Origin of the sequence: Pseudomonas lundensis, from assembly GCF_015377145.2 — a bacterium.
Taxonomy (GTDB): Bacteria; Pseudomonadota; Gammaproteobacteria; order Pseudomonadales; family Pseudomonadaceae; genus Aquipseudomonas; species Aquipseudomonas lundensis.
This window is the reverse complement of sequence record NZ_CP062158.2, coordinates 1,949,505-2,064,847: the sequence shown is the minus strand read 5'-3', so window position 1 is coordinate 2,064,847 and position 115,343 is coordinate 1,949,505. Positions and strand designations below refer to the sequence as shown.

The window sequence follows — 115,343 nt, the reverse complement described above, 5'->3', positions numbered from 1 at the left end:
ATTTTTGCCACCACCGATGCGATCGCCGAGCGTGTGCGCAAGCTGGGTCGCACCACCCTTCGTTCGATCGGCCACATCAAGAAGCTGCAACGCCTGCTCGATAACGACGCCGATTTCGTGACCCCGGAAGACATGCTGGCCGAGTTGCGTGAAGACAATATCCAACTGGCGGCTTACATGCGTGAAACCCACAGCATGTGTTCGGAGCTGGGCGACGTCGCGACGACCAGCCTGCTGGAAAACTGGATCGATGAAGCGGAACGCCGTGTGTGGTTCCTGTTCGAATCGTCGCGTACCAAATAAAACACAACGCCGGTTTGATCCCGATCAAACCGGCGCTGCAGATGAATTATGTTTCACTCAGCCCGCGAACCGCAGCTTGTATAGTGGCCCTTGCTCATTCAATGAACCCTTGCCCGCCTACCCCTGCGGGCTTTTTTTTGCCTTTCAAACGCCCTGCCTGAACACCAGCGCTTTCAATCCGCATTCGGGGTCGGCATCCGGAAATTCGGGCGGGTTGGCCAGTCGCTGATCAAAGCGCAACCCCGGCGCATGCTCGGTCACGCCGCCTATCAAAAAGTCCGACCCCAGCGACGGGTCATTCATGCACGCCAACACTAAACCGTTTTCACTCAACAACTCTGGCAAACGGCGCACCACCCGCTGGTAATCCTTGGTCAGCAGAAAACTGCCTTTCTGGAAGGATGGCGGGTCAATGATGACCAGGTCATAAGGGCCGGTACTTTTGACCTTGCCCCATGACTTGAACAACTCATGCCCCAGAAACGTGACCTTGCTCATGTCGTGGCCATTGAGGCGATGGTTATCTCGGCCCCGGCTCAACGCCGCGCGCGACATGTCGAGGTTGACCACATGCTCGGCTCCGCCCTCGATGGCAGCCACCGAAAACCCGCAGGTGTAGGCAAACAAATTCAGCACCCGCTTGCCTTGGGCGTGGGCTTTGACCCACTCGCGACCGTAACGCATGTCGAGAAACAGGCCATTGTTCTGCTTACGACCCAAATCCACACGGTAGCGCAGCCCACCTTCAGTCAGCGTCCACTCGTCAATGGCTTCGCCCACCAGCCATTCGGTGTCGCTTTGCAGGGTATAGCGATGCTGCAACACGAGGGTGTGCGCCCCGCTGGCTTGCCATACCGGCGTCTGCGCCAGGTTGATCAACAGGGCTTTTAGGGCTTGCAGCGCAGCGGCTTCAGGCTCCTTGAACAGCGAGACCAGTACCACGCCTTGCAGCCAATCCACAGTCAATTGCTCCAGCCCCGGCCAGCAGCGACCTCGCCCGTGAAACAAACGGCGGGTCTCTTCGGGGGGGCTTTGCAGGGCGGTCAACAGATGCGAGTCGAGGATGGAAAACGCTTCAGAGGTCATCGGTGGGGCCGGTTATTTCAAAGGGCGGGCATTTTACACAATTACCTCGGCCTCCACGCCAGCCTCGCACCCTAAGACGGCTCCTTCGGCCTGGGGTCAGAGGTGAGTCTGTGCCCCTTGGTACATCGCCCCGGCCTAACGGATCGCCTTTGTCGCTGCCGAGGCTTAATCAGACGAATTACGTGAAAAAGACGCTGTAACTGCCTGCGACCTCAGGCATTTCTACGGTTATTGATACATACTCAACAAATGTAACTCGATGTGTAATGCATCGCGATGCAGCCAGTCACCTCCCACTTCTTTTCGAGTCAATCTGCGTGAAAAGTCATCTTTCGATTCTTGGCCTGTTTTTAGTCCTCACAGGCGCCGCCGCTCCCTCAATCGCCGCAGCGACTGAAAGCACCTCTGCACCGCGCGACACCTCACAACTGCATATCGCGTCAGGCAGCGCGATGCTGGTTGATCTGCAAACCAACAAAATCATTTACGCCAGCAACCCTGACGTCGTGGTGCCGATCGCCTCGGTGTCCAAATTGATGACCGCCATGGTAGTGCTGGATGCCAAGTTGCCGATGAATGAATACATCGCGGTCAACATCAGCGACACCCCCGAGATGAAAGGCGTATTTTCCCGCGTCAAACTCGGCAGCGAACTGACGCGCCACGACATGATGCTGATTACCCTCATGTCCTCAGAAAACCGCGCCGCGGCCACCCTTGCACACCATTACCCCGGCGGTTACGTGGCGTTTATTGCCGCCATGAATGCCAAAGCCAAAAGCCTGGGCATGATGCACACCCGCTATGTGGAACCGACCGGCTTGTCGATGCATAACGTCTCGACGGCCCGTGACTTGAGCAAGTTGCTGGCAGCCGCCCGTCAATACCCGATGCTGAGCCAATTGAGCACCACCAAAGAAAAAACCGTCGCCTTTCGCAAACCCAACTACACCTTGGGCTTTCGCAACACCGACCATCTGGTCAACAAAGACAAGTGGAATATCAAGATCACCAAGACGGGCTTCACCAATCAGGCGGGGCACTGTCTGGTGCTGGTGACAGAAATGGGCAACCGCCCGGTTTCGCTGGTGATTCTGGATGCATTCGGCAAATACACCCACTTTGCCGATGCCAGCCGGATCCGCAGCTGGATTGAGACCGGCAAAAGTGGCAGCGTGCCGGATGTGGCATTGCGCTATAAAGCCGACAAGAACCTGAAGGCCCGCCCGGCGGCCCAGCCTCACCCCTCAAAGTAATCAGTGTGACCCGGGCCCGGAATGCCGGGCCGGGCTCAACCTCGCTTCAATGTCTGCTTATGGATGTACATCGCACGGTCGGCGTCGAGCAACAGGCTTGCGACCGAGTCATGGTGTTGAGGGTCATATTCAATCTGCCCGACACTGAAACGAATCGCATAACCCCGTGACGCGCTTGCATTGCGCTCATCGAGCAACGCTTGCAAGCGAGCCATGATGGCGGCGATGTACACGCAGTCCGAGCCGGTCAGCAACACGACAAATTCATCCCCGCCCAATCGCCCGATCACATCGCTTTCACGAAACGCGATGCGCAGCACGTCGGCAAAGGCCTTGAGGGCCAGATCACCTTCGGCGTGGCCGTAGGTGTCATTGATCTGCTTGAACTCATTGAGATCGAAAAACAATAACGTCGCCGGCCTGCCCCATTGCCTGCAATACGCCAGGCCATGACGCGCCAAGGCTTCGAAGCCGCGCCGGTTGGAAAGCAGGGTTAGCTCATCCATGGTCGCCAATTGCACAGCCACCAGCTCTTGCTCGGCCATCGCTGCCAAATCCCGCAACAACTCACGCTCATCGTCGCTAAGCACACGGGGCAAAGTATCGATCAGGCACAGCGTGCCCACTTTATCGCCGTTAGCAACTTTGAGCGGACAGCCCGCGTAAAAACGGATGCCCGGATCGCCCAATACCAAGGGATTGTCATAAAAGCGCTCGTCCAGCACGGCGTCGCAGATCATCAAAATCTGGTCGCCCAAAATCGCGTGCCCACAAAAGGACACGTCGCGGGGCGTTTCAATGACATCAAGGCCAGCCGCCGATTTGAACCACTGACGCTCGGTATCCACCAGGCTGACCACGGCAATCGGCACATTGAACACGCGCCGCGCCAGACGGGTCAGGCGGTCAAATCGCTCTTCCGGCTCGGTGTCGAGGACATTCAACCTGTGCAAGGCTTCTAAACGAGCCGCCTCGTCGACAGGTTTGTCTGGAACCCGCATGCGTCACTCCTTTGTGCACGAACAGGTACAAGCGTAGTTCACAGCGTCTTTTAACGAGAGATGGCCGACCAAACGCCGAAGGGAGGGATTAAAGAAAGTGCAGGCACTTGTCTCGGGGAGAGGTCGAAAACAAATGCCTGCGTACTGCTCGTCAATGCCTGGGTTGCTCTTTTTTCGGTTTTTTAATGGTTTCTACGGTGGTTTCCCGAGGTCGACGCCTGGCCTCTTCCAGAGGAATAAAGAGACCGGTTGCGGAGTCGCGAGCACGTTTGTTTTTCATGTCAATCACCTGTGAATGGCGCCGGACACGTGGTGCGCCCGGTCGGCTATCTTCAGGCTAGTCGACGAAAAACCTCTGAAAGCCATCCGGAAACAAGCGCTTGCAGTTCCGTGCCTACCCCCGAATACAAAGAACCCCGCCTGAAAAGACGGGGTTCCGGACACGCCACTGCGGGATCAGTTTTGCAGGGCTGGCTGTTCCCCATTGATCGGGATGCGTTTGGCTTTTGCCTCTTCAGGCACTACCCGTTGCAGATCAATGCTCAGCAAGCCATTGCTCAGGTTTGCACCTTTGATCTCGATGTGGTCATCGAGGCGGAAGGACAGTTTGAACGCCCGTTGTGCAATACCCTGATGCAAAAAGGTCACGCTGTCGTCGGTGCTGGTTTCACGTTTGCTGCCGCTCACGCTCAACACACCTTTCTCCACTTGCAGGTCCAGGTCTTCCTGCTGGAAACCCGCTGCCGCTACGACAATGCGATAGCTGTCTTCACCGCGTTTTTCAACGTTGTAGGGTGGGTAGCCACCGCTGGTGTCATTGCGAAGCGCGGTTTCGAACAAATCACTAAAACGGTCAAAGCCGACAGAATTACGGAACAGTGGCGCCAGAGAAAATGCAGTGCTCATAATTTAGCCTCCTGATTTCAGCGAGATTTTGTCTCCGCGACCCGGTTTCGGCATCGCGTACTCCCTAAATAGGGACCGACCCAATCATTTCAAGAGGTTTTTTTAAAAAAATTTTCAGGCGTTTGAAGCCGCATCCATGGGCGGGTTGTTGACCAGATGACGGACTTTTTCACAATCGGTTTCGCGGCGCATCGCATTGAACAGCACGGTGGCCTCGGGATAATTGCGCGTCAGCATCGCCAGCCACTGCTTCAGACGCCCGGGGGCTGAGCGCGGGGTCAGTTGAGCCTGAGCCTGGGCCCAGAAATCACGAATCATGGGCTGCAGGTCAGCCCAGGTCATTTCGACGACCTCCTCCCCGGCCCGCGCTGCGGCGATCTGCCGGGCTAGGTCTGGCCTGGAAACCAGACCCCGGCCGAGCATGATGTCTTCAGCACCGCTGATTTCGCGGCAACGGCGCCAATCTTCAACGGACCAGATATCCCCATTGGCAAACACCGGCACCTTGACGACCTCTTGCACCTGGGCAATGTATTCCCAATGCGCAGGTGGCTTGTAGCCATCCATTTTGGTCCGGGCATGCACGACGATCTGGCTTGCGCCGCCTTCTGCCAGCGCAATGGCGCATTCGTTAGCGCTGTCAGGGGTATCGAAGCCCAGACGCATCTTGGCCGTGACCGGGATATGAGCCGGTACGGTACGACGCACTTGCAACAGGATCGCATGCAGCAGTTCCGGTTCTTTGAGCAGCACGGCACCGCCACGGGACTTATTAACCGTCTTGGCCGGACAGCCAAAATTCAGATCGATCACTTCAGCGCCCAACTGGCAGGCCAGCGCTGCGTTGTCTGCCAGGCACGCAGGATCGGACCCCAGCAATTGCACACGCAGCGGTACGCCTGCACGGGTCTTCGCGCCGTGCTGAAGCTCAGGGGCAAACTTGTGGAAGTAGGCTTCGGGTAGCAGACGCTCGGTGACCCGAATGAATTCGGTGACACACCAATCAATACCGCCGGTGCGGGTCAGGACATCACGCAGGATGTTGTCGACCAACCCTTCCATCGGCGCCAAGGCAATTTGCATGGGTGACTCTCATAAAAAAACGTGCGGCAGTTTACGCGCTAACGCGGGCAATCGGTATCGCGTTGCACGCCCTATCAGGCTGGCACAACCGCCGGACCATAGCCATCGAGGAATTCGGGCGGCAGGCGTTTGGCTTTGCCGCTGGACAGTTCGATGCACACAAACGTGGTGTTAGCCCGCAGCAACGTCAGCCCGTCGCGCGGCCTGATCAACTGGAAATGACGCGTCATGCGCAAGCGTCTGTCGCAATCGATGATCCACGTCGCCAGTTGCAACTCGTCACCTTCATAGGCGCTGGCCAGGTAATCGATTTCATGCCTGGCCACGGCCATGGCGCGGTCAAGACGACGGTATTCCGTGAGGTCCAGCCCGAGGCGCTGAGAGTGACGCCAGGCGCATCGTTCCAGCCAGACAACATAGGCAGCGTTATTGGCATGGCCAAAACCGTCGATGTCTTCAGCCTGCACCTGCAGATCAATGATGAACGGCGTTGCCAAATCCCAGCTCATGCCCAGCCTCCACGCTTAAATAAAGGGCGCAGTGTAACGCAGCAGGTCTGTTTAAGGTGGGGAGCGGCGCAGGGCCAAACGAGGGTGATGACGAGGATGACAAAAGCTTCAGACAAACAAAAGGGCCATTCAATAATTGAATGACCCTTAAAAATCCCGCAGAGCGGGTAATCGTGGCGTCCCCTAGGGGACTCGAACCCCTGTTACCGCCGTGAAAGGGCGGTGTCCTAGGCCACTAGACGAAGGGGACACAAACCCTTCTAACAGTGATCAGGCATTTGCCTGATCGATTCAACGCCAGTGTGGCCCGACGTTGAACTGTAAATTGGTGGAGCTAAACGGGATCGAACCGTTGACCTCTTGCATGCCATGCAAGCGCTCTCCCAGCTGAGCTATAGCCCCGATTTATCGCCTGGCGGCGGAGCAACACCGAAGTGCTGCTTCTGTAAAACTGGCGTCCCCTAGGGGACTCGAACCCCTGTTACCGCCGTGAAAGGGCGGTGTCCTAGGCCACTAGACGAAGGGGACACAAACCTTCTAACAATGATCAGCGCTGAGAGCTGATCGATTCAATGCCGGTGTGGCCAAGCATTGAACTGTAAATTTGGTGGAGCTAAACGGGATCGAACCGTTGACCTCTTGCATGCCATGCAAGCGCTCTCCCAGCTGAGCTATAGCCCCAAACAGTCAGTGTTGCGTGTTGCTGTGTGGACGGGGCGCATATTAAGACTGGATCGGTAGGCTGTCAAACTTATTTTCAAAGTTTTTTAAAAAAAATGGTCGAGAGAACAACCACTTACCCTTACCACCCCGTAAATACGGGCCCCGCATACAAAACGTGCCGTCGCTGCCAAAGGCCTAAAAGGGCCGCGCAGCGGTCCTGACCCCAGCCTGCGGCAGCGACGGCACCTCAAAACCGATCAACCGATTGCGTTGAACAGCTTTTCCCACTCTTTGTTTTCTTTCTTCGAGACACCGCCCAGCAGCTCCAGCGCCTGACGCAAGCGGAAACGCGTCAGGTCCGGGCCCAGAATCTCCATGGCGTCCAGCACCGACACCGAGCTGGCCTGCCCCGTGATCGACGCAAACATCAGCGGCATCGCATCGCGCAGCTTCAGCTCAAGGGCATCCACCACCGTTTGTATGCAACCGGTGATGGCGTCTTTTTCCCACTGACGCAGGCTTTCGAGCTTCCACAGGATCAGTTGCATCAGTTGACGCACTTGATCGCCGGACAACTTTTTGTGCTCAAACAGCTTGGCATCCAGTTGCAAGCCTCCCGAGAAGAAGAACCCGGCCAGCGGCGCGATCTGACTGAACGTCTCGACCCGCCCTTGTACCAGCGGCGCGATCTTCATCATGTACTCGGGGTTCAGCGCCCATTGCTGGACACGGCTGGCAAATTCATCCAGCGGCAAGTCACGCAACCATTGGCCATTGAGCCAGGAGAGTTTTTCAATATCGAAAATCGGACCGCCCAGCGAGACACGGGACAGGTCAAAGTTGTCGACCATCTCTTGCAGCGAGAACTTCTCGCGCTCGTCAGGCATCGACCAACCCATGCGACCCAAGTAGTTGAGCATCGCTTCGGGCATGAAGCCCATGCGCTCGTAGAACGTGACCGAGGTCGGGTTCTTGCGCTTGGACAGCTTGCTCTTGTCCGGGTTACGCAGCAGTGGCATGTAGCACAACTGCGGTTGTTCCCAGCCAAAGTACTCGTAGAGCAGGATCAGTTTCGGCGCCGACGGCAGCCATTCTTCACCGCGCAATACGTGGGTAATGCCCATCAAATGATCGTCGACCACGTTGGCCAGGAAGTACGTCGGCAGGCCGTCGGTCTTCATCAGCACTTGCATGTCCATGCGGTCCCACGGGATCTCGACGTCGCCGCGCAGCAGGTCTGGCACCACGCACACGCCTTCGGTCGGCACTTTCATGCGGATCACGTGCGGCTCGCCAGCGGCCAGGCGCCGGGCCACTTCTTCCTTGGACAGCAACAGCGCGCGACCGTCGTAGCGCGGGGTCTCGCCCTTGGCCATTTGCTCGGCGCGCATCTGGTCCAGCTCTTCTGCGGTGCAGAAACAAGGGAACGCATGCCCCATGTCGACCAGTTGCTGGGTGTACTGCTTATAAATATCGCTGCGCTCGCTCTGACGATACGGGCCATGCGGGCCGCCAACGTCGGGGCCTTCGCTCCAGGTGATGCCGAGCCAGCGCAGGGCATCGTAAATCTGCTGTTCGGACTCACGGGTCGAACGCAATTGGTCGGTGTCTTCGATCCGCAGGATGAACTCGCCGCCATGCTGCTTGGCGAAGCAGTAGTTGAACAAAGCGATGTAAGCGGTGCCGACGTGGGGGTCGCCGGTAGGCGATGGCGCAATGCGCGTGCGAACGGTGGTCATGGGCGGTCTCGAAGTGGAGATAAAACAAAGGGCCGAATGGTAACAGGCCGACCCCGCTTGGCTCCAGCTCAGGACTGACCGTCGAGACAGATCGCCGCCCCCGTGACTGTAAAAACAGCAATAGCCCGGCTGTATCGACCCTATCGGCGGAAAAAACCCCACGACCGATGTAACCTCACACCCATTGCCCCTGCCCGCCTCCCGCACAAAAACAACCGGAGCCTGCACTTGACATTTAGCCTGCCGAAAATCCCCACTGCGCCCTTCTGCCCGCCTGAAGTCAGCGGCAGCGTAGCGGTGGACCCCCGCGCACCGTTCTGGAAGCGCGCCTTGCGTTTTGCCGGGCCGGGCCTGCTGATCAGTATTGGCTACATGGACCCCGGCAACTGGGCGACCGCCATCGAAGCCGGATCGCGCTACGGCTATAACCTGTTATTCGTCGTGTTGCTGGCCAGCCTCGCAGGCATGGCGGTGCAATGCTTGTGCTCGCGACTCGGCATCGCCACCGGCCGCGATCTGGCGCAACTGTGCCGCCAGCGCTACAGCACGCGCTCAGCCAGGGTGCAGTGGCTGCTGGCCGAAGTCTCGATCATTGCCACCGACCTCGCCGAAGTCCTTGGCTGCGCCCTGGCGTTCCACTTGTTGCTGGGCTGCTCGCTGACCTTCGGCATCGCGCTGACGGCCTTCGACACCCTGCTGATCCTGGCCCTTCAAGGCAAAGGCTTCCGTCGGCTGGAAGCCATCATGCTGGTGCTGGTGATGACGATTGGCGTGTGCTTTTTTGTCGAGCTGGTGCTGATCAAACCCTATTGGCCTGACGTCTTCGACGGATTCAAACCGTCCCTTTCGGCGATCAGCGAAGCGGCGCCGCTGTACCTGGCCATCGGCATCCTCGGCGCCACCGTGATGCCGCACAACCTGTACTTGCACAGCTCCGTGGTGCAAACCCGGCGAGTGGGCAACGACTACGCCAGCAAGCTCGACGCCGTGCGGCTGGCGCGGATCGACACCATCGGCTCGCTGGCGCTGGCGCTGATGGTCAACGGCGCGATCCTGATTCTGGCGGCGGCCGCGTTTCACACAACCGGCCACACCGACGTCGTGCAAATCCAGGACGCCTACCGCCTGCTCGACCCACTGGTGGGCGGCGCGATGGCCAGCGTGCTGTTTGGCGTGGCGCTGCTGGCCTCCGGGCAAAGCTCGACGTTCACCGGCACCATCGCCGGTCAAGTCATCATGGAAGGCTACCTCGACCTGCGCATCCCGTGCTGGCAGCGGCGCCTGATTACCCGCGGGCTAGCCTTGATCCCTGCATTTGCGGGCGTTTGGTTGATGGGCGACAACGCCGTCGGCAAGCTGTTGATCCTCAGTCAGGTGGTGCTCAGCCTGCAATTGCCGTTTGCGCTCTACCCCCTGATCCGCATGACCAGCGACGTCAAACTGATGGGCCCCTTCGTCAACCGCCTGCCGACGCGCTTGCTGGCGTGGTTTCTGTTCGCGGTGATCAGCGGGGCCAATATCTGGTTGATTGCGCAACTCAGCGTGGGTGACTGAGGGCGCGCCCTCACCCGGCCAGCCGCTCATCCAGCCAGCCAGCCACCCGCTCATGAATCCCGGCCACTTCTTCGAGCAAGCCGCTCATGCGCATGAAGTCATGGGTCATCCCCGGTTCTTCCCACCTCACCACCTCATTGCCCGCCTGTTCCAGTTTGGCGGCATAGGCCAGTCCCTCGTCATGCAACGGATCAAACCCGGCCAGGTACACCAGCGCAGGGGCCACGCCGCTGACATCCGGGGCCAGTAACGGTGAAAGACGCCAATCCTGCACATCCGCCGTGGTTCGGGTGTAGTGCCCGTAGAACCAGTCCATGGTGGCGGTTTCGAGCAGATACCCATGGGCGAAACGCTGGTGGGATTCACGTTTGCAACTGCCGTCGGTGACCGGGTACAGCAACACTTGCGCGCGCGGCACGATGGCCACCTCCTGCGGGTCGCGCACCGCCAGAATCGCGAGCACCGTGCTCAATGTGCCGCCCGCACTGTCACCGGCAAACGCCACGCGGGTAGCGTCCAGCCCATGACGGGCGCCCTCGCGCAGCAACCAGTTCACTGCGTCGCAGGCATCTTGCACCGCCGTGGGGAACACCCACTCCGGGGCCAGCCGGTAATCCACGGCCAGCACGGCGAATTGCCCGGCATGGGCCAACCGGCGACACAGCCCGTCGTGGCTGTCCAGACTGCCAATCACATAACCGCCGCCGTGGAAGTAGACCACCACCGGCAGCGGTTGTGGCGTTAGCTGCGGGGCGCGATACAGGCGCGCTGGCAAGCTGAAACCATCCCGGGCCGGGAGGCGCAGGTCGTAACTGTCGACGCCCGGCAACGGCTCGTCCAGCACCCCGGCACTCATTTCAAACTCCAGCCGGGCCTGTGCCGGGCTCAGGTCATGCAGGGCCTGCCTTTTGCCGGTCATGCGGCTGAACTCGGCCAGTTCCAAAAAGGCTTCCAGCTCCGGTACTACTGACATACGCGTGTCCTTGCAAATAGCCTTCGGCACGGGTTGCCGAAGGCGGTGATGGTTAGCGCTGAACCTCAACGCACGTGCATAAGGTGCCGTCACACCCGCTCGGCCTGCCCTGCCAGCAATTGCTCCAGTCGGTTCAGCAATGGCGCCTGACGCAACACCTCGTAATGCCCGCCCTTGAGCACGCTGTGACTGGCGCCCGGTCCCACTTGCGCCCCATGCACGCGGCGCTCGTCGTCGCGCCCGGCCACCCACCAGTGGTGCGCCTGAACCCGGGTTGCAGGCAGCATCGGCTGCTGCAAAGCCAACTGTTTGAGGCGCGCGCCCACGGCAAAGATGTGACTCAGCTCCGCCGACCCGAGCAGCCCGTGCTCGCCCAACCCGGCACGCGGCTCGGCCATGGCGGCGGCAATCACCTGCTCGGCGCTGCGCCCCTGATCCTCCATCAATGCGCACGCGTCGTGCTCGGACAGCCCCAGCACAAAGCGCAAGAAATCCTGCAAGTCTTCACGCCCGTCACTGGCCTCGGCCGTCCCCGCCACGTAGGTGTCCACCAGCCCGGCAAACGCCACCTGCTGACCTTGCGCCTCCAGCGCCTGGGCCACCAGCAAGGTCAACGCCCCGCCCAATGACCAGCCCAGCAGGTGATACGGGCCGTCAGCCTGTTGCTGACGGATACGTCCGGCATACGCCTGCGCCATGCTATGCAACGAGGTGTCTTGCCATTCAGGGTCGAGCAACATGCGGCACTGCACACCATAAACGCTGCGGCGCCCGTCCAATTTACGGGCCAGCGGCTCGTAGTCGAACACCGTGCCGAACCCCGCGTGCAAACAGAACAACGGCGGCACGTCACCGACGCGGCTATTGAGCGCCAGCAGCGGGTCGGGGGCCTGAGCGAGCGCCACAGGTTCAAAGCCGCTGAGCTCGGCAATGCACGGTTTCTGCATCAGGTCGCGCAGCTTGAGGCTGAAACCCAACTGCGGCTGATTACGCACCCGTGAAATCACTTTCAGCACTTGCAGCGAGTCACCGCCCAGCTCAAAGAAATTGTCGTCGATCCCCACCCGCTCCAGCCCCAACACCTCTTGCCAGATTAGCGCCAACGCCTGTTCCAGCTCAGTGCGCGGCGCCCGGTACGTGCCTTGGGCAAGCTGAGGCTCGGGCAGTGCGCGACGGTCCAGTTTGCCGTTGGCGGACAACGGGAAACGCGCCATCGGCACGATGTGGCTCGGCACCATGTAATCCGGCAGGTGCGCCTGCAATTGCTCTTTGAGTGTGCGTTCCAGCAGGGTGCCGGACGCGACCACGTACCCTGCCAACTGCTTGCCGGTCGGCCCTTCGATCACCTTGACCGCCGCATCCTGCACCCCTTCGCACTGACGCAGACGCGCTTCGATTTCCCCCAGTTCAATGCGGAAGCCGCGGATTTTTACCTGTTGGTCCAGGCGCCCCAGGTAGTCGATCAGGCCGCATTCGCGCTGACGAACCCGGTCCCCGGTGCGGTACATGCGACCGCCCTTGGCATCGAACGGGTCCGGCACAAAGCGCTCGGCACTCAACCCCGGTTGCCCGTGATAGCCACGGGCCAGGCATTCCCCGCCCAAGTACAACTCGCCACTCACACCGGCGGGCAACGGGTTCAAGTCCGCGTCCAGCACATACAGACCGCGCCCGGCGACACCCCGACCAATCGGCGCATAGGCCGCTTCACAGCAGTCCGTCACCTCGGCCCGCCACAACAGCGGCGTGACCACGGTTTCGGTCGGCCCGTAGCCGTTGACCAGTCGCTGCGGGCGCAGGGCTCGCTTGACCAGCTCAAAGCTGGCATCCGGCACCGCGTCGCCACCAAAACAATAGGTGTGCACGGGCGGTGGGTTGCCTTGGGCCAGCGCGACTTCTGCCAGCTGTTGCAGGTAAGCGGGCGGGAAGCACGCCACCGTCACGTGTTGTTGGTGCAGCACGTGTAAGGTCTGCTCCGGGGTCCACAGCTGATCGTCGCGGATCACCAGGCTGCCACCGGCCAGCAAGACGCTGAGCCAGCGCTCCTGCGCACCGTCAAACGCGAAGGACATAAAGTGCAGCTCGCGGCTGTCCGGGTTGAGCGCGTACAGGTCGATGATGCCCTGACAGTGCCGCGCAATCGGCTGGCGGGCCACGGCCACGCCTTTGGGCTGGCCGGTCGAACCCGAGGTGTAAATCAGGTACGCCAGATGCCCGCCCAGCGACTCAACCGCCCGTGGCAACGCCACCTGATCGCTCAATTGGTCGAGCAACAGACGCGGGGTGGCGGCATCGAAGGTCACCCGCTGGTCCACATCGCTGTTGCACAGCAACAGGCTGGCCGCTGAATCGGCCAGCATGAAGGTCAGTCGCTCAGCCGGGTAGTCGAGGTCCAGCGGCACATACGCGGCGCCTGCCTTGAGCACGGCCAGGAACGCCACAATCGTTTGTTCCGAACGCGGCAACGCCACCGCCACCCGCGTCTCGGGGCCAATGCCGCGCCCTTGCAAGTGAGCCGCCAGCGCGTCGGCCTGCCGGTCCAGCGCGGCATACGTCAGTTCACGGCCGTCGCAGATCAAGGCCACGGCATCGGGCTGGCGCCGCACTTGCGCCATGAAGCCATGCACCAGGTCCGTCGCAGGGGCCTGCACCTGTGCCTGCTCAATGCGCGCCTGTGGCAAGCCAATGTCGCCAATCCGGCACTGTGCATCCTGCGGTAACTGCGCCAGCAACCCTTCCAACTGGGCGCGAATGGCCTCGACCTGCGGCGCCGTGAAGCGTTCGCGCAAGTACAGGTATTCCACCTCCAGCCCTTGGTCGGTGGCACTGACCATCAAATCCATCGGGAAGTTGGTGACCCCGCCGCTGCCGACTTCGGCAAACCTCAATTCGCCGTCCTGCTCGCCGCGCAGGGCGCGGTCCACTGGGTGGTTTTCAAACACGATGATGCTGTCGAACAGCCCTTGGCCGCCCTGCCCGGCCCAGCGCTGAATATCGGCCAGCGGCGTGTGCTCAACCTCACGGATCGACAGGTTGTAGTCCTGCAACTCGCGCAGCCAGTCGCCCAGCGCCTGTTGCGGATCGAGGGTCTGAATCACCGGCAAGGTGTTGATGAACAGGCCCAGCATGTCCTGCGCGCCTGGCAGTTGGGTCGGGCGCCCTGCCACGGTGGCGCCGAAAGCCACGCTGCGCTGCCCGGTATGACGCTGCAACAGCAGCAGCCAGGCCGCTTGCACCAGCGTGTTCAACGTCACCCGTTGTTGCGTGGCAAACGTGTACAAACGGCGGGTCGCCTCGCTGTCCAGATAGCTGTAAAGCACGCCGTGGCCGCTGCCGCCGGTGTTGGCCGCATTGGCCAGCATCGTCGGCGCTTGCAGCGTCTCCAGGCGTGCGCGCCAGAACCCTTCGGCCAGCGTCACGTCCTGCTGCGCCAGCCAGTGGATGTAATCGGCATAGCGCCCGGTCAGCGCTGGCAAGGTCTGGTGCGCGTACAGGCGCAGCATCTCGCCGAGCAGACGTGACGCGCTCCAGCCGTCCAGCAGCAAGTGATGGTAGGTCCAGATCATCTGGTGCCGGTTATCGCCCAGACGCACCAGGGTGAAACGCATCAAGGGCGGGCAACTGAGGTCGAAGCCACGCGCCTGATCGTCCGCCGCCAAAGCCAACAACGCCGCCTGCGGGTCGGCGTGTTCACGCCAGTCCAGTTCCACAATCGGCACTTGCGCCTGCTGATACACCGCTTGCAGCGGGTTCGCCAGACCGTCGCGCCAGAGGAAGGCCGCACGCAGCACTTCATGGCGCTGCAGCAAGGTGTCCCAGGCGGCGCGGAAACGGTCGACCTGCAACCCTTCAACCGCCACGCTGAGCTGGTTGACGTACAGGTTCAGCTCGGGCGACTCAATGCAGTGGAACAGCATGCCCTGTTGCATCGGCGACAGCGGGTACAGGTCGTCCAGCCCCTCGCGCTCCACCTGCACGGTGGTCGGCACTTGGGCAAAAGGCACGGTGTCGGGAGCGTGCGCGACACGGGGTGCTGCCGCCACGGCCCGTTGTGCCAGCGCACGAATGGTTTGCGCCTCGAACAGTTGTTTCGGGGTGAACGCCAAGCCCAGCGCCCCCGCACGGCTCACGGCCTGCAACGAGATGATCGAATCGCCGCCCAGCTCGAAGAAGTTTTCAGTCACCCCCACGGCTTCCAGCCCCAGCACGTCTTGCCAGACCGCCGCCAGCAGGGCTTCTGCCGGGGTGCCCGGCAAGACCCGTTCCGCCACCTGACGGCTGGCCTCGGGCGCCGGCAGCGCCTGACGGTCCAGTTTGCCGTTGGGGGTCAACGGCAACGCGGCCAGGCACATTAAATGCGCCGGCAGCATGTGCGACGGCAGACGGCTGCGCAGGTGCGCTATCAATGCCTCGCGCAGCGCGCTGTCATCGGCCAGCGGGTCGCGGGGCACGATGTAACCCACCAACTGACGGCTGACCGGACCTTCGCGGTCGACCACAAAGGCTTCGCGCACGCCGTCGTGCTCCAGCAGGCAGGCTTCGATTTCCCCCAGCTCAATGCGGAACCCACGGATTTTCACCTGCTGGTCGATACGGCCCAGGTACTCGACCACCCCGTCCTCGCGCAGCCGCGCCAGATCGCCACTGCGGTACAGGCGCGCGCCTGCCACGAACGGGTCCGGTACAAACCGTTCCGCCGTCAGGTCGGGCCGCTGATGGTAGCCACGCGCAATGCCCTCGCCGCCCATGTACAGCTCGCCCGCCACGCCCACCGGCAAGGGTTGCAACTGACTGTCGAGCACGTAAGCGCTGCGCTGCCCCACCGGACGGCCAATGGGCAAAAACGGCGAGTCAAACTGCGTGCCCGGATACGCGCACCAGATCAACGGTGTGATCACGGTTTCAGTCGGGCCGTAACCGTTGATAATGCGCGGCGGCTGCAACACCCGCTGCACTTCATCGAAGGCATGTTTGGGCATGCCTTCACCGCCCACGGTGTAGGAACGGATCGGTAAGGCACGCCCGGCTTCGCCCAGGTAGTCAGCCATTTGCAGCAAGTAGCTGGGGGTGAAACAGGCAATGGTGATGCCGTGTCGCTCGATCTCTTCGCAGGTGCGTTGCACGCTCCAAAGCTCGTCGTCACGCGGCATCAGCGCCGAGCCGAAGACCAGCGGGGTCAGCCAGCGCTCGTGGGCGCCGTCGAAACTGATGGAGGCAAATTGCAACTCGCGGTCGTGCGGGGTCATGCCGTACAGCGCGCCGATGGACAGGCAATGCATGGCCAGCGGGCCATGGGCGACACTGACGCCTTTCGGACGCCCGGTGGAACCCGAGGTGTAAATCAGGTAAGCGAGGTTCTGCGCGTCGGTCAGGTTGCGCAGGTCGGTGCCCGGCAAATGCGCCACGGCCTCACGGTCCAGTTCCAGCACCGGCACCCCTGCCACCTGTGGCAATGACGGGCGCAGCCACGATTGGGTCAACAGCAGCGCAATGCCGCTGTCCTGCATCAAATACCCCAAACGTTCGGCCGGGTACGCCGGGTCCAGCGGCACGTAAGCGCCCCCGGCCTTGAGGATCGCCAACAGGCCGATAATCATCTGCGGCGAGCGCTCGACGGCCAGCCCCACGCGCACCTCGGGGCCGATACCCAACTCACGCAAGCGATGAGCCAAGCGGTTGGCACGTTGATTGAGGTCGTGATAGCTGAAGGTGGAGTCGGCAAAGATCAGCGCCACCGCCTCGGGGCGAATCGCCGCCTGCGCTTCGATCAACTGATGCACGCATTGCGTGGTCGCTGGCCCCGGTGCCGGGTTCCAGTCATGCAGCAACTGCTGGCGTTCACCTTCGCTCAACCAGGGCAACTCGCCCAGGCGGGCCTGCGGGGCGGCCACCATGGCGTTCAGCAGGCACGCCAAATGCTGGCTCATGCGGGCAATCACCGGGGGCGAGAAGTGGCTGAGCTGGTAACTCCAGGTCAGGCTCAAATGCCCTTCACTCACCGCCGCCAGCGTCAGCGGGTAGTTGGTGCGCTCGTGGTTGTCCGGCAGCGAAAAGCGCAAGCCGTCCGGGGCCCCCTGTTGCAAGGCCTCGGCAATCGGGAAGTTTTCAAACACCAGCAAGCTGTCGAACAGCGGCTCACCCGCCCGCCCGGCCCAGCGCTGCACGTCACTCAACGAGGTGAATTCGTGCTCCCGCAGCTCAAGGTTATGTGCCTGCAAGCGGCCCAGCCACTGCGCCACGCTTTCAGCGGCCTGCGGCTGGCTGATCACCGGCAAGGTATTGATGAACAGCCCGAGCTGATGCTCGGCACCCGGCAAGTCCACCGGGCGCCCCGAGACCGTGGCGCCGAACGCGACCGTTTGCTGGCCGCTGTACCGCTGTAACAGCAGCGCCCACGCGCCTTGAACCAGCGTGTTGAGGGTCATGGCGTGCTGGCGGGCAAATGCGGTAAACGCCGCACTGCTGGCCGCGTCGAAGACCTGACGATGGTCGGCGTATTCATCCGCCTGTGGCGAAGCCGTGTACGCCACGCTCTGGGCCAACAGGGTCGGGTTTTCCAGACCGGCCAGCTGGGTGCGCCAGAACGCCTCATCGGCTGCTGCATCCTGCCTGTGCAGCCAACCGATGTAGTCGGCAAAACGCCCTGAAGGGCTCGCCACAGTGTCCCCGGCATAGCGCTGCAACACTTCGCCCAACAACAGCGCGTTGCTCCAGCCATCCAGCAGCAGGTGATGATGGGTGTAAATCAGTTGCTGACGCTGTTCATCCAGCCGCACCAGCGCCAGACGCAGCAAGGGCGGGTGCGCCGGGTCAAACTGCAACCGCTCGCTGCGCGCCAGCAGTTGCAATTGGCCAGCCTGATCGGCCTGCCCGCGCCAGTCCAGCACGGTCAACGGCAACTCCAGTGTGCGCTGCACCACTTGCACCGGTTGCGCGGCGCCCGGCGGCCAATGGAAGCCGCTGCGCAGAATCGGGTGCGCGTCCAGAGTCGCTTGCCACGCCTGCGCCAGACGCGCCGCGTCCAACCCGGTGGCTTCCACGCTGAGCTGGTTGACATACGCGCCCGCCAGCGGCTCGTACACACTGTGGAACAACAGCCCGCGCTGCATCGGTGACAGCGGATACAGATCCTCGATCTGCCGCGCCGTCACCGGCACGTCATCGAGTTGCGCCTGGGTCAGGTCGGCCAGCGGGAAATCGGCCGGGGTCACACCGCCGTGGCGCGGGTCGATGCAATGCGCCACCACGGCCTGCAGGTTCGATTCGATGGCCGCTGCCAACGCCTGAATATCGGCCTTGTCGAAGCATGCCTGACTGAAGCTGAGGTCCAGTTTCAGCTCCCCGCCAAACACCTGGCCGTCCACCGACAACCAGTTGGCCAAGGGTGAATCCGGGCTTTGCGCTGCGCCGCTGGCCTGACGCGCGGGCACGAACAGGGCGTCGTCGCTGAAGCTCTGGTCGAACTGCCCCAAGTAGTTGAACGTGACCCGCGCGCTCGGCAATGCCGCCAGGCGAGCTTGCACCTCGGCAGGCCCCTGGTAGCGCAGCAGGCCAAACCCCAGCCCTTTGCCGGGAATGTCGCGCAGTTGTTGCTTGATGGCTTTGATCGACGTCGCCAGATCGGTGGCCGGGGTCAACTTGACCGGGAACAGGCTGGTGAACCAGCCCACGGTGCGGGTCAGGTCGATGGCGTCAAACAGGTCTTCACGGCCGTGACCTTCCAGTTGAATCAACGCATGGGCGTCGCCGGTCCAGTCGCACAGGGCGCGCGCCAGCGCAGTGAGCAACAGGTCATTGACCTGGGTGCGGTACGCCGCCGGGGCCTGTTGCAGCAGTTGGCGCGTGCGCTCGCGGTCCAGCCCCAGGCTGACCACCTGACGGTGACGCACGGCCTGGCTGGCGTTCGGGCGAGCGTTGGGCAGCGCAGTGCTGGCGTCTTGCAGGTGCTGTTGCCACCAGTTGCATTCAGCTACCACGGCGTCGCTGTTGGCGTAGGCACCGAGCTGGTTCGCCCAGTCTTGCAAGGCGCTGGTTTTTTCCGGCAACGGCTGGTCGGCATACGCTGCTTGCAAGTCTTCAAGCACAATCCGCCACGACACACCGTCCACCACCAGGTGATGAATCACCAACAGCACGCGTTGCCCGCCATCTGCGTGGTCGATCAACACCGCACGCAACAGCGGACCCTCTTGCAGCGACAGGCTGCGCTGGGCTTCATCGCACAACCCCTGCAATGCCTCATCGCTCTGCACTTGCGCGGTCCACAGCACGTCGGTGGCCGCCGCGCTGTCGAGCGGCACATACCGCGCCGTCCATTGCCCCTCGACCTGACGAAATTGCAGGCGCAGCGCATCGTGGCGGGCCAACACCCGTTGCAGGGCAGTCTGCAACCGCAACAGGTCCAGCGGCTCGCGCACCTCCAGCAACACGGCCTGGTTCCAGTGCTGTGGCTGCACGGTCTGGGTGTCGAAGAACCAACGTTGCACCGGGGTCAGGGCTTGTGTGCCGAGCACCGGCCCTTGGGCGATCTGCGGCACTGCCTGCTGACTGGCCACGGCCGCCAACGCCTGCAAGGTCGGCTGTTGAAACAGGTCGCGCGGCTGTAAACGCAGCCCGGCACGCCGGGCCCGGCTCACGACCTGAATCGAGATGATCGAGTCGCCGCCCAGCTCAAAGAAGTTGTCCTGCCGGCCGACCTGTTCGACCCCCAGCACCTGCTGCCAGATCGCTGCCAGCTGCCGTTCGTGGTCACTGCGTGGCGCTTCAAACACGCGCTGACTGACACTCACCCCAGGCGCAGGCAGCAATTTGCGCTCCAGTTTGCCGTTAGGGCTTAACGGCATCCGCTCAATCACCATCAGGTGCGTCGGCACCATGTAATCGGGCAGGCTCTGCAACAAACGCGCTTTCAAGACGTCGCGCCACGGGCCTTGCGCTTGAACGTCGTGGGCCAATTGCGCGTCGGTCGGCACCAGGTACGCCACCAATTGATTATCCAGCGCCAGCACCACGGCTTCCTGCACCTGCGGGTGTTCGTGCAGGCGCGCTTCGATTTCCCCCAGCTCAATGCGCAGGCCGCGAATTTTCACCTGATGGTCGATGCGGCCGCAGTACTCAATGGCCCCATCGGCGCGATAGCGGGCCAGGTCGCCGGTGCGGTACAAGCGCTCGCCCGTGCCGAACGGATCGACCACAAAGCGCTCGGCCGTCAGCCCCGGACGGGCATGGTAGCCCCGGGCCAGACCGCTGCCAGCCAGGTACAACTCACCGATTGCACCACAGGGTAACGCGTGCAATTCGGGGCTCAGGATATACGTGCGCAGGTTGGCAATCGGGCGACCAATGGGCACGCTGTCGCGGCCTTCTTCGACACAGGTCCAGTGGGTGACGTCGATCGCGGCTTCGGTCGGGCCGTACAGGTTGTACAACGCCGCCTTCGGCAAGCTGCGCAGGGTCTGGCGCTGCAATTCGATCGGCAGCGCTTCACCGCTGCACACAATGCGCCGCAACGAGCTGCACTGGCGGGCCTGATCGACACTGATAAACGCTTGCAGCATCGACGGCACAAAGTGCAGCGTGGTGATCGCCTGCTCCACGATCAACGCCGCCAGCTGTTGCGGGTCGCGGTGGACGCCGGGCGCTGCCACCACCAGCGTGGCGCCGTGCATCAGCGGCCAGAAAAACTCCCACACCGACACGTCGAAGCTGAACGGTGTCTTCTGCAACACCCGGTCGGCCGCGCTCAGGTCGTAGGCCTGTTGCATCCATGCCAGACGGTTATAGAGCGCGCCATGGCTATTGCCCGCGCCTTTGGGGCGCCCGGTGGAGCCGGAGGTGTAAATCACGTACGCAAGGTGCTGGTCACAGGCGAGGTTGGGCAGATTGTCGCTGTCGTACCCGGCCAGCCAGGTGTCGCCCGCTTCCAGGCAGATGACCGGTAACGCGTCAGGCAACGGCAAGTCGGCCTGCACATGGGGCTGGGTCAGCAACAGGCTGATAGCACTGTCTTCAAACAGATAGGCCAGGCGCTCAGCCGGGTATTCCGGGTCCAGCGGCACATAGGCGCCGCCGGCCTTGAGAATCGCCAGCAGCCCGATGACCAGTTCCAGCGAGCGTTCGCAGGCCACCCCGACACGCACTTCAGGCCCCACCCCTGCGTCGCGCAGACGCCGGGCCAAACGGTTGGCGCGCTGATTCAACGCGCGGTAGCTCAGGTGCTCATCAGCAAATATCAGCGCACAGGCATCGGGGGTGGCGGCCGCTTGCGCTTCGATGTGCTCCTGCACGCACGCGGGGCCGGGATAGCGGTGTTCGGTGGCATTGAGTTGATAAAGGGTGGATTCAACCTCGGCCGCCGACAGCATCGGCAATTGGCCAATCGCGCACTCGGGATTGGCCACAATGGCCGCCAGCAGGTTGCGCCAATGGGCCGCCATCTGCTCGATACGCGGTGCGTCAAACAGGTCGGTGGCGTAGGTCAGGCTGGCCATCAGGCGCTCGCCTTCCTCATGGGTGTCCAGTTGCAGATCGAATTGAGTGGTGCGGCCTTGCCACTCCACGCTTTCGACCTGCAACCCGGCCAGCATCCCGCTCAGCGCACCGGGTCGGCTTTGCTGGTGGTTGAACATCACTTGAAACAACGGGCTGTGGCTCAGGCTGCGCTCGCCCTGTAGCGCCTGCACCAGACGCTCGAACGGCACCTCCTGATAGGCCTGTGCATCGAGCGAACGGTCGCGGGTCTGCTCCAGCAAGCGGGCAAAGGGCATGCGCCCGTCCAGTTCGGCGCGCAGCACCTGGGTGTTGACGAAAAAACCGATCAACCCACGGGTCTCGGCGCGCGTGCGATTGGCCACCGGCACGCCGATGCGCAGGTCCGGCTGGCCGCTGTAGCGATGCAGCAACGCCTGAAAGCTGGCCAGCAACAGCATGAAGGGGGTCACGCCCCGCTGACGGGCCAATGCCATGAGGTTTTTGGCCAACAGCGGCTCGAGGGTGAAGTCCAGCCGCGCGCCCTGTTGCGTCGGGTGAGCGGGACGCGGGCGATCAGCGCGCAGCTCCAGCACCGGCTGCTCGTCACCCAATTGCGCGCGCCACCAGTCCAGTTGGCGTTCCAGTTCGCCCGCCTCCATCCAGCGCCGCTGCCACCGCGCGTAGTCGGCGTACTGAATCGGCAAGGGTGGCAGGGTCACGGACTGGCCCTGGGCATGGGCGGCGTACAGCTGCGAAAACTCATCGACCAACACGCCCATCGACCAACCATCGGCCACGATGTGGTGCAGGGTCAGCACCAGTACGTGATCGTCGGTGTCGAGCTGCAACAGGCTGACCCTCAGCAAGGGGCCATGTTGCAGGTCGAACGGCCGGGCGATGTCGTCCTCCAGCAGCGTCAGCGCCTGGTCGAGGCGCTGGTGGTGGGGCAGATCGCGCAAGTCGTGGCGCGCAAGCGTCAGCCAAGGGCCGCTGGCCGCGAGCGGCTGCACCGACGCGGCCACCTTGAAGGTCCGTGACGGGGGTTGGCTGTCGTCGCCAGCGGCCTGCGGGTCTGGCTCGACAAAGACGCTGCGCAAACTGTGATGGCGCTCCAGCAAGGCGTCGAAGCTGCGTTGCAGAGCCTCGATATTCAGCGCGCCGCGCAGGCGCAAGGCCGCCGGAATATGGTAGGCCGCGCTTTGCGGGTCCAGTTGCCACAAAAACCATTGCCGTTGCTGCGCGTACGACAGTTCGCACGGCGCGTCGGCGTTGGCGGTGGGCGGAATAGGCAACTGGCCGAAGCTGACGCCCTGCTCCTGCATTTTTTGCAGGAATTCACGGCGCTGGTGCGGCGCCAGGCTGGCAAAACGGTTGGCAATACGCCACGCGGTAGAATTTTCCATCAGTTGATCTCCATCTCGTCGAGCAGCGACTCAAGTGCGCTCAGACGACCATCGTTATCCGCAGGCGTGTGTGCTTGTGCCACGGCGGCATAGGCTTGCAGGTCGGGCGCTTCGAACAGCGCACGCAGCGCCAGCTCGATGCCCAGCTCCAGCTCGACCCGGGCACTGGCCTGGGCCGCCAGCAATGAGTGCCCGCCCAATTCAAAGAAATTGTCATGTCGACCCACACGCTCCACGTCCAGCACGCTGGCCCAGATCGCCGCAAGCTGCGTTTCCAGCGTCCCGACCGGGGCGCTGTAAGGGCGCTGCCAGCCTTCGGCATCGGCATCCGGCTGCGGCAAGGCCTTGCGGTCCAGCTTGCCGTTGCCGGTCAGGGGCAGCGCATCCAGCAGCCGCCAGTGGCTGGGCACCATGTAGTCCGGCAGGTCGACCTTGAGCGCCGCGCGCAAATGTTCGCGCCAGGCCAGCGGATCGGTCGGGGTATCGATTGCCACCACGTACGCGCACAGTTGTGGACCTTGGGCGCTCGCATGCACCGTCAGCACGGCCTCCGCGACCCCCGGTTGCTGCTTGAGGCAGGCCTCGATTTCCCCCAGCTCGATGCGGAAACCGCGAATCTTCACTTGCTGGTCGATGCGGCCCAGGTAGTCGATGTTGCCGTCTGCCCGCTGACGCGCTAGGTCGCCGCTGCGGTAAAGGCGTTCCCCCGGCGCAAACGGGCTGGGCACAAAGCGTTCGGCGCTGAGCCCGGCGCGGCCGTGATAGCCCCGCGCCAGCCCTTGACCGGCGATGTACAGCTCGCCCGCGCACCCCGGCGCCACGGGCTGCAACTGGCTGTCGAGCAAGTACCAGCTCAAGTCACTGAGCGGGCGGCCAATCGGGCTCTGCACGTTGGCCTGCAGATCGGCCGGGCTGAGCGCGCGAAAGGTCACATGCACCGTGGTCTCGGTGATGCCGTACATATTGACCAGCGTCGTGGCGCGGTCGCCAAAGCGCTCGTACCACGGCCGCAGACTCGCCACCTCCAGCGCTTCGCCGCCGAAGATCACCCAGCGCAATGCCAGCGCTTGCGGGCTTTGGCACGCCACCGGCATCAATTGCCGGAAAGCGGTCGGGGTCTGGTTGAGCACCGTGACGCCTTCATCACACAGCAGTTGATGGAACGCGTGCGGCTCGCGGCTGATGAAATACGGCACGATCACCAGGCGCCCCCCGCTGCACAGGGCGCCAAACAGCTCCCACACCGAGAAGTCGAACGCGTAGGAATGGAACAGCGTCCACACGTCGTGCTGATCGAAACCGAACGACTGTTGCGTGGCACTCAACAAGCGGGTGACGTTGGCATGGCTGAGCAAGGCGCCCTTTGGCCGCCCGGTGGAGCCCGAGGTGTAAATCACATAAGCCAGGTTGTCCGGTCGGGTCAGGTTCGCCAGGTTCTCGGCACTGAACGTGTCCAGCGTCAGGTGCTCCAGGCACAGGGTTTGAACCCCGACGTGGGGCGGCAGACTTTCAAGCAAGTGCTCCTGGGTCAGCAGAAGGCGGATGCCGCTGTCACCGATCATGTAGCTCAAGCGTTCGGCCGGGTAGTGCGGGTCCAGTGGCACATAAGCGCCCCCTGCCTTGAGGATGGCCAGCACGCCCACCACCAGCGGTATTGCACGTTCCGTGGCAATCCCTACCCGCACTTCCGGGCCGACGCCCAGTTCGCGCAGCTTGCGCGCCAGTCGATTGGCGCGTGCATTGAGCTCGCCGTAATCCAGCGATTGCTCGCCACAGCGCACTGCCACCGCCTGCGGCTGCGCCGCGGCCTGTGCTTCAAACAGCTGATGCAAGGCAGGTGCTACGGGCTGAACCTCGACCTGCGGGTTCCACTGCCGGATCAGCGCCTGTTGCTCGGCGGGGGCCATCATCTCAAGCGCCGCAATCCGTTGTTGTGGTTCACGCACCACGGCGCGCAGCAGGTTCAACCAGTGCTGCGCCAGGCGTTCGACGGTGGCGGCGTCGTACACGTCGCTGGCGTAGGTCAGGCTGGCGTGCAAGTGCTCGCCCTGCTCTTCGGTGTCCAGCGCCAGATCGAACTGCGCCGTGTGCTGTTGCCACGCCATGCGCCGGATGACCAGCCCCGGCAGGCTGCGCTCGACGCTCTCGCCGATCGGCCGCTGGTGGTTGAACAGCACTTGGAACAACGGGCTGTGGCTCAGACTGCGCTCAGGTTGCAGCGCTTCCACCAGTTGCTCGAACGGCAATTCTTGATGAGCCTGCGCCCACAACGCGGTGTTCTTGACCTGTTGCAGCAGGCTGGCAAATGTCTGCTGGCCGTCAATCTCGGCGCGCAACACGTGGGTGTTGATGAAGAAACCGATCAGGCCTTCCGTTTCGAGGTGGCTACGCCCGGCACTGGGCACACCGACGTTGATCGCCGACTGACCGCTGTAGCGGTGCAGCACGGTCTGGAAACTGGCCAGCAGCACCATGAACAGGGTCACGTGGTGTTGCTGCGCCAACTGCCGCAAACCGGCCGCCAGTTCGGGCTCGACTACCAGCTCCAGGCGCGCCCCGCGTTCGCTGCGTATCGCCGGGCGAGTCAGTTCGCTGGGCAGTTCAAGCGGCGGATGCTGTTGGCCCAAATGGGCCTTCCAGGCACTCAACTGACGCTCGCCCTCACCGGCCTGCAACCTGTCCCGTTGCCAGACCGCAAAATCGGCGTAACTGACGGCCAGGGCCGGCAGCTCGGGCGCCTGCCCCAGCACATGAGCCTGATACAGGGCGCTGAACTCATCGACCATGATTTGCATCGACCAGCCGTCGGCCGCGATGTGGTGCACCGTCAGCACCAACACGTGCTCATCGGCCCCGACGGTGAGCAGCAATACACGCAGCAGCGGGCCGTGACGCAGGTCGAAGGGTTGACGCATCGCCTCGGCGACCCGTGCTTGAATTTCGGTCTGCGTCGGTGCCACCAGCGTCAGCTCGCGCAGGTCCAACGGCAGGCTGGCGTGCACGACGCCACGCGCCTGTTCGCCGTCCTGAACAAAGGTGGTGCGCAAGGTGGCGTGCCGCGCTTGCAGGTCATTGAAACTGCGCACCAAGGCATCGCGATTGAGCGTGCCCGTGAGCCGCAGCGCAGCCGGGATGGTGTAAGCGGCGCTGTCCGGGTCCAGTTGCCAGAGAATCCACTGCCGTTGCTGTGCGTACGACAGCACCCCCGCCTGCCCTTGCGCCATCGGCTTCAAGGTCGGGGCACTGAGCGTTGGCGGCTGCGCCTGGCAACGGGCGGCAAACTCGCTGAGCACGCTGGTTTCAAACAGGCTGCTGAGGGGCAGTTCAATCATCAACTGCTGACGCACGCGGGACACCACTTGCGCCACCAGCAGCGAATGGCCGCCCAATTCGAAGAAGTTGTCGTCGCGGCTGACGGCATCCAGTTTGAGGACTTCCTGCCAGATCGCCGCAATACGCGACTCAATGCCTGCATGGGGCGCCACCAGCTCGCGCTGCCAGTCGGCCGCTTGCGCCTGCGGCAAGGCCTTGCGGTCCACCTTGCCGTTGGCATTGAGCGGCAAGTGGTCCAGAGGCAGCCATTGCAACGGCACCATGTAGTCGGGCAACTGCGCCTTGAGCGCGGTTTTCAGTTGTTCACGCAGCGTTGACCACTGCGGCGCCGACGGTTGCGCCACGATAAACGCCACCAGCGCCTTGCCGGTCGGGCCGTCCTGCACCACCACGGCCACTTCACGCACATCGTTCACGTCGCGCAAGCGTGATTCAATTTCCCCCAGCTCAATGCGGAACCCGCGCACTTTCACCTGCTGGTCGATCCGGCCCACGTATTCCAGCTGACCGTCAGCGCGGCGGCGCGCCAGATCGCCGGTGCGGTACAAGCGCTCCCCCGCTTGCCGGGCGTAAGGATTGGGCAGGAACACACTGGCGGTGCGCAACGGATCACCAAAATACCCGCGCCCCACGCCGGTGCCGGCCACGTACAGTTCGCCCACCACTCCGGTGGGCACAGGCTGCAAGCCGCCGTCGAGGACGTACAGGCGATTGTTGTCGGTGGCCAGGCCAATCGGCAGGTACGCGCTGTCGGCCGACGCTGCGTCGACCCGGAACAGCGCCACGTCGTCCGAGCACTCTGCCGGGCCGTAGGCATTGACCAGACCGATGTCGGGGTATCGCTGCAACCAGCGCCGCGCCAGTTCGGGCGGCATGGCTTCACCGGTCGGCAGCATCCAGCGCAGGCCAGACAGTTGACCAAGGGGTTCATCCAGCAGGCTCTGGATCAGCGACGGCACGCTCTCTAGCACGCTGATGCCGCGTGCAGCGACGTGGCCCAGCAACGCGGCCGGATCATGGGCGATGGCGCTCGGCACGATGTCCACCTGTGCGCCAAACAACGGCGCCGCGAGGAATTGCCACACTGAAATATCGAAACTCTGGGACGCGGTCTGGGCAATCACCGCGTCACGGCCCAGGTCGAGGTAAGGCCGTTTGCTCAACTGGTTGTTGAGCATCCCGGCCTGCGCGACCATGACCCCTTTTGGCGTCCCGGTGGAGCCCGAGGTGAAGATCACGTAGGCCAAATGGTCAGGTCCGGTGTAGACCCCCGGCCGCGCGCTGGAGAAGTCCTGGGCCTGCACGTCCTCCCACACCACCAGGCGCGGCCGTTGCGCCGGGGCTAATTGCGCCAGCAAGGCACGGGCCTGATCGCCACACGCCGCGCTGGCTACCAGCACGGGCACTTGCCCCAGTTGCAGCAAATCGAGCAAACGCCGGGCGGGCAATTGCGGGTCCAGCGGCAAATAGGCTGCACCGGCCTTGAAGCTGCCGAGCATCATGCCCAACAGCGCCAGGCTGCGCTCGGCCAGCAGCGCCACCGGCTGATCGACCCCCACACCCGCCGCCCTCAAGGCATGGCCGAGGCGGTTGGCGCGGGTTTCCAGCTCGCGGTACGTCCAGCGCTGATCGAGGCATGTCGCCACCACCTGCTCCGGGTGCGCGTCGTGCTGCGCTTCAAACAGGCGCACATAACCGTCGGCCAGCGGGTAGTCGCGGTCGGTGTGATTGCCCGCCTGCAACAGGTGCTCGCGCTCGGCGGCGTCGACCACCGGCAACTCCGCGAACGGCCCGTCTGCATGCTCGCCAATGGCCAGCAGCAGGCGTTTGAAATCGGCCAGCAAACGCTCGGCGGTGGCGTCGTCGAAGAAGCGCGTGTCGTAAGACAAGTGCAGGCCGAGCGCGTCGCCGGGGTACACCACCACCGTCATCGGGTAGTTGGTGTGGGTGCGCGCGCTGTCGGATCGGGCGCTGATGTGCTCGGCCCCCGTGACCACGGCACTTTCCACCGGCGCGTTTTCGTAGACAAACAGGCTGTCGAAAATCGACTGGCCTTTGTCCAGCGCACTGCACGCCTGAATCTTCAACAGCGGCAGGTGCTCGTGCTCACGCAGCGCCAGGTTGTGCTCGAACAAGCGTTGCAGCCACGCCTTGACGCTGACGTCCTGCCCGGCACGCGGCAGTTGCAGGCGCAACGGAATGCTGTTGATGAACAGGCCCACGGTGTCCTGCATCTCGGGGCGATTGACCGGGCGACCGGCGACGGTCACGCCAAACAGCACCTCATCGAGGCCACTGTAGCGCTGCAAGACCAACGCCCAGGCCGCTTGGGTCAGGGTGTTGACGGTGAGCTGGAAACGCTGCGCCAACTCGCGCAAGGCGCGGCCCTGACTGACCTGCAGATCGGCATACACATCGCCGATCACCGAGAAGCCGCCCTGACGCCGCAAGGCGCGGTCAAACGGCAACGGGGTGGGTTGCTCAAAGCCCGCCAGCTCCCGGGTCCAGGCGGCTAGCGCCTCGCGCTCGCCCTGTTCTTGCAGCCACTGGATAAAGTCGCGGTAACGGGCCGCGGGCGGCAGGCTGCGTTGACCGCTGTAAAGGGCGAAGAAATCTTGCAGCAACAGCGAACGGCACCAGGCATCGATCAGGATGTGGTGGTTACTGAGGATGAACCAGTAATGCCCGGCGCTGCGACGAATCAGGCGCAGGCTGAAAGGCGGTGTGTTGAGCAGGTCAAACCCTTCGGCGCGGTCTTGCGCCAGCAACGCTTGCAACGCCGCTTCGTGTTCAGCCTCGGGGCGATCGCTCCAGTCATGCACCTGCACCTTGGGCGCTGCGTCGCGGTGGATGATTTGCAGCATGTTGCCGTCATCGTCGAGGCTGAACGACGCCCGTAATGCATCGTGACGCTGTACCACGGCGTGCCAGGCCGCCGTAAAGCGTGGCAGGTCGATGTCACTGTCGATGATGTAACGGTCTTGCATGAAATAAATGCCCGACCCCGGTTCCAGCAAGGTGTGCACCAGCAACCCCTGCTGCATCGGCGACAGCGGGTAGATGTCTTCAATGGCGCCGGGCGCCACCTTGAGGGTATCCAGTTGCTGCTGGGTAAGGCGCGCCAACGGGAAGTCCGACGGCGTCATGCCGCCGGTTTCGTGGGTCACGCAGTGCTCGATCAACGCCGACAGTTCGCGCTGGTAGTCGTCCATCAAGGCGTGAATGGTTGCCGGTTCGAACATCTCGGTGCTGAAGGTCCATTGCAGGTTCAGCTCGCCGCCATACACCTGCCCTTCGATGCTCAGCCAGTTGGCCAGCGGCGCCTGTTCATCCTGCGCCTGACCGGCGCTTTCGGCCGCCGGGACGAACAGCGCCTGATCGTCGAACTGGCGATCGAACTGGCCCAGGTAGTTGAAGGTGATACGCGGGGTGGCCAGCGCGGCCAGTTGCGCACCCGCCTCGCTGCCGGCCAGATAGCGCAGCAGTCCATAACCGACGCCTTTGTCCGGGACGCTGCGCAATTGTTCCTTGATGGCCTTGATCGACTCGCCCATGCCCACGGCTGGCGTCAGTTGCACCGGGAACAGGCTGGTGAACCAGCCCACGGTGCGCGACAGGTCGAGACCGTCGAACAGCTCTTCGCGACCGTGGCCTTCAAGCTGAATCAGGCTGCTGGTGTGACCGCTCCAGCGGCAGATCACCCGCGCCAGCGCCGTGAGCAACAGGTCATTGACCTGCGTGCGGTAGGTCGCGGGCGCCACTTGCAGCAATTGCCGGGTACGTTCGGCGTCCAGGCTGAACGCGCGTGTTTGCCCGTGACGGTTCTGCAACCCGCCCCCGGCACGGTCGCAAGGCAATTCACTGCTGGCCCCGCTCAGGTGAGCGTGCCAGTACGCCAATTCCGGCAAACGCGCCTGCGCGGCGGCCTGCAAGTGCGCGGTCCAGGCCTGATAGGCACTGGTTTTGGCCTGCGGCGCCTGCGTCGGCTGCGCATAGAACTGTTGCAAGTCCTCCAGCAGCACCCGCCACGACACGCCATCCACGGCCAGATGGTGCACCACCAGCAGCACGCGCTGGCTGTGGTCGGCCATGTCGATCAGCACCGCACGCACCAGCGGCCCTGCTTGCAGATCAAGGCTGCGCTGAGCCAGTTCGCACACGCGGTTGAGTTCATCCTCCGACGCCGCCTGTTGCTGCCACAACACCGGCTCGGCCGACTGTTCGCCATAGGCCTGCTGCCACTGGCCATCGCGCTGTTCAAAACGCAGGCGCAGGGCATCGTGATGGGTCAGCAGTTGCCGCAGCGCCTGCTCCAGCGGCGCGGCCTCGACCGGCTGACGCGGGTGCAACAGCAATGATTGATTCCAGTGATGGCGTGACGGCATCGGCTGTTCGAAGAACCCGTGCTGCACGGGCGCCAAGGCCACCGGGCCGTGGGCAATGCCCTGATCGAGGGCGGTGTGTGTGCTCAGTTCGGCCACCCGCGCCAGACTGCGGATGGTCTGATGCTGGAACAGGTCACGGGGACTGAAGGCGATGCCTGCCTGACGCGCCCGGCTGACCACTTGAATGGAGATGATCGAGTCGCCGCCCAGCGCGAAGAAATTGTCGTCCACGCCGATGTGCGCCACGCCCAGCACCGCCTGCCAGATCTCAGCCAGACGCTGTTCCCGTTCCGTGGCAGGCGCGCTGTAAACCTGCTGCGCTGACGCCGGGTCGGGGCGCGGCAAGGCCTTGCGCTCCAGCTTGCCGTTGGGCGACAGCGGCAGGTGCTCAAGGCTGATCCAGTGGCCAGGCACCATGTACTCCGGCAAGCCGCGCAGCAGGTGGGCCGTCAGCGCAGCCTGCCAGTCGCCAGCGCTGGCCGGGTCTTGCAGGACCACGTAGGCCACCAGTTGCTTGCCGTCGAGCACCAGCACCACGGCTTCACGCACGTCAGCGTGTTCGGCCAGGCGCGCTTCGATTTCCCCCAGTTCAATGCGCAGCCCGCGCAGTTTGACCTGATGGTCGAGACGGCCCAGGTATTCGATCACCCCGTCCACGCGCTGGCGTACCCGGTCGCCGGTGCGGTACAGGCGCTGGCCGTCATGGAACGGGCACGGCACAAAGCGTTCGGCGGTCAGCCCCGGACGTCGATGGTAGTGACGGGCCAGACCGGCGCCTCCCAGATACAGCTCGCCCGCCACACCCACTGCCACCGGCGACAGGTCAGCGTCGAGCACCACGGTGCGCAGGTTGGCAATGGGCAGGCCAATGGGCACGCTGGCTGCGCCTTCATCGACACAGGTCCAGTGCGTGACGTCGATGGCGGCTTCAGTCGGGCCATACAAGTTGTACAGCTCGGCACCCGGCAGCTTGGCAAACACCTGCTGCTGAGCGTCCACCGGCAAGGCTTCACCGCTGCACACAATGCGGCGCAGGCTGGTGCAGTGCTGCACACCGGTTTCGTGGATAAAGGCTTGCAGCATCGACGGCACGAAATGCAGGGTGCTGACCTGATGCTGGCGGATGGTGTCGATCAGGCGCAGCGGCTCGCGGTGTTCACCGGGCTGCGCCACCACCAGCCGTGCCCCGGCGAGCAGTGGCCAGAAAAACTCCCACACTGACACGTCAAAGCTGAACGGGGTTTTTTGCAGCACCGTGTCGTGGGCATCCAGGCCATACGCCTGCTGCATCCAGCACAACCGGTTGACCAGCGCCGCATGGGTGTTGCCCGCGCCTTTCGGGCGGCCGGTCGAACCCGAGGTGTAAATCACATAGGCCAGTTGCTGCGCGTCATGGCTGAGGTTCAGGTTGCTGTCGTCATAGCCATGCAGCGCTTGGGCGGGGTCATCGAGGGCGATGATCCGGATGTCGGCCGCGGGCAGACCGGCCACAAGCGCCTGCTGGGTGAGCAACAGGTCGATGCCGCTGTCCTCGATCATATAGGCCAGCCGCTCTTGCGGGTATTCAGGGTCCAGCGGCACGTAGGCGCCGCCCGCCTTGAGGATGGCCAGCAGGCCGATCACCATCTCCAGCGAACGTTCGAGCGCGATGCCCACCAGCACATCCGGGCCCACGCCCTGTTCGCGCAGGTGCCGTGCCAACTGATTGGCGCGGGCATTGAGCTGCGCATAACTGAGCGCCTGCTCCCCGAACACCAGTGCGCAGGCTTGCGGGGTGCGCGCCACCTGCGCTTGGAGCAAATGATGCACGCTGCGATCGGACGGGTACGCGGCGGCCGTGTGGTTCCATTCGTAAACCTGCGTGTGCAATTCGCTGGCATCGAGCATCGGCAACTCGCCGATCCGGCACTCGGTATTGGCCACCAGCGCCCGCAGCAGGTTGCTCCAGTGGCGCGCCATGCGGGTGATGGTCGCGGCGTCGAACAGATCGTTGGCATAGGTCAGCGCTGCGTTGAGGCGCCCGCCTTTTTCCCAGGTGTCCAGGCTCAGGTCGAACTGAGTGGTGCGCGCTTCCCATTCGATCAGGCCCAGTTCCAGGCCCGAGGCCGTCTTGACCGTTTCAAGGTCCGCCACCTGCGACTGGTGGTTGTACATCACCTGGAACAGCGGGTTATGGCTCAGGTTGCGCTCCAGCTTGAACGCCTCGACCAATTGCTCGAACGGCAGCTCCTGATGGGCCTGGGCGCCGAGGGCGGTTTCCTTGACCGTACGCAGCAAGTCCGCCACCGGGGTCTGGGCAGTCAGTTCGCAGCGCAACACCTGGGTGTTCACGAAAAAGCCGATCAGCCCTTCGACCTCACGCCGGTTGCGGTTGGCGATCGGCACGCCGACACGCACATCGGTCTGGCCGCTGTAGCGGTGCAACAGAATGTTGAACGCCGCCAGCAACAGCATGAACAGCGTGACCGAGTGGCGTTGCGCCAATGTGCGCAACTGCTCCACCAGTGCAGGATCGAGCGCGAATTCATGGCGGGTGCCGCGATAGCTTGGCATCGCCGGGCGCGGGTAATCGGTGGGCAACGCGATGACCGGGTGTTCGTCGCCCAGCCTGTCGCGCCAATACGTCAGCTGCCGCGCCTGCTCGCCAGCCTCCAGCCAGCGGCGCTGCCACAGCGCATAGTCGCGGTATTGAATCGGCAGTTCGGGCAGTTGTGGCGACTGACCGCGCTCAAAGGCGTCATAACCGCGCATGAATTCGTCGATCAGCACATTCATCGACCAGCCGTCAGACACGATGTGGTGCAAGGTCAGCAGCAGGACGTGTTCATCGTCAGCCAGTTTCAGCAACAGGATGCGCAACAGGGGGCCATTGGCCAGATCGAAGGGCAACAGCGACTGGCGCTGCGCTTGGGCAGCCACCGCCTGATCGCGCGCTACGGCAGGCAGCAGGGTGAAATCCATCGACTCGACCGCCAACGGCTGGCTCAAGGCCACTTGCTCGAGGCTGTCATCGGCGTTCTGGCGAAACACCGTGCGCAGGGTTTCGTGGCGCTGCACCACATGGGCGAACGCCTGCTCCAGCGCCGCGACGTTCAACTCACCCTTGAGGCGCACCGCGCCCGGCAAGTTGTACGCGCCGCTGTGCGGGTCCAGTTGCCACAAAAACCACATGCGCCGCTGTGCGTAGGACAGTGCGTGGCGGTCGTCTTGCGCCACCTCTTTCGGAATCGGGAACTGAGAAAAGTCGATCCCTTCCCCGCGCAACCCGTCGAGGAATAACCGGCGTTTTTCCAGCGGCAATTCGATGAACCGGCGGGCAAGTTTGAGGGACTTCTCAGCATTCATCTGGCTTCTTCCGTACGTATTGGCTATCGAGCATTGGCTCGGCTATCCCTACGGAACGGATGAACGCGGCACAAAATTAACCTGCGCCCGCAGGCCGGGGGTCGCAGGTTTCGGGGTGGCCGTACCGGGGTAAATACCGGCGGCACTCACTCGTTATCCAGCATGACTCCCACTGACCGAGGTGCTGTTTATGTCTGTCGCTGCCACGCTGGTGCACACCCTGCGCAAACGCCTGAGCAAACCTGGCGGTTATGAACTGTTCAACATCCACCTCCAGCAGCGCATTGCCCTGAGCCCTTCGCTGATGCGTTTTGTGTTCACCGGCGCAGATGTGGGACTGATGCAAACCCTGGCCCCGGATCAGCGGGTCAAGCTGTTCTTCCCCAGTAACGACGGGACCTTGCCCTGCCTGCCGAAGAGCGGTGACTGGCAGGCAGCGCGGCGCGCCTTGAGCGCTGACAAAATCCCGCCCATGCGCACCTACACCGTTCGCGACCTGCGGCCGGACGCCCACGAGCTGGATATCGACTTCGTCCTGCATGGGGAAACCGGCCCGGCCTCGCGCTGGGCCGTGCACAGCCAGCCGGGCGACCGCCTGCAAATCGTCGCGCCGCAGGCGGCGTATCGAGGCGACCCCGGAGGCTATGAATGGCAGCCGCCCCAAGGGGTGCGGCAGGTGTTGTTGATTGGCGACGAAACCGCGTTACCGGCGCTGGCCGGGATTCTGGAACAACTGGCCGACCACCCCGATGCGCCACGGGTACAAGCCTTTATCGAAGTGCCCGAAGAAGCTGACTGCCTGCCCCTGCTCTGCGGCTTGAATGCCAAGGTCCACTGGTTGCCCCGCGCCAGTCTGGGCAAGCGCCACGGCGAAGGCATGACCCTGGCGGCCCGGGAGCTGGCGAGCTTGCCGCCGGTGAACACGCGCATGGCCAACACTGCGGCCGCTGAAGAGCTGGACCTCAACACCCAGCGCCCCTGGGAGCGCGCCAGCGCCAAACAGGGCGACTTTTATGCCTGGATTGCCGGTGAGTCCGCTGCGGTGATGGCGATTCGACGGTTTTTAATCAACGAACAAGGGCTGGCACGCCAGCAACTGACATTGATGGGTTACTGGAAACTGGGGCGGTCACTGGAATAATGACTCAGCGTGCAGGCGATTGAACCTAATAAAGTTCAATCGCGCACACTTGATTCGCTTCCCCTGTAAGAACATTCCACAAGTACAGGTTATGAGTCATACATCAACATCGGATGTGCGAAATATTTAACCCTGAACAACCACGACCTTATCAGTCGATGCAGGCACAGGGCATTTGCCGAGAGAGGACTGTTTCTTCAATTTTTTATACAGGGATTGCACGCCAGGCAGTTGTAACGCCTCAGGCTTGTAGTCAGGTACATCAGAACGAACTAACACCAGTTCATTACACGGCATAAAAAAAATAATAATGGACTTGTCCGTTACATCATCAACAGGCGCCAGCTTTGCTTCCTTAATTTTGATTGTGTTTCGATAGCGCTCACCCTCCGCCCCCTGATACTCCCGACCCAATTTGTGAAAGCTGTAGGTGGTCTCTGAATTGTAGGGATAACGTGAAAACAGTCGTGCCGGATTGATCACCCCGGCCACGGGCTTTACAGGCCCGCCGGGGCTGGGGGCTGACACCGCGCGTGCCGTGTAGCTGTCGGGCTGTTGGAGCGCGGTCACTCTTGTAAAGTCAGTGTTGTTTCGAGGCGCATCATAATATGTCCATATCGCATAATCGAAGTCACCACCGCCGGTTAAATTAATGCTGTACAGCGGGGCCGAATAACCCACGGGGCGAGGTGTATCTTTGACCCGCAAACTATTTTTTAGCCAAACATCGAACGGATACAAAACAATATCCACTGCCAAATCCACCGGCATCGAGACAATGGCTGCCATCGGGATCAGCCCTAAAGTCAACGACCAGTAAAAGGGCTCCTTGACTACTCTTACATCTTCTTCAATCCCGCTAAACCCCCCGACTCGGTCACTTAAAAACGTCCCACATCCGGACATCAGCGTAATACATGCAACCCACAAAAACCCCTGTAGCTTTTTAGGAAATCTGGTTTTCATTGCAACGCCTCGCTTCTTCTTTTTTGCAAGTTTTTAACTGATGCACCTCAATAAATCTACAAATTAACGACTCGCAAGGGTTATATTTTTGCCCACACTTCTTACTGTCAGCAAAACTGAATTCCCCCTCAGATAAGCCCTACGAAAACGCGCTGTAATAATTCTTTACATCTCAAGGTTCGGGTTTCGGCCTGCTCATCCGTCCTACATGGATAAGCAATCGCTTCTCAATGGCGATTAACACCCGCTCAACCGCGAGTTTGCCGTTACCCATGTCCAAAAAATCCCGTTCCAAGCTCTGGTTTCTGGTTCACAGCTGGCTCACTTTGCCGATCTGGTTCTTCGTGCTGATCGTGTGCGTGACGGGCACCCTGGCCGTGGTGAGCCAGGAAATTGTGTGGCTGGCGACCCCTGAAGCCCGTGCCAGCCAGCCCTCGGACGATGCGCCGCTACTCAGCTATGAACAGGTGCTCACTGCCATTCATCAGGCCGAACCCGCCCTGGCTGTGCAGTCGATCAGCCGCCCCGACGAGGCCCACTTCGCGCTGGTGGCCGATGTGGTGTACCCCGACGGGCGCTCACCATCGCTGTACATCAACCCCTACACCGGCGCCATTCAGGGCGAGAGCCCGAGTTTCAATTTCAAGGCGTTCACCCGCGCCCTGCACGGCTGGTGGCTGGTGCCGTTCACCAATGGTTATAGCTGGGGCTGGTATTTGGTGTCGTTCCTCGGCCTGCCGTTGCTGGGCTCGCTGATTACCGGGCTGGTGGTCTACAAGAAATTCTGGAAAGGCTTTTTCAAACCCAACTTGCGCTTCAAGCACGGCGCGCGAATTTTCTGGGGCGACTTCCATCGCCTGTGCGGGATCTGGTCGATCTGGTTTATCGCGGTGATTTCCATCACCGGCCTGTGGTTCCTGATTCAGGCGTTCATGTTCGATAACCAGATTTCCATTTCAACGGCCGGCAACCCGCCGGTGGTGGCACGTCAGGACGTGCCGATCATGCCCGACGGCAAACCGGCGCCGCAGATCAGTCTGGACAAGGCCGTGTCGATTGCCGCCGAGAAAATCCCCGGCCTTGAAGCCAGCTTCATCAGCCTGCCGAGCAATGCCTACGGCCATATCGAAGTCGGCGGCCCGGGCTGGTACCCGCTGTTGTTTCAGACCGCCGAGATCAACCCGTACAACGGCCTGATTGAAGGCTCGCGCATGATTGCCGACCGCTCCGGCCTGGAGCTGGTCACCGAGTCGATGCGGCCGCTGCACACCGGCGACTTTGGCGGCATTTGGGTCAAGCTGATCTGGTTCTTCTTCGGCCTGATCCTGAGCATGATGGTGCTCAGCGGTTTGCTGATCTGGACCAAGCGCACCGCACTGGCCACCGCCCACGCCCTCAAGCGCAGCAACACGCCTGCGCGCGCGCCTGCCGCTCAGGCCGCCACAACAACCACCGATAACCACACGCAGGTCAACGCATGAGCAAGGCAACCACGGCGCAGCCCGCCTCGCCCTTGAGCCGCTGGTGGCACCAATGGCGCTTTCACCTGAACATTTTGCTGTTGCTGGTGCCGCTGGGGTTCATGCCCAAGTACTTCGCCGATGCGTCGCTGTTTCGCGGCGACAGCGGTCTGGGCGAACGCGACATCGGCACCCTGCAGGTCGGGCCCTGGAGCCTGCAACTGGCCGAGCTGCGCGACGAAGCGCCACGCCCGGACGGGCCTGCGGGCTACATGAAAAACTTTAACGCGGCCTTGTGCGACGCCTGCATCGAACCGGTCAAGGCGGTCTACCTGCGCATCGGCAAACCCCGCAGCCTGCGCACCGCCGGGGTGATTTTCTTCGGCACGCCCTATCGCCTGGGCGCCACCGTTCCCGTGCCGCTGCGCACCCAAGAGAATGCCGAGCTGTGGGTCACCCTCGAAGGCTGGGACGGCTCGGTGCATCAGGCATCCATCCCCCTGAAAACGGCATCACCGGCCACGGTGGCCTGGCTGAAACAACAAGGAGGCAAACCATGAACATGCGACTGTCCAGACTCCCTGCGCGGCGCCTGATGACCGCAGGCTTTGCCGCCTGCATGGTCATGAGCACCCCGGTGTTTGCGCACAACCCGATGTGCGAATGCAAAGAACTCGATGGCGAACAGATCCGCTGCACCGGCGGATTCTCGGACGGCAGTGGCGCGCCGGGCGTCACCCTGGACGTCATCGGTTACGACGAAACCATTCTGGTGCCCGGCAAGTTGGGTCAGGACTCCAGCCTGACGTTCAAAAAACCCGATGGCGAGTTTTACGTGCTGTTTGACGCGGGCCCCGGGCACATCGTTGAAATCGACCAAGCCGACATCGAGGCCCCATGAATACGCACGTGGTACGCCCCGCCGGGGCCGGGCATGAAACCCTGTATGTCCTGCTGTTATGCCTGTTGATCCTGAGCGTTGCCGGTTCGGTGGTGGCGTGGCGCCATGAATCGCTGAGCGAAACCACCGTGGCGGCCCACCAACTGGATGCGCGACGGGACTTGAACGCCGCCGAGCAAGGGATCTACGCCGACCTGCGGGTCACACTCGACGAAATCCAGTTGCTGCGCGAAGACTCGAATGCGCTGGCCGAGCCCTCAGAACTGGCCGCTGAAGGGTTTGCCCCTTTTACGACCGACGCCAGCTCAATCAGCCGCGGCGGCCACGTGTGGCAGTTGCTGGGCGACCAGGCGTACCTGGGCGTGAGCCCCCACCCTGAGGTTGCCGGCTCGTTTTTGTTGCGTATCGGTGCTGAGCCGGATGTCTGGCTTAACCGCCACAGCTCGGTCAGCGTACCCGCCGACGTCAGCGATGCGGCCTTGCGCAGCAACGGCTGGCAGCAAGTGATCGCGCAATTCGATGCCGGGGTGACTCGCCAGCATCGGCACTGAACCCACCGCCTGACCTGAGAGAAGCCTGCTCGCCATGTCCATTTCATCTGTTCTGCGTCGCCGCACCCTGTTGCTGGCCGGGCTGATTGCCTGCTGCCTTGCCCCGCTCGCTTGGGCCGACAGCCCAACAGCGCTGGCCAAACCGTTGCGCATCGGCATCACCTTGCACCCCTATTACAGCTACGTGAGCAACATCGTCGGCGACAAGGCCGAGGTGGTGCCGCTGATTCCCGCCGGTTTTAACCCCCACGCCTACGAACCCCGGGCCGAAGACATCAAACGCATCGGCACGCTGGATGTGATCGTGCTCAACGGCGTGGGCCACGACGACTTCGCTGACCGCATGATCGAAGCCAGCGAAACGCCCGACATCCCGGTGATCGAGGCCAATCAGAACGTGCCGTTGCTGGCCGCCACCGGCAATGCCGCCCGCGGTGCAGGCAAAGTGGTCAACCCTCATACCTTCCTGTCCATCAGCGCCTCGATTGCCCAGGTCAACAACATTGCCCGCGAACTGGGCAAGCTGGACCCGGCCAATGCCAAAACCTACACCGCCAATGCCCGCGCCTATGGCAAACGCCTGCGCCAGATGCGGGCCGATGCGCTGGCCAAATTGACCGAAGCCCCCAATGCCGATCTGCGGGTGGCCACCGTACATGCCGCCTATGACTACCTATTGCGCGAGTTTGGCCTTGAAGTCACGGCCGTCGTCGAACCTGCCCACGGCATCGAGCCCAGCCCGAGCCAGTTGAAAAAGACCATCGACCAATTGCGCGCACTGGACGTAAAGGTGATTTTCTCAGAGATGGACTTCCCCTCCACCTACGTCGACACCATCCAGCGCGAGTCGGGGGTCAAGCTCTATCCGCTGTCGCACATTTCCTATGGCGACTACAGCGCTGACAAATACGAAAAAGAAATGACCGGCAACCTCAACACCGTGGTCAAGGCCATACAGGAGGCCGGAGCATGAGCGCTGCCGAACCGCTGGTCACCCTCGCCACCGGCCCCGGGGTTGAGTTCGATCAGGTCTCGCTGACCCTGGGCCAGACGCCGATTCTCGATCACGTCAGTTTCAACATCCGCCCCGGCAGTGTGCATGCGCTGGTCGGCCCGAACGGCGGTGGTAAAAGCTCGCTGATCAAGACCCTGCTGGGGCAGATGCCGCACCAGGGCCGCCTGTGCCTGAACTGGCCGGGCGCAACCGGTCCGATCGGCTACGTGCCGCAGGCGCTGGAATTCGACCGGGGCCTGCCCATGACGGTGGACGACTTCATGGCCGCCATGTGCCAACGGCGACCGGCCTTTCTGGGCCTGTCGCGCAAGGTAGCGCCCGCCATTGGTGAAGCACTGGAGCGGGTCGGCATGCAGGACAAACGCAAGCGCCGCATGGGCGCATTGTCCGGCGGTGAACGCCAGCGTGTGCTGCTGGCTCAGGGCCTGATCCCGGCCCCGCAGTTGCTGGTACTGGACGAACCCATGTCCGCACTGGACGAAGCTGGCGCCCGTGTGTTTGAACGCTTGCTCAAGGACTGGCGTCAGGCGGGCGTAACCGTGGTGTGGATCGAACACGACCTGGCGGCCGTCAAGCGTTTGGCTGAACGCGTGACGGGGCTCAACCGTCGGGTGCTGTTCGACGGCCCACCCGAACAGGCCTTGAGCCCCGAACGCCTGCTGAACCTGTTTGCGACTCACCCCACCGGCCACGGGAGCACTGATTCATGAGTTACGAAGCCTTTCGGCTGATGGTTCAAGGCTGGGCCTCGGCGGGTTATCTGCCCGGGGTACTGGCCTACGGCTTTGTGGTCAACGCGTTGCTGGCCGGTCTGTTGATCGGCCCGGTCCTTGGCGGCCTGGGAACGCTGGTGGTGGTCAAGCGCTTTGCGTTTTTCTCCGAGGCGGTGGGCCACGCGGCACTGACGGGGGTCGCCATCGGCATTTTGCTCGGCGAACCCTATACCGGGCCCTATGGCAGCCTGTTCGGCTACTGCCTGCTGTTTGGCGTGTCACTCAATTACCTGCGCAATCGCACCGGTCTGGCACCCGACACACTGATTGGCGTTTTCCTCTCGGTGTCACTGGCGTTGGGCGCCAGCCTGCTGCTGATTCTGGCGGGCAAGATCAACGTTCACATTCTCGAAAACGTGCTGTTCGGCTCCGTCCTCACCGTCAACGGCAACGACTTGCTGGTGCTGGCGATTGTCGGTGCGCTGGTGCTCGGGCTAAGCCTGCCACTGTACAACCGCATCATGCTGGCCAGTTTCAATCCGCAACTGGCCGCCGTGCGCGGTGTGGCCGTGAAGTCGCTGGATTACCTGTTCGTGATTCTGGTGACGCTGATCACGGTCGCGGCGGTCAAGGTCATCGGTGCCATTCTGGTAGGCGCCCTGCTGGTGATTCCGGCAGCCGCGGCACGGCTGCTGAGCCAGTCGCTGAAGGGTTTCTTCTGGATCTCGGTAGTGATTGCCACGTTCAGCACGTTGTGCGGGATTCTGTTGCCCATCGTGTTCGACCTGCCCATCCCCTCCGGCGCCGCAATCATTTTGGTGGCCGGTATCGTCTTTGCCCTCGCCGCCATCGCGCGCGGTGTGGTCCCCAGCCTGAAAGGGAATATTGGATAAATGCCTACTCTGCGCACACTCACCCTCGCGCTGGCCCTGACCGGCCTGCTCAGCACCCCGCTCATGGCCGCCGACCCGGCGGCACAACCGGTGCGCATTCTGGCCAGTTTGCCCATCACCTATGGCCTGGGCCAGTTGCTGCTCAAGGACACAGACGTGACCCTGGAGCGCGCAGCGGCCGCCAATTTGCCGGGCAGCCGCCAAAGCGCTTACTTCAGTGGGCGCGGTGCGCCCGCCCTGCACAAACTGGCCGAACACGCCGATGCCGTCATCGGCCTGCGTTCGGTATGGAGCGACGACCCGCTCTACCCCATGGCACGCCGCAGCAACCTGCGCATCGTCGAAATCGACGCCGCACGCCCGGTCGATGGCAGCCTGCCGGGTATCGCCTTGCAACCGGGCGCCCCGCGCGATGGCCTGAACACTCAGCCGTGGCTGGTCAGCAACAACATGGGGCGCATGGCGGACGTTATGGCCGCCGACCTGGTACGCCTGGCCCCCCACGCCAAACCGCAGATCGAAGCCAATCTGGCCGCCCTCAAGCAACGCCTGCTCAAGCTCAGCGCCGACACTGAACAGCAACTGGCCAACGTCGACAACCTGAGCGTGGTGAGTTTGTCCGACCGACTGGATTACCTGATGGCAGGGTTAAACCTGGAACCGGTGACGGTCGACCACCCATCTGACCAGCCCTGGACACCCGAAGCCCTTGAAGCCCTGACCCGCACCCTGAAAGACAACGACGTGGCGCTGGTGTTGGACCATCGTGCCCCCAGCGACGCGTTAACAGCGGCCGTGGCACAAAGCGGCAGCCAACTGCTGGTGGTCAACGCCGACGGTGCAGATCCGGTGGCGGAACTGCAGGCCACGATCGAAGCAATCATCAAGGCACTGAACAAGGCGTAACACGGTATCGGGCGGGAGGTTGGCGCGGCCGTGTTTGCGTCCCCCCCTCGAAGCCGGAGGGCTCCACCCTCCCTGCCACTGGAATGCACCAAACGGTTGCGAAATGTCGCGCAGTTAAATACTGTATGCACATACAGCTAACCAAGGACCGCATCATGGCTAAAAAAGCAGCGAAAGCACCGACGCCTCCAACACCTTACGAATTGTTCGGGCTTCGCATACAAAAAGAAATCAGTTCTCCCAAGGCACAAAAGGCCAAAATGGCGGTCCTTTTGCGTCAGGAAGGCGATAACCCGGAATTCTGGGAGCGCCTGCTGGAAGAAATCTCCGAAAACGACAACGTCACCGTTGCCCATCGCGATGATGGCGGCGTGAACGTTTTCTGGACTGTGCCTGAGGAAGACTGAGTCAATGAGGGTTTGTTTACTGGCATTTGCCAGCCTCTTCACTGCTTTAAGCGTTAACGCGGCTGCGCCGCAAACCTTTAGTGAAGCGAAAAAGGTTGCCTGGAAACTCTACGCACCTCAATCCACCGAGTTTTACTGTGGCTGCAAATACACAGGCAACCGCGTCAATCTCAAGGCCTGTGGCTATGTGCCGCGCAAAAATGCCAACCGCGCAGCACGCATTGAATGGGAACACATCGTGCCAGCCTGGCAGATTGGCCATCAACGCCAGTGCTGGCAAAAAGGAGGACGCAAAAACTGCACCCGCAACGACCCGGTTTACAAAGTGGCCGAGGCCGACCTGCACAACCTGGTGCCGAGCATCGGCGAGGTCAACGGTGACCGCAACAACTTCAGTTTCGGCTGGCTCCCGCAGCAGCCGGGGCAATACGGTTCGTGTTTGACCCAGGTGGACTTCAAAGCAAAGAAGGTCATGCCCCGACCTTCTATCCGGGGGATGATCGCACGCACCTATTTCTACATGAGCAAGCGCTACAATTTGCGCTTGTCCAAACAAGACCGACAGTTATACGAAGCGTGGGATAAAACCTACCCGGTGCAAGCCTGGGAACGCCAGCGTAACCAGACCGTGGCCTGTGTCATGGGCCGGGGTAATGAGTTCGTCGGCCCGGTTAATCTCAAGGCCTGCGGTTAGAGCCACCCGCAAGCCCGTACCCCTTGAGTCTTGCTGCCCTGAGGCTCAAGGGGCTCTTGAAATCACCACCGCTGTAACCCTTCCTGTATGCCCTCGATTCAGAGGCCCTTTTATTGCCGAAGTGCCATTATTGAGCTATTACTCTGCACATGATTAGACAAGCTCGATTCAATAAGAAACAACACGTGGTAGATGAACTGGTTCACCGAATAGAAAGCGGACGTTTAGTCGATGGCTTACCCCTGCCCGAAGAAGACAAGTTGGCACAAGAACTGGGTGTCACCCGCCATACGTTGCGTCAGGCCTTGACTGAACTCGAACGCCGCCGTTATATCGCGACCCGGGCCGGGGGCGGCTCTGTCGTGACCTACGACGGCATCACGCTGGATCAAAACAATGGCTGGACCCAGGCGCTGGCCGATACTGGCGCGCGCATCCACACCGAACTGTTGCGTTTTGAAGCCATTGAGCGGCCCGAGCTGCTTCATCAGTTTGGTGTCAGCCAGTTCATTACCCTGGATCGCCGACGCCGTCGCGCCGATGGCACCGCGGTGTCGCTGGAGCGCTCATTGATGCCGGCCACCAACGGCCTCGAAAGTTTGCCACGGGTGGGGCTGATCGACGATTCACTCACCATCACCCTCGCCGCTTATGGCTTTGTCGGTGAGCGTGGCGATCAATGGATCGGTGCCGAACCGTTGACCGTCGACGACGCGCAACTGCTGGGGCGAACCCCCGGCACGGTATTTCTAAAGGCACTGCGCACCACCTATGACCGACAAGGTCGCTTCATGGAGCAGGTCGAAAGCTGGCTGGATCCGCAGCACTTCCGCATGCACCAGTCATTCGGGACGCCCCTATGACACAACGTGATCGGGCGCTGGGCGCGTTTTACGGACTGGCACTGGGGGATGCGCTGGGCATGCCCACCCAGTCGTTCAGCCGTGACGAAATCGCTGCCCGTTTCGGCCGCATCACCACCCTTGAATCGGCGCCCGCCGATCAGCCCGTAGCCCCGAACATGGCCAAGGGCTCAGTCACCGACGACACCGAGCAAGCCATTCTCGTCGCTCAACTGCTGATCGAAAATCAGGGCTGCATCCCCGCCGCTCTGTTGGCACAGCGGCTGATTGACTGGGAGGCCGGGATGCAGGCCAAGGGCTCACAAGACTTGCTGGGGCCCTCCACCAAACGGGCCATCAGCCTGATTTTGGCGGGCCACAGCCCCGAAGAAGCAGGCCGTTATGGCACCACCAACGGTGCGGCCATGCGCATTACGCCCGTCGGCATCGTCAGCGACATCGCGCACCCCGAATGCTTCATACAGGCGGTCGTCCAGGCGTGTCAGGTGACCCACAACACCAGTTTGGGAATCGCCAGCGCTACCGCCGTCGCGGCCGTGGTGTCCAGCGGGATCAACGGTAAAAAACTCGAACACGCCTTGAATGCCGGCACTGAAATGGCCTACATAGCCGAGCATCACGGCCACTGGGTGGCAGGCGCGCGCATCGGGCCACGCCTGCGTTGGGCACGCGATGCCAGCGCGCATTGCAACAACGATAACGTCGGGGATCTGCTGTACGACGTGATAGGCACCTCAGTCGCCTCTCAAGAATCCGTGGTCGCAGCCTTTGCGCTGGCTCAGCGGGTGGCCAGTGGCCAGATGAACAGCGTTGATGCAGTGTGCGCGGCGGCCAGTATTGGCGGCGACACAGACACCATCGCCGCGGTGCTCGGGGCCATGCTGGGCGCCTGTGAGGGGCTCAACGCCTGGCCCACGGCACTGATTGAGCAGGTGCGGGACGTCAATCACTTGCAACTCGAACCGCTGGTCGAGGCGTTATTGGCCCTGCGCAACGCTTAGCTGCCCCCCTCGCAATGGACTGCACACCGGCTTGCTGCCCGAAGCCGGCGCGACATTTTGCTTAAAAACGCTACATAAGCATCAGGAGCGACACCCATGAGCAACCGCCCCGTCGGCCACAGCGCCGGACAACTGGAAACCCGTGGCATCGAACCCGTCCCGGAAATGGAGTGCAATGGCAATCCGCTGCAACTGTTTTGGGTCTGGTTTGCCGCCAACATCAGCATTTTAGGGTTGCCTTTGGGCGCCACGCTGGTGGCCTTTCACCACTTGGCGATCTGGCAAGTCATTCTCGTCGCGCTGATCGGCGCCGCAGGTTCGTTCGCCGTGGTCGGGGTCATTTCCATTGCGGGGCGACGCGGCCGCGCGCCAAGCCTGACACTCTCCAGAGCCATTTTCGGCGTGCGCGGTAATATCGGGCCGACACTGGTGTCGCTGATTTCGCGGGTCGGCTGGGAAACCGTGAATACCACCACGGCAGCGTTTGTCTTGCTGGCCCTGAGTGCCATCGTGTTTGGCACCCCGACCGACGCTAAAAGCGCCCCGCTCCTGACCCTGCTGTGCATTGCCATTTTTGCCCTGCTCACCTTGTCAGTGTCCGGGCTTGGCCATGCCACGTTACTGGTCATCCAGCGATGGGCCACCTACGTGTTCGGCGCCCTCAACGTACTGGTCGGCGGTTTTCTCTGCGCCATCATCGACTGGCAAGGTGTGTTTGCAGCGCCTTCGGCCCCGATGAGCGCTGTGATTATCGGCATTGGCATCATGGCGGCAGGCACGGGTATCGGCTGGGCGAACGCCGGGGCCGACATGTCGCGCTATCAAAAACGCAGCGTCAGTGGCCCGCAACTGGTGGCATCTGCTGCCTGGGGCGCTGGCATACCGTTGGTGCTGCTGATTACCCTCGGCGGTTTGCTGACCGTGGGCAATCATGAACTGGCTTCGGCCACCGACCCGATTGCCGCCATCCGCAACCTGCTGCCCGCCTGGATGGCCGTGCCCTATTTACTCAGCGCCTTTGGCGGCCTGTTGCTGTCCAATCACCTGTCGGTGTACTCCGCGGGCCTGACCACCTTGACCCTCGGGGTAAGGATCAAGCGCGTCCAGGCGGTGGTCGTGGATATCGTCGCGATTTTTTGTGGCTCGATTTACTTCATGTTGTACGCAGACAGCTTTTATGGCCCGTTCATTACCTTTATCTCCCTGACGGCCATTCCGATTACCGCGTGGGTCGCCATCTTTGTGGTCGACCTGATCCACCGTCATTACTACAGCGCCCAGGACTTGATGGACGTCAGCCCTTCCAGTGCCTATTGGTACACCGGCGGCATCGAATGGCGGGCCTTGAGTGCCTGGGCCGTGGCGCTGATCCTGGGGTTCTGTTTTACCCGGGTGGGCAGCAGCGAGGCCGACTGGTTTGTCGGCCCGCTGGCAGATGCCTGGCTGGGGCATAACGGGATGGGCTGGGTGGTGACCTTCGTGGTGGCAGGCGGCCTGTATGCCCTGCTGGGCGGCGCGCGTGACCGGCGTCTCAGTGGCACGGAGCCTGTCCATGCCTAGGTTGCTGCACACAGGCCAAATCATCATCGACCTGGTGATGGCACTCGATACCCTGCCACCCTCGGGCGGTGATGCGCTGGCCAGCAGCGCCAGCTTCCACGCCGGGGGCGGTTTTAACGTGATGGCCGCCGCCCGGCGTAACGGCCTGCCCGCCCTGTACCTGGGGCGACACGGCCAAGGCCGGTTCGGTGAACTGGCGCGTCAGGCCATGCGCGACGAAGGCATCACCCCGACCCTGCCACCCGATCCGCACACAGACACCGGCCTGTGTGTGGCCCTGACGGAAGCCAGCGCAGAACGCACGTTCATCTCGTACATCGGCGCCGAGGGCGTGCTGAGCACCGATGATCTGCAACAGGTGCAGGTGGCCCATGACGACTACGTGTATGTCAGCGGTTACAGCCTGCTGCAGGCGGGCAAAGCGCAACCCTTGCTGGACTGGCTGCTGGCCTTGCCGGGGGATGTTCACATCAGCCTCGATCCCGGCCCGTTGCTCCACGACATCGCCCCCCGCCTGCTGAACGCTCTGTTGCCACGCCTGAACCTGTGGACCAGCAATCGCCATGAAGCGCAGGCCCTCACAGGTACGTGCACGCTGGAGGATGCCCTGACGGCGCTGGATGCACGCTTGCATCGCACCTGCCTGAACGTGGTACGTGATGGCGCGCGCGGCTGCCGGGTCAGCGATACCCATGGCCACCACCGCATTGCCGGGTTCAAGGTGCACGCGCTGGACAGCAACGGTGCGGGTGATGCTCACACAGGCGTGTTGCTCGCGGCATTGGCCCATGGCGCTACGCCGGTTGAAGCCGCGCGACGGGCCAACGCCGGGGCGGCCATTGCCGTGACCCGGCGGGGCCCCGCCACGGCGCCCCGTGCAGAGGAGATCGATGGGTTCATGGCACAGCAAAACGCCCGGACTTCCGAGGTGTGAACGCAATTTCTGAACATCTTCAGGGTTAATTCCCACAATCAACACGACCAAAGAATGTAAGCAAAAGTGTATAAAACCTTCACAAAAGCTGGAAAATGCCTAAAGGGCTGATTTAACCTTGCCCTTTAACATCCCTCCTGTTGCACCTGTGCGCGGTAATTCTTACGTTTCCCGAGCCATTTGCGTGCTAACAGGGCGGCGTTTTCTCTCGACTTGTGACGATACTCTTGAAACTCATCATTATTGCTGTCTACGTTTTGTCCATCGCATATGTCCACTTGCGGGGCAAGGTTCGGCATAAGCTGAGCCGTCAATTAAGCGACCATTCAACCTTTCTGGCACCGATCAACTGCTTTTTGTACCTGTTCTCCAAAGTCCCCAGCCAGCCTTACTTCAAGCCTGAGGACTTCCCGGAACTGCAACCGCTGCAAGCGCACTGGGAAGAGATCCGCGAAGAAGCCCGCAAGCTGATGCACGCGGGCGAGATCAAGCGCTCAGAGCAACCGAATGACGTGGGTTTCAACTCGTTTTTCAAAACCGGTTGGAAGCGCTTCTACCTCAAATGGTACGGCGACAATCACCCCTCGGCCGTGGAGCTGTGCCCACGCACCATCGAACTCCTCAATGGCATTGGCACGATCAAAGCCGCCATGTTCGCCGAGCTGCCGCCCGGCTCTAAGCTGGTGCGCCACCGCGATCCGTACGCAGGTTCGTTGCGTTACCACTTGGGCCTGGACACGCCGGACGATCCGGGGTGCTACATCAACGTGGACGGTCAGCATTACGCGTGGCGTGACGGTGAAGCCGTGATGTTCGACGAAACCTTCATCCACTATGCCGAAAACAAGACAGACAAAAACCGCATTATTTTGTTCTGCGATGTCGAGCGGCCGATGCAGTACCGCTGGGCGGCGGCGTTCAACCAATGGTTCAGTCGTACCGTGATGGCCTCTGCCAGCTCGCCGAACGACGCCAATGACAAGGTCGGCGGCCTGAACCGTGCGTTCACCAAACTGTACAAAATCCGCCTGCGCGGCAAGGAACTGAAAAAGCGCAACCGCACACGTTACTACCTCGAAAAGTGGGCCATTTTCGGCGGCTTGCTGGCGCTGTTCCTGCTGATCTGATCCGCTGCCCCTTGACCCCGACACCCGCAGTCGCTCACCTGTGTAGCGGCTGCGCGGCGCTTCCCGCCCTCTTGCCCCACGTCTCACGTCTCACGTCTCACGTCATTTCCCGCGCCTTGTGTTAATCAGCCATCATGGCAATGCGCCTTGAGTTGCGAAAGCGCGCCCATATACTGGCTGGCGTGTGCTTGTTGAACCGCCCTGGCAGGCGACTGTGTGACAGGACTCTGGAGGTCTGCACCATGCCCATTCGTCTCAGTTTTATTTGCCATGCCCGTACCGAAGCCCAGCGTCTGGGCCGGTTCCCGCAAGATGAGCCAGCCGAAAGCAAAAGCCTGGAAAAAGCCGGGCAACTGGCCACAGTGCTGAAGAAACCGGTGCGGATTCTCTGCGCCCCTGAGACCCGAACCTTGCAAACCGCCCATGCCTTGGGCAGCGAAATCGAAATCGTGCCCGCGCTGGAAGAATACGATTTTGGTGACTGGAGAGGCCAAAGCCTGTCTGACCTCCAAGAGAGCACCCCGCAGGCCCTGGCGGACTGGCTCAGCAATCCCTATGCCGCGCCCCACCATGGCGAGTCGGTGCAGGACCTGTGCCTGCGGGTGGGCGCCTGGCTCGATGAATTCCGCGAGGAAGGCCATTTTGCCGTGGTCACGCATCCGTTCGTGATCCGCGCCGCCATTTTGCATGCCCTGGCGGCCAGCACCGCTTCGTTCAACCTGATTGACATCGAGCCGTTAGCGGTCGTGGATTTGCGTTTTAACGAACGCTGGCGGCTGCGATTCTGAGCTGAGGCAACTCGAGGCGGGTCCCCGCATCCGGTTTAGCGTTCTTCGAGTACCAACCCGCCCGGCGGCAACGGCAGCGCGGTTTTATAGCGCACTTGCTTAAGGGCGAAACTGGAGCGGATGTTGGCAACGCCGGGGACTTTGGTCAGGAAGTCCATCATGAAGCGCTCCAGCGCCTGAATGCTCGGCACCAGTACGCGAATCAGGTAGTCGGGGTCACCCGCCATCAGGTAGCACTCCATCACCTCGGGCCGGTCCGAGATGGCCGCCTCGAAATGTTGCAGCGCCTCTTCCACCTGCTTTTCCAGGCTCACGTGAATAAACACATTGACGTGCAGGCCGAGCATGTCGGCATCGAGCAAGGTCACTTGCTCGCGAATCAACCCGCGCTCTTCCATCGCTTTGACCCGGTTGAAACACGGGGTGGGCGACAGGTTGACCGAGCGCGCAAGGTCCGCATTGGTGATGCGCGCGTTCTCCTGAAGGCTGTTGAGAATCCCGATATCCGTTCGATCCAGCTTGCGCATGAGACAAAACCACCTGTTTTTTATGTTTATGCAGAATTCTTATCCTTATTCGCCACAAAGCACAACGAACTACAGATAAATATTCTTCACTGTCCGGAATATGATTGTTGTAGGACAAGATCTGCCGGTTGAACTGACATTTCTTGCATGCAGTACCTAGCTCCCGCGCCCTAATAAAACACGACAAGATCGAGCGTAGAGAAAGCCATGAATCAAGACTATGCACCACTGCGCCTGCACGTTCCCGAACCTTCCGGCCGTCCCGGCTGCAAGACCGATTTCAGCTACCTGCGTCTGACCGACGCCGGTTTGGTACGCAAGCCGCCCATTGATGTAGAACCGGCAGACACCGCAGACCTGGCCAAGGGCCTGATCCGTGTACTCGACGATCAGGGCCGGGCCTTGGGGCCGTGGGCCGAAGGCGTCCCGACCGACGTGCTGCGCGCCGGGATGCGCGCCATGCTCAAAACCCGCATCTTTGACACCCGCATGGTGGTTGCCCAACGCCAGAAAAAGATGTCGTTCTACATGCAAAGCCTGGGCGAAGAAGCCATCGGCAGTGCCCAGGCGCTGGCACTGAACCTTGACGACATGTGCTTCCCGACCTATCGCCAGCAAAGCATTCTCATGGCCCGCGACGTACCGCTGGTGGACCTGATCTGCCAGCTGCTGTCCAACGAGCGCGACCCGCTCAAAGGCCGCCAGTTGCCGATCATGTATTCGGTACGCGACTACGGCTTCTTCAGTATTTCCGGCAACCTCGCCACCCAATTCGTCCAGGCCGTGGGCTGGGGCATGGCGTCGGCCATCAAGGGCGATACCAAAATTGCGTCCGCCTGGATCGGTGACGGCGCCACCGCCGAGTCCGACTTCCACACCGCCCTCACCTTCGCTCACGTGTACCGCGCCCCGGTCATCCTCAACGTGGTGAATAACCAGTGGGCCATCTCCACGTTCCAGGCCATTGCCGGGGGCGAATCCACAACATTCGCCGGGCGTGGCGTGGGGTGCGGCATCGCCTCCCTGCGGGTCGACGGCAACGACTTCATCGCCGTTTACGCCGCCTCGGTATGGGCCGCAGAACGTGCGCGCCGCAATCTGGGCCCGACGCTGATCGAATGGGTCACTTATCGCGCCGGCCCGCACTCAACATCTGACGACCCTTCCAAGTACCGTCCTGCAGATGACTGGAGCCACTTCCCGCTGGGTGATCCGATCATTCGCCTCAAACAGCACCTGATTGCCACCGGCAACTGGTCCGAAGACGAACACGCCGCCGTCAGCGCAGAACTCGAAGCCGAAATCATCGGGGCACAAAAGGAAGCCGAACGCTTCGGCACCCTGGCGGGCGGGCAAATGCCGAGCGCCGCAACGATTTTCGAGGACGTCTACAAAGACATGCCCGAGCACTTGCGTCGGCAACGTCAGCAATTGGGGTTATAACCAGATGAACGACAACAATAAAATTCAGATGGAGAACGCCGTGAGCACCAGCACCATGACGATGATCCAGGCCTTGCGCTCGGCCATGGACGTGATGCTTGAGCGCGACGACAACGTGGTGGTATTCGGCCAGGACGTGGGCTACTTTGGCGGCGTGTTCCGCTGCACCGAAGGCTTGCAGGCCAAATACGGCAAGTCGCGGGTGTTTGACGCGCCCATCTCCGAAAGCGGCATCGTGGGCGCCGCGGTCGGCATGGGCGCGTATGGCCTGCGCCCGGTGGCCGAGATTCAGTTTGCCGACTACTTCTACCCCGCCTCCGACCAGATCGTGTCCGAAGCCGCCCGTTTGCGTTACCGCTCAGCCGGGGAATTCATCGCCCCGATGACCCTGCGCATGCCCTGCGGCGGCGGGATTTACGGCGGCCAGACCCACAGCCAGAGCCCCGAAGCGATGTTCACCCAGGTCTGCGGCCTGCGCACCGTGATGCCGTCCAACCCTTACGACGCCAAGGGCTTGCTGATCGCCTCCATCGAAAACGATGACCCGGTGATTTTTCTCGAACCCAAGCGCCTGTACAACGGCCCGTTCGACGGTCACCACGAACGCCCCGTGACCCCGTGGTCCAAACACGCCGCCAGCCTGGTGCCGGACGGCTACTACACCGTACCGTTGGACTGCGCCGCCATCGTGCGCCCCGGCACAGAAGTCACCATCCTGACCTACGGCACCACGGTGTACGTGTCACAAGTGGCGGCCGAAGAAACCGGCATCGACGCTGAAGTCATCGACCTGCGCAGCCTGTGGCCGCTGGATCTGGACGCCATCGTCAACTCCGTGAAAAAGACCCGCCGCTGCGTCGTCGTGCACGAAGCCACCCGCACCTGCGGTTTTGGCGCCGAGCTGATCGCACTGGTTCAAGAGCACTGCTTCCACTACATGGAAGCGCCGATCGAGCGTGTCACGGGCTGGGACACCCCTTACCCGCATGCTCAGGAGTGGGCCTATTTCCCCGGCCCGGCGCGAGTGGGAGCGGCTTTGCAACGGGTTATGGAGGTCTGAATGGGTACGCACGTTATCAAGATGCCGGACATTGGCGAAGGCATTGCGCAAGTGGAACTGGTGGAATGGTTCGTCAAAGTCGGTGACATGGTCAGCGAAGACCAGGTGGTCGCCGATGTGATGACCGACAAGGCCACGGTGGACATTCCTTCGCCAGTGGCGGGCAAGGTGTTGGCTCTGGGCGGCCAGCCTGGTGAAGTGATGGCCGTGGGCAGCGAACTGATTCGCATCGAAGTCGAAGGGGCCGGCAACCTGCGCGAAAGCGCAGCCGCCCCCGCCGAACCTGCTCCAGCTCCTGCTGCGGCGGCGGCGGCGCCAAAAGCGGCACCCCAGGCCCGGGTCGAAGTGGCCGCCGTGACCGCACCGCCCGCCAAACCGGCGGTGGCTCCGGCCCCACGCCCGGCGCCGGTGGCCCGTGAAGCCAATGAGCGCCCGCTGGCCTCGCCGGCCGTGCGTAAACGCGCGTGGGACGCGGGTATAGAGCTGCGCTTTGTGATCGGCACCGGCCCGGCTGGCCGCGTACTGCATGACGACCTCGATGCCTATTTGGCCCAGGACACGCAAACCAGCCCTGCGCCGGTCGGCGGTTACGCCAAACGCAACGACGAACAACAGATTCCGGTGATCGGCCTGCGCCGCAAGATCGCTGAGCGCATGCAAGATGCCAAGCGCCGGGCCGCGCATTTCAGCTATGTCGAAGAAGTCGACGTGACCGCCCTCGAAGAACTGCGCGCCCAGCTCAACCAGAAATGGGGCGACAGCCGCGGCAAGCTGACCCTGCTGCCATTCCTGGTTCGGGCCATGGTTGTGGCGCTGCGTGACTTCCCGCAGATCAACGTGCGCTACGACGATCAGGCACAGGTCATCACCCGTTTTGGCGCCGTGCACGTGGGCGTCGCAGCGCAAAGCGACAACGGCCTGATGGTGCCGGTGGTCAAGCATGCCGAAAGCCTGACGCTGTGGGGCGCGTCCGATGAGATCGCCCGCCTGGCCAATGCCGTGCGCACCGGCAAGGCCGCCCGTGAAGAGTTGTCGGGCTCGACCATTACCCTAACCAGCCTCGGTGCGCTGGGCGGGATCGTCAGCACGCCGGTGGTCAATCTGCCGGAAGTGGCGATCATTGGCGTCAACCGCATCGTCGAGCGCCCGGTGGTGGTCAAAGGCCAGATCGTGGTGCGCAAAATGATGAACCTCTCCAGCTCGTTCGACCACCGGGTGGTGGACGGTATGGACGCGGCACTCTTTATCCAGGCCATGCGTGGCTTGCTCGAACAACCTGCCACCCTGTTTGTGGAGTGAACATGCAGCCAACTCAACACACCACGCTGCTGATTATCGGCGGCGGCCCCGGCGGTTACGTGGCGGCCATCCGCGCTGGCCAGCTGGGCATTCCCACGGTCCTGATCGAAGGCCAGTCGCTGGGCGGAACCTGCCTGAATGTCGGCTGCATTCCGTCCAAAGCCCTGATTCACGTGGCCGAGCAGTTCCACACCACGCAACGCTACAGCGCGGGCGGTTCGCCCTTGGGGATCAAGACCACGGCCCCGACCCTGGACATCGGGCAAAGCGTGAGCTGGAAGAACGGCATCGTCGATCGCCTGACCACGGGCGTCGGCGCGTTGCTGAAAAAGAATGGCGTCAAGGTCATCCATGGCTGGGCGAAGATTCTGGATGGCAAGGCCGTTGAGGTCGACGGCCAGCGCATCGAGTGCGAACACCTGCTGCTGGCCACCGGCTCAGAAACGGTCAATCTGACGATACTGCCACTGGGCGGCGCCATTATTTCGTCCACCGAAGCACTGAACCCCACGCACATTCCCAAACGCCTGACCGTGGTCGGCGCCGGTTACATCGGGCTTGAGCTGGGGATCGCCTACCGCAAGCTGGGCGCGGAAGTCACGGTGGTCGAAGCCCGCGAGCGCATCCTGCCCACCTATGACATGGAGCTGACGCAGCCGGTTGCCGAATCCCTCAAAGCGCTGGGCATCACGCTGTACCTGGAACACAGCGTCGAAGGGTTCCAGGCCAGCACCGGCACCTTGTCGATGCGCAATCGCATGGGGGAAAGCCAGACGCTGGAAACCGATCAGGTGCTGGTGGCGGTCGGCCGTCGCCCGCGCACGCAGGGTTTCAATCTGGAAACCCTCGCCTTGACCATGAATGGCCCGGCGATCCGTGTCGACAACCGCTGCCAGACCAGCATGCGCAACGTCTGGGCGATTGGCGACCTGACCGGCGAGCCGATGCTGGCCCATCGCGCCATGGCGCAGGGAGAAATGGTGGCCGAGATCATTGCTGGCCAACAACGTGAATTCAGCCCGACGGCGATCGCGGCCGTGTGCTTCACCGACCCTGAAATCGTCGTGGTCGGCAAGACCCCGGCCGAGGCTGAGGCCGCAGGGCTGGATTGCCTGAGCGCCAGCTTCCCGTTTGCGGCCAATGGGCGAGCCATGACCCTGGAGTCCAAAAGCGGCTTCGTGCGGGTGGTGGCGCGGCGTGACAATCACCTGATTGTGGGTTGGCAGGCCGTCGGTGCGGGTGTGTCGGAATTGTCCACGGCCTTTGGCCAATCACTGGAAATGGGTGCGTGCCTGGAGGACATTGCCGGCACCATCCACGCCCACCCGACCCTGGGCGAGGCAGTGCAGGAAGCCGCGCTGCGCGCACTGGGGCATGCGCTGCATATGTAACACCGTGCCGTGCACGAGGCGGCGTCCGGCCTGACCGGCGCCGCTTCGTTTTTCGTCAGGAACCTTTGAACAGGCTCCACAAGAACGCCAACAACCCGCCCAGCGTGGCAATCCCCGCTAGCCAGCCGATGGCAGAGAGCCCTTGCCATACGGGCCCCGCCGCAGCGATCTGGGGGCCAAAGGCGATCAACAGCGCACTGATCAACAGCGCCAGCGACAAGCGCGTTGAAGCCAGGCGCAGTGAGCGCTCCAGCTTTTCGATCCCCGGCACGTCGACTTTCAGATCCAGCACGCCGTGCTTGAGGCGATGCACCATCAACCGGGTCAATTTCGGCAAATCTTCCAACACACCGCGCCCCAACTGCAGCCCGTCCATTGCGAGGCGTTGGGCAACCTTCCAGCTCAGCTGCTCGCGGAGCATCTTCTGCACCGCAGGTTGGGCGGTTGCGACCAAATCCAGTTCCGGGTCCAGCCGGGTCAACACGCCATCGGCTGTTATCAGCGCCTTGAACAGCACCAGCAGGTCCGGGGGCAACAGCAAGCGGTATTCACGCATCACCGTCAGAAAATCACGAATCAGCGCACTCATGTTCAACGGCTGGCGGGTGTGCTGTGCCATGTATTGACGCGCCGCACGTTCGATCTGGGTCACGTCCTGCACCCGCTCGCCCTGCCAGTCGATCAAGACCGAGATCAGGGTTTCAGTACTGCCTTCGGTCAACGCACGCATAAATGTCATGACCTCCAGACGCCGCCGCTCATCCAGGCGCCCGACCATGCCGAAGTCGATAAATCCGACGCGGTTTTCACTCATGGCCCGCAGATTGCCGGGGTGCGGGTCGCCATGGAACAGGCCGTCCTCCAGCAACATCTTGATGAAGGCTTTGGCGCCGCGTTGCGCCAACAGGCTTGGGTCCAGGCCTTGGGCAATCAACGCCTCGCGCTCCAACGGCGTGAAGCTGGGGAGAAATTCCTGCACCAGCAGCCGCTGGCTGCTGTAGGCCCAATGAATACGCGGGATCACGATGGCGGGGTCGTGTTCAAAATGCTGCGCCACGCTGTCGCAATGCTGGCCCTCCTGGGTGAAATCCAGCTCTTGCAGCATCGCCCGCGCCAGTTGGCGCACCATCTGGCGGGGCTGATACACCGCCAGCGTCTCGTTTTGCTCAATTAACTGGGCGACGCTTTCCAGCAGTTGCAAGTCCGCCGTCATTTTACCCCTGAGCCCGGGACGCTGAACCTTGACCACCACCTCCTCGCCCGTGTGCAAACGTGCGCGGTACACCTGCGCCATGGAAGCCGCGGCCAGCGGCTGGGTGTCAAACACCGCGAAAACCTCTTCAAGCGGGTAGCCCAGGTCTTCAAGCACCTGCACGTGCAGCGCCTCCCACGGCACGGTCGAGGCCTGACTGTGCAGCGCCTGCAGTTCTTCGACCCAGTGCGGCGGCAGGATGTCGCTGCGGCTGGCCAGAATCTGCCCGCACTTGATAAAGGTCGGGCCCAAGGCTTCTAACGCCATGCGCACCCGCTGCGCGCTGCTGGCTGGCAGAGCCTCACCCGGTTCTGCGCTGACCTGGGCGAGCAAACGCCCCAGCCCCAGGCGCACCACCACGTCCTGCGCGCCAAAACGCACCAGGGTGGCGATGATCTGATGAAGGCGGCGGTGATGTTTGACGGCGGTCCAGGTGGGTTCGAGCATGGGCACGGGTCCTTGTTGCTGGGGGGCTGACAGCCGGGGCGGCTCTATCTCGGACCGTCGGCGGGCCTAAACATTCGACTGATTAAAGCCTGCGACCGGTTCAATGGCACGCTTGCGTACGCAAACGCTGGGCGTGCTGGCCTAACACCAGTAGAATCGCGCTCTTTTTTCCAAGGGCGCTCGCCATGACCTCTCCCAAAACGCCGCTAGAAGCCGAGTCCCAGAACAGCGATCTGGTCTTTGGTCTTGAGGACCGCCCCAAGCCGTGGATCGGCTTTCTGGCGGCCCTGCAACACTTGCTCGCGATCATTGTTCCGATCGTGACCCCCGGCCTGCTGATCTGTCAGGCGTTGGGCGTGTCCAGTCGCGACACCAACCTGATTGTCTCGATGTCGTTGGTGATTTCGGGGATCGCCACATTTGTGCAGTGCAAACGCTTCGGCCCGTTCGGTGCTGGCTTGCTGATTGTGCAAGGGACCAGTTTTAACTTCGTCGGCCCGTTGATCGCGGGCGGCGCGTTGATGGTCAAGCAAGGCACGCCCGTCGAAAGCGTGATGGCGGCGATCTTTGGCGTGGTGATTGCCGGTTCGTTCGTTGAAATGGGCATCTCGCGGGTGCTGCCTTTCGTCAAGCGCATGATTACCCCGCTGGTGACCGGCATCGTGGTGTTAATGATCGGCCTGACGCTGATCAAGGTCGGCCTGATCAGCATGGGCGGCGGCTTCACCGCCATGGGCAATGGCACGTTCGCCAATGGCGAAAACCTGATGCTGTCAGGCGTGGTGCTGGCGATCATCGTGATCCTCAACCGCATCCCGCTGGTGTGGATGCGCAGCTGCGCCATCGTCATCGCACTGGCGGTGGGCTATGCGCTGGCAGGCTATCTGGGGCGTCTGGATTTTACCGGCATGCACCAGGCCGAGCTGTTTCAAGTGCCGGTGCCACTGCACTTTGGCCTTGGGTTCTCGTGGGCACTGTTCATTCCGATGCTGGTGATTTACCTCGTCACTTCGCTGGAAGCGATTGGCGATGTGACGGCCACCAGTAAAGTGTCACGCCAGCCCGTCGAAGGCCCGGTGTGGATGCAACGTATCAAGGGCGGCGTACTGGTCAACGGGGCCAACTCGCTGCTGGCCGGTATTTTCAACACCTTCCCCAGCTCGATCTTTGCCCAGAACAATGGCGTGATTCAGCTGACCGGCATTGCCAGCCGCCACATCGGCGTCTGGATTGCCGCCATGCTGATCCTGCTCGGCCTGTTCCCGAGCGTGGCCGGGGCGATTCAGGCGGTGCCCGAGCCGGTACTGGGCGGTGCAGCCATGGTGATGTTTGGCGCGGTGGCCGCATCGGGCATTAACATTCTGGCCAGCATCACCCTGGACCGTCGTGCGCTGCTGATCATTGCCGTGTCGCTGGCGCTGGGCCTGGGCGTGTCGCAAGTGCCTGAGTTCCTCGCCCACATGCCGGCGGCGTTACGCAACGTATTGGAGTCGGGCGTGGCGACCGGCGGTATCTGTGCGCTGCTGCTGAACTGGTTCTTGCCGGAAGCCGAGCAAAAACCAGGCATTTAAGTTGATAACCGGGCAGGCTCCCCGCTGATCCTGCCCGGTTATGAGACTCACCCCACACGCTGGCGACATGCCACATTCCAGGCTTTTCCTCTTCCGGCGCTTCCAGTACTCTTTTTCCATCCCCCAGCCTGGAACAGGCGTCGATATGAATACCTACGGAAAACGACTGCAGCAGGAACGCATGCGCCTGGGCCTGACGCAACAGCAACTGGCGCAGGCCGGTGGAGTCGGTCGGCACGCGCAAAGCCTGTATGAGCGTGACATCACCCTGCCCCGCGCCAACTACCTGGCGGCCATCACACTGGTCGGAATCGACGTGTTGTTCGTCCTGACCGGCCGCCATACCCCGCACCCGCCTCACCCGCACACCGAAACACCCGGTAATGGCCAGCTCAGCGAGCGCTGAGTGTCAGGCCGCGTGTACCCAGCGTCGATGCAGGCCACGGGCCAGTGCATCCAGCGCAAACCCCAGCACACCGATCAACAGCACCATGGCCATCAGTTCTGAATAGGCCAGCCGGTCGCGGGTGTCGAGAATGAAATAACCCAGCCCCGCACTCACGCCGAGCATTTCGCAAGGCACCAGCACGATCCACAAAATCCCGATGGAAAGCCGGACCCCGGTCAGCACATGCCCCAACACACCGGGCAGGATCACCCGGCGCAAGGTTTCCCAACGGGTAGCACTCAAGCTGCGACTCAGTTGCAGCCAGCGCGGGTCCAGTTGGCGTACCCCCGCAATGGTATTGAGCAAAATCGGCCACACGGCGGCAAAGGTCAGCAAGAAGTAGATGGGCTGATCGCCCACGCCCATCAGCATCACCACCACTGGCATCCAGGACAGCGGCGAGATCATGCGCAGGAATTGAAAGGCGGGTGTGGTGGCGGCCTCCAGATTGCGCGAGCCGCCTATCAGCAGCCCTAATGGCACGCCGATCAATAACGCCATCACCAGGCTGACCACGATGCGCTTTAGGCTCACCCCAACGTTTTCGTACAACTGGGCGCTGCCCAGTAATTCGTACAAGCTGACAAACGTGGCTTGCGGCGAAAAGCGGGCCGCCAGCCCCTGTTCACTGCCCAGCCACTCGACACCCAGCCACCAGGCCAGCAACAGGCTCAACAGCCCTGCGCCACCCAGTAGCCATTGCCGCGCGGAGGAAGGTGCCGGGCCAGTCAAAAGCCAAACTCCTCGGTGCGTTCAAAGCTGTCTGGCAAACCGAATGCCTTGAGCCCGCCCACGGCGGCGATGCTGTTTTTGACGAAGCGGTCATCGACCAGATCGGTCGCCACATGCGCGGGGTCCAGGCCAGCCAAAAACTGATTGTCGCCCTGAATCAGCGTGTGCTTGAGCCGCGTGACCAGCTCTTCGGTATAGCTGGCAAAGGGATAAGGCTGAAAATCAATGCGCTGTTCATCCCAGTCGCCATGCTGAATCGCCCCCGCCGCTTCATAGCGCGCGCGATCGCTGGCGGCAGGCGCCAGGACTTTTTGCAGCACGGCACTGCTGTGCGGCGTGTACCGGTTTTCTCCGTCCTTGGCCAGCAACTGGGCGGCGGCCTGTCGGTTATCGCGGGTCCAGAGCTGTGCCTTGACAATGGCGTTGACCACTTTTTGCGACCATTCAGGCCTGTTGTTCAGGTCATGCTCGTGCATGAATACCACACAGCACGCGTGATTGCGCCACAGGTCGCCGGTGAAACGCTGTACGCGGCCGACGTTCAAGTCTTCGGCCAAGGCATTGAACGGCTCGGCCACGATGTACCCGGCGATGCGCTTGGTCGCCAAAGCGGGCGGCATGTCGGAAGGCGGCATGACCACCAGGTTCACTTCATTGGCGGCCAGCGTGCTGCCTACCGGGCGTGTGACCGGTTGCAAGCCGTTGTCGCGAAACAGCTGTTGCACCACCACGTTGTGGATCGAGTACCAGAACGGAATCGCGATGGATTGCCCGCCCAGTTGCCGGACTTCTTGGATGTCGGGGGCTACGGTCAGCCCGGAGCCGCCCACGTGATTCCAGGCCACGACTTTGGCGGGCACTTTGCTGCCGTAACGCGCCCACACCGTCATCGGCGAGAGCAAGTGAATCACGTTGACCTGCCCGGAGATAAAGGCTTCGATCACCTGCGCCCAGCTGCGCAGCAACACAGGGCGCTCAGCCTTGATGCCCTCGGCCTCGAACAGGCCATTGTTGTGCGCCACCAGCAACGGCGTGGCGTCGGTGATCGGCAGGTAACCGATGCGCACCGGCGCATCCGGCTCGGCCGCCGCACGGGCCTGCAGGCTGCTGAGCATCGGCAAGGCGCCCGCCGCGGTGAGCATGGCGCTGAGTTTTAAAATGTCACGCCGAGTGTGTGTGAAGTCGTCCAGGCACATGTGCTAGCTCCAGCGAGTCGCGTAAAGGTTCAAGGTCAGGGGTGCGGCTCGCCCGCCGAAGGGTTTTGAGAATGTCGATGCGCAAAGCGCCCAGCTCATCGACCCGGTCTTCACGCGGTTGCGCAAGGTCAATGCGCCACTCACCGACGGTCCGCGCCGGGCTGTGGCCCAGTAGCAGAATCCGGTCGCTGAGCAGCAGGGCTTCGTCAATATCGTGGGTAATCAACAGCGCCGCCGTGTTGTGCCGCGCAATCACGCTGAGCAACAACTGCTGCATGTCGGCGCGGGTGACTTCGTCCAGCGCGCCAAACGGTTCGTCGAGTAGCAGCACTTGGGGCTGACGCGCCAGGCAGCGGGCCAGCGCCACCCGCTGGGCCATGCCGCCGGACAACTGCGCCGGGTACTGCCCCCTTGCGTGTTGCAAGCCTACTTCCGTAATGGCCTGATCGACCCGCGCCTTGCGCGCTGCGGCGGCCACTTTGGGCTGGCGGGCGAAATCCAGCCCGAAGGCGACGTTATGTTCAAGGTTCAACCAGGGCAACAGGCTCGGGTCCTGAAACGCCACCGCGACCCGGGGGTGCGGCGCGGTGACCGCTTCGCCCAACAGGCTCACCGTGCCTGAGTGCGGGGTTTGCAACCCTGCCAGCACCCGCAGCAGGCTGGATTTGCCCACCCCGCTTGGGCCCAGCACTGACACGATTTCTCCGGGTGCAAGTTGCAGGTCGAACCCCTCCAGTACCGATTGCCATCCCTGGCCCCGGGCATAGCCCAGGGTGATGTCACGCGCATCCAGCAAGACCGTGCTCATCACGCGCTGACCTTGGCCTGACGCAGCAACTCGGCCCGCAGTTGCACCAGGCTCGGGGTCACGATCGGCACAAAGGCCGACTCGCGCCAGCGTCGGGCGAACGCGCTGCCATGGGCGCACAGGTAGGCTTTGCCGCCGCTGGCTTGCAGTTCGAACTGCACCGCGCTGGCCGTGGCTTCTGCCAAGGCAATGCGGATGTTAAACAGGGCCGCCGGGTTCGTCAGGAACCGACCCTCCAGCAGGCCGGTTTTCAAGGCGTCCACCTGAGCTTCCAGGTGCGTCTTTTGTTCATTCAACAGTTCGAGCAAACCGGAGCGCGGACCTTGCAAGTGCGCTTCGGCCTCCTGCAACGAACGTCGTGCCAGGCCGATCGACAGCCCGCATTGCAGGCCTAAAAACGCCGGGCGCACGGCAGGTAGAAAGACTTTGGCGTTGTCGTGCAACAACCATTCTTGGGCGACCTGCACCGCCTGGAAGTCGAGTGCGGCCGTGTTGCTTGACTGCAACCCCATCAATTCAAGGTCATCGGAACGCTGCAGGCCCGGCAAGCCGTCAGGGATTGCCAGCACAAAAGGCGCGCCGCCCTCTTCACGCTCAATGGCCGCCGCGACCACGAACCCGCTTTTGCGCAAATTAGTGACCCAGTGCAACCGACCGTCCAGCGCCCAGCCATTGGCGTGGGCACGGGCGCGCACTTGCAACGATTCAATCCCGGACAAAAATTTCATGGCGTTGGACAGCCCGGTGGCGCCCGCCAATTGGCCACTCAGCAAGTCAGGCAGCAAGCGTTCGCGCAGCCCGGTGTTGGGACTGTGCAACAGGTATTCGATAAAAGCGCGCTGGCCCCAAAACACAAAAGCCGAAGCCAGGGAATGGCTGGCAACGCTGGCCATTACTTCCAGTGCATCGGCCAGATTGCCGCCGGTGCCCCCCAGCTGTGGGCTGATGCCGACCCGTAGCACATTGGCCGATGCCAGTTGCGACAGGACGTGTTGCGGGTCACTGTGGCCGAGGTCCAGCGCCTCGGCTTCGGCATCCAGCCAATGACTCAGTACAGGGTCTAGCATGTCGATTTCTCCTTTAAATCGGGACCGCCGGATTACTCAGGACGGGTCCAGCTATAGCGCGCCAGTTCAGGGTTCAACGGCGTGCGGGCGAACACGTTAGCAAAATTGCACAAGGTTGCCAGGCTTACGCCCAGAATCACTTCCAGCGCCTGCCCTTCGGTGAAACCGGCGGCCTTGAATTCGCTGTACGTGGCGTCGCTGACGTCCCCGCGCTTGGCAATGACTTCGCGGGTAAACGCGGCCAGCGCTTCGAGGCGCTCTTCAGGCAGCTCAGTTTGCCCGCGCAGGGCGGTGACGACTTCGTCGGGCAGTTTGGCCTTGTTCTGCGCCACAGCGGTATGACCTGCGACACAGAAGTCGCACCCATGGCGCGTTGCTGCGATCAATTGCACCACTTCCCTTTCCGGCAGGGTTAGCTCAGCCTTGCCGTTGATGCCCGAAACCGTGACATAAGTCTCCAGTGCCGCCGGCGCATTGGCTAGAATCCCCAACAGGTTGGGAATGAACCCGGCATTTTTCTGTGCGGTTTCCAGATATGGCTTCGCGGCTTCGGGAGCCGAATCGAGGGTATGAAGCGTGACACGAGACATGAGTGACTCCTGCAAAAGGTGTCGGAACAGTCTGTTGGTTATAAAAATTTGATTCCATATTCTAAAGTAGCGATTACTTGCTTCTGAGTGTTTCCATTAGATGAATTCGTCCAGTCCCCTGATTGATTGGTTATTAGAAAGCCTTGAGCTAGACGCCAGCCTGTTCCATGTCGGGCGCTATTGCGGCGGATGGCACAGCAGCACTCACGGGCTGGCCCGTGCCAGTTTTCACGTCGTGGTACAGGGCCATTGCTGGCTACACGTGGAGGGGCAGGCTCACGGCGTGCAATTGAACGCCGGGGATGCGCTGTTTTTGCTGCAAGACCTGAACTACCGGCTTTCCAGCGCCAATGACGCCGGGCTGGCCGCGCAGTTGCCGCGTCAGGTCATGCAGGCACTCGATCCGCACGCCGACGAGGGCGTCGGATTGGTGTGCGGCTTTTTTCACTTTCAGCCGGGGCTGTCTGACCTGATCCTTGAAGCCCTGCCCGCCTGGTTGATCCTGCGTGCCAACGACCCGTCCTCCAGCGCGGCGCGCACTGTTTTCCAGTTGATTCTGGATGAGTGCGAGCGTGTGCCAGCCCCTTCAGCTGCCTTGCTGGAACGGTTGAGTCATTTGTTATTTTTGTACGTGCTGCGCCAGCAAGTCAGCCACAACCCCGACCTCGGCGGCCTGGTAGCCCTGGCGCGGCAACCGGCATTTTCTACCCTGTTGCAACAATTGATCGAACACCCCGAGCAGCCGTGGACCCTGGAAAACATGGCAGCGTGTACTGGCCTGTCGCGTTCGGCGTTTTTCAAGCGTTTTAGTGAACATGCCGGGCAATCCCCCGGTCATGTCTTACTGGCCTTGCGCATGCGCCACGCCTGCCAGTTGCTACAGACAGACCACACCGTCGAACAAGCCTGCGCAGCGGTGGGCTATCACTCCATTGCTGCGTTTACCCGGGCGTTCACCAAGTCCATCGGTGTGCAACCGGGCGCGTATCGCAAGCAGCATGAACGCCGCTGACCTCCCCCTTCGTTAACAGGAGACACCCGTGACAGAACCCGGCCCTACCCACCAGCAAGCCCTCGACCGTTTTCTTGCCGAACGCCCCGACCTGCGCGAGCAACTTGATCGCCTGAACCCCCTTGAAGCCCGCGCCGTCGGGCAGCCGCCAGAGGTGTATCGTCAGGAGCGACTGAACGAAGCGTTCGAAGCCGAAGCGGAGCGACTGGGCTTGTTCGCGTGGGAATTGACCCTGAAATTGACCAGTGACAGCGAGGCCGCCTTTGAAGCTCAACGGCTGGAAGTACACCGCGAAGTGGCGCAAATGGCAGGCATGGCGTGGGCCGATTATTGTGAGCTGTACGGGATCGTTGCCACTCCGCACTGAGGGCCCTACGCCTGCGGGTACCAGATGCTTGAACAGACTTTTTCCAGCAACGCCTTATTGTGGCTGAACACAATCAACCCCAGATCACGGCGCCGAACCTCGTCAAGCAGCACGTGCCACACCTGCGCCTGAATGTGCGCATCCAGTTGCGCGGTGACTTCATCGGCAATGAGAAAACGCGTGCGCGGGTCCAGCGCCCTGAGCAACGCAATACGCGCCAGTTCGCCACCGGACAATTCGTCAGGACGTCGTTTCAGCCACGCTGGGCTGATCGCCAGCCGGTCCAGCCACGCGGCCGTCGGAGACCAGGCATCGCGCAGGCTATCGCCCGTGCTGCGATAGGGGTTGAACGTCAGCTCCGGGTGTTGGGGCACCAGCTGGATCGGGCAGTAGCCCTGCTTCGCCAGCGGTTTTGCGTCCACGGTGATCCGCCCCGACGTCGCCCCCTGCCATTGCGCCAGCACCCGGCCCAGGGTGGTTTTGCCATAGCCACTGGGGGCCGAAATGCCCTGACGCTCCCCGGCGCTGACGTGAAACGATACCGAGTCCCACAGCCGCTGGCCGTTTTGCTCAATGGTCAGTTGTTGGACTTCAAGCATGGGGCGGGCACTCCGGTTGCGGCACACGCTGGTGAATGAATTGCTGCTCGGGCAACGCCGCCCACAGCGACTGCAACCAGGGGCTGGCGCCGTTATCGCGCAGCGCCTGCGCACTCACGGTTTCGTGCAATTGGCCGTGGTGCAACACCGCGATGGTGTCGGCAAACCGGGCGGCCAGTGCCAGATCATGGGTCACCCATAAAACCCCACGTCCTTGCTGGCAAAGGCGCTTGAAGTGATGCAGCAGTTGGCAGGCGTGTTCGTCATCGAGCCAGGCGGTGATTTCATCAGCAAGCAGGTAGCGGGCGTGGGTCAACGCCGCACCACTGGCCAGCACCCGTTTGGCCATCCCACCGGACAACCTGCGCGGATACGTGTCCACCAGCTCAGGTTGCAGGTTGTACTGCTGTAACTGTCGGGATACGTCATCCAGGCCCAGGGCGACGCCACTCAACCGCGCAGCCCTTTGTAACTGCGGGCCCACTTTAAGCAAGGGATTGAGGGCACTCACCCCTTGCGGGACGTAACACAGGGTTTTGCCCCGCTGATGGATTTTGTCGGTGTCACTCAGGCATTGCCCGTCCAGCCGGATCTCCCCGCGGCAGCGCATGTTGTCAGGCAGCAAACCCAGTGCACTTTGCAGCAACAGGCTTTTGCCTTCACCACTTGAACCCACCAGCGCGACCAGCTCACCGGGGCGCACGTCAAGGGTAATGTTGCTCAGCAACGGCTGCCAGGTGGTGTGGCCCAACCAGCGGTAGTGGGCAATGTCGATGGCCAGGCGGTTGAATGTCAGCATCAGGTGACCCTTATCCATAACTGCTGTAAAGCCCGCGCGAACTGGTCGAACACCAGCACCAGACTCACCAGAATCAAACCGGGGAAAAACGCCAGCCACCACGCGCCACTGCTCAGGTAACGCAGGGCGTCAGCCAGCAATAAACCCAGCGACGGGTCATGGGGCGCCAGCCCGAAACCCAGAAAACTCAGGGCCGCCGAGTGCAGCACCGCATGGGGGAACATCAGCAAGGTGCCGACAATCCATTGCGGCAGCAGTAACGGTAGCAAATGGTGACGCCAGCGATAAAAACTGCTGTTGCCCAACCGGTGCGACAGCATGACGAAATCACTTTCGCGGATTCGCAACAGCTCCCCGCGAAGAATCAAGGCCAGACGCGGCCAATGGGTCAGCGCAACCGCCAGAATCACCCCGTGTTTGCCGCCGCCGAGGGTGAAGCAGATCAACACCAGCAACAACAGATGTGGCAAGGACAACAGGCTGTCGATCAACCCGCGAATCAGAAAATCCAGGGTTTTGTTTACGGCACACAGGCTGGCGGCAAGCATGGCCAACACGCCACTGCTGAAGGCAGCAACGAGGCCAATGTGCAAACTGGTGGTCATGCCCTGAAAGCAGCGCGACCACAGGTCGCGGCCGAGGCTGTCGGTGCCGAACCAAAACTGCGTCGAGGGCGCCTGACGCCGCGCCAGCAAGTCCATGGAGACCTCGACACCCGACACCGAAATACCGTAGGCGACCAGCAGGATCAGCAGTAACAGTGAGGCACTGAGGCGTAACAGGGCGCGCTGAGGATTAAACGTCATGAATGGCGCACCGCCCCGCGGTTGAGGCGCAGTAATAGCGCGTTGGCAATGCTGTTGCCCGTGAACACCAGTACGGCGCAAAACATCACAATGCCCATCAGCAGCGGGATGTCGCCCCGTAAACCTGCGTCGATCGTGGCCTGGCCCAAACCCGGATACGCGAAAACTTTTTCGGCCAGCAAAGATCCACCAATCAATTCGCCCACCGACGCAAATTGCAGGCACACGGCAGGCGTCAGCGCGTGACGCAGTACATGGAACCTGATCAGCGGCCAGCCGTTGTCCCCTTGAGCGCGGGCATAACGAATGAACTCGCTGCCCATGACTTCAGCAACCCGCGAGCGAGTGTGCAATGCAATGTTGCCCACCCCCAATAATCCCAGCGCCAGCATGGGCAAAATCAGGTGATGCAATTTGTCACGCCAGGTCGCGGTCGCAGCGTCGCTGCCGGGCGTCCATGCACAACAAATCGGTGCCCAATTGAGGGTCACGGCAAACAGTGACAGCAGCAACAAACCGATCCAGAACGTGGGCAAAGACGACAGGACGTAAGACAACGTGGACAGCAGCCGATCAGGCCAACGATGTAAATAACGGCCGGCCGTGAGCCCCATTGCCAACCCGACGATTCCTGAGAACAGCCACGCCGAAAACAGCAACGCAAACGAGGTGGCAAAACGCTCGCCAATCACCTGTGAGACCGGTGCGTTGTACAGCATCGAATAGCCGAAATCGCCGTGCAGCATTTGCGTAAACCAATGCCAGAAGCGTTCCCACAACGGCAGGTCTAGCCCCCATCTCGCCGCGATCAAGGGGTATTGTTCGGGCGGCACGTGCAACAAATCGTTACCGATGTAAGCGCGGATCGGGTCGACCGGAGAAAAACTGAGCAATGTGAACGTGCCTGCGGCCGTCACCAGCAGCAAGCCCAGTAAGCGCACCACAAACCACGCGGCCTCACGGATCACTGGCAGGTCCATTTCCAGCCATCAAGGCTATTGAGCAATGACCAGGAGCCGTGAATTTCAGGGGCGCCTTTGCCTAAATCGATGCATTCATCGGCCAGATACGTGTGTTGCACATTAAGCAACCACGCCCAGGCAGCATCCCCTTTGACCCCGACGCCGGTTTTGCCGTCCCACTCCACCTGTTGCCAGAACGGCACCGCCTGCTGCCAGTTGGGCGCATCCAGTGCTTGCTGCAAGTGTTGATCGACCACCGGATTGCGGTAATAGCCGGGGTTGTAGTACTCCACGCCTGCGGCCTTGCTGCTGTAGTGGTGGTAAAGCTCCATCGGGTCGAGGCTGCCCCAGCCAAACAGCGTCGGGTTGGCGTGCATGTTGCGTTCAACGGTTTCCCAACTGCCAGATTGCAAATCCACAGCAATGCCGACGGGCTTGAGCATGGCGCGCACGGCCTGGGCCAGATCACGCCGCGTGGCATCACCGCTGGCATACCAGAGGGTCACTTTGGCTGGCAGACCGTTTTTTTCGCGCACACCCGTGGGGGTTTCGACCCATCCGGCGTCTTCGAGGATCTGCTTGGCTTTCGCGCTGTCGCCATCTTTGAAGGCGGCGTCGGGGTTATTCCACGGCAGGCCTTCAACGCCTGTAAAGGCGGGGATTGCGTGCCCTTCCAGCACCTGATCGGCCAACAATTGACGATTGATCGCGTAGTTGATGGCTTTGCGAATGGCCACGTCGGCAGTCACGTCATTGCCGATCGGGTAGCCCTGCGCGTCTTTTTTGCCAGAAGCCGTGGTTGGCAACACAATGCCGCGGTTCTCGACACTGGGACGAACCCAGAGCTTCATGCCCTGGGCCGGCGTGACCGCCAATGCCGGTGCAATCCGCACAATCCCCAACTGTTTGCTTTGTGCCGCGGCAAAGGCGCTGTCTTCATCCAGAAACACAAACACCAGCCGGGGGAAATCATTCTTGTGCCCGGCGTAATAGGGGTTGGCTTCAACAATCAATTGCTGACCCGGCTGATAGCTGACCAGCCGATAAGGCCCGGCACCAATCGGTTTTTGCGCATAGGTTTTGGCGTCGTACTGGTCAGCGGACACGATGCCCAATGAACCGAGCACATTGACGAAGGTGCTTTGCGCTGCCTTGAGCGCAATCCGCACAGTCAAGGGATCCACCGCTTCAGCCTTCAGAAAATTGCCCATGTCCACTTTGCCGCCGCTGGCCGCTGCATTGTTGTACGTGTAGGCAACGTCTTTGGCCTCAAGCGCCGAGCCATCGGAAAATTTCAGGCCCGGCTTGAGCGTCAGGGTCCAGGTTTTCCCGTCCTCACCCGTTTGATAATCACTGAGCAGAAAGCTGCTCCAGGACAGGTCTTCATTCTGTTTGAGCAAGGGGCTGTGCAGCAGCAAATAACTGCCATGACTCCACCCCAGCATGGGATCAAAACCTTCGGTGGGCTCATCGCCAATGGCCAGCTTCAATGTGCGCGCCTGCGCTGAATAAACTGGCGCAGCCAGTATTCCGAGCAAGGCCACTGTGATCCCTAGTGAGCGCATCCATGCGGGCCTGGACATTCATCCTCCAAAAAGAAATATCAACGTGGCTAACGCGCAACAGTTAAGCAGTGCTGCTTCAAATAGCCAGCCAGGCGGTAGATTGTTTGGGCGCCTCCTAACATCCAGTCACACTTGCGCGTCCCGGCAGAAACTGACCCTGCCCCCTCATTCAGGCGTTGAAAAAACAGCGCACACGGGTGTGTGCTATACCCATGGGTATGCATTTGCAGCGTTCAACGACTTCACTGACAGAGGTTCGCATGTTCAACGTACTCGCCAGTCACTTGAAAGATAAAAACGTCCATTCCATCAACGCCTTGCCCTCGAACAATATCGAACTGTTCGATTGCTACACCGGCATGGTCTTCGGCAAGCTATACCGCAGCTTCCCGCTGCCTGTCAGCATCAGCGCAGAAGACTTTATCGACTACAAAACCTTGCGCGCCGGCACCCGTGAAGCACTTGAAAAAGAAGAAAGCCTTTTCCTCGCCACCATCAAGTGGCTGGCTGACGTCGGTTACATCCACTTCGATGGCATGTCAGGGGTATCGTTTTTTGAGGTGATTTTGACCAACAACGGCTTGCTGATCCTGCGGGCCTTGCCACAAGCGGCCGAAGTAGGGTCTACCCTCGGTGAAAAAATGACCCAGAGCATCAATGAGGAAAACACCGACAGCCTACGCGGACTGGTAACAGAGGCCCTAAGCCTGGGCAGCCGCTTGATCAGCCCCATGATCCGTTCGGGGATTTGAACCACGTGCATTGATCGGCGTGCCATTGCATTAACGCCTGACTCGGTCTTTCCCCAGCATTGATCGGGGAGCGCAATGGCTTGCCTTCATAAACCGAATATTCTGAGTTTTTTAAGGTGGGTGAGAGACGAATAAGCCGAGATCTAGGCTCAATGGCGATGAGATATAAATCAAACAACGTATGCAAGTCTGCTCTGAGCAGCAAACCATTAGACACAACATCCGTGGTCTCCCCCTTATAAGGGTGGATATGGGCGGCTTCCAGAACTTCTATCTGCTGACAGGCTGTAATTACACAGCTATTTCCATAAGCCGCTAACAACTTTTTACGAAAGAGTGACTGCCCACGGCGAGTAACAATACTTGCTACCACCCTCTTGCGAGCATCTTCAATGCCTAAGGGGCTAAAAGCCCTTTCTTGATGAGCATCCTCTTCGGCCTGTTCCAATTCGCCATGAACTGCACTTACCTCAGAGGGAAGACCTATTACATTTAGAAGTCGAGCCTTGATGGCCGAACCTATATTTTTTTGTGGCTTCAGACCTTGAACCCATGAAAGTCCGTGCTCTTGAAAAATCGAAGAAATATTTTGCATTCTTCGTTCGAAGGCGCCTGCATCTCGATCAAAGCGCACCGCTAGCTCGCGATAGACATGCGCTTTAACAATCTTCACATTCGCAGATTGTCCCTCCAGCAGTTTTCGATAAGCCTCAACCGATGCTTTGAGCTCTTCATCGCTCCACCCTCGCTGCATGTCAACTTCCTTAGCTTCAACGCATGACCGTCTAAAGTAGGAGAATTTACCCTGACAGATAAGACTTAGGTGAAGCATGTAAGAAAATTAACCATGATCCATAGCAAAGTAGGTCTGGACTACATCACGCCCTCCACCACCCGCCTCACTTTCAGCAACGCTTCGCGTAACGCAATCATGTCAACTGACCCCAGCGCCAGCCTGATTGCATGCGGAATATGGGCCGTGATCGCAAATGGCTCTGCGGTAGAAACAGAAACATGTTCGCTCATCAACATCATGGCTACCTGGTCGGCACGCACGTCCTCGGACAACGGTAACCAGATAAAGTAAGACGAGGGGTGGCGAAGGTACGGCAACCCTGACAACACTTCGTCAGCCAGATGTTGGCGTGCTTGAGCATCCTCCCTTTTTTGCGACTCCAGCAGACTGACGGTTCCATCATCCAGCCAGGCGGTTGCAATAGCGGTCATTACGCCCGGCACGTTCCAGACCGTCGCCCGGATCGCGCGCTCCAGCGCGCTAATGTGCTGTATCGGAGCGACAACAAACCCCACACGCAGCCCGGTCGCCACGCTTTTGGATAAGCCTGACACGTAGACCGTGCGTTCAGGCGCCAAGCTCACCATCGGCAACGGCGCTTTTTCGATCAAAAACGCGTAGGCCGCATCTTCAATGATGGTCAGGTCGTATTGCCGCGCAATGGATATCAGGTGGGCCCGTTGTTCGGTTCCCATGACCCAGCCCAGTGGATTGTGCAAGGTCGGCATGCAGTAAACAGCACGCACAGGACGGCCGCGGCACAGTCGTTCAAACGCATCCAGATCAGGCCCGTGAGCGGTGACAGGAATGGGCAAAACTTCTAAATGAAGACTTTGAGCCAGCACTTTGAAACCGGAATACGTCAAGGCATCCGCCGCGATGACGTCCCCCGGTTTCAACAGCGCCATCAGCGCTACGGCCAAGCCGTGCTGAGCCCCATTGACCATCAATACCTGCTCGGCCGGTGCGTCGATGCCGCGGGTCGCCAAGTGCCTGGCGACACTTGCCCGTTCATGCAGACGCCCGCCATGGGGCTGATAACGCAGAAGGGTTTGCAGATCTCCGCTGAGCGCCAATTGGCGCAGTGCCTGTCGCAAAAGGTCCGTCTGGCATGGTAATGAGGGGTAATTGAAATTCAAGTCCAGCATCCCCGACTCAAGGGGCGGCTGGTCTATGCCCTGCCCGGGCGGCAAAGCGGTTTCCCTGACGAAAGTCCCGCGCCCGGTCTCTCCGCTGACCAGCCCCATGGCCGCCAGTTCTGCGTACACGCGACTGGCCGTTGCCAAGGCCAGGCCATTGGCAGCCGCCAGTTGACGGTGCGTGGGTAAACGGGTGCCAGGGCCAAGACTGCCAGAACGTATGGCTGCGGCCAGGCGGTCGACCAGGTATTTGTAACGGGAGCGCGTCATTTCACTTTGTATCCATGACAATTTTTTGATTGTTTCGAATCATCAACCCTAGGATGCAACGCACGCAATTGAAACTTCCTGGACGCATCTTCGTCCTGGCGATGCACTCAACCTGTCACTCATCAGCTCAGGATTTCACAGCATGGACAGCACCTGCGGGTCTACCAAACCGAACGATGACCGTATCAAACGCGGATGGATCAATGGATTCATCGGCGTTGTGATCTTTAGTGGCTCATTGCCCGCAACCCGTGTTGCGGTAATGGAGTTTGACCCCGTATTCCTGACGGTTGCCCGCGCAACCCTGGCAGGTCTGTTGGCAGTGTGCGCACTCGTGCTATTCAGAGAGCGGCGCCCTGTAAGAAATCAACTTCTCCCCCTGCTGATAGTCGCTATGGGCGTTGTCGTCGGATTCCCCTTGTTAACGGCATTGGCGCTCCAGCATGTGACCTCGGCACACTCGATTGTCTTCCTCGGCATGCTGCCTTTGGCCACTGCTGTATTCGGGGTCTTGCGCGGCGGAGAAAGGCCCCGACCGGCCTTCTGGCTGTTTTCGGTGCTGGGCTGTTCATTGGTGGTGGTCTACGCAATAGCGCAAGGCCTGAGGGCGTCGCTGCAAGGAGATGCGCTGATGCTGTGTGCTGTGTTGGTGTGCGGCCTGGGTTACGCAGAAGGCGCGAAACTCTCGCGAACCTTGGGGGGGTGGCAAGTCATCTCATGGGCGCTGGTGTTGTCATTACCGCTGATGGCCACGCTCAGTGGTTTCTATGCTCCACCTTCGTTCGCCGGCATCAGCCCGCAGGCATGGTTAAGCCTGGCCTACGTCTCGGTGTTCAGCATGCTGATCGGTTTCGTATTTTGGTACCGCGGGCTTGCTCAGGGAGGCATTGCGGCGGTAGGTCAACTCCAGTTATTGCAACCCTTTTTCGGTTTGGCGCTCGCCGCCTCGTTGCTGCAAGAGACCGTTAGCCCGGGCATGTTTGGGGTAACGGTCGCGGTGATCGCCTGTGTGATCGGGGCAAAACGGTGTGCGAAATAGCGCGCCACTTATCTTGCTGATAGACCGTGCAAGATCAACAGCGTCACTCAATCCGTGACGCTTCCGGTCTTTGCGGCCCCCGCTAAAGCAGGCACCCAGGCGTAACCTTTGAATGCGCGCTTTAGGCCTGGATAGTTTTTTGGAAGAAAGCTGCTCACGAACCATGCAACTTATTCTTACTGCCATTTTTAAATTAACTCCCTATCCCATTGATATCTCCTACAACTCCTGCCCAGAAGTCGGAAGGAAGCCTCCTGCAAAGCCAAGTAACCTTGGCGAACTGTAATTTCTGACAGGTTACAACGCTCAAATCAGCGCGTTATAAATCCCTCACATCGACACCCGTTTATTGCTGCCAAAAAGCGTCCGGCAGTGTGGCGGTGTCGATTCCGCATCCAGGCATGAGGGAGAAAACAACATGATCCGTCAACGTCCGCTCCAACCAGAGCAGCGCAGTCAGGCTTTTCATTCATACGATGAAGAGGCTACGGAGAACGTCAAATTGACCCCAAGGGAAAAGGAAGTTTTACAGTGGAGTTTGCTTGGAAAGTCCTCATGGGACATCGCTCGAATCGTCGGTTGTACAGAGGCCGGTGTGAATTTTCATTTTTACAACCTGAGACGAAAATTCGGTGTGTCGTCACGTCACACTGCCGCCCTCAAAGCGGTGCAACTCGGGCTGATCACGTTTTCTTAAATGCCTCATGGCAATACGGAGCGCGTCAGTGCTGAGCCTCATTGTGGCGGATGATCATCCCGTGGTTGTGCAAGGGGCGATGATGGCGTTATCGGGGCAGTTGGACGCCTCATACAGCATTACTGGCCATGCCTTCGGCACAGACGACCTGATCGAGAAACTTCAACGCTACCCGTGCCAGGTGCTGATTACTGATTATTCGATGCCACGGGGTAGCCAGCCGGACGGTCTGGCACTCATCAGCTACATTCGTCGGCATTTCGAACCGGTAAAAATTATCGTTATGACCATGCTGAACAATCCTGCGGCGTTGAAAGCGTTGTTGGGATTGGGCGTCGTCGGTCTGTTTGACAAACACAATGATTTATCCGAGTTGGTCCATGCCGTACGCGTTGTGAGCAAAGGCAAACGTTACATTAGCCCTACCTTTGTAAAAGCGCTTGATGGGCAGTCTTCTTCCACAAAGCACTTGCCTAATGGCTTGTTAGTGGCTCTCTCGCCCAAAGAAATTGAAGTTGTAAGACTATTCATCTTGGGGCATTCCGGCCGCCAGATTGCTACGCGACTCAGCCGTAGCGAAAAGACCATCAGCCGCCAAAAGCGCATGGCAATGAATAAACTTGGACTCGCGCGTGACAGCGCACTGGTGGAGTGGGCAGCAGGGATGGGGCTCAAATTTTGAAAACCCCAGCAAGCGCTTATTAGTGCGTCGCTGATCGCGGACATCTGCCCTTGCATCCACTTGCCAACCCTTGGTCATACCGCTACTGTCAGGCCCATGGATCACCTACGCATTGCCTTGACTACGACGACCACGACCGCCAAAGGCGGGTCGTGAGAGGTGACGTGAGTCCATAACGCACGAACTTCAAAGGCCCGCCAGTGATGGTAAGGGCCTTTTCTTTTGCCCTTGTGTCTCTGGCCACAACGCAAGGAAAGCACCATGCATGCCCTGTTAATTCTCGATATGCAGGTTGGATTACTGCATGGCCCGGACAAACCACTGGCCAGCGAAGCACTGATTACAACGTTGAACGCGCTCATGAGCAAAGCTCGGATTGCGGGCGCACCTATTTTCCTGGCGCGCCACATTGGTCCACCTGGTTCACCGATCGAACCTGCAAGCCCGCTGACGCAACTGGTGCCGGAGTTGGTGTTAAAGGGTGAGGAAGTCATCTTCGAGAAAACACGCCCTGACGCCTTTACCAAAACAGAGCTGGCTGATCAGCTACAGGCGTTTGGCGTTGAAGGCGTGGTCATCACGGGTATGAAAACCCAATATTGCGTTGACAGCACCTGCCGTGCTGCAAGAGACCTTGGATTCGACGCCGTGTTGATAGCCGATGGTCATACATGCAGTGACACGCCCACCCTTAAAGCAGAGCAGATTATCGCCCATCACAATGCGACCCTTGCGGGGCCATTCTGCCGTGTCGTAACCGCTCAGGAATGGGTGTTCTAACACCTGTAGACAGATCGGCCCTGAATAGGGCTGATCTGGGGACTTGTGACGCACCCGGTTCATACCCATTTTCGTTACACACTAAACGTTAAACGGGCCTTCACCTCCACGTCCTTCAGACCGCTACTTTTTACCCGCTTCCCACTTAACTGCTACGGTCTGCCCACACGCCCCCACCTGCGGCACCAGGTGAATATCAGCACGCCGGTTGGCTATTCGACCCGGCTCACTATCGTTACCGGCGATGGGTCGGCTGGCCGCGAGTCCTTGAACAGCAATGCAATTGTCGGCAATACCTTTCATACGCTGCATCCAGTCACGCACGGCTGAGGCTTGAGCGTGAGACCAGCGCAGAGTGCGTTCAGCATCGCCGGATGCATAGGTGGGCAAAGCCTATGGCTCTGAAACTATGACCAGAAGACAAATCACTGTTCAAGCACGTATTGCCTGCCTTTGTAAGGTGTGCCTTATGGAAAATATTTGTGTGAGAGTAATTTTCCAGACATGAAAAAGCCCAACTCGCGAAAGTTGGGCTAAGTCATTGAATAATATGGTCGGGACGGAGTGATTCGAACACTCGACCCCTAGCACCCCATTCAAGCTTGTATCTCTACAGGCCTCTAAATTCAGGGCTTCGCGCTTGGCGCTCGCTGCAACGATGCCCAACAGTGCTGAACCGCGAGTGACAAGGTCACTCGAAAAGTCACTCGCCTTTTTGGCCCCCGGCCGGCCGAACACTATTTCAAACCTACCAGCATAAAATCCTCTCCATCCGGCTCTGCATAGCCTTCTATGATGGATTGGACCGATACCGTCTAAAACACACAATAATAAAGGCCTCCAGAGCATTAGAGTCTTTCTCGTACCAGTTCTGTACCACACTGTTCCCTGACGCCTTCGAATATTTGCTTGAGCAGACGACACTGCAAATGGTGATAGTGGTGTTACCGCACAAGCAAACTAGCCTTATCTATGCGAAAAGTTCTGGATTACGAAAGACCTCGCACATATGCACACGGACGGCCTCAGGTCTTCCCCAAATTTCGTTAAGTGTGAAGGATTTATTGAATATTGTGATGCCGAGACCTTCTGCTGTCATTTCACCTTGATTCTCTGGGGCGACTATCACAGCTAGAGCCATTCCAGTGATATAGCTTGAAGGAAGATTCCAACTGTCACGACCGATTTGCATGCCAGTGCCATTATTGAATGATAAGCGCGGATCTAGCTCTCCCTCATGTGCGATTGACGTTCTACCGAACGTATACAGTGCGCGCTCAAAAGTCATTCCGTCAAACATACAACCTTTGAAAACATTTCCAGTTCCAACGGCGGAAATGAGAACTTCTTCGTCTTTCAGAAAGTTCTTAATCCTGCTACCGACTCCTTCGTTAGAGCGTCGCTTCTTTGCAGTTTTATCAATCGCAGGAAATAGTTGGACTAACGCACCTTCAAAGTCATTAATTTGAAGTCGTTCAATGCATTGTTGAAGACGACGGCTTACGCCTGTGGGACTACTCACTATGAACACCTCACTTATATAGGCACCTGATGGTGCATTACTCTCTGAGCGGGCTTGGTTGATAACATTCCGTAGCCATCGCGTTTATCCAAAAGGTTGCCATACAGCCTTGTGTCGAATTCGACCAAGGCAGTATAGGCAGCCTCGCACGGCAATCTCAGATTTATTAAAGTAGTCTGCTATCCGTCCAAGGCATCGCGTGATCAGCTTCCCGAGCTGATCACGCGGGTTCGATTCCCGCCCCCGCTCCACTATTTTCAAAGCCTACAGTTCTGCTCACCCATTACCGAATCCCTATGGGGGCCGTATTGGGGGACGTTTGATAAGAACTGACGCAAATAGCCACAAAGCCTGACGCCACGCCCCATATAGGTGCCAATCCTAAAATCTGTGGGGGACAAAAAATAGAGCGATATTAGCTATACGCCTTCTCGAATCAGGCTACAGCCCTTACACAGCAAGGTTTCCAGTCATTCTTGGATTTAGCTATATTGAAGCGATATGGAAGCTATAGTATTACTTTTCTATACAGTAATATTTACCTTCCTTAAAGCCTAATGAATCCGGGGGTTTGGCAAAATATCGCTGTTTATATAGCTACCATATCGCTATCGCTTGCTAGATGGAGAGCCCAGTAAAACCGGGGCCTCTAGACCTCCTTTCGTAGCGTCTAGCTAATATCGCTAGTTTTTCTACCCCCCCTCTTTTCAAGACGAATCTCACTGATTCAGTCACGAATTGGCCGCAACGATCGAAGTGATGAGTGTTGATTTGTCCGGCGATAAAAGCGTAGGCTTGCACCGTCGCTGCCAATTCAGCGACCGGGCTTGGTAACCCGATCAGTAAAGGCGCAACAGCGCCCCCATCACAATTGCAGGCGCTTTTTTTGCGTCTGCAGTTCTGTGTTATGGCGGCTGTGTGCGGGAGGTCTTCGGACCTGCCGGGTTCCTTTACCCCGGTTTACCAACCTGTGCACAGCTGCCACCCATTCGCTTGGTAACGAACGTGGCAGCTCCAGCCTTGTAAAGGAGCTACGCCCATGACCGCCCTCATTCCGTCCAAGATCCGCGCCCAGACGCACCGTCGCATGGCCCTGGCCGCTCTACACGCAGACTCCTCGCTTTCCGTACGCCTCAAGCGCTACAACCAACACATGGCTCTAGTCCGCACACTGGAAGCGCAAGGCGGTGTGCAATGAGCCGCCCCTACAGCCTTACCGAAGACGAGTTCGACAAGTTGCGCCGGGTGCAAGATTCCATTCAGTTGGTGACGATCTTGCTAGAAGAGGTCCAGCGGCCGAACTCGATGACACCGCAGATGATGGCGTCTTTCATGGCGCTGCTGGGCGAGGACATGGGCGGTGTGCTGCAGTCGGCCGGAATGACGTTTTCTACCCAACTGGGACAGAGGAGATAACCATGCCCAAGAATTTGAGTATCACTGATCAGATAGCACTGTCCCAGCACCGCGTTTTCCTTTTGAAGGAGCTGAATCGAAACAGGAACACTGTAATTCGCTCGGCGGTTTATGAGCAACTTGCTCATTTTTCTGAGCTGCTTGGCTTATCGCTACCGGCCCTCAACACCATCGGTTTGCCTGAACAATCAGCCGACGAAGCCCTGGCCCCGCTCTGGTCAGCACTCGACCTGCTCGACGGCAAAGGCGAGCCTTACAATCATTCGGCGACCCCTGATTCGATACTTGCGCTCAACGTCAAAGATCTACAAATCCGGTTAGACAAACACCGCTGCGGACTGGTCATCGATTCGGCGTTACGAAGGCTGCTGGTGAAGTCTGAAAGCCCCAAGGTCATCGAGACGAACCGAAGCGTAGCCAGTGTGCTATCCAGGAAAACAGTCAGGTGCATGATCTTCGAACCTCGCAATTAGCCGTGCAATGCGGTGACAATGGCAGATCGGCCTGCGAGCCATGTGATACAAGGCTTGCAGGCAACCTTCTGATAAATTTATCCCCTCGAAAACCAGCAGCTATCTGACCGCTCACGATTTTGAAAACTATATAAAACGAAGGTTTTTAAAGTTTTCTCCCAATGAAACCGGTGGTTCCAGCATTACCCAGTCCGTGACCTCCCAGAGCGCCGAAGTGCTACCGCGCATCATTTCCCTGCAAAACTTTGCATTCTGTGCAATGACCGATCCCCTGCCGAGCCCCACGGCCCGCCTAGGCTGCAGGTTCGTTTGCACTAAATCTAGATTTGCACAAAAAAAGGACACAAGGCCCGTCGGCGGGAGGGGATAAGTGCTTTTTCATAAAAAAATTGTGCTCAACCCTGAGATCTCAATTCCCTGGTAGGAGATTTGGCGTAATCAGGTTGAGCCGCATTTTGAACCCACGAAGCGAAAGGAGCTTGACTACAGGGCTTCTGCACGCTGGATATCTTGCCTCTTAAAGCAAGCGGACATAAACTGAGAGTTCTGAAATTTTCAATCTGGGTATAATTCGTGATTAGAACGATCGAAATAAAGAACTTCAAGTCGATCGACAAAGTTAAAATTGACTTAGGAAGAATAAACGTTTTTATAGGTGAAAACGGAGCAGGCAAAAGCAACATCCTAGAAGCGATTGCTTTGGCAGGAGCTGCGAATGCCAAGAAGTTAGATAATGAATTTCTAGCTTCAAGAGGCATCCGAGAAACTAGCGCCCCACTTATGCGACCACAGTTTGAAGGGTTCTTTGATGACTCGCCTATTGAAGTGCTATTTCAAGATGCAAACGGCGATTCTTCATTCTACAAACTTGAAAATGACAACCAGCCATACTCAAGCTGGAAATACACTGTCGAACATAACCACGAAAGCGAGTCAACTTACACAGAAAGAAAAATTAAAGAGTTTCTTTCTGCCGATAAAGCCAATATGGAAAAATTACAAGCCGCGCTTGATGAATTCTCTGTATTTATAGAAGAAGTAAAGAAAAATGCACCTAAAAAATCAAAAGAAAAAATCACATTTAAAATCCCTCAAGAAAATCTTATTTCAAAACTACTAGAAACAACGAATAACGAATATGGTGCGCGAGCAAAAAAACTGAATGAATTCGTAATTTATTCTCCTGAAAACACCTCACTACGCCTATTAGAAAAAGAGGGGCAACTGGAACCTCTTGGCATATGCGGAGAGGGACTAATAAAACTATTGTGCGTACTCTCACACATCAAATCTGGAGAAGCGATCACAGAAATTAACAACTGCCTAAAACTGTTAGGTTGGTTTGACGGCTTCAGTATAGATAACAACGCTCCTGCTGCACCGTCCGCCATTGAAATTCACGATCGCTTTTTGGCCAAAGATAAATCTTTGCTTGATATCCGAAATGCAAACGAAGGTTTTTTATTTCTAGTCTTTTATTTCGCCTTATTCTCTACAGATCTAACACCTGACTTTTTCGCAATAGACAACATCGATGCTTCTTTAAACCCAAAACTCTGTTCCGAACTAATCCGAAAGCTTTCTACCCTGGCTGAGAAACATCAAAAACAGGCTATTTTAACCACCCATAACCCAGCAGTTTTAGATGGACTAAATCTTGCCGACGACGAGCAACGCCTATTTGTTATTAGTCGCAACATTGAAGGGCATACAAAGATCAAACGTATAAAGAAAGCTACAAATTCTGATTTAAAATTATCAGAAATGTTCATGCGGGGTGTTATTGGCGGCTTACCAAAAGGATTTTAAAATGCCCAGCTTCGCACTAGTTACTGAAGGAATAACTGATCAGATTGTAATTGATCACCTTATCAGCACGATAATCGGGAATTTCTCGGAAGAGGATGCGGATGTTAACATTTTACAACCTCTCCGTGATGCCACAGACGAAGCTCGGCAAGCTAAAGGTAAGTTTGGCGGATGGGAAAAGGTATTAGAATTTTGCCGTAACGAAGCGCGGCTTAATGAGGCGTTAGAATTTAATGAATATTTAGTTATTCAAATTGACACTGACTGTTGCGGGCATGTGAATTTCGGAGTACCGCTTTATAAGGAAGGTATAGAGCTTAAGGCATTAGAGTTAATAGCTGATGTACAAAACTATATCAAGGCGTGTCTCGGAGATGTCTACCAGAACAATGCTGACCGTATAATATTTGCCATTGCCGTTCATTCAACAGAATGCTGGTTAATGCCTTTTTACGCTAGAGAAGAACATCATAAATCCAGAGAAAAATCTTGTGCAGAGCACTTGACCAGGGCTCTAATTAAAGAACAAATAAAATATGAAAAAACCCACGCTTGTTACACCCATCTATGCAAGCCACTAAAAAAATATAAAACCATCAACGATAACAAATCGTCGAGCACAAGCCTTAACAACTTTATTGACTCATTACTTTGTATAAGCACCGCACCCATTGCTGCCGATTAATCATAGTGACAGCGTAACTTCTCCTAGTTCTGTCAACTCCTTAGCTGCCCTTGCGGATATCCAGTTAAATTTATCTGCATCGGCGCGACTTGGAGTTGGCCCTGGCAAATGCGTATGCCCCGCCAGTTGCACATTCATCTCCTGCACCAAATCCAGCAAATCACACACTACCTGAAACAAGTTCACGCTCTCCGATCCGATCCAGTTTTGGGGAGCCACCAACCGCTGGCTAACCCCCGCCACGCTCTTACGCAGCCCTTCGATCCGTTCCTGCATATCCCCACCAACAGTGGCGTTGTGCTTCTGCCCCACGACCAAGTTCAAGTCCCGCCCGGTAGCCTGGTGCAAATCATCCACCGCTGCCAAGCTCGCTGACCCGCCTGACAGCAGCTTGAGCGCGCCCAGGGCTTCGATTTTCTTGATCCCGCCCACTGACTCGGTTGAATGGTCGTCCACCGTTCTGGTGTGGTTCTGGAACGTCTCGGTGTTGTCCAGGGCTTCCACTTCACGCTCGATTGCTTTGTCCTGGATCTTGCCGTCGGTTTGGCGCAGCCAGTTTCCATCGGCGTCGACCCGCTGTTGGCACGCTTCGCTGTGCTGCCACACCTGATCCCCTTTCGGGACTTTGGGCATGCTCAACCCGTGCGGGAGGATGGTTTGGATGTAGGGTTTGTTTGGCAGGCCGTAGGCGAAGCACACCACCACCTGGGTGCCTTCTTCGGGGAAGGCATAGATGCCCATTTCTTCGCCGCCTGTGGGCAGTGGTAGCGGGACACCAGCCAAGATCGGCAGTTGGGTGTCGGGCTCGCCGTCTGGCCCCATGACCTCGATGTCGACCGCGTAGCGCGGGCGGAAGTCGTCGCAGATCCCTGCGCCGCTCGGGGCATCGGCCACCGCGACCACGCGGGCAAAGCGCGGCAGGTGGTAGCCGCCAGTGAGTTCAGGGAATTGTCGTTCTACGCTGCGGCGGATTGCGTCGTCCATCGGATAGCCATCTGGTTGTCGACGAGGGCCACACTGGTGATGCGCTCGCCGTGGTTGATTGTTGCACCTGGTCGCAACCCGGGAAGGGCCGCGATCATGGCGCTTTGATTGCCCTGGTAGCCGTCGAACAGCTCGGCAGGCAGTTGTAGCGGCGCTCGGACGCCAAAGAAGCTGTCAGCCCAACTGCCCACGAACACTTCGCCGTCGCCCTGTTGCTGCCAGATAAAGTCGGGGATGTTGAACACGCGGGCTATGCTGTCCAGTGCCTGATAACCAGCGGCCAGGCTGTAGAAAAACGGCGCTTTTACGCTGGCATAGGCTTGTTCCGGCACACGAAAGCGCAGGCCGGTGTGCTGGCTGATTTCGGTCAACACGGCGCGCAGATCGACGTGGCGCAGGTTCAACGGCAGCGGCTTGGCCAATATGGCGGCCATCTCGCGGCAGTACAGCACTTGCTCCACGCGATTAGCCGCGGTGCAACGCTCGACGTAGCCGATAAAGTGCCGCTGTAGCGTGCGTTCGTTGTAGCCGATGTCGAGTGTGACCAGCCCCCTGACGGGGGCTTGGGCTTGAATGGTGAAGGTGGCCCGGCCGGGGCTTTTCAGATCCAGCCGCACGTCGTCTTTGACCAGTTCCACCCGCTCGCCGTTGATGCTGAGGATTTTGTGCAGTTTCATCGCTTACTCACCCCCGCCGATCCAGCCATCGAGCTTTTTCAGTGTGGCTTCAAACCCAGTCAGTTCCTGTTCACCTTCTCCCGGATCGCCACCAGCACCGCCACTGCCACCCACAGCACTGCCTGGGCCCGACTGGGCCTTGACTGCGTTCGCTGCCCGTCGCCCTTCAACCTTTTGCGGGTTGGAGACCTTTTCGATCAGGGTGAACTGGATCCGCCAGGCGCTGAGGGTGTCGTCTTCGCGTGCGCTGACGCCTTCGGAAAACTCCACCTGACGAATACCGAACGCGCTCGCGGTGTCGTTGACCACACGGTAGGTTTTGAGTTGGCCACCGCCTTCGGTGGCCTCGGCCATGCGCATCAGATCGCGCAACTGCACCTGGTCAACGTAGGGGATCATCAGGGACGCCGTGAGGGTCTTGGGCTTGAAGCCCTTGTGAGCGGTTTCGGTGTTGCTGGTCTGGCCCGACATGTCGGCGCTTTCGATCCGCATATTGGCGGTCACTTTCAGGCCCTTGCCGCGTACCTGTTCGCCATCGAGTAGCAGCATCATAGGCCCACCAGCTCACGCACGAAGCTCAAGCCCTTTTCCGTCCCCACTAGCAGCGCCCCGGCGCACAGCACCCATTCATGGCCGGGGGCTTCGGTGCTCAGCAAGTCTCGGCGCAGGTCACTGGTGGTGCCGGGACCGATCATCCGCGCGCGCAGGCTGCCATCTTGCTGGCCACCGGCAAGCAAGGCTTTGAGGTCGGCCAGTTGCTGGTCACGGCCTTTTTGCTGGACGCTCTTGCGGCTGGCCAGCGCGGCCAGATCGCTCATGGGTGAGCTGTCGGCGGCGTAGCTCTCCAGCACCGCCAGTTGGCCCGCCATCGATTGCTTCGCGGCCTTGAGCAAGGTGCAGCGCTCCAGCGGCAACGACTGCCAGCGCGGCAACGGCCCGGCGTTAGGGATTTCCCACTTTTCGGCTTCCAGCGTTGACAGGTGACGCGCTCGGCGTTCGGTGCGTACCAGGTCAGGCATCGGCAGCAATGCGTTGAAGCGCGACAGGCTGTCGGCCAACTGGTCGAAACGTGTGGCCAGAAACATCAGGCACAGCGCGTATTGCTGCCCCTCGGGGCGGCTGGCATCGCTGACGTCCACCAGTTTGCTGGCCAACTGTTGCACCAGGTTCGGCGCAGACAGAAAACGCTGGTAGCCACGGCCTTGCCCTACGCCGCTTTGAAACGGCGTCACCACCAAACAGGCTGGGGCTTCGTTCATTTGTTCAGTCAGGGCCGCACGCCCGGCCGCGATCACGCCTTGAGCGGCGGCGCCCACAGGCCCCGGATTGGTGCTGGTCATGCCGTCCAGGCCGCTCAGGCGCAATGCTGTGCTGGCCAGCTCGCCGCTGGCCAAGTCCTTGGCCGCACCCAGCTGCTGCATCCAGCCAGTGGCCTGCTCAGGCCAGCGCAGGGTGATGGGTGCCCAAGTCATTGCGGCGGCGTCCACTTGATACCGCGCATCACCTTGAGCTTTTTGTCCCGCAAAGCCTCGGCCAGTGCCTGTTTCAAATTATCAGCGTGTTGCAGGGCTGCCTGCTTAAAGCGCGTCAGGTCGTTCCCCACCTGACGCAGTTGTGCGGCCGTGTGCGGTCGAAAGCCTTTAACCTGCTGATCGTCATAGCAGGGATACCCGGAATCCAGATCGCTGAGCATAAGGCCGGTCAAATTGATCTGATCGGTCAACTCACTGCTGTAGCGAAAGTCCGCGCCCAGCGCATCAGACGTGAATCCGCCCTCAATGTAGCGGTTGCAGGCCAGCGAGATCTCTTCGAGTTTCTGGGCGTAAAGCGCCGCCAGAATGGCCGCAATGTCGTCAACCCATTCACCCTCTTTCCAGACCTGATCCGGCCCGGGCTTTTTCATCGTGTACCCGGCCGGGATCGGCCCCATTCCTTCCACCGTCAGGGGTTCGCCGTTTGTGATGCTGTACACGATCAAACCGTTGAAGTAGTCCGCCAATACCCATTTGTCATGGCACCAGAACGCGGCGCGCTGGGCTCCGTCGGGTTCCGGTGGCGGGGTTTCCACGCACCCGCCGGGGATCAGGAACACACCCGGTTCAAGGGGCGACTCTTCGGCCTCGGCCGTTCCGGTGAATCGGCCCAGTGCGCCGGTTTGATAGACAGTCTTGGTTTTCATCAGGGCCTCAATATTTGATGCAGTAGTTCAGCGCAATGTTTACCGGGCGCGACTCATTGCCTCCCGATGGATCTACGGTGATGGTGTGGCTATGGCGCCCGGCTGGCTCGGTGTTGACCATGGCGTTGCCCGCGTTGGCGGGGCTGACAAACCCACCGGGGGAGTTGTTACTGCCAGCAGACTTGATCAGGCCGTGGATGTGCTCGCCTTGCGCATCGCTGCGGGCCGCGTGACCGTGGGCAAGGTTCTGGCTGCTCTGCTTCGAGCCAAAGACCCGGCCGGGGTCAAGCCCCAAGCCATCATCGAAACCCCGGATGAAACGGCCGCGCAGGTCGGGCAGATTGAATGTGGTCGCTCCATCGCCCGGCCCGTAAAAGGTGCCCAGCAGGTCGAATAGTTTTCGATAGACCGTGCGTGATACCGCCGCTCCATTGGCCTTTAAATACCCCTCTGGCGTCTGGCTAAAACAGAACGCCACAATCGCGCCCCGCTGCACGGCCGTGCCGGGATCAAAGTTACCGGCGTGCCAGATCTTGTGAGTGGTCCAGCACAAGTCCCCGCTGCTGGCCATGGCCAGATCGCCATAGATCACGTTCGACCAATGGAAAAACAGCCGAGGGGCATATGCAAAGTCTGTCGAGGCGGAATCAATACAACGCGCCTCCCGTATTTCCATCGCTCCGCCGACCGGCCCCAGTTCAGGCGCAAACAACCGGGGACGCTTGTTGGTCAATCCGGTCGGAATGGCATTGGAGATGCCGTAACCCTCAAGCGTGGTTGGCCTGCCGGATTGAATTTTGCTCCAGTCCAGACCGGGAATATCACTGGCGATAAGGGGGCTACCGGCCGTTATCAAGCCTTTCGCGGTGACCGTAACTTTGGGGTAAGTACCCGCCTTTACACCGCTGTCGGCCAATGTCAGGTTCAGGCTCACATCTTGTGAGCCATCGAAGCTGGTATACCCGCTGCCCGCGCCGGTGATTGAAATTCTGCGCGCTGTTTCCAGTTGCTTGGCTTTGCCCGCAGGTGTCGTGCCGTTAAGCACGTTGTTGATCGCCTGCTGGAGAATACGCCGCACGTTGGCCATAGCCTTGGTACTAGCCAGCACCCAGGAATCATCCGCGTCTGCACTGTCGCTAATTGCATTGGGCAAGTTGCCCAGCCCTACGTCCTGCTTGGTAGTTGCCCGGGCACGCAACTGCGGGTAATCACCTGTGCGTGAGGCAAAGTGCTGAATCAAAGGGCCATTGACCGATTCCGACACACGCCGGTCAGTGATGGCTGACGCCGTCAGATTGGCCAAGGGAATGCAGTAGTGACGCACGCCGACACTGTCCACATAGTCGGGTAGATCCGCCGCAAACTTGACCGCCCAACTGACCACTACATCGTTGAGCTGCCGCTGTAAGGCCACGTCCAGCCATGCGGTGGCCGGCAGATTGGGCGGTGTAATCGCAAAGGGTTCGGCCAGCATCACCCGCGCGCCTTCAATGTAGGCAATGCCGGATTTGACCTGGAACTTTTGCCCGATCTGTTCGACCTTCAAGCCGTCGGAGAAAAAGCAGGCACGGCCGAACACGTCCCGATTGCTCAACCGCTCGCGCTCATCAATCCCTTTGAGACGCACAGTGAAGTCATGCTGCCAGGTGCTGGCATCAATGGTGATGCCGGTCAGCGCCTGGGCACCGTCAAAGACCACCATAAAGTTGCGCGTAACGTTGTTGCCCAGTTGCATCGGCGGGATGTTGCGGCGCTTCTGTTGCAAGGGCACATAGGCCACGGTCAGCAGTACGCCTTCTGCGGTCTCCAGCCCGATCCAGTTCCAGTCAAAGTCCCCGATGTCACTGCCCATCATCAGGCTGTAAACGACCTGATTGGGGTTTACATATCCTTGCTGGGTGACGTCAAAAGTACCGACAATTTGACCCGCCGCAGGCTTGCCTGCTGCGCGGTCTATGGGGGCGTTCGCATCAAGGCCGGGCACGTTGGCCAACACCACGTGGCGAACAATTAACGGTTGTTTGGCGCCTTGTTTCTGCGCGATCAGGCTTTCACCTGCGAGGGTAATACTGGCTCCCACGAGAAGCTCCTACAGGCTGGCAACCAGCGTTTGCTGGTCGTCGTTAAAGTCCACCGCGACGACGCGCAGCGATACAGGGGTGATGGTCACGAAGTCATAGCGGCGGCACGTGCGCCCGTACTGCTGGATCAGAACCCGCATCAACTCGGGGTTTTGCGACAGTTGCGAATCGGAGAGGCGCAGCAGCACCACGTCCCAGTCCCGATCGGGCAGGCGCTCGTCGATCTCGACATAGCCCACGCCCAAGCGTTGCAGAATGCGTTTGAGCCCGGCCGTGCTGCCCGCGTCCACCGCGTTGATAAAGGCGAACTTGACCCGCAGCCGGTACAGGCTTTCGGGTTCATCCTTGAAGCGGCTGATGTCGCGCTGCCAGGCCAGCAGATCGAGCACGGTCAGGTGACAGGTCTCGGCGTCCATTTGCAGCAATGGCCACTGCAACCAGCCTTCGACCCTGTCCCACCAGGACTGACTGGCAGTGCGGAGCCTGTTCAGCTCTATACCGTCAAGCCAGAACGGCAATTTGAGTTTGATCACGAGAAAATCACCTCCAGACTCTTGATCCGGGGGATGCTCAGTTCCGAGACGATGTCGCTGTTGTCGAAGTGCAACGACTCGATACCCGGGAACTGTTGGTGCAATTCTTCGCCCAGTCGGCTGAATGAAAAGCGTGACTGCGGGTAAGTCAGCGTCGGCTGGTAGTCGGTGGGGGTGCTTTCCCGGAACGCCGCTCGCACGAACAGCGCCACGTCAGATCGCAGGTTGTCGCGTTTTTCGTTGTCCATCACCGCCCGGGACCAAACGGTCAGTTTGATGGCGTGCTGGGTTTGCGGCATGACCATCACCATCAGGTCATCGCCGTGGCCATGGTTGCCCTGGTCACGTATATGGGCGTTGATCTGTTCCAGGTAGGTGTCGGCGGGTGCGTCAGCGTCGAACAGCACATAGGCGTTGGCACTGCCGGGGCCTCGGGGCGCGCCGTGCAGGAAATACACGCCATCCGGCCTCACGCCCGGGAAGGCCGAAATCATCGCCCGGTACACCGCGTCGGTGTGCCACTGGTTGACCGCCGAGAACTGATTGCGCACGCGCAAACGCAGCTCGTCATCGGGTTCAGGATCTGCCCCGGGCGATATGAGCCAGCCGTCGGTGTTTACCACCTGGGCGATTCCCGGCAAGGGCACTGGCAAAATGGCGTAATACCCCGGGGCCAGGTTGTAGCCGCTGCCTTCCTCCAGCGCTTGCACCGGCACTTCCAGTTGCAACAGGCCATCGGCAAAGGTGGCGGGCGTGGTGGTGACCATCTGATAGATATGGCCGTTGATTGCAGCCGACTGCACCACGATGCCCGCAGGCAACTCCAGGGTGCCGCCCGCTGCAATGCGGGTAAACAGGATCACGCCCTTGGCTTTGGTAGCGCCCTTGCGCTCGACGTTGACCGCCCAGGCCAAGGTGTCCAGCCACGCGTTGCTTGCGGTTTTCACAAAGAAATTCGGTAGCACGGTGTCGCTGATAAAACTGATCAACCACATGACCGGCTTGGTCACCAGAGCCGTAATCAGCCGCCAGAACGGCGAATAGGCGCTGGTGTTGCTCAGTTTGCTGCCTTGGGCCGCCACCTCACTTTCCCATGCCTTGCGCAGACCGGCTTCGGTAGTGGGAATCCCAGCGTCAGTCAGCGCCTGCTTAAAATCCACCTCACTCACAGGTACACCTCGATCGTGCCGAACTTCAGGGTTTTGGCCGTGACCAGGTACTTGCCGGTGCCATACGACTGAATCAGCGCGGTGCCCGGCACAAGCCGCACATCAGCCTCCACCAGCAGCTCCAGTTGCTGGATGCAATCGCGCTGTCGCAGACGGCTGCGCTCGGCCACCAACGTCACCAGCAGCCCGCTTTCGCGGATCATGTGCGCAATGTCCTGGGCAATACTGGCGCGGTCATCGATGAGCAACGGCTGACGCGACGGGTCCAGCGACAGGTCGTTGTCCACAATCAGCAGGTCGATGTAGTCACTCATCCACCCACCGCCATGCTCATCATGTTTTCAAGCTCCAGCGGGCTCATGGGTTTGGTGTTGGTGATGTTCAGGTTCTCCACGTGGGTGGCCTTGTTCTGGGTCTGAGAGGTGTTCTGAATGCTGCTCAGCAGCCCGCCTTTGGGTACAGCGTTCGGCCGCGACGGCGACAGACTGCTCAACGAGCTGTTGAGGCGTTCCTGACTTTGCTCGGCCTTGGCCTGCGGCGGTGCAGCCGTCACCAGTGCCGGGGCTTGGGTCGGCGGTATCAGGGAGGTGGCCAAAGACATTGCCCCTGGTTGGCTTGCTGCAAGGGGCTGCACCGCGTGCGCGGCGGCAGGTGGCAGGACTGGGGTTTGCGCCATGACCAGCGGCGCCGCCGGTTGGGCCTGCATCTGGGCCACGCCGATGTCCGGCACCTGCGGCGGTGCTGGCAGGTCGCCAAACGCGGCATCGATCTGCACGCCGGGGATCTTGTTCAACATCTCGATCAGGCCATTAATCGCACCTTTAAAGATGTTGATAATCCCGTCCCACGCGGCCTTGGCCATGCCCGTCCAGCCGTCCATGGAGCTGAACCAGTCACTCAAGCCCTGGAGCTGGTCACTGACCCACTTGAACGCCTCGCTGTTGAGTAGCGCGGTGGTCCATTCATCCCAGTAGTAAACAGCCGCGGCCACGGCGGCGATCAATGCCACTACGCCGACCACGATCCACACGATGGGGTTGGCCAGCAGCGCCGCGTTCACCAGCCAAATCGCGCCTTGCCACAGCAGCATGGCGCCGCGAACGAGGCCCATCCACGCCACCATGGCCATCATGCTCAACACGAAAGTGGTGGCCATGGCCACGTGAATCAGGAACATGGCAATGCTGCGAAAGCCCGTCCAGGTGAGGATCTTCCAGACCGTCACCAAGCCCAGCCACACCATCTTGCTGATCCCGACCACCAGCGTCAGCGCCGACATGACGGCGGTGATGCCAAGAATGGTCAGCGCAGTGATGCTGACCACGCGGGTGATGTTGGGGAACAGTTGCGACCAGCGCGTCAGGGTTTGCGCCACGCCCGTAAGCTTGGCCATCAGCGGTTCCAGAATCGGCATCAGGGCCTGGCCGAAGGCAATGCGCAGCGCCTGCACAGCGGCGCCGAACTGTTGCCAGGGATCAACCATGGCCCGCGCCATCTTGTCGGCGCTCTCCAGCCCGCGCACGTTGCCCAACTGTTCCATGCCGTTGCGCAAACGCCCGGTGTCCTTGGCCAGTGCGCCAATCACCCGCGCCCCTTCGCCGCCAAAAGCATCGGTCAGGGCAGTGCCTGCGGCAGCGGTGGTCAGGTCGCCCAACTTGCCTTGCAGCTTGTCTAGGATGTCGAGCATCGGCAGCAACTTGCCGTTCTGATCGGTGAACTTCATTCCCAGTTTTTCCGAGCCCGCACCGATGTTTTCGAACAGCGCCTTGTACATGCCCCCGGCGTCGCCGCCTTCCATGGTGCTGCTCAGCGTGCCAATCACCGCGAATTGCTCGGCCAGATCGACACCGGCCGTGGTGGCGATCGCGCCGACTTCTTTAAACGCATCCTTGAGCTGGGCGCCGTCGGTGCGGAACAGCTGCACCGCCAACGCGGTTTGCCCACCCATCTTCTCGACCCACTGGCTTTTGCCCATGGCGTCGGCCTGATCCTTGAACAGGTTGTACATAGTGCCGACGTAGGCGCCCATGGTTTCGGCGTCGGTTTTGGTGGCCTTGGCCAGCAGGTTGCTGGTGTTGGTAAAGGTGGCCAACTGGCTGCCGCTCAAGCCCTTGATCGCGCCCTCGATGCTGTATGCCGAAGCCACAAAGTCGCGGGCGTTTTCACCGTAGGCCACCGAAAACTCCAGCGACTTGCGGTTGAGCGCAGCCAAGGCGTCCTCGGCCACACCCAACGAGCGGACTTCGCCCAAGGCGCGGTTCATCTCCAGCGCCGGTTCCAGTGACTGGCTGATCGCAACACCCGCCCCCACCAAGCCACCCAGGCCAAGGCCCATGGTCTTGATGTTGTTTTGCCCTTGCTCGGCCAAATCCGAAAAGCTGGTTTTCACCTTGCCCAGGGGCGCGGTGATCTTGTCGGTCAGGCTCAAGATAAAGGCCAAGCGAGCGCTGCGATCTGCCATGTGTGGTTATCCGTTCAGGGCATGGGCAATGCCATTAGCCACGGCAAATTCCATGCGTTTCCAGTACTCGTCTTCCAGCCACTTGGCCGTGCCCATCACCTCGGCGGTGGGTTCGGCACCGGGCAGCCAGCGGTTGGCGAGGGCCACTAACTGGCCCAGGCCGTTCTCACTCAGTCCTTCGGCGTGGTCGAGGGCTTTTTTACGATGATTTCAACGTCCGGGCCGTACTCTTCCAGCAGCGTGCCGGCCAGTTGCATGACCATCACCGGGTTGGCCAGCAACGGTTTCAGGGCGGCGCGCTGCTCCTGTTTCACGGTCGTCACCAGCAGGTTGTTGGCCGGGGCCACTTTGTTGTTCTGGTTAACGGCGTTGAAGTACTTGGTCACGTCTTGAGGGGTCAGCTCAAAGGTGAATTCGTTGTTGCCAATTTCCAGTTCGATTTCGCGACGTTCAGTCATGGGGTGTGTTCCGTTCAGGTTTAAAGTGGGTGATTCGGGTCAGCGCAGGCAGATCCGGCGCACGTGGTCTTGCAGCCCCAGGATCATTTCGCGGCTGAGGGCGAGCTGATCGCGGAGGGTGAAATAATCCGGTCGAGCGTCTGTTGCGAGTTCGGCGGTGGCTGCATCAGCCACGCCGCCGGGGCCGGTTTGGTGGGGCTCGGAGGCACGGCACACGGCGTTGACGCGCAGCCGCTGACGGCCAGCGTCAACAGCGCGGCGCAGCTCAGTGTTTTCAGAACGTGCATGGTTCAGTGCCTCGGTTCGGGTTCGGTCAATGTCGTCACGGTCAGCCAGCATTTCGCCGCTGATTCGGGCCGCTTCGCGCAGTCCAGTGACTTCGGTTCGGGCGCTGTCACGCTCGCGCACGGCGTCGTTGCGCTCATCCAGAAGGCGGTCCAGCAGCAGGCACATCACTACACCCGCCAACAGCCACAGCAGCGTTGCGCTGATCGAATTCATAGCCCGGCCCTGCACAACTTGGCTTCGGCCAACCGGCGCGCGTGCAAGCCCGGCACAAAGGTTTTGCGGCCTTGGGCATCGGTCACATACGCCCACACCGGGGTTTTGCCATCCGCTGCCCACGCCAACGCGTTGCAGCCCTCGGCAATGCGCCCGGCGTTTATCAGGCCCACTGCGCGACTGGCGCAGGTGCCGGGCATGCCGACGTTATGGCCGTGACTGCTCAGGGCGTCGAAGGTGTCCTGTCCAATACGTTGATTGGTCAGGCAGTCCGCCAGGGCAAGCTGGCCCTTCTCAACCACCAACTGTTCAACTTCGGCGCAGCGGGCTGGAGACCAGTAGTCACCTACCACCACGGGAAAAGGGCTGGTGTAACGGGTGATGCCCTTGCATACCGTGGGCAGGCCACGGGCCAGCGTGTCGGCGTACACCACGTGCTGGCCTTCGCCTTCCCACTTGCCCAGAAAAGCGATCAACGAGGCGCTGGCCAGCGCAATGGTGCCGGTGGCTATCTTGTGGCGCAGGCTCATGGCTTGCGCTTCCAGTCGCGCAACATCTGGCGGTACTTGGGCGCCAACAGCAGGATCTGCAACACCATGTAAAGCGCGGTCAGCATGTAAGCCACCGCCGACCAATCGACGGCCCCGGTCGCCCCGGTAGCAGCCACGCCGATGGCAGGTGAGGCTTTCACGATGGCAATCGCGGTGTCCTGGGCGGCCTGATTTGTGCTCATCTCAGTCCCTCCTTTTCAGACAAGGACTGGCACGGCACACAACGCAGGATTCCGCCCAGCGCCTGGCGTGCTGCGGGGATGTCGCCCTCACAGTCCAGGCACGCGGTACGGCTTGGCCCGGTCGGGCGCACTTTGGCCAACTGGGCGGCAATCGCCTGATCGCGCTGACGTTGCTCCAGCGCCTGGGCGCGATCGAACGGGCACGACATCAGCTCAGCCCCTCGGTCTCGGATGCAGCCAGGTACGGCACGCCATTGATGCGGATAAAGTCCGGGCTGGTGACGTCAAACGGCACCTTGTGCTTGGTCTTTTCGCCGCCCTTGGGGTCGATGCTCAGCAGGCTGGACACTTTCAACTTGCAGCCGAAGGCCTCAATGCGCATTTCTTCATCGCCGCTCTTGGCGAAAAACACACTGTCGAACGGCTTCAACTCGCGAAAACTGCCCGCCGTGCGGGCCGCATCCACCAACAGGCCGAAGTTGTAGCTGTCCAGCTCAAACTCGCCGCTGGCCGACACGTCGCCATCCACGTGGCCATCGGGCACACCCCGGGTTTGCGCCACAGCGCTGTTGTCGGTGATGTCGAGGGTGCAGCTCTCCACGTGAACCAGCAGATCGCCCAGGTTCACGTCAAAATTCTTGCCGCCAATGCGTGACATAGGGGGGTTACTCCGTGGCGTCGTTGGAAAGATCCAGGGCGATGTTGGCCGTGATGTCTTTCGGGCAGTTGTGGGGTTTGAGCTTGATGTAGGCCTCTACGGCGGTTTTGCTCTTCCAGACCAGCACGATGTCGCCGTCTTTTGGGGTCTGGATTTCGCCGGGGAACACTTGGCCCGCGAACGTGACGGACTTGGCCATCGCACGCAGGGGCGCCATCAGCGCGTTGATGTTCACCGCCATGCTGTTGGGGGTGCTGTTCAGGCGGCGATCACCCACGCGACGGATCAACAGCGGGCGCACCTGACGCGCTGCCTTGTCAGCCAGACGCAGATGCTCGATCACCTGAAAGTCGCTGGCCGGGGTGTCCAGCAGGTTACCGTCACCCCAGTACACGCCCTCGTAGTCCGGGTAAGTCTGCGAGACCGAGAAACGCGCTCTGTCCAGCTCGGCGCGAATCGCGGACGGCAACGGCACGCCTTCGGAGTCCGATGGCACCGGGCCAAGGCCCAGCACTGCACCGCTGGCTACACGCATCGGGGTGTCAGCAATGCTCACGGCCGCATTCGCCAAACGACCGGCCAACACGCCCAGATCGTTGCCGTGCAACTGCGGCACCACCAGCACGCGGGGCGCAGCGAGATCGGCGGTGATGGCTTTCTGTTCGGTCAGGTATTGCGACCACGGCTGCAACAGGGTGATGCCCGGTGACGCGGCCATGACGAACGAGCGACGCCCGTACACGTTGTTCAGCTGGATCGCCGCGTCGTGCATGGCAGACAGTTCGTCGCCGATCGTGACAGGCTTGGTAATCACTACCGCCTCGACCGAAATACCTTGTTGCTGGGCCATTTCAAGCGCGGGAGCCCACTCGCCCTCTGCGCCAATCGGTGCCGCCACGCAGGCCCAGCGGTCGCCACCATTGAGGCGCGCCGCAATGATCTGGGTTTTCAGGTCGCTGGGCTGGATGCCCAGTTCGGTGTCCAGATCGCTGTCGGTGTTGAGGGCCAACAACTTGCCGACGTTCTTGGTGCAAGGGCCAATAAAGAGGAAATAACGCTCGATCGCGGTCACTTCGCCCTGGCCCAGATTGAGATTGTTAACGCTGACTTTGCCGAGTGCCATGGGTGCCTCGTTAGCGGGGTGAATTTAGGATTTGTTCAAAGACCTGGTTAACCAGCTCGCGGGTTTCATTGCTGCTTTGCACGCCGAGGAACTGGCGTTTGGGCAGGGTGATGTCCCAGCTTTGTGCGCCCGAGGACTCGGTTCTTTCATCGTTCAAAATGCGGATCAACAGACCGGCCTTGGCGTAGTTCACATGCTCTTGAATCCACGCCACAGAAGGTTTGGTCAGGTTCTTTTTGCCTTTGACGCGCACTCGAAAACCCAACTGACGCAAGCGTTTGGCCTGTTTGTCCGTGCAGGCGACACCGGGCGGGACTTTGTTCCAGCGGCGCATCTGCGCGGCCGTGCGGCGCTCGCTGACGCCGTTGTGCTGCTGAGATGCAACCCAACGCGTGAGGGCGTTTTTCCAGCCCAGCTCGGCTTCGTCCGGGCTGACGCGAGTGACTTGCAGCAGCTTGGCCAACCCGGCTTCCATCTTCTTTTTGCCCTTGGCCGACCCCTTGCGCTCAGCGAACGGCGAACCGTCCAGGTTCTTCTGCTCGCGCACGCGCTTGCGGCTCATCGAGCGCACGCGTTTGGTGACGTTGTTCAGCAAGCGGCGGCGCAGTTGTGGCCGCAGCTCCATTAGGGCCAGTTGCGCGTCAACGTCGAGCAAGCCCCGGATATCGAGGTCGAGCGGACTAGCGGCCATCGCTGCCCACCTCGCCTTCTTCCGCGACCCACAGGTCAAACGGGATGAATGACCAGGTCTGCCCGAAAGCCTCGATTTCGCCGTCGGGGTCTTCGGCCAGGTACTGCGGCTCGACGAACTCCACGGTGATTTCGACGTCAGCCAGGTCGTTGTCCAGCATGTCGATGGCGAACGTGAGGGCTGGCAGCCCGTCGCGGTCGCGGTCGTTACTCTCCAGCCAACTGCCGAGCAACGCCATCAGCCGTCCCGGCTCATCCGCAAAACGCTCCAGCACAATGGCGGCGCTGTAACGCATGTCCGCGAAGTGCAGCCCCTTCACATCCGGCTTCCAGATCAACTCCAGACTGATCTGGTTGGCCCAGCTGTCGAGCTGCTCCGGCATGACCAGGCGGCGTTCGATCAAGTAGCGGGTAAGGGCTTGAAGCTTCTTCATAGCAACACCGCCGTAATGCGCCCACGCCCTTGCAGCGAGCGCACAGCCTGCTGACTGAAAGACAGAAAGGTCTCGGCGCGCTCGGGGGCTTCCTTGCCGGTGTTTTCTGCGCTCTCGCGACGGGTCACGGTGGCGAACTGGGTCAACAGGCTGGCTTTGGCGCGTGCATACACGGCGCGCTTGTACGTCGCTACGTGAAAAGCACGCTCGGGCAGCACCATAGGGTCAGCAGATTCCACACAGACAACGCCTATGGATTGCCACCTGGACTTGCAGCGCGCCAAATCGGTATTGACCTCGACCATGGCAGTGGTCAGATCCGCGGCCAGCATGTCGCCCAAGTACTCACCCGGCAGGCGATAGCCTTTCTGGAACTCGCCTACAGACAAGTCCGGCCAGAAGCCGTCGTTGTCGATTTGCTGTTCCACCAATGTGGTGGGTTTGCCTGAAAAGCTCATTGCCGGGCGCTCAAATAGGGCGGGAGAACTGTTTCAGGGAGGCAGGCCATAAATGGCTCACTCTCATCCACAGTTTCCCGCTGGGGGGGTAGTCGGTTATTCGGGGGCCGGTGCGGCCTGTTGCTTCGCCAACGCCTTACGGCACTTGGAGATGCGGGTTTCATTCCCGGCTTTGGGGTACAGCTCGGTCGAGCGCTCAAGGTGCTTGAGTGCGGTGCTCAACTCCCCTGCTTCCATGGCGCGCATGCCGATCAACTTGTGGTATTTGCTCGGGATCTGTTCCGTCAGTTCCCACTCGCCATCCACCAACGGCAGCATGTTGCTCAAGTAGGGTTCAGGGCTGCGCTCGGCGTTGTACTCAGCAAAGGCCCAGTCGATCATCGCGTCCGCGACAAAGGTCTGGATGTCGCGACGCTTGAAGCGCTCCGGCATCACTTGGCCCTGCTCGATCGCAAAGTCCGCCAGTTCCAAACCGTCTTCGAACTGCTCGGTGTCAAACAGCCAGACCATCACCTGCACCAGGACACGGTTTGGAAAGCTCAGACCCGATGCGCAGTAGCGCTGCACATAGTCCTGGTACTTGGGCAGCAGCTCGTCGCGCTTGAGCGATTGCTTGCTGGCCAGATTTTTCAGGTCGCTCAGGCGCAGCAGATCCTGATCCAAAGCCGCTTCCTGCAACATCAGGTGCTTGCGGGCGTTGGCCGGGCTACTCAAGGCATCAGCGGGCGAGTACGCCACAGGAGCGCCCGCTGCCTTAACCAACGCTGCGGTTCCCTGTGCCAAGGTGCGGCGCTTGTGCGCCAGGGCGAGACTCACGCGACCACCAACTCAACGTTTTCAGTCAGTGCGATCTTTTCCATTTGCTCGATCACATAACCTTCGTTGCGGCTGTTGTAGTCCTCGACACGGGAGCGTTTCGGGTTGTCGACCGTCTGCTTGCGCCAACTGGTGTCCTGGAAGTAAATCGACAGGTTGTCCCAACTGGTGACCAGCACCGCATTGACCGGGAAGTTCGGCACGCTGAACGCGGGCAAACCGCCGTAGGTGGCAATGACTTGGGCGTTTTCGATGCGCTCTTTTTCGGTCGGGGTATCGCCCTGTTTGGTGTACAGCTTGGCTTTGTCAGCGGCCAACAGGTCAGTACCGATGATTGCCACCAGGTCGCCGTCTTCGCGCAGGATTTCGTCAACCATTTGCTTGGTGTCATGCACCAAGGCGTCAAGGTTGGCGTAGTCGCCACCGGCACCGAGTGTCACCTTGCCCGGTGTTGCACCCTCTTTGAGCACTTGCTGCGGCGCTTGCTCGCGCAACTGTTGGAGCCAGCCCTTGTTCACGTCCTGCAGTTTCGGGTTGGCCTCCAGATCAGTCTGAATGGCCGCGATCGTGCCGTGAAAACCAATCACGATCCGGTCTTGGGCAATGCGTTTTTGCACGGCGGCGGAGTAGCGGTCTTGGAAGTCGGGAAACTTCGCCCAGGCGTCGATCTTGGCGTATGGCAGGCCCACGTCAGATTGGGTATCCACCAGCTCATACGTGGTGTTTTCCAGCGCCGACGCATCCTTGGCCTGACGGTCAGTGGTTTTGGTGTTGGTGCGGCCAGTGACCGGGCCATTTACACCAATAAACACCTTCTCGCCCTTGATTTCGCTGACCGGGACGATGTTGATGCGTTCCAGAAAGTCCGCTTTCGCCGTGATCGCGTCGTTCAGTTCCTGGGCAACGGATGGATCAACGCTGAACATTTTGCTGGCACGTTCGACGCCATAGGTATCCGCGATAGCGTCCTGCAATTCGGCGTAATGCTTGGCGCCCTTGGCGCTCAGTTGAGCCATGTCAGAGCACCTTTTTCTTGGCAGTCACTACAGGGCCGGAATGGCGTGGCAACTGGCGACCGGTCGCGGTGTTCTGCAAGGTGGAGAACTGCTTTTGCAGACTGTTCAACGCAGCCAGCACCGCCTTGTTCGACGAATTCCCCTTGCGACGGAATTCGCGCTCTTCTTCGGCAGTGGTGACGATCTCATCCACAGCAGCGCTGACATCATCGATCGGCTCTTGATCGGGCTCGGGCGCGTCTGCGGCGGCAGGCTCGATCACGGCCTGAATGCCAGCGGCGACAACCATCAATTGTTCAAGCAAGGCTTTGAGGGCCGTTGCAGTGGCTTCATCCATTGGGGGTTTGCTCTCTGTTTGAGGTGAGGTGGTATCGGCAGGCAAGACGTCGGCGGAAAAGCGCTTGAAAAAACCGGTCAGGGCGTTGATCAGCCCTGTTTCAGAAGTGGTTTGCATGTCGTCCTGCGGGCGGCCAAGTTCAACCGCGCCCGTGAAATACGTGCGCTGGCTGGTCTTGTTCGAAAAGTAGAGTTCTTGGGTGCCGGTACTGGCGGGCTCGTCCGTGACGGCCATTCCGGTCATATAGGCTTTGCCTTTACCCCGGAAATTCGGGTAGATCTCGATGCTGCTAAACAGCTTCTGACCTTGATCGTTCAGGGCCAGCAGGCGGTCGTTTGGCTTGAGTTGAGCCTCCAGAGCGACTTGGCCGGGCTCCAGGTCCTCGCCCTCTTCTATCAGGCGGACGGCAAACACGGTGCCGAAGCAGCCTTGCCAGCGTTCGTGTTCACACCAGATCACAGCGGTGTAAAACGACGGCTTGTAGGTCTCAGCGATATCACGCAGTTCCTGGGGAAGGATCTCGCGACCATCAGTGGTCGGGCCGCTGGTGGCGACACGTTTCCAGTACGAGACAAGGGAACGGGGCATGGTGGTTAACTGCGCTCAATCGGTTGAATGAGCCGCCAAGATAGGGAGCGATTCAACCCGAAACAAACGCTTCACTTGCGCGTTTCTCCTATATTCGACTTTTAGGATAATCGCGGAAATTATCTCCACGTTTTCAGCGTTTTCGCCGCATAGACTGCGGCGCATGTACTACTCGACCGAAGTTAAAGAAGCCGCCAAACGCCTGTTTCTACGCCGCTGCAAGGCCAAGGAAATACAGGCACAACTCAACCTGCCCAACATCCGGATCGTTTATTACTGGATCCGTCAGGGCGGCTGGGAAGACATGCTGTCGGATGAAGAACCGCTGACCGCCGTGGGACGCCGAATCACTCTGCTACTGGACAAGGCTGGCAGCCTGTCCAAGGACGATTTGAACGAGCTGGACCGGCTAACCACTGTTCGGGAGCGGCTGTTAAAACAGGCTGCTAAACCGGCATCAGCTCCGATCGGTGACGGTGCCGAAGCGCCGCCCGAAAGCCGCCAAGGCTCGCGGAGTGAACGATCCAGCAGTGGGAACAGTGGCGGCAAGAAGCGCGAGAAAAAGGCCAAGAACGACATCAGCGGCCTGACGGAAGTGGACTTCCTGGATAAGTTCATCTCCAAGATGTACCGCTATCAGCAAGAACTGTTTGCGGCCAAACAGAACCCGCTGACGCGCCGGGTGCGCAACATCCTGAAAAGCCGTCAGGTCGGGTTGACCTATTACTTCGCCGGTGAGGCTTTCATGGACGCCGTGCTCAGCGGCGACAACCAGGTGTTTCTGTCGGCCAGCCGATCGCAGTCGGAGATTTTCCGCAGCTACATCATTCAGTTTGCCCAGCAGTGGTTTGGCATCGAGCTGACCGGCAACCCGATTACCTTGAGCAACGGCGCCGAACTGCGCTTTCTCAGCACCAACAGCAGCACCGCGCAGGGCTATCACGGTCACGTCTACGTCGATGAATACTTCTGGATCCGCGACTTCGAAAAGCTCAGTACCGTGGCCAGTGCCATGGGCACCCACAAGAAGTGGCGCAAAACCTACTTTTCCACGCCCAGCGCGGTGTCGCACCAGGCGTACCCGTTTTGGTCCGGGGAAGAGTTTCGCAACAGCAAACGCGGCAAAAAAGCCGGTGGCACGTGGCCGGTCGAGGCGTCTTACACGCAGGGCGCTTTGTGTCCGGATGGCCAATGGCGCAAGACCATCACCATTCAGGACGCAATCGACGGCGGGTGCGACCTGTTCGACATGGAACAGCTGCAACTGGAGTACGACGAAGACAAGTTCCAGCAACTGTTTTATTGCAAGTTCATCGACAGCACGCAAAGCGCGTTTGGTCTCAAGGATCTGGAGCGCTGCTATTCCGACTTGACGCTGTGGGAGGACTACACGCCCGACGACGAACGCCCCTTCGGCAACAGCCCGGTGTGGTTGGGGTACGACCCGAGCCGCACCCGCGACGACGCGACGTGCGTGGTTATTGCTCCGCCTCTGGAGCCCGGGGCGAAGTTTCGCATCCTCGAAAAACACAGTTGGCGGGGCCAGTCATTCAAGTACCAGGCCGAGCAAGTCAAAAAGCTCACCGAGCGATTCAACGTCCAGCACATCGGCATCGACACCACGGGTATTGGCTACGGCGTGTTTGACCTGGTGCGCGACTTCTACCCTCGGGCAACGTCGATTCACTACAGCCTGGAGACCAAAAACACCCTGGTGCTCAAGGCACAGGACACAATTCAGGGGAGCCGTATCGAGTGGGATGCGGGATGGACCGACGTCGCCCAGGCATTCCTGACCATCAAGCGCGGCACCACCGGCAGCGGCCAAGTCACTTACAGCGCATCGCGTACCGACGCCACCGGCCACGCCGACATCGCTTGGGCAATCATGCACGCCCTCGCCAACGAACCCTTGAACACGAACAAGCGGCGCCGGAGCCGCTACATCACGAGCGGAACCCATGTCCAAAGCACGACGCAAACAGCCCCAGGTCACTCAGCAGCCTCGCCAACAGCAGCCCATGCGCGCGTTCACGTTCGGGGAACCGGAACAGGTATTGAGCGGCAACATCGGGGAATACGTGGGGGTGTTCCCCAGCGACGACGGCGACATCTACAAGCCCCCGGTGTCGCGCACCGGGCTGGCCAAGCTGTTGCGCGCCAACGCGCACCACGGCGCCATACCGAAGTTCAAACGCAACCTGCTGCTGCGTGAGTTCATCCCCTCTGCGGGGTGCAGCGCCCGCACCATGGGCTGCGCGGGACTGGACTACATGGTGTTTGGCGATGCTTTTCTGTACTGCGACACCAACACCTTCGGTGAAGTCCTGGAGCTCAAACATCTACCTGCGATCAACATGCGGGTAAAAGTCGACGGGGGTTATCGCATGCTCCTGCCTGACGGCAAATTCATGGACTTTGAGCCCGATGAAATCGTCCACATCATGGACTACGACGTGGAGCAGACCATCTACGGCATCCCCGACTACCTTGGCGGCATGCAGGCGCTGTTGCTCAACGAAGCCGCTACCCTATTCCGCCGCCGCTACTACAGCAACGGCGCCCACGCGGGCTACATCTTCTACACCAACGACCCTGACCTGACCGAGGAAGACGAAACCAACCTGCGCGAACAAATCAGTGCCAGTAAAGGCGTGGGCAACTTCCGCTCGATGTTCGTCAACATCCCCAACGGCAAAGAGAACGCAATCCAGATCATCCCGGTGGGCGATTTTCAGGCAAAAGACGAACTGGAAAAGGTCAAGAACATCACCCGCAACGACGTCATCGCCGCTTGGCGAATGAACCCCGCACTGGCCGGCATCATCCCGGAAAACAACGGTGGCTTTGGCGATATTGAAAAGATCGATCGGGTTTACACCAGCAACGAGATACGGCCCATCTGCCAGTTATTTAAACAGGTGAACGATGTGTTGAGGGGGGATCGATGGATTGGGTGGCGGGAAGAGAAAGTAACTCCAAACAGTGCAAAGGCTGAATAGTGCAGAAAATTGCACTAAGCAATCTGTCACCATAGCGATCATTAGCTACCCTGGGGAGGGATACATGCGAGTGAGTTGCAAATGCGGAAATAAGGGTCGGATATCTTCCAGAGAGACCCATTCATCTGACTTCGTGAAGCTGTATTGCCAGTGTCTGGATGCTAAATGCGGGCATACGTGGGTTGCTCACCTGACGTTTTACCGGACATTGAGACCTTCAGCACAGACCTTTGACAGCATGTTATTTGAGCGTTTGAAAGAGATGCCCAAGGCCAAGCAACGTGAGCTGTTCGAACAGTTGGGTGCGACACCTCAAACTTAAACGCCGGTCTCCATTGGACCGGCGAATATACCGTTATGACAGATGTGTCAGCGTTTCACAGGGAGTGATCAATCCCCTGCTGGAATCTCAGGATTGTTAACCAAGCTCTCAGTTACTCGACGTAGCTGCGTCCTGTCTTGGTCGCATAACTGCCGGTAAAGCACGATCAGGCGGCGTTCTACGTTTGAAAGAGTTTGCCAATCACACTGCTCGACTTGAACAAGCCCGTCATCGTTTTTATCGTCATCCAACATGCTACTACTCCATAAAGTGCATTGCTGAATTGACGGTATAGAGATGGACGGGCGCTTTAAATCGGGCTTATCGTGAATATCCAAAACCGTTTGTGAGATTTTAATTCTTGGCTCGGACAGCATCGTCAGCCATCGCTTTCAGAATCCGGCGTACCGCCTTTTGATCATCATCCGGGATGCTGCGGTATTGCTTTACAAGGTCATCCTCCACATCCGTCAAAGAGTTCTCGGCCAGAGTAGTACGAACCCCTGTCAGGATGTAGGGCACGTCGAAACCGAACTCTGTAGCCACCCTACTGAGGTATGACGCAGTCGCATCACTCGATCCAGATTCGTAATTTGCTTGAGTTCGCTTCGCAATGCCCAACGCCTCAGCGAGATCGTTTTGTGTCATCGAGCAACGCTTACGTTCTTCTTGGAGTCGAGAGCCAATCGCTTCGGAAAGATGCAAAATAATTCATTCCTTGTCTTTACAAATGCATCTAAGTGCATCATTGTGCATCTCATACCACATGAAACTGCACGGAACTGCACTATGCCCAACACCTGTATCAGCGAGCAAGCTCGCAAACAAGCGCGTGACGCCTTGGATAAGCGCGGTCAGTCCGCAAAGGACTTCGCCGTATTGAACAACCTCAACCCCAGTACCGTATACGCAGTGTTGAGTGGTCAGAGTCGTTGTCGCCGTGGGGAGGCCCATCGAGCAGCCGTCTTGCTCGGAATCAAAGACGGCGTGATTACACACTAGTCCTCATACCTAAACAGGGAAACGAGAACATGCGCAGGAAATTTCTTACCACTCGACGCCAAGTCACAAGTGCAATTATTTGCTCTTACCCAGGGGGGCGTGAATGTGCGGCTGGACGCATCGGTTTAGAACTCAAGAAATTTGATAACCATGCTTATGAAAATAACGGCAGTCGACCTCTGACCGATGCGCAACTGCACCAGTTAGAACTGACTGCTGGCACTACCCACTTACCGGAGTATGTGGCGGCGATGTATGGCGGGATGTTTGTCCCTGTTGCTGATCCAGATTCACTCGACAACGTCGAGCTTTACACCATGTGCGTACAGACAGCAGCCAAGCGCGGGACGGTGGATCACATCATCGCTCAGGCGCTGGAAGACGGCGTGATAGACCAAACCGAAGCGGACGCCATCCTCAAGGCTGAAAGCCTGCATATGGCTGCACGACACGCCGAAGTGCTGGCAGTTATCCAGTTACATGCAAACCGCTCTGCCCCACGAAGCACCCCGCTAGCCCCATAGCACCACCCTCCCACTAAACCGCCTGCCCCCATGCCCTGTGGGTTTGGGTGAACTGCGCCCGAAATAGAGGTTTCACCATGGGAAACGCCGTAATTGTCACCACAAGAATGTCCTCAGCGCATGCCGAAGCGCTGTTGGCAGCCATGCGTGCGCAGTACCTGATGAGCCTGAATGAGCATTGGTATGCCGATGAATACCGCTATGTCCCGAAAGACGCACGCCACAAATCGATCCTGGAGAAATCCCCTGTGATGGCCGCCCAAAAACACTTGATGGCCGCCTTATCCCTCAGCCTTAAGTCAGTGAAGTAACCATGAGAGAAGATTTGCGCCACGACGTAATACAGCGGATTGAGTCCGAATTCGGACTCAAGCATCGCTCTCCCACAAATTATATGCGGGGTGGAACCTGTCCCAAGTGCAACAAAAAAGAGCTATACACCCGCTTCGACAGTCCGTGGCAACTCATCTGTGGCCGGCAGGAAAAGTGTGGCCACACGGTGCACGTCAAAGAGATTTACGACGACCTCTTTGAGGATTGGAGCAAGCGCGTACCTGCGACTGAAAACGCACCAACAGCAACTGCACGTGCCTATCTTGAGTTCGCCCGCGGCTTTGATATTTCAATGATCGCCGGTTGGTTCACGCAGGAAACTTATTACTCCACTCAGCATGAAGCAGGTAGCGCCACAGTTCGCTTTGCCCTTGAAAAAGGTGGGTACTGGGAGCGACTGATAGACAGGCCAGCACGCTTCGGCAAAATGAAAGCTCGATTCAAACCGGGCGAGTCATACAAAGGCGTTTGGTGGTGCCCACCTTGCGTGGACGTCCTAGAAGCAAAAGAGTTATGGATCGTCGAAGGCATATTCGACGCGATCGCATTGGCTCATCACAACATTGCTGCTGTATCCGCAATGTCTTCGAATGCCTTCCCAGCCGACTCGCTGCAAGCGCTCGCAGCCGCACGACCGGGCAATTTGCCCAAGCTTGTGTGGGCACTTGATAACGAACCAGGCGCGCATGCCTACACAAAGCGCTGGGTTCGGATGGCTCGCGAGCTGGGCTTTAGCTGTGAAGCTGCGCAAATCCCACAGCGGGATAACAAAAAGTCTGACTGGAATGATCTACACCAACGTTGGCAGTTTCTCGATGAGGGTGAGAAACGTGATGTTCAGGTAGACAAAGACCTGACGATTGCTCGCCATCATGGCGCCCTTTTAATTGCTGAAAGCGCAACTGAGAAAGCCTTGGTGATGTTCGACTGGAAGCGTCGGAGCGAATTTCACTTGGAGTTCGGCAATCGTTTGTACTGGTTCAAGCTCGATCTTGAGAAGTACAACAAAGCGATTCAGGAACTGGAAGACAGCGAACACCACGACGATCAGCAGTTGAACAACAAACAGATGCGGGCCAAGGCAATGCAGCAATGCGGCGCGTTACAACGCATTGCTACCTGCAACCCGAAGGCACTGTATTACCAAGAGAACAAGCTAACCGACGAGTCCTGGTATTACTTCCGGATCACGTTCGCTCACGACGCGGCGCCGATAAAAAACACCTTTACCAGCTCACAAATCGCATCCTCAGCAGAGTTTAAAAAGCGTCTGCTTGGCATTGCCCCTGGCGGCATGTTCACCGGCACCACTCAACAGTTGGATGCGTTCATTGAAGAACAGACCGACGCGCTCAAGACCGTGCAAACCATCGACTTCACCGGCTACACCCGTGAACACGGCGCGTACATCTACGGCGACGTGGCAGTACGCGATGGAAAAGTGTTCAAACTGAACGAAGAAGATTTCTTCGATATGGATCGGTTGAGCATCAAGACCCTGAGCCAGTCGGTCATTCTCAACCTGAACACGGACTTGGAGAAGTTCGACACAGAATGGCTGGACATCATCTGGCAGTGCTTCGGTGCCAAAGGTTTGGTCGCACTCGCGTTCTGGTTCGGGTCACTGTTTGCTGAACAGATCCGCCAGCACCAGAAAAGCTACCCCTTCATGGAAATCATCGGTGAGCCAGGCGCAGGCAAGTCCACGCTGATCGAGTTCCTGTGGAAAATGTGTGGCCGTATCGACTATGAGGGCTTTGACCCAACCAAAGGCACGCCAGTTGCTCGGGCGCGGAACTTCGCCCAGGTAGGCAACCTGCCGGTTGTACTCATCGAGTCAGAGCGGGAAAAGACGGACGGCAGCCAGACCAAGCAATACGACTGGGACGAACTCAAGACCGCCTATAACGGCCGGAGCGTTCGCTCTACTGGCGTAAAAAACAACGGTAACGATACCCGCGAACCCCCTTTCCGAGGGGCGGTTGTTATCGGTCAGAACCATGCGGTGAATGCATCCGAACCCATCCTGCAACGATTGGTGCATATCGCCATGACGAAGGAAGGTCAGACGCCACAAACCAAATTATTGGTGGAAAAACTGGAGCGCATGCCGGTCGACCGCGTGAGCGGGTTCCTTATCAAAGCAACGATGAAAGAAAGCATCGTGATGCAGACCGTCCGTGAGCAAGTGCCAGTCTACGAACAACAGCTGTTGGCACTGCCGGAGATACGCACCGTCCGGATCGCAAAAAACCACGCTCAGTTACACGCTTTGATAGACGCCCTGGTTCACGTTATCCCATTGAAAAAGCATCAGATAGACGCGGCCCATAGCGAGATCCAGAGCATGGCCAAAGAACGTCAGTTGGCGATCAACGCCGATCACCCGATCGTCGTCGAATTCTGGGAACTGTACGAGTACTTGAACAGTGCTGCGGGCGGACTCAACCACTCCCGCAATGACGGCCTAATTGCTGTGAACCTCAACGACTTCGCCAAGGAAGCCGCCGAGAAGCGCCAAAAAGTGCCGGATCTGACAGAACTGAAACGCCACCTTAAAACAAGCAAATGTCCCAAGTTCATAGAGACGAACAGAAATGTTTGCTCGGCATGGGATGTCGACGCCGCCAACAAAGCGAAAACCGTTCGGTGCTGGATGTTTCAGACAGCCTAAAACCACCCTACCCAACTTCTACCGCTCCGAACGGTATGGAAAAAGTTATGGCAAATCAAATAGCAGCTCAAATTGCACGACTCCTCCCGCGCTTTATTCGCGCCGGTGAGGCATACGGCTATCTCGGCATGTGCCGGGACGAATTCAATAAAACCGTTCGGCCACACGTTCGGGAATTCCCGATCGGAAAACAGGGTGTTGGCTTCGACCGATTGGAGCTTGAGGCTTGGGCCGACGCCTACGTTCAGGCCACGGCGATTGAAAAAGGAGCGAATCAGGACAACAATCGGCCCCGCAGCGAGCGCCAGGGCGGATCCACAGGAGATACGCAATGGCACAAAAAGCAATCACCGGGCTCCAGCAAATGCCGAGCGGCATCTGGAAGATCGACAAGAAATACCGAGGTGAACGAATTCAAGAAAGCACTGGCACTCGTGACCGCGCCGAAGCGGAGCAGTACCTGATTTATTTATTGGAACAGCGCCGACAGGAGAAGGTATACGGGGTCAGGAAGGTGAGAACGTGGCGGGAAGCGGCGACTCGCTTCCTGCTAGAGGTAAAGGATCAGGCCTCGATCCATATTTCGGCAACGTACATGGCACAGCTGGATCCGTTCATTGGGGACATGCCAATCACACATATTGATGATGATGCCTTGGCTCCTTACATCAGCTCCAAGCTGAAGCCGATGACGGGCAAGCCAGTGACTAATCGGACAGTGAACATCGCTCTTCAGCGAGTGATCCGGGTTTTGAATCTGTGCGCGCGCAAATGGCGTGATGACGAGCGCAGACCATGGCTCGATGTTGTGCCGATGATCTCACTGCTGGATGAGAAGACGAACTGCCGCAAGCCCTACCCGCTTTCTTGGGAAGAGCAATCGATCTTGTTCGCTGAGCTGCCGGCACACCTGCAGACCATGGCCATGTTCAAGGTCAACACGGGGTGTCGCGAGCAGGAGGTTTGCAAGCTTCAATGGGATTGGGAAATCGCGGTACCGGAGCTGGATACTACGGTGTTTTTGATTCCGGCCGGGTTCGGCGGACGAAGCGCAAGGTCTGGTGTGAAGAACCGGGACGAACGTCTGGTGATTCTCAACACGGTGGCCAAGTCAGTTATTGAGAAGCAGCGCGGCCAGCACAAGTTGTACGTCTTCCCTTTCGGCAAGCCAGACGGCGACGGGGACGAAACGATGGTTCACCGCATGAACGACTCAGCCTGGAAGAAGGCTAGGGTCAGGGCGGCGAAGAAATGGCAGGAGAAGTATTTGCGGCCGGCACATGATGGTTTCGTCCGGATCCGCATTCACGACCTGAAGCACACCTTTGGCAGAAGGTTGCGTGCAGCAGGCGTGACTGAGGAGGATCGCAAAGCTTTGCTCGGCCATAAGAACGGCAGCATCACCAGTCACTACTCAGCGGCAGAGCTGGACCAACTGATTGAGGCTGCAAACAAAGTATCAGTAACCGACTCACGCGCACCAGCGCTGACGATCCTGAAGAGGAGGCAGGGATAGCAGGAAAACCCAAGGTCACTCGAAAAGTCACTAGGGTAGAAATGAAAAAGCCACCCATAGGGTGGCTAAGTCATTGAATAATATGGTCGGGACGGAGTGATTCGAACACTCGACCCCTAGCACCCCATGCTAGTGCGCTACCGGACTGCGCTACGCCCCGACTAGGCGTTAGAACTAATTGAAATAACGCGGCAAATATACCCCAAGTTTTGAAAAAGAGGAAGTAGTATTAGCCAAGTTATTTGCGAAGGATCAGCAAAACATCTTCAAGCTCTGAAATGGTTTGGCGGATCAATTGCTTGTACTGGGTTGTATCATCTTTAGCCTCATCGCCTGAAAGGCGCAGTCGTGCGCCTCCAATTGTGAAGCCTTGGTCATACAACAAGGCGCGAATTTGCCGGATCATCAACACGTCCTGGCGTTGATAATACCGGCGATTTCCGCGCCGTTTTACGGGATTCAGTTGAGGAAACTCTTGCTCCCAATATCGCAGCACATGCGGTTTGACCGCACACAATTCGCTAACTTCGCCTATGGCGAAGTAGCGTTTGCCTGGAATGGGCGGGAGCTCGTCGTTATGACTTGGTTCCAGCATAAGCCTCTACTCGGGCCTTCAACTTCTGCCCTGGACGAAAGGTGACCACACGGCGTGCCGTGATCGGGATTTCCTCTCCCGTTTTCGGATTGCGGCCAGGCCGCTGTCGCTTGTCACGCAAGTCAAAGTTGCCAAAACCGGACAACTTGACCTGTTCGTTGTCTTCAAGAGCGTGCCTGATCTCTTCGAAAAAAAGCTCCACCAATTCTTTGGCTTCACGTTTATTCAGGCCCAGCTCTTCATAAAGACGTTCCGCCATTTCAGCTTTCGTCAGAGCCCCCATACGTCACTTCCTTAACGTGGCGTTCAACCTTTGTTCGAGCGAGGTGAGGATGTTCTGCGTCGTGGTATTCACCTCATCGTCATTAAGAGTGCGCGATGGATGCTGCCAGGTCAAGCCGACTGCAAGGCTTTTTCTATTGGGATCAATACCTTTACCTTGGTAAACGTCGAAAAGCCTCAAGTCTGTCAACCATTCGCCCGCATTTTCACGGATGACACTCAACACATCACGGGCAGCCACGTCTTTATCGGCAATCAATGCCAAATCGCGACGGACTTCCGGAAAGCGCGAAAGCTCCGAGAATTTCGGCATTTTGCCCAATGCCACTTCAGCCAACACCAGCTCAAAAACAAAAACCGGCCTGTCCAGACCCAGTTTTTTGTTTAGTTCCGGGTGAAGCGCGCCTACAAAACCTACCAGACGACCATCTCGCTCAATGCGCGCAGTCTGTCCTGGATGGAGCGCCGGATGCTGACCAGGGACAAATTCAAAAGAATCCAAAGCACCCGCAAAGCCCAGCACAGCTTCTACATCAGCTTTAATGTCAAAAAAGTCGACTGTTTCACGACCCTGCGCCCAACCTTCAGGCAAGCGAGTGCCGCACACTACGCCCGCCAGCATGGACTCTTGCTTGAGACCTTCAAGCTGCCCGACAAAGCGCAGTCCGCTTTCAAAAAGACGAACGCGATCTTGTTGACGGTTTAAGTTGTGTTGCAATGCCTTGACCAGGCCAGGCCACAAGGAAGCACGCATTGCAGCCATATCATTGGATATAGGATTGGCTAACAGCAAAGGCTCGAGGTCAGGACTGAAAAGCTCAAACTGTTTAGGGTCAATGAAACTGTAGGTGATAGCTTCTTGATATCCGCGCGCTACCAGCAAACGGCGCAATTCTGGCAAATCACTGCGAGCTTCGGCCTTGGCCTGAGGCGCCAGGCGAGCTTGCGGATAACGGACTGGAAGACGGTTATAGCCATACAAGCGAGCCAGCTCTTCTATCAGATCCACTTCCAGACTGATATCGAAACGATGACTTGGGACTTCTACGCGCCACTGCCCTTCGCCAATTGCAGTGACTGTCAGTCCCAAAGCGCAGAGCAAACGCTCGACCTCGCTGCCGTCCATCTCCATTCCCAGCATCTGACTGATACGCGCGGCACGCAAGGTGATGGGCGCAATCGAAGGCAAAAATTGCTGGGCAACAGTTTCAATAATCGGACCTGCTTCCCCGCCTGTAATCTCCAGCAATAAGCCAGTGGCGCGCTCCATGGCTTCGCGGGCCAGGTTCCAGTCCACTCCACGCTCATAGCGGTGGGAGGCATCCGTGTGCAAGCCGTAAGAACGTGCCTTGCCTGCTACGGCAATCTGATCGAAAAAGGCGCTCTCAAGAAATACATCTCGCGTGGTCGCCGATACGCCGCTGTGCTCACCCCCCATCACACCCGCAATAGCCAGCGCACGGTGATGATCTGCAATCACCAATGTGTCACTGCGCAAGGTCACTTCCTGGCCATCAAGCAAGACCAGCTTTTCGCCCTCTTCCGCCATACGTACACGAATACCGCCGTTGATTTCGGCGAGATCAAATGCATGAAGAGGCTGCCCCAGCTCCAGCATCACATAATTGGTGATGTCGACCGCAGCGTCGATGCTGCGCACATCGGCGCGGCGCAAGCGCTCCACCATCCACAAGGGTGTAGGGCGGGTTAAGTCCACATTGCGAATGATACGTCCCAGATAACGGGGGCAGGCCGATGGCGCCAACACCTCTACAGAGCGGACTTCGTCATGTACGGCAGGGACAGGCTCAATCACCGGGCGTGTCACTTCTGCTGCGTACAAAGCCCCCACTTCACGAGCCAGACCGGCCAATGACAAGCAATCGCCACGGTTCGGGGTCAAATCGACCTCAATACTCGCGTCTTCGAGGTTCAGATAAACGCGAATATCTTCGCCTACCGGAGCATCCGCAGGAAGCTCCATCAGACCGTCATTACCCTCGCCAATGTGCAGTTCGGCTTGAGAGCACAACATGCCATTGGACTCAACACCGCGCAGCTTAGCCTTTTTGATCTTGAAGTCGCCCGGCAACTGAGCACCGATCATCGCAAACGGAATCTTCAGACCCGGACGCACATTCGGTGCCCCGCAGACAACTTGAAAAGTTTCGATACCATTGGTTACTTGGCAAACACGAAGCTTGTCAGCGTCCGGGTGTTGCTCAGTGGCCAATACCTCGCCCACAACAACACCGCTAAATGCACCGGCAACCGGTGCAACACTGTCCACTTCCAGGCCAGCCATCGACAGACGAGCAACCAGCTCATCGCGTTCTACCTGCGGGTTAACCCAACCACGCAGCCACTGTTCACTGAATTTCATCCTGCTCTCCTAAAAATGCGTTACGACTAGCGAAATTGTCCGAGGAACCGCAAGTCGTTATCGAAGAACAGACGCAAGTCGTTCACACCGTAACGCAGCATGGCCAAACGCTCTACGCCCATGCCGAAAGCAAAACCCGAGAACTCTTCAGGGTCGATGCCGGACATACGCAGAACATTAGGATGGACCATTCCGCACCCCATCACCTCGAGCCAGCCCGTCTGTTTGCAGACGCGACAACCCTTGCCGCTGCACATCACGCACTCCATATCGACTTCTGCCGAGGGTTCGGTGAAGGGGAAGTAAGAAGGGCGAAAACGAACGGCCAATTCTTTTTCAAAGAACACCCGAAGGAATTCTTCGATCGTGCCTTTGAGATCAGCAAAGTTGATATCGCGATCAATCAGCAGACCTTCAACCTGATGAAACATAGGCGAATGGGTAATATCCGAGTCACTGCGATAAACACGCCCCGGGCAGACAATGCGGATCGGCGGTTGTTTTGACTCCATGGTGCGGACCTGGACCGGCGAGGTATGGGTACGCAGCAGCATGTTCGCATTGAAATAAAAGGTGTCGTGCATAGAGCGCGCCGGGTGGTGACCCGGAATGTTGAGCGCCTCGAAATTGTGGTAATCGTCTTCAACCTCAGGGCCTTCGGCAATGCCGTAGCCAATGTGGGTGAAGAACTGCTCAATACGTTCCAGAGTCCGGGTTACCGGATGCAGACCGCCGGAGGTCTGGCCGCGACCAGGCAGGGTCACATCAATGGATTCGGCAGACAGTTTGGCGGCCAGCTCGGCCTCCTCAAACTGAGCCTTGCGCGCATTGAGAACCACTGTGACACGCTCCTTGGCATCATTGATGAGCGCGCCTACTTGTGGGCGCTCCTCTGCCGGCAAATTCCCCAAGGTCTTCATCACCTGAGTCAATTCGCCTTTTTTACCAAGGTAAAGAACCCGGATTTGCTCCAGGGCATTGATATCTTCAGCGCTCTCAACAGCCTCTAGTGCTTTAGAGACCAGCGCATCCAGGTTTTCCATGTACAGACTCCAGATACAAAACAGGGGAAGAGCTTGAAGGCTCTTCCCCTGTTTATGACGTTTAACACCCGAGCTTACATAGGCAAGCCCAAGTGACTGTCGGGGGTACTTAAGCCAGAGTGGCTTTAGCTTTCTCGACAATCGCAGCAAACGCCGCTTTTTCGTTCACTGCCAGATCAGCCAGAACCTTACGGTCGATCTCGATGGACGCTTTTTTCAGGCCGGCGATGAAACGGCTGTAAGACAGACCGTTGATACGTGCACCAGCGTTGATACGAGCGATCCACAGAGCGCGGAACTGACGTTTTTTCTGACGACGGTCACGGTAGGCGTATTGGCCTGCCTTGATTACCGCTTGCTTGGCAACACGGAATACGCGCGAGCGTGCACCGTAGTAGCCTTTAGCCAGTTTCAGAATTTTTTTGTGACGTTTACGGGCGACAACGCCACGCTTTACACGAGCCATGAGTTACTTCCTCTAGTCTTAACCAAAAATTAACGAAGGCGCAGCATGCGCTCGACTTTTGCCACGTCAGACGGATGCAGCAAGCTGCTACCGCGCAATTGACGCTTACGCTTGGTCGACATTTTGGTCAGGATGTGGCTCTTGAAAGCGTGTTTGTGCTTGATACCGTTAGCAGTTTTCAGAAACCGCTTAGCAGCACCACTTTTAGTCTTCATCTTTGGCATGTTCGGATACTCCGCATTCAGTTGATAAACATAACCGCAAGGCCTGCCGTGCCCTGGTGGTTACTTCTTCTTTTTCGGGGCGATGACCATGATCAGCTGGCGTCCTTCCATCTTAGGATGCTGTTCGACGGTCCCGTATTCGACGAGGTCAGCTTCAACCCGCTTCAACAGTTCCATACCCAGCTCCTGGTGGGCCATCTCACGACCACGGAATCTTAACGACACCTTGGCCCTGTCCCCATCACTCAGGAAACGTACCAGGTTGCGCAGTTTTACCTGGTAATCCCCTTCCTCCGTCCCTGGACGAAACTTGATTTCTTTAACCTGGATTTGTTTCTGGTTTTTCTTCGCTGCGGCAATCTGCTTCTTCTTTTCGAAGATCGACTTGCCGTAATCCATCAGCTTGCAAACAGGTGGTACTGCATCAGCGGAAATTTCCACCAAATCCAGTTTGGCTTCTTCAGCCTTAAGAAGCGCTTCTTCGATCGGGACAATGCCAAGTTGCTCGCCCTCAGCTCCGATTAACCGAACCTCGCGTGCCGAGATATTCTCGTTGATCGGGGCTTTCGGTGCAGCTCGTTTATCTTGTCTCATTTCACGCTTAATAATAATTACTCCGAATCATGGCGACCACGCCGGGAAACCGCTTGTGCGAGGAATTCAGCGAATTGCGCGACGGGCATCGAGCCCAGGTCAGCACCTTCACGTGTACGCACAGCGACAGTCTGCATCTCGACTTCCCGATCTCCGATAACCAAGAGATAAGGAACCTTGAGCAAAGTATGCTCGCGGATTTTAAAGCCGATCTTTTCATTTCTCAAGTCTGACTTGGCACGAAATCCGCTCTGATTGAGAGTTTTTTCAACTTCAGCAGCAAAATCGGCCTGTTTATCAGTGATATTCATGATCACTGCCTGGGTTGGCGCCAACCACGCAGGGAACGCACCTTCGTAGTGTTCAATCAGAATACCGACGAAACGCTCGAACGATCCAAGGATCGCGCGGTGCAGCATAACCGGATGCTTGCGGCTGTTGTCTTCGGAGACATATTCAGCACCAAGACGAATCGGCAGATTGAAATCGAGCTGCAAGGTACCACACTGCCAGACACGACCCAGACAATCTTTCAAAGAAAACTCAATCTTCGGACC

General features: G+C 59.6%; 107 protein-coding genes and 5 tRNA genes (2 of these 112 cut by a window edge). 47 read left to right on the top strand and 65 right to left on the bottom strand.

Annotated elements, in window-relative coordinates; translation table 11 throughout:
• Window positions 1-303 carry the 3' portion of a Dps family protein gene (locus IF654_RS09760; RefSeq protein ID WP_047275027.1) on the top strand. 216 nt of this gene lie to the left of the window's left edge, so only the last 303 of its 519 coding nucleotides appear in the window; the start codon falls outside the window, past its left edge; its stop codon occupies window positions 301-303.
• A gap of 144 nt (window positions 304-447) precedes the next feature.
• Here IF654_RS09760 and IF654_RS09755 read toward each other — a convergent pair whose 3' ends face one another.
• Complete coding sequence (locus tag IF654_RS09755) at window positions 448-1,389, bottom strand: class I SAM-dependent methyltransferase (RefSeq protein ID WP_047275029.1); 942 nt, start codon at window positions 1,387-1,389, stop codon at window positions 448-450.
• Between the two features lie 317 nt (window positions 1,390-1,706).
• Here IF654_RS09755 and pbpG point away from each other — a divergent pair, with 317 nt between their 5' ends.
• The gene (gene pbpG / locus IF654_RS09750) at window positions 1,707-2,645 is read left to right on the top strand and encodes a D-alanyl-D-alanine endopeptidase (RefSeq protein ID WP_047275370.1); all 939 of its coding nucleotides are present in this window, start codon (window positions 1,707-1,709) and stop codon (window positions 2,643-2,645) included.
• 35 nt (window positions 2,646-2,680) lie between these two features.
• On the opposite strand, the gene IF654_RS09745 is transcribed toward pbpG, so the two are convergent.
• The 10 genes from IF654_RS09745 to gltX form a co-directional block, all read right to left on the bottom strand.
• Window positions 2,681-3,646 carry a GGDEF domain-containing protein gene (locus IF654_RS09745; RefSeq protein WP_047275031.1) on the bottom strand — a complete coding sequence of 322 codons (966 nt, stop codon included), beginning with the start codon at window positions 3,644-3,646 and terminating at the stop codon, window positions 2,681-2,683.
• A gap of 151 nt (window positions 3,647-3,797) precedes the next feature.
• A complete protein-coding gene (locus tag IF654_RS23105; protein ID WP_255164191.1) occupies window positions 3,798-3,926 on the bottom strand; it encodes a hypothetical protein in 129 nt (42 codons plus the stop codon).
• Between the two features lie 176 nt (window positions 3,927-4,102).
• Complete coding sequence (locus IF654_RS09740; RefSeq protein ID WP_047275033.1) at window positions 4,103-4,552, bottom strand: Hsp20 family protein; 450 nt, start codon at window positions 4,550-4,552, stop codon at window positions 4,103-4,105.
• A gap of 114 nt (window positions 4,553-4,666) precedes the next feature.
• Window positions 4,667-5,635: a tRNA dihydrouridine synthase gene (locus IF654_RS09735; protein WP_047282520.1), complete on the bottom strand. Its 969-nt coding sequence runs from the start codon at window positions 5,633-5,635 to the stop codon at window positions 4,667-4,669.
• Between the two features lie 74 nt (window positions 5,636-5,709).
• A complete protein-coding gene (locus tag IF654_RS09730) occupies window positions 5,710-6,144 on the bottom strand; it encodes an acyl-CoA thioesterase (RefSeq protein ID WP_047282521.1) in 435 nt (144 codons plus the stop codon).
• 174 nt (window positions 6,145-6,318) lie between these two features.
• A tRNA-Glu gene (locus tag IF654_RS09725) sits at window positions 6,319-6,394 on the bottom strand.
• Window positions 6,395-6,470: 76 nt separating this feature from the next.
• Window positions 6,471-6,546 (bottom strand) — tRNA-Ala (locus IF654_RS09720).
• A gap of 50 nt (window positions 6,547-6,596) precedes the next feature.
• Window positions 6,597-6,672: transfer RNA gene (locus IF654_RS09715), tRNA-Glu, on the bottom strand.
• Window positions 6,673-6,749: 77 nt separating this feature from the next.
• Window positions 6,750-6,825 (bottom strand) — tRNA-Ala (locus IF654_RS09710).
• A gap of 239 nt (window positions 6,826-7,064) precedes the next feature.
• Window positions 7,065-8,546, bottom strand: coding sequence for a glutamate--tRNA ligase (gltX, locus tag IF654_RS09705; RefSeq protein WP_047275040.1), 1,482 nt, complete (start codon window positions 8,544-8,546; stop codon window positions 7,065-7,067).
• A gap of 228 nt (window positions 8,547-8,774) precedes the next feature.
• Here gltX and IF654_RS09700 point away from each other — a divergent pair, with 228 nt between their 5' ends.
• Window positions 8,775-10,100 (top strand): Nramp family divalent metal transporter, encoded by a 1,326-nt coding sequence (locus IF654_RS09700; RefSeq protein WP_047275042.1) that lies wholly within the window; start codon window positions 8,775-8,777, stop codon window positions 10,098-10,100.
• 10 nt (window positions 10,101-10,110) lie between these two features.
• Here IF654_RS09700 and IF654_RS09695 read toward each other — a convergent pair whose 3' ends face one another.
• The 3 genes from IF654_RS09695 to IF654_RS09685 form a co-directional block, all read right to left on the bottom strand.
• Window positions 10,111-11,073: an alpha/beta hydrolase fold domain-containing protein gene (locus tag IF654_RS09695; protein WP_094988070.1), complete on the bottom strand. Its 963-nt coding sequence runs from the start codon at window positions 11,071-11,073 to the stop codon at window positions 10,111-10,113.
• 89 nt (window positions 11,074-11,162) lie between these two features.
• Window positions 11,163-22,946 carry a non-ribosomal peptide synthase/polyketide synthase gene (locus IF654_RS09690; RefSeq protein ID WP_194862515.1) on the bottom strand — a complete coding sequence of 3,928 codons (11,784 nt, stop codon included), beginning with the start codon at window positions 22,944-22,946 and terminating at the stop codon, window positions 11,163-11,165.
• Complete coding sequence (locus IF654_RS09685; protein WP_194862516.1) at window positions 22,946-34,009, bottom strand: non-ribosomal peptide synthase/polyketide synthase; 11,064 nt, start codon at window positions 34,007-34,009, stop codon at window positions 22,946-22,948. The genes IF654_RS09690 and IF654_RS09685 overlap by 1 nt, the downstream gene beginning before the upstream one ends.
• Window positions 34,010-34,199: 190 nt before the next feature.
• Between IF654_RS09685 and IF654_RS09680 the strand changes: the two genes are divergently transcribed.
• Window positions 34,200-35,150: a siderophore-interacting protein gene (locus tag IF654_RS09680; RefSeq protein ID WP_094988073.1), complete on the top strand. Its 951-nt coding sequence runs from the start codon at window positions 34,200-34,202 to the stop codon at window positions 35,148-35,150.
• Window positions 35,151-35,276: 126 nt separating this feature from the next.
• Here the strand turns inward: IF654_RS09680 and IF654_RS09675 are convergent, their stop codons facing one another.
• A complete protein-coding gene (locus IF654_RS09675; RefSeq protein ID WP_094988074.1) occupies window positions 35,277-36,116 on the bottom strand; it encodes a YceK/YidQ family lipoprotein in 840 nt (279 codons plus the stop codon).
• A 272-nt stretch (window positions 36,117-36,388) separates the two neighbouring features.
• Between IF654_RS09675 and IF654_RS09670 the strand changes: the two genes are divergently transcribed.
• The 16 genes from IF654_RS09670 (at window position 36,389) to IF654_RS09595 (ending at window position 49,929) form a co-directional block, all read left to right on the top strand.
• The gene (locus tag IF654_RS09670; protein WP_047280462.1) at window positions 36,389-37,597 is read left to right on the top strand and encodes a PepSY-associated TM helix domain-containing protein; all 1,209 of its coding nucleotides are present in this window, start codon (window positions 36,389-36,391) and stop codon (window positions 37,595-37,597) included.
• Window positions 37,594-38,136 (top strand): hypothetical protein, encoded by a 543-nt coding sequence (locus IF654_RS09665; RefSeq protein ID WP_047280368.1) that lies wholly within the window; start codon window positions 37,594-37,596, stop codon window positions 38,134-38,136. Before IF654_RS09670 ends, IF654_RS09665 begins: the two co-directional genes overlap by 4 nt.
• Window positions 38,137-38,171: 35 nt before the next feature.
• The gene (locus tag IF654_RS09660; protein ID WP_047277845.1) at window positions 38,172-38,477 is read left to right on the top strand and encodes a hypothetical protein; all 306 of its coding nucleotides are present in this window, start codon (window positions 38,172-38,174) and stop codon (window positions 38,475-38,477) included.
• Window positions 38,474-39,028, top strand: coding sequence for a DUF6162 family protein (locus IF654_RS09655; protein ID WP_194862517.1), 555 nt, complete (start codon window positions 38,474-38,476; stop codon window positions 39,026-39,028). Before IF654_RS09660 ends, IF654_RS09655 begins: the two co-directional genes overlap by 4 nt.
• A 34-nt stretch (window positions 39,029-39,062) precedes the next feature.
• Window positions 39,063-40,001 (top strand): metal ABC transporter substrate-binding protein, encoded by a 939-nt coding sequence (locus IF654_RS09650; RefSeq protein ID WP_047275058.1) that lies wholly within the window; start codon window positions 39,063-39,065, stop codon window positions 39,999-40,001.
• A complete protein-coding gene (locus IF654_RS09645) occupies window positions 39,998-40,753 on the top strand; it encodes a metal ABC transporter ATP-binding protein (protein WP_194862518.1) in 756 nt (251 codons plus the stop codon). Before IF654_RS09650 ends, IF654_RS09645 begins: the two co-directional genes overlap by 4 nt.
• A complete protein-coding gene (locus IF654_RS09640) occupies window positions 40,750-41,649 on the top strand; it encodes a metal ABC transporter permease (protein WP_194862519.1) in 900 nt (299 codons plus the stop codon). The genes IF654_RS09645 and IF654_RS09640 overlap by 4 nt, the downstream gene beginning before the upstream one ends.
• Window positions 41,650-42,555 (top strand): metal ABC transporter solute-binding protein, Zn/Mn family, encoded by a 906-nt coding sequence (locus IF654_RS09635; RefSeq protein WP_194862520.1) that lies wholly within the window; start codon window positions 41,650-41,652, stop codon window positions 42,553-42,555. It abuts the gene before it with no gap.
• A 155-nt stretch (window positions 42,556-42,710) separates the two neighbouring features.
• The gene (locus IF654_RS09630; RefSeq protein WP_047275066.1) at window positions 42,711-42,962 is read left to right on the top strand and encodes a DUF1654 domain-containing protein; all 252 of its coding nucleotides are present in this window, start codon (window positions 42,711-42,713) and stop codon (window positions 42,960-42,962) included.
• Between the two features lie 4 nt (window positions 42,963-42,966).
• A complete protein-coding gene (locus IF654_RS09625) occupies window positions 42,967-43,656 on the top strand; it encodes an endonuclease (RefSeq protein ID WP_194862521.1) in 690 nt (229 codons plus the stop codon).
• Window positions 43,657-43,805: 149 nt separating this feature from the next.
• Window positions 43,806-44,519, top strand: coding sequence for a GntR family transcriptional regulator (locus IF654_RS09620; protein WP_047275070.1), 714 nt, complete (start codon window positions 43,806-43,808; stop codon window positions 44,517-44,519).
• Window positions 44,516-45,520, top strand: coding sequence for an ADP-ribosylglycohydrolase family protein (locus IF654_RS09615; RefSeq protein ID WP_194862522.1), 1,005 nt, complete (start codon window positions 44,516-44,518; stop codon window positions 45,518-45,520). Before IF654_RS09620 ends, IF654_RS09615 begins: the two co-directional genes overlap by 4 nt.
• Window positions 45,521-45,616: 96 nt before the next feature.
• Window positions 45,617-47,080: a purine-cytosine permease family protein gene (locus tag IF654_RS09610; protein ID WP_095009797.1), complete on the top strand. Its 1,464-nt coding sequence runs from the start codon at window positions 45,617-45,619 to the stop codon at window positions 47,078-47,080.
• Window positions 47,073-48,014 (top strand): PfkB family carbohydrate kinase, encoded by a 942-nt coding sequence (locus tag IF654_RS09605; protein ID WP_194862523.1) that lies wholly within the window; start codon window positions 47,073-47,075, stop codon window positions 48,012-48,014. Before IF654_RS09610 ends, IF654_RS09605 begins: the two co-directional genes overlap by 8 nt.
• 227 nt (window positions 48,015-48,241) lie before the next feature.
• The gene (lpxO, locus tag IF654_RS09600; RefSeq protein WP_047275079.1) at window positions 48,242-49,141 is read left to right on the top strand and encodes a lipid A hydroxylase LpxO; all 900 of its coding nucleotides are present in this window, start codon (window positions 48,242-48,244) and stop codon (window positions 49,139-49,141) included.
• A gap of 242 nt (window positions 49,142-49,383) precedes the next feature.
• Window positions 49,384-49,929: a histidine phosphatase family protein gene (locus IF654_RS09595; protein WP_047275081.1), complete on the top strand. Its 546-nt coding sequence runs from the start codon at window positions 49,384-49,386 to the stop codon at window positions 49,927-49,929.
• 35 nt (window positions 49,930-49,964) lie between these two features.
• Here the strand turns inward: IF654_RS09595 and bkdR are convergent, their stop codons facing one another.
• Complete coding sequence (bkdR, locus tag IF654_RS09590) at window positions 49,965-50,456, bottom strand: Bkd operon transcriptional regulator BkdR (protein ID WP_047275082.1); 492 nt, start codon at window positions 50,454-50,456, stop codon at window positions 49,965-49,967.
• Between the two features lie 207 nt (window positions 50,457-50,663).
• On the opposite strand from bkdR, the gene IF654_RS09585 reads away from it, so the two are divergent.
• From IF654_RS09585 to lpdA, 4 genes are read left to right on the top strand one after another with little or no spacing between them, the layout of a single operon-like run.
• Complete coding sequence (locus tag IF654_RS09585) at window positions 50,664-51,899, top strand: 3-methyl-2-oxobutanoate dehydrogenase (2-methylpropanoyl-transferring) subunit alpha (protein WP_047275084.1); 1,236 nt, start codon at window positions 50,664-50,666, stop codon at window positions 51,897-51,899.
• A gap of 4 nt (window positions 51,900-51,903) precedes the next feature.
• Window positions 51,904-52,959, top strand: a complete 1,056-nt coding sequence (locus tag IF654_RS09580; protein ID WP_194862524.1) for an alpha-ketoacid dehydrogenase subunit beta — start codon at window positions 51,904-51,906, stop codon at window positions 52,957-52,959.
• Window positions 52,960-54,258, top strand: a complete 1,299-nt coding sequence (locus IF654_RS09575; protein WP_194862525.1) for a dihydrolipoamide acetyltransferase family protein — start codon at window positions 52,960-52,962, stop codon at window positions 54,256-54,258.
• A 2-nt stretch (window positions 54,259-54,260) separates the two neighbouring features.
• Window positions 54,261-55,649 (top strand): dihydrolipoyl dehydrogenase, encoded by a 1,389-nt coding sequence (gene lpdA / locus IF654_RS09570; RefSeq protein ID WP_194862526.1) that lies wholly within the window; start codon window positions 54,261-54,263, stop codon window positions 55,647-55,649.
• A gap of 55 nt (window positions 55,650-55,704) precedes the next feature.
• Here lpdA and IF654_RS09565 read toward each other — a convergent pair whose 3' ends face one another.
• Window positions 55,705-57,348, bottom strand: a complete 1,644-nt coding sequence (locus tag IF654_RS09565) for an ABC1 kinase family protein (RefSeq protein ID WP_194862527.1) — start codon at window positions 57,346-57,348, stop codon at window positions 55,705-55,707.
• 185 nt (window positions 57,349-57,533) lie between these two features.
• On the opposite strand from IF654_RS09565, the gene IF654_RS09560 reads away from it, so the two are divergent.
• Together IF654_RS09560 and IF654_RS09555 are read left to right on the top strand one after the other, a co-directional pair.
• Window positions 57,534-58,919 carry a nucleobase:cation symporter-2 family protein gene (locus tag IF654_RS09560; protein WP_047275093.1) on the top strand — a complete coding sequence of 462 codons (1,386 nt, stop codon included), beginning with the start codon at window positions 57,534-57,536 and terminating at the stop codon, window positions 58,917-58,919.
• 145 nt (window positions 58,920-59,064) lie between these two features.
• Entirely contained in the window at window positions 59,065-59,325 is a 261-nt protein-coding gene (locus tag IF654_RS09555) for a helix-turn-helix domain-containing protein (protein WP_047275095.1), read from the top strand.
• Window positions 59,326-59,328: 3 nt separating this feature from the next.
• Here the strand turns inward: IF654_RS09555 and IF654_RS09550 are convergent, their stop codons facing one another.
• The 5 genes from IF654_RS09550 to IF654_RS09530 are packed head-to-tail and all read right to left on the bottom strand — an operon-like array spanning window position 59,329 to window position 63,760.
• On the bottom strand, window positions 59,329-60,099 hold the full coding sequence (locus IF654_RS09550) for an ABC transporter permease (RefSeq protein WP_047277497.1): 771 nt from the start codon (window positions 60,097-60,099) through the stop codon (window positions 59,329-59,331).
• The gene (locus tag IF654_RS09545) at window positions 60,096-61,295 is read right to left on the bottom strand and encodes an ABC transporter substrate-binding protein (protein WP_047282538.1); all 1,200 of its coding nucleotides are present in this window, start codon (window positions 61,293-61,295) and stop codon (window positions 60,096-60,098) included. The genes IF654_RS09550 and IF654_RS09545 overlap by 4 nt, the downstream gene beginning before the upstream one ends.
• A complete protein-coding gene (locus tag IF654_RS09540) occupies window positions 61,261-62,103 on the bottom strand; it encodes an ABC transporter ATP-binding protein (RefSeq protein ID WP_083333879.1) in 843 nt (280 codons plus the stop codon). The genes IF654_RS09545 and IF654_RS09540 overlap by 35 nt, the downstream gene beginning before the upstream one ends.
• A complete protein-coding gene (locus tag IF654_RS09535) occupies window positions 62,103-63,170 on the bottom strand; it encodes an acyl-CoA dehydrogenase family protein (protein WP_047275103.1) in 1,068 nt (355 codons plus the stop codon). The genes IF654_RS09540 and IF654_RS09535 overlap by 1 nt, the downstream gene beginning before the upstream one ends.
• Before the next feature lie 32 nt (window positions 63,171-63,202).
• Complete coding sequence (locus IF654_RS09530) at window positions 63,203-63,760, bottom strand: carboxymuconolactone decarboxylase family protein (RefSeq protein ID WP_047275105.1); 558 nt, start codon at window positions 63,758-63,760, stop codon at window positions 63,203-63,205.
• 100 nt (window positions 63,761-63,860) lie between these two features.
• Here IF654_RS09530 and IF654_RS09525 point away from each other — a divergent pair, with 100 nt between their 5' ends.
• Window positions 63,861-64,772 carry an AraC family transcriptional regulator gene (locus IF654_RS09525; protein ID WP_083333880.1) on the top strand — a complete coding sequence of 304 codons (912 nt, stop codon included), beginning with the start codon at window positions 63,861-63,863 and terminating at the stop codon, window positions 64,770-64,772.
• A gap of 28 nt (window positions 64,773-64,800) precedes the next feature.
• Complete coding sequence (locus tag IF654_RS09520; RefSeq protein WP_094988088.1) at window positions 64,801-65,139, top strand: DUF6388 family protein; 339 nt, start codon at window positions 64,801-64,803, stop codon at window positions 65,137-65,139.
• A 5-nt stretch (window positions 65,140-65,144) separates the two neighbouring features.
• Here IF654_RS09520 and IF654_RS09515 read toward each other — a convergent pair whose 3' ends face one another.
• Genes IF654_RS09515 through IF654_RS09495 form a run of 5 tightly spaced genes read right to left on the bottom strand, consistent with a single transcriptional unit; the run spans window position 65,145 to window position 69,888 of the window.
• On the bottom strand, window positions 65,145-65,738 hold the full coding sequence (locus tag IF654_RS09515) for an ATP-binding cassette domain-containing protein (RefSeq protein WP_094988089.1): 594 nt from the start codon (window positions 65,736-65,738) through the stop codon (window positions 65,145-65,147).
• The gene (locus IF654_RS09510; RefSeq protein ID WP_094988090.1) at window positions 65,731-66,537 is read right to left on the bottom strand and encodes an ATP-binding cassette domain-containing protein; all 807 of its coding nucleotides are present in this window, start codon (window positions 66,535-66,537) and stop codon (window positions 65,731-65,733) included. The genes IF654_RS09515 and IF654_RS09510 overlap by 8 nt, the downstream gene beginning before the upstream one ends.
• Window positions 66,537-67,343, bottom strand: coding sequence for an ABC transporter permease (locus IF654_RS09505; RefSeq protein ID WP_194862528.1), 807 nt, complete (start codon window positions 67,341-67,343; stop codon window positions 66,537-66,539). The genes IF654_RS09510 and IF654_RS09505 overlap by 1 nt, the downstream gene beginning before the upstream one ends.
• A complete protein-coding gene (locus IF654_RS09500; protein WP_230683774.1) occupies window positions 67,340-68,323 on the bottom strand; it encodes an ABC transporter permease in 984 nt (327 codons plus the stop codon). Before IF654_RS09500 ends, IF654_RS09505 begins: the two co-directional genes overlap by 4 nt.
• The gene (locus IF654_RS09495; protein WP_047277519.1) at window positions 68,308-69,888 is read right to left on the bottom strand and encodes an ABC transporter substrate-binding protein; all 1,581 of its coding nucleotides are present in this window, start codon (window positions 69,886-69,888) and stop codon (window positions 68,308-68,310) included. Before IF654_RS09495 ends, IF654_RS09500 begins: the two co-directional genes overlap by 16 nt.
• Window positions 69,889-70,130: 242 nt before the next feature.
• Between IF654_RS09495 and IF654_RS09490 the strand changes: the two genes are divergently transcribed.
• On the top strand, window positions 70,131-70,622 hold the full coding sequence (locus tag IF654_RS09490; protein WP_194862529.1) for a hypothetical protein: 492 nt from the start codon (window positions 70,131-70,133) through the stop codon (window positions 70,620-70,622).
• Here IF654_RS09490 and IF654_RS09485 read toward each other — a convergent pair.
• Both IF654_RS09485 and IF654_RS09480 read right to left on the bottom strand, forming a co-directional pair.
• Window positions 70,594-71,376, bottom strand: a complete 783-nt coding sequence (locus IF654_RS09485) for an HNH endonuclease (protein ID WP_194862530.1) — start codon at window positions 71,374-71,376, stop codon at window positions 70,594-70,596. The genes IF654_RS09490 and IF654_RS09485 overlap by 29 nt on opposite strands.
• A 119-nt stretch (window positions 71,377-71,495) precedes the next feature.
• Complete coding sequence (locus IF654_RS09480; protein WP_169896009.1) at window positions 71,496-72,827, bottom strand: aminotransferase-like domain-containing protein; 1,332 nt, start codon at window positions 72,825-72,827, stop codon at window positions 71,496-71,498.
• Between the two features lie 142 nt (window positions 72,828-72,969).
• Between IF654_RS09480 and IF654_RS09475 the strand changes: the two genes are divergently transcribed.
• From IF654_RS09475 to IF654_RS09460, 4 genes are all read left to right on the top strand, one after another.
• Entirely contained in the window at window positions 72,970-73,866 is an 897-nt protein-coding gene (locus tag IF654_RS09475; protein WP_047280388.1) for a DMT family transporter, read from the top strand.
• Window positions 73,867-74,284: 418 nt separating this feature from the next.
• The gene (locus IF654_RS09470) at window positions 74,285-74,563 is read left to right on the top strand and encodes a response regulator transcription factor (RefSeq protein ID WP_047275128.1); all 279 of its coding nucleotides are present in this window, start codon (window positions 74,285-74,287) and stop codon (window positions 74,561-74,563) included.
• A gap of 28 nt (window positions 74,564-74,591) precedes the next feature.
• On the top strand, window positions 74,592-75,245 hold the full coding sequence (locus IF654_RS09465) for a response regulator (RefSeq protein ID WP_194862531.1): 654 nt from the start codon (window positions 74,592-74,594) through the stop codon (window positions 75,243-75,245).
• A gap of 261 nt (window positions 75,246-75,506) precedes the next feature.
• Window positions 75,507-76,025 carry a cysteine hydrolase family protein gene (locus IF654_RS09460; protein ID WP_047275132.1) on the top strand — a complete coding sequence of 173 codons (519 nt, stop codon included), beginning with the start codon at window positions 75,507-75,509 and terminating at the stop codon, window positions 76,023-76,025.
• A gap of 970 nt (window positions 76,026-76,995) precedes the next feature.
• On the opposite strand, the gene IF654_RS09455 is transcribed toward IF654_RS09460, so the two are convergent.
• Window positions 76,996-77,547: a hypothetical protein gene (locus IF654_RS09455; protein WP_230683773.1), complete on the bottom strand. Its 552-nt coding sequence runs from the start codon at window positions 77,545-77,547 to the stop codon at window positions 76,996-76,998.
• Between the two features lie 1,039 nt (window positions 77,548-78,586).
• Here IF654_RS09455 and IF654_RS09450 point away from each other — a divergent pair.
• From IF654_RS09450 to IF654_RS09430, 5 genes are all read left to right on the top strand, one after another.
• On the top strand, window positions 78,587-78,745 hold the full coding sequence (locus IF654_RS09450; RefSeq protein WP_194862532.1) for a hypothetical protein: 159 nt from the start codon (window positions 78,587-78,589) through the stop codon (window positions 78,743-78,745).
• Complete coding sequence (locus IF654_RS09445; RefSeq protein WP_194862533.1) at window positions 78,742-78,963, top strand: hypothetical protein; 222 nt, start codon at window positions 78,742-78,744, stop codon at window positions 78,961-78,963. Before IF654_RS09450 ends, IF654_RS09445 begins: the two co-directional genes overlap by 4 nt.
• Before the next feature lie 2 nt (window positions 78,964-78,965).
• Entirely contained in the window at window positions 78,966-79,436 is a 471-nt protein-coding gene (locus tag IF654_RS09440; protein WP_194862534.1) for a hypothetical protein, read from the top strand.
• Window positions 79,437-80,009: 573 nt separating this feature from the next.
• Window positions 80,010-81,245: an AAA family ATPase gene (locus tag IF654_RS09435; protein WP_194862535.1), complete on the top strand. Its 1,236-nt coding sequence runs from the start codon at window positions 80,010-80,012 to the stop codon at window positions 81,243-81,245.
• A 1-nt stretch (window position 81,246) separates the two neighbouring features.
• Window positions 81,247-81,930, top strand: coding sequence for a phage tail protein (locus IF654_RS09430; RefSeq protein WP_194862536.1), 684 nt, complete (start codon window positions 81,247-81,249; stop codon window positions 81,928-81,930).
• Here the strand turns inward: IF654_RS09430 and IF654_RS09425 are convergent, their stop codons facing one another.
• The 24 genes from IF654_RS09425 to IF654_RS09310 form a co-directional block, all read right to left on the bottom strand.
• The gene (locus tag IF654_RS09425) at window positions 81,931-82,914 is read right to left on the bottom strand and encodes a hypothetical protein (protein WP_194862537.1); all 984 of its coding nucleotides are present in this window, start codon (window positions 82,912-82,914) and stop codon (window positions 81,931-81,933) included. It abuts the gene before it with no gap.
• Window positions 82,887-83,591: a hypothetical protein gene (locus tag IF654_RS09420; RefSeq protein WP_194862538.1), complete on the bottom strand. Its 705-nt coding sequence runs from the start codon at window positions 83,589-83,591 to the stop codon at window positions 82,887-82,889. Before IF654_RS09420 ends, IF654_RS09425 begins: the two co-directional genes overlap by 28 nt.
• Window positions 83,592-83,594: 3 nt before the next feature.
• Window positions 83,595-84,143: a baseplate complex protein gene (locus IF654_RS09415; RefSeq protein ID WP_194862539.1), complete on the bottom strand. Its 549-nt coding sequence runs from the start codon at window positions 84,141-84,143 to the stop codon at window positions 83,595-83,597.
• Window positions 84,140-85,063 carry a hypothetical protein gene (locus IF654_RS09410; protein ID WP_194862540.1) on the bottom strand — a complete coding sequence of 308 codons (924 nt, stop codon included), beginning with the start codon at window positions 85,061-85,063 and terminating at the stop codon, window positions 84,140-84,142. The genes IF654_RS09415 and IF654_RS09410 overlap by 4 nt, the downstream gene beginning before the upstream one ends.
• On the bottom strand, window positions 85,060-85,770 hold the full coding sequence (locus IF654_RS09405) for a DUF4376 domain-containing protein (protein ID WP_194862541.1): 711 nt from the start codon (window positions 85,768-85,770) through the stop codon (window positions 85,060-85,062). Before IF654_RS09405 ends, IF654_RS09410 begins: the two co-directional genes overlap by 4 nt.
• Before the next feature lie 7 nt (window positions 85,771-85,777).
• Entirely contained in the window at window positions 85,778-87,850 is a 2,073-nt protein-coding gene (locus IF654_RS09400) for a phage tail-collar fiber domain-containing protein (protein WP_194862542.1), read from the bottom strand.
• A gap of 9 nt (window positions 87,851-87,859) precedes the next feature.
• Window positions 87,860-88,384, bottom strand: coding sequence for a phage tail protein (locus IF654_RS09395; RefSeq protein WP_194862543.1), 525 nt, complete (start codon window positions 88,382-88,384; stop codon window positions 87,860-87,862).
• Window positions 88,381-89,553, bottom strand: a complete 1,173-nt coding sequence (locus IF654_RS09390; protein ID WP_194862544.1) for a baseplate J/gp47 family protein — start codon at window positions 89,551-89,553, stop codon at window positions 88,381-88,383. Before IF654_RS09390 ends, IF654_RS09395 begins: the two co-directional genes overlap by 4 nt.
• A complete protein-coding gene (locus IF654_RS09385) occupies window positions 89,550-89,867 on the bottom strand; it encodes a DUF2590 family protein (RefSeq protein WP_194862545.1) in 318 nt (105 codons plus the stop codon). The genes IF654_RS09390 and IF654_RS09385 overlap by 4 nt, the downstream gene beginning before the upstream one ends.
• Window positions 89,864-92,014, bottom strand: coding sequence for a phage tail tape measure protein (locus IF654_RS09380; protein ID WP_194862546.1), 2,151 nt, complete (start codon window positions 92,012-92,014; stop codon window positions 89,864-89,866). Before IF654_RS09380 ends, IF654_RS09385 begins: the two co-directional genes overlap by 4 nt.
• A gap of 6 nt (window positions 92,015-92,020) precedes the next feature.
• Window positions 92,021-92,161 (bottom strand): DUF6890 family protein, encoded by a 141-nt coding sequence (locus tag IF654_RS09375; RefSeq protein WP_194862547.1) that lies wholly within the window; start codon window positions 92,159-92,161, stop codon window positions 92,021-92,023.
• 23 nt (window positions 92,162-92,184) lie between these two features.
• Window positions 92,185-92,472 (bottom strand): putative phage tail assembly chaperone, encoded by a 288-nt coding sequence (locus IF654_RS09370; protein WP_194862548.1) that lies wholly within the window; start codon window positions 92,470-92,472, stop codon window positions 92,185-92,187.
• A gap of 39 nt (window positions 92,473-92,511) precedes the next feature.
• On the bottom strand, window positions 92,512-92,973 hold the full coding sequence (locus tag IF654_RS09365; RefSeq protein WP_194862549.1) for a lysis system i-spanin subunit Rz: 462 nt from the start codon (window positions 92,971-92,973) through the stop codon (window positions 92,512-92,514).
• Window positions 92,970-93,503 carry a lysozyme gene (locus IF654_RS09360; protein WP_194862550.1) on the bottom strand — a complete coding sequence of 178 codons (534 nt, stop codon included), beginning with the start codon at window positions 93,501-93,503 and terminating at the stop codon, window positions 92,970-92,972. The genes IF654_RS09365 and IF654_RS09360 overlap by 4 nt, the downstream gene beginning before the upstream one ends.
• The gene (locus tag IF654_RS09355; RefSeq protein WP_169964370.1) at window positions 93,500-93,706 is read right to left on the bottom strand and encodes a hypothetical protein; all 207 of its coding nucleotides are present in this window, start codon (window positions 93,704-93,706) and stop codon (window positions 93,500-93,502) included. The genes IF654_RS09360 and IF654_RS09355 overlap by 4 nt, the downstream gene beginning before the upstream one ends.
• Window positions 93,703-93,915: a TraR/DksA C4-type zinc finger protein gene (locus IF654_RS09350; RefSeq protein WP_194862551.1), complete on the bottom strand. Its 213-nt coding sequence runs from the start codon at window positions 93,913-93,915 to the stop codon at window positions 93,703-93,705. Before IF654_RS09350 ends, IF654_RS09355 begins: the two co-directional genes overlap by 4 nt.
• On the bottom strand, window positions 93,915-94,364 hold the full coding sequence (locus tag IF654_RS09345; RefSeq protein WP_194862552.1) for a phage protein: 450 nt from the start codon (window positions 94,362-94,364) through the stop codon (window positions 93,915-93,917). Before IF654_RS09345 ends, IF654_RS09350 begins: the two co-directional genes overlap by 1 nt.
• Window positions 94,365-94,371: 7 nt before the next feature.
• Window positions 94,372-95,487 (bottom strand): DUF2586 domain-containing protein, encoded by a 1,116-nt coding sequence (locus IF654_RS09340; protein WP_194862553.1) that lies wholly within the window; start codon window positions 95,485-95,487, stop codon window positions 94,372-94,374.
• 10 nt (window positions 95,488-95,497) lie between these two features.
• The gene (locus IF654_RS09335; protein ID WP_194862554.1) at window positions 95,498-96,178 is read right to left on the bottom strand and encodes a virion morphogenesis protein; all 681 of its coding nucleotides are present in this window, start codon (window positions 96,176-96,178) and stop codon (window positions 95,498-95,500) included.
• Window positions 96,168-96,611 (bottom strand): phage tail protein, encoded by a 444-nt coding sequence (locus IF654_RS09330; protein WP_193077718.1) that lies wholly within the window; start codon window positions 96,609-96,611, stop codon window positions 96,168-96,170. The genes IF654_RS09335 and IF654_RS09330 overlap by 11 nt, the downstream gene beginning before the upstream one ends.
• Window positions 96,608-97,069, bottom strand: coding sequence for a head completion/stabilization protein (locus IF654_RS09325; RefSeq protein WP_194862555.1), 462 nt, complete (start codon window positions 97,067-97,069; stop codon window positions 96,608-96,610). The genes IF654_RS09330 and IF654_RS09325 overlap by 4 nt, the downstream gene beginning before the upstream one ends.
• A gap of 96 nt (window positions 97,070-97,165) precedes the next feature.
• Complete coding sequence (gene gpM, locus IF654_RS09320; RefSeq protein WP_193077716.1) at window positions 97,166-97,885, bottom strand: phage terminase small subunit; 720 nt, start codon at window positions 97,883-97,885, stop codon at window positions 97,166-97,168.
• The gene (locus IF654_RS09315; protein WP_194862556.1) at window positions 97,882-98,901 is read right to left on the bottom strand and encodes a phage major capsid protein, P2 family; all 1,020 of its coding nucleotides are present in this window, start codon (window positions 98,899-98,901) and stop codon (window positions 97,882-97,884) included. The genes gpM and IF654_RS09315 overlap by 4 nt, the downstream gene beginning before the upstream one ends.
• A 1-nt stretch (window position 98,902) precedes the next feature.
• Window positions 98,903-99,826 (bottom strand): GPO family capsid scaffolding protein, encoded by a 924-nt coding sequence (locus tag IF654_RS09310; protein WP_048399293.1) that lies wholly within the window; start codon window positions 99,824-99,826, stop codon window positions 98,903-98,905.
• A gap of 163 nt (window positions 99,827-99,989) precedes the next feature.
• On the opposite strand from IF654_RS09310, the gene IF654_RS09305 reads away from it, so the two are divergent.
• The 3 genes from IF654_RS09305 (at window position 99,990) to IF654_RS09295 (ending at window position 103,150) form a co-directional block, all read left to right on the top strand.
• Window positions 99,990-102,041: a terminase large subunit domain-containing protein gene (locus tag IF654_RS09305; protein WP_194862557.1), complete on the top strand. Its 2,052-nt coding sequence runs from the start codon at window positions 99,990-99,992 to the stop codon at window positions 102,039-102,041.
• A complete protein-coding gene (locus tag IF654_RS09300) occupies window positions 101,980-102,828 on the top strand; it encodes a phage portal protein (protein ID WP_230683802.1) in 849 nt (282 codons plus the stop codon). The genes IF654_RS09305 and IF654_RS09300 overlap by 62 nt, the downstream gene beginning before the upstream one ends.
• A 64-nt stretch (window positions 102,829-102,892) precedes the next feature.
• On the top strand, window positions 102,893-103,150 hold the full coding sequence (locus IF654_RS09295; RefSeq protein ID WP_194862558.1) for an ogr/Delta-like zinc finger family protein: 258 nt from the start codon (window positions 102,893-102,895) through the stop codon (window positions 103,148-103,150).
• Window positions 103,151-103,218: 68 nt separating this feature from the next.
• Here the strand turns inward: IF654_RS09295 and IF654_RS09290 are convergent, their stop codons facing one another.
• Together IF654_RS09290 and IF654_RS09285 are read right to left on the bottom strand one after the other, a co-directional pair.
• A complete protein-coding gene (locus IF654_RS09290) occupies window positions 103,219-103,404 on the bottom strand; it encodes a hypothetical protein (RefSeq protein ID WP_194862559.1) in 186 nt (61 codons plus the stop codon).
• Window positions 103,405-103,504: 100 nt separating this feature from the next.
• Window positions 103,505-103,855: a helix-turn-helix domain-containing protein gene (locus tag IF654_RS09285; RefSeq protein WP_194862560.1), complete on the bottom strand. Its 351-nt coding sequence runs from the start codon at window positions 103,853-103,855 to the stop codon at window positions 103,505-103,507.
• Between the two features lie 84 nt (window positions 103,856-103,939).
• Between IF654_RS09285 and IF654_RS09280 the strand changes: the two genes are divergently transcribed.
• The 6 genes from IF654_RS09280 to IF654_RS09260 all read left to right on the top strand — a co-directional run bounded on the left by IF654_RS09280 (window position 103,940) and on the right by IF654_RS09260 (window position 109,199).
• Window positions 103,940-104,152, top strand: a complete 213-nt coding sequence (locus IF654_RS09280) for a DNA-binding protein (protein WP_194862561.1) — start codon at window positions 103,940-103,942, stop codon at window positions 104,150-104,152.
• A gap of 29 nt (window positions 104,153-104,181) precedes the next feature.
• Window positions 104,182-104,676 carry a YmfL family putative regulatory protein gene (locus IF654_RS09275; protein WP_194862562.1) on the top strand — a complete coding sequence of 165 codons (495 nt, stop codon included), beginning with the start codon at window positions 104,182-104,184 and terminating at the stop codon, window positions 104,674-104,676.
• A 77-nt stretch (window positions 104,677-104,753) separates the two neighbouring features.
• A complete protein-coding gene (locus tag IF654_RS09270) occupies window positions 104,754-104,987 on the top strand; it encodes a hypothetical protein (RefSeq protein ID WP_048399286.1) in 234 nt (77 codons plus the stop codon).
• 2 nt (window positions 104,988-104,989) lie between these two features.
• Window positions 104,990-107,683 (top strand): toprim domain-containing protein, encoded by a 2,694-nt coding sequence (locus IF654_RS09265; protein WP_194862563.1) that lies wholly within the window; start codon window positions 104,990-104,992, stop codon window positions 107,681-107,683.
• A 47-nt stretch (window positions 107,684-107,730) separates the two neighbouring features.
• Window positions 107,731-108,147 carry a hypothetical protein gene (locus IF654_RS22870; protein WP_230683772.1) on the top strand — a complete coding sequence of 139 codons (417 nt, stop codon included), beginning with the start codon at window positions 107,731-107,733 and terminating at the stop codon, window positions 108,145-108,147.
• Window positions 108,048-109,199: a tyrosine-type recombinase/integrase gene (locus tag IF654_RS09260; protein WP_230683801.1), complete on the top strand. Its 1,152-nt coding sequence runs from the start codon at window positions 108,048-108,050 to the stop codon at window positions 109,197-109,199. Before IF654_RS22870 ends, IF654_RS09260 begins: the two co-directional genes overlap by 100 nt.
• Before the next feature lie 83 nt (window positions 109,200-109,282).
• On the opposite strand, the gene IF654_RS09255 is transcribed toward IF654_RS09260, so the two are convergent.
• The 9 genes from IF654_RS09255 to thrS all read right to left on the bottom strand — a co-directional run.
• Window positions 109,283-109,359 (bottom strand) — tRNA-Pro (locus IF654_RS09255).
• A 78-nt stretch (window positions 109,360-109,437) separates the two neighbouring features.
• On the bottom strand, window positions 109,438-109,794 hold the full coding sequence (locus IF654_RS09250) for a MerR family transcriptional regulator (RefSeq protein WP_047275136.1): 357 nt from the start codon (window positions 109,792-109,794) through the stop codon (window positions 109,438-109,440).
• The gene (gene ihfA, locus IF654_RS09245) at window positions 109,775-110,077 is read right to left on the bottom strand and encodes an integration host factor subunit alpha (protein ID WP_002553164.1); all 303 of its coding nucleotides are present in this window, start codon (window positions 110,075-110,077) and stop codon (window positions 109,775-109,777) included. The genes IF654_RS09250 and ihfA overlap by 20 nt, the downstream gene beginning before the upstream one ends.
• Before the next feature lie 3 nt (window positions 110,078-110,080).
• A complete protein-coding gene (pheT, locus tag IF654_RS09240) occupies window positions 110,081-112,459 on the bottom strand; it encodes a phenylalanine--tRNA ligase subunit beta (protein WP_047275139.1) in 2,379 nt (792 codons plus the stop codon).
• Window positions 112,460-112,485: 26 nt separating this feature from the next.
• Entirely contained in the window at window positions 112,486-113,502 is a 1,017-nt protein-coding gene (pheS, locus tag IF654_RS09235; protein WP_047275141.1) for a phenylalanine--tRNA ligase subunit alpha, read from the bottom strand.
• Window positions 113,503-113,611: 109 nt separating this feature from the next.
• Window positions 113,612-113,968 carry a 50S ribosomal protein L20 gene (gene rplT, locus IF654_RS09230; RefSeq protein WP_047275143.1) on the bottom strand — a complete coding sequence of 119 codons (357 nt, stop codon included), beginning with the start codon at window positions 113,966-113,968 and terminating at the stop codon, window positions 113,612-113,614.
• A gap of 29 nt (window positions 113,969-113,997) precedes the next feature.
• Window positions 113,998-114,192, bottom strand: a complete 195-nt coding sequence (gene rpmI, locus IF654_RS09225) for a 50S ribosomal protein L35 (RefSeq protein ID WP_002553160.1) — start codon at window positions 114,190-114,192, stop codon at window positions 113,998-114,000.
• 60 nt (window positions 114,193-114,252) lie between these two features.
• Entirely contained in the window at window positions 114,253-114,804 is a 552-nt protein-coding gene (gene infC, locus IF654_RS09220; protein ID WP_169835808.1) for a translation initiation factor IF-3, read from the bottom strand.
• A protein-coding gene (gene thrS / locus IF654_RS09215) for a threonine--tRNA ligase (protein ID WP_047275146.1) crosses the window boundary here: on the bottom strand, window positions 114,804-115,343 show its final stretch. It continues 1,383 nt past the right edge of the window; the window shows 540 of its 1,923 coding nt (coding positions 1,384-1,923); its start codon lies off the right edge, out of view; its stop codon occupies window positions 114,804-114,806. Before thrS ends, infC begins: the two co-directional genes overlap by 1 nt.

Coding starts and splice junctions, on each gene's coding strand:
- IF654_RS09565 (WP_194862527.1), bottom strand. CDS start 57,348: ATGCTCGAACCCACCTGGACCGCCGTCAAACATCACCGCCGCCTTCAT.
- IF654_RS09500 (WP_230683774.1), bottom strand. CDS start 68,323: ATGGACCTGCCAGTGATCCGTGAGGCCGCGTGGTTTGTGGTGCGCTTA.
- IF654_RS09675 (WP_094988074.1), bottom strand. CDS start 36,116: ATGAAAACCAGATTTCCTAAAAAGCTACAGGGGTTTTTGTGGGTTGCA.
- IF654_RS09270 (WP_048399286.1), top strand. CDS start 104,754: ATGGGAAACGCCGTAATTGTCACCACAAGAATGTCCTCAGCGCATGCC.
- IF654_RS09355 (WP_169964370.1), bottom strand. CDS start 93,706: ATGAGCACAAATCAGGCCGCCCAGGACACCGCGATTGCCATCGTGAAA.
- IF654_RS09415 (WP_194862539.1), bottom strand. CDS start 84,143: ATGATGCTGCTACTCGATGGCGAACAGGTACGCGGCAAGGGCCTGAAA.
- IF654_RS09325 (WP_194862555.1), bottom strand. CDS start 97,069: ATGAGCTTTTCAGGCAAACCCACCACATTGGTGGAACAGCAAATCGAC.
- IF654_RS09620 (WP_047275070.1), top strand. CDS start 43,806: ATGATTAGACAAGCTCGATTCAATAAGAAACAACACGTGGTAGATGAA.
- IF654_RS09380 (WP_194862546.1), bottom strand. CDS start 92,014: ATGGCAGATCGCAGCGCTCGCTTGGCCTTTATCTTGAGCCTGACCGAC.
- IF654_RS09490 (WP_194862529.1), top strand. CDS start 70,131: ATGTTCAACGTACTCGCCAGTCACTTGAAAGATAAAAACGTCCATTCC.
- IF654_RS09680 (WP_094988073.1), top strand. CDS start 34,200: ATGTCTGTCGCTGCCACGCTGGTGCACACCCTGCGCAAACGCCTGAGC.
- IF654_RS09295 (WP_194862558.1), top strand. CDS start 102,893: ATGCGAGTGAGTTGCAAATGCGGAAATAAGGGTCGGATATCTTCCAGA.
- IF654_RS09605 (WP_194862523.1), top strand. CDS start 47,073: ATGCCTAGGTTGCTGCACACAGGCCAAATCATCATCGACCTGGTGATG.
- IF654_RS22870 (WP_230683772.1), top strand. CDS start 107,731: ATGGCAAATCAAATAGCAGCTCAAATTGCACGACTCCTCCCGCGCTTT.
- IF654_RS09425 (WP_194862537.1), bottom strand. CDS start 82,914: ATGGACGACGCAATCCGCCGCAGCGTAGAACGACAATTCCCTGAACTC.
- IF654_RS09485 (WP_194862530.1), bottom strand. CDS start 71,376: ATGCAGCGAGGGTGGAGCGATGAAGAGCTCAAAGCATCGGTTGAGGCT.
- IF654_RS09545 (WP_047282538.1), bottom strand. CDS start 61,295: ATGTGCCTGGACGACTTCACACACACTCGGCGTGACATTTTAAAACTC.
- IF654_RS09610 (WP_095009797.1), top strand. CDS start 45,617: ATGAGCAACCGCCCCGTCGGCCACAGCGCCGGACAACTGGAAACCCGT.
- IF654_RS09585 (WP_047275084.1), top strand. CDS start 50,664: ATGAATCAAGACTATGCACCACTGCGCCTGCACGTTCCCGAACCTTCC.
- IF654_RS09330 (WP_193077718.1), bottom strand. CDS start 96,611: ATGAAGAAGCTTCAAGCCCTTACCCGCTACTTGATCGAACGCCGCCTG.
- IF654_RS09540 (WP_083333879.1), bottom strand. CDS start 62,103: ATGAGCACGGTCTTGCTGGATGCGCGTGACATCACCCTGGGCTATGCC.
- IF654_RS09555 (WP_047275095.1), top strand. CDS start 59,065: ATGAATACCTACGGAAAACGACTGCAGCAGGAACGCATGCGCCTGGGC.
- IF654_RS09745 (WP_047275031.1), bottom strand. CDS start 3,646: ATGCGGGTTCCAGACAAACCTGTCGACGAGGCGGCTCGTTTAGAAGCC.
- IF654_RS09280 (WP_194862561.1), top strand. CDS start 103,940: ATGCCCAACACCTGTATCAGCGAGCAAGCTCGCAAACAAGCGCGTGAC.
- IF654_RS09580 (WP_194862524.1), top strand. CDS start 51,904: ATGAACGACAACAATAAAATTCAGATGGAGAACGCCGTGAGCACCAGC.
- IF654_RS09690 (WP_194862515.1), bottom strand. CDS start 22,946: ATGGAAAATTCTACCGCGTGGCGTATTGCCAACCGTTTTGCCAGCCTG.
- IF654_RS09250 (WP_047275136.1), bottom strand. CDS start 109,794: ATGCTGGAACCAAGTCATAACGACGAGCTCCCGCCCATTCCAGGCAAA.
- IF654_RS09740 (WP_047275033.1), bottom strand. CDS start 4,552: ATGAGCACTGCATTTTCTCTGGCGCCACTGTTCCGTAATTCTGTCGGC.
- IF654_RS09670 (WP_047280462.1), top strand. CDS start 36,389: ATGTCCAAAAAATCCCGTTCCAAGCTCTGGTTTCTGGTTCACAGCTGG.
- pheT (WP_047275139.1), bottom strand. CDS start 112,459: ATGAAATTCAGTGAACAGTGGCTGCGTGGTTGGGTTAACCCGCAGGTA.
- IF654_RS09625 (WP_194862521.1), top strand. CDS start 42,967: ATGAGGGTTTGTTTACTGGCATTTGCCAGCCTCTTCACTGCTTTAAGC.
- IF654_RS23105 (WP_255164191.1), bottom strand. CDS start 3,926: ATGAAAAACAAACGTGCTCGCGACTCCGCAACCGGTCTCTTTATTCCT.
- IF654_RS09495 (WP_047277519.1), bottom strand. CDS start 69,888: ATGTCCAGGCCCGCATGGATGCGCTCACTAGGGATCACAGTGGCCTTG.
- IF654_RS09305 (WP_194862557.1), top strand. CDS start 99,990: ATGTACTACTCGACCGAAGTTAAAGAAGCCGCCAAACGCCTGTTTCTA.
- IF654_RS09365 (WP_194862549.1), bottom strand. CDS start 92,973: ATGAATTCGATCAGCGCAACGCTGCTGTGGCTGTTGGCGGGTGTAGTG.
- IF654_RS09260 (WP_230683801.1), top strand. CDS start 108,048: ATGCCGAGCGGCATCTGGAAGATCGACAAGAAATACCGAGGTGAACGA.
- IF654_RS09530 (WP_047275105.1), bottom strand. CDS start 63,760: ATGTCTCGTGTCACGCTTCATACCCTCGATTCGGCTCCCGAAGCCGCG.
- IF654_RS09735 (WP_047282520.1), bottom strand. CDS start 5,635: ATGCAAATTGCCTTGGCGCCGATGGAAGGGTTGGTCGACAACATCCTG.
- IF654_RS09275 (WP_194862562.1), top strand. CDS start 104,182: ATGCGCAGGAAATTTCTTACCACTCGACGCCAAGTCACAAGTGCAATT.
- IF654_RS09695 (WP_094988070.1), bottom strand. CDS start 11,073: ATGTCAGTAGTACCGGAGCTGGAAGCCTTTTTGGAACTGGCCGAGTTC.
- gltX (WP_047275040.1), bottom strand. CDS start 8,546: ATGACCACCGTTCGCACGCGCATTGCGCCATCGCCTACCGGCGACCCC.
- IF654_RS09430 (WP_194862536.1), top strand. CDS start 81,247: ATGCCCAGCTTCGCACTAGTTACTGAAGGAATAACTGATCAGATTGTA.
- IF654_RS09655 (WP_194862517.1), top strand. CDS start 38,474: ATGAATACGCACGTGGTACGCCCCGCCGGGGCCGGGCATGAAACCCTG.
- IF654_RS09350 (WP_194862551.1), bottom strand. CDS start 93,915: ATGTCGTGCCCGTTCGATCGCGCCCAGGCGCTGGAGCAACGTCAGCGC.
- IF654_RS09340 (WP_194862553.1), bottom strand. CDS start 95,487: ATGGCACTCGGCAAAGTCAGCGTTAACAATCTCAATCTGGGCCAGGGC.
- IF654_RS09645 (WP_194862518.1), top strand. CDS start 39,998: ATGAGCGCTGCCGAACCGCTGGTCACCCTCGCCACCGGCCCCGGGGTT.
- IF654_RS09310 (WP_048399293.1), bottom strand. CDS start 99,826: ATGCCCCGTTCCCTTGTCTCGTACTGGAAACGTGTCGCCACCAGCGGC.
- IF654_RS09505 (WP_194862528.1), bottom strand. CDS start 67,343: ATGACGTTTAATCCTCAGCGCGCCCTGTTACGCCTCAGTGCCTCACTG.
- bkdR (WP_047275082.1), bottom strand. CDS start 50,456: ATGCGCAAGCTGGATCGAACGGATATCGGGATTCTCAACAGCCTTCAG.
- IF654_RS09360 (WP_194862550.1), bottom strand. CDS start 93,503: ATGAGCCTGCGCCACAAGATAGCCACCGGCACCATTGCGCTGGCCAGC.
- IF654_RS09370 (WP_194862548.1), bottom strand. CDS start 92,472: ATGACTGAACGTCGCGAAATCGAACTGGAAATTGGCAACAACGAATTC.
- IF654_RS09660 (WP_047277845.1), top strand. CDS start 38,172: ATGACCGCAGGCTTTGCCGCCTGCATGGTCATGAGCACCCCGGTGTTT.
- IF654_RS09405 (WP_194862541.1), bottom strand. CDS start 85,770: ATGAAAACCAAGACTGTCTATCAAACCGGCGCACTGGGCCGATTCACC.
- IF654_RS09755 (WP_047275029.1), bottom strand. CDS start 1,389: ATGACCTCTGAAGCGTTTTCCATCCTCGACTCGCATCTGTTGACCGCC.
- IF654_RS09475 (WP_047280388.1), top strand. CDS start 72,970: ATGGACAGCACCTGCGGGTCTACCAAACCGAACGATGACCGTATCAAA.
- ihfA (WP_002553164.1), bottom strand. CDS start 110,077: ATGGGGGCTCTGACGAAAGCTGAAATGGCGGAACGTCTTTATGAAGAG.
- rplT (WP_047275143.1), bottom strand. CDS start 113,968: ATGGCTCGTGTAAAGCGTGGCGTTGTCGCCCGTAAACGTCACAAAAAA.
- IF654_RS09460 (WP_047275132.1), top strand. CDS start 75,507: ATGCATGCCCTGTTAATTCTCGATATGCAGGTTGGATTACTGCATGGC.
- pheS (WP_047275141.1), bottom strand. CDS start 113,502: ATGGAAAACCTGGATGCGCTGGTCTCTAAAGCACTAGAGGCTGTTGAG.
- rpmI (WP_002553160.1), bottom strand. CDS start 114,192: ATGCCAAAGATGAAGACTAAAAGTGGTGCTGCTAAGCGGTTTCTGAAA.
- IF654_RS09665 (WP_047280368.1), top strand. CDS start 37,594: ATGAGCAAGGCAACCACGGCGCAGCCCGCCTCGCCCTTGAGCCGCTGG.
- IF654_RS09630 (WP_047275066.1), top strand. CDS start 42,711: ATGGCTAAAAAAGCAGCGAAAGCACCGACGCCTCCAACACCTTACGAA.
- IF654_RS09685 (WP_194862516.1), bottom strand. CDS start 34,009: ATGAATGCTGAGAAGTCCCTCAAACTTGCCCGCCGGTTCATCGAATTG.
- IF654_RS09525 (WP_083333880.1), top strand. CDS start 63,861: ATGAATTCGTCCAGTCCCCTGATTGATTGGTTATTAGAAAGCCTTGAG.
- IF654_RS09595 (WP_047275081.1), top strand. CDS start 49,384: ATGCCCATTCGTCTCAGTTTTATTTGCCATGCCCGTACCGAAGCCCAG.
- IF654_RS09315 (WP_194862556.1), bottom strand. CDS start 98,901: ATGGCTCAACTGAGCGCCAAGGGCGCCAAGCATTACGCCGAATTGCAG.
- IF654_RS09335 (WP_194862554.1), bottom strand. CDS start 96,178: ATGGCCGCTAGTCCGCTCGACCTCGATATCCGGGGCTTGCTCGACGTT.
- IF654_RS09480 (WP_169896009.1), bottom strand. CDS start 72,827: ATGACGCGCTCCCGTTACAAATACCTGGTCGACCGCCTGGCCGCAGCC.
- IF654_RS09445 (WP_194862533.1), top strand. CDS start 78,742: ATGAGCCGCCCCTACAGCCTTACCGAAGACGAGTTCGACAAGTTGCGC.
- IF654_RS09515 (WP_094988089.1), bottom strand. CDS start 65,738: ATGCTTGAAGTCCAACAACTGACCATTGAGCAAAACGGCCAGCGGCTG.
- IF654_RS09635 (WP_194862520.1), top strand. CDS start 41,650: ATGCCTACTCTGCGCACACTCACCCTCGCGCTGGCCCTGACCGGCCTG.
- IF654_RS09410 (WP_194862540.1), bottom strand. CDS start 85,063: ATGACTTGGGCACCCATCACCCTGCGCTGGCCTGAGCAGGCCACTGGC.
- IF654_RS09440 (WP_194862534.1), top strand. CDS start 78,966: ATGCCCAAGAATTTGAGTATCACTGATCAGATAGCACTGTCCCAGCAC.
- IF654_RS09290 (WP_194862559.1), bottom strand. CDS start 103,404: ATGTTGGATGACGATAAAAACGATGACGGGCTTGTTCAAGTCGAGCAG.
- IF654_RS09420 (WP_194862538.1), bottom strand. CDS start 83,591: ATGAAACTGCACAAAATCCTCAGCATCAACGGCGAGCGGGTGGAACTG.
- IF654_RS09510 (WP_094988090.1), bottom strand. CDS start 66,537: ATGCTGACATTCAACCGCCTGGCCATCGACATTGCCCACTACCGCTGG.
- IF654_RS09615 (WP_194862522.1), top strand. CDS start 44,516: ATGACACAACGTGATCGGGCGCTGGGCGCGTTTTACGGACTGGCACTG.
- IF654_RS09730 (WP_047282521.1), bottom strand. CDS start 6,144: ATGAGCTGGGATTTGGCAACGCCGTTCATCATTGATCTGCAGGTGCAG.
- IF654_RS09535 (WP_047275103.1), bottom strand. CDS start 63,170: ATGCTAGACCCTGTACTGAGTCATTGGCTGGATGCCGAAGCCGAGGCG.
- IF654_RS09450 (WP_194862532.1), top strand. CDS start 78,587: ATGACCGCCCTCATTCCGTCCAAGATCCGCGCCCAGACGCACCGTCGC.
- IF654_RS09345 (WP_194862552.1), bottom strand. CDS start 94,364: ATGTCACGCATTGGCGGCAAGAATTTTGACGTGAACCTGGGCGATCTG.
- IF654_RS09470 (WP_047275128.1), top strand. CDS start 74,285: ATGATCCGTCAACGTCCGCTCCAACCAGAGCAGCGCAGTCAGGCTTTT.
- IF654_RS09265 (WP_194862563.1), top strand. CDS start 104,990: ATGAGAGAAGATTTGCGCCACGACGTAATACAGCGGATTGAGTCCGAA.
- IF654_RS09640 (WP_194862519.1), top strand. CDS start 40,750: ATGAGTTACGAAGCCTTTCGGCTGATGGTTCAAGGCTGGGCCTCGGCG.
- IF654_RS09575 (WP_194862525.1), top strand. CDS start 52,960: ATGGGTACGCACGTTATCAAGATGCCGGACATTGGCGAAGGCATTGCG.
- IF654_RS09385 (WP_194862545.1), bottom strand. CDS start 89,867: ATGAGTGACTACATCGACCTGCTGATTGTGGACAACGACCTGTCGCTG.
- IF654_RS09560 (WP_047275093.1), top strand. CDS start 57,534: ATGACCTCTCCCAAAACGCCGCTAGAAGCCGAGTCCCAGAACAGCGAT.
- lpdA (WP_194862526.1), top strand. CDS start 54,261: ATGCAGCCAACTCAACACACCACGCTGCTGATTATCGGCGGCGGCCCC.
- IF654_RS09650 (WP_047275058.1), top strand. CDS start 39,063: ATGTCCATTTCATCTGTTCTGCGTCGCCGCACCCTGTTGCTGGCCGGG.